The sequence below is a fragment of the Methylobacterium sp. Leaf112 genome (genome assembly GCF_001423295.1).
GTDB lineage: Bacteria > Pseudomonadota > Alphaproteobacteria > Rhizobiales > Beijerinckiaceae > Methylobacterium.
Genome location: NZ_LMNG01000032.1, coordinates 1 through 111196, shown reverse-complemented (window position 1 = coordinate 111196; position 111196 = coordinate 1). Strand labels below are relative to the sequence as shown.

Annotated in this window: 111 protein-coding genes, 1 pseudogene and 1 riboswitch (1 of these 113 cut by a window edge); of the genes and pseudogenes, 52 read left to right on the top strand and 60 right to left on the bottom strand. The window is 69.9% G+C overall.

All coding sequences use genetic code 11. The features are described from left to right. The 5 genes from urtE to urtA form a co-directional block, all read right to left on the bottom strand. A protein-coding gene (gene urtE, locus ASF52_RS18925) for an urea ABC transporter ATP-binding subunit UrtE (protein WP_056175673.1) crosses the window boundary here: on the bottom strand, positions 1-248 show its beginning. Its footprint begins 442 nt before the window's first position; only the first 248 of its 690 coding nucleotides appear in the window; it begins with the start codon at positions 246-248; its stop codon lies off the left edge, out of view. 74 nt (positions 249-322) lie between these two features. After that, the gene (gene urtD / locus ASF52_RS18920; RefSeq protein WP_056175359.1) at positions 323-1108 is read right to left on the bottom strand and encodes an urea ABC transporter ATP-binding protein UrtD; all 786 of its coding nucleotides are present in this window, start codon (positions 1106-1108) and stop codon (positions 323-325) included. 12 nt (positions 1109-1120) lie between these two features. Beyond that, positions 1121-2272, bottom strand: a complete 1152-nt coding sequence (gene urtC, locus ASF52_RS18915) for an urea ABC transporter permease subunit UrtC (protein ID WP_056175355.1) — start codon at positions 2270-2272, stop codon at positions 1121-1123. A gap of 13 nt (positions 2273-2285) precedes the next feature. Further along, a complete protein-coding gene (gene urtB / locus ASF52_RS18910) occupies positions 2286-3212 on the bottom strand; it encodes an urea ABC transporter permease subunit UrtB (protein WP_056175352.1) in 927 nt (308 codons plus the stop codon). Positions 3213-3374: 162 nt separating this feature from the next. Beyond that, a complete protein-coding gene (gene urtA, locus ASF52_RS18905; protein WP_056175348.1) occupies positions 3375-4634 on the bottom strand; it encodes an urea ABC transporter substrate-binding protein in 1260 nt (419 codons plus the stop codon). A gap of 242 nt (positions 4635-4876) precedes the next feature. Between urtA and ASF52_RS18900 the strand changes: the two genes are divergently transcribed. Continuing rightward, positions 4877-8416 (top strand): hybrid sensor histidine kinase/response regulator, encoded by a 3540-nt coding sequence (locus ASF52_RS18900; protein WP_156630232.1) that lies wholly within the window; start codon positions 4877-4879, stop codon positions 8414-8416. Beyond that, a complete protein-coding gene (locus tag ASF52_RS18895; protein WP_056175345.1) occupies positions 8409-9314 on the top strand; it encodes a response regulator transcription factor in 906 nt (301 codons plus the stop codon). The genes ASF52_RS18900 and ASF52_RS18895 overlap by 8 nt, the downstream gene beginning before the upstream one ends. 42 nt (positions 9315-9356) lie before the next feature. Here the strand turns inward: ASF52_RS18895 and ASF52_RS18890 are convergent, their stop codons facing one another. Beyond that, the gene (locus ASF52_RS18890; protein ID WP_056175343.1) at positions 9357-10826 is read right to left on the bottom strand and encodes a methyl-accepting chemotaxis protein; all 1470 of its coding nucleotides are present in this window, start codon (positions 10824-10826) and stop codon (positions 9357-9359) included. Between the two features lie 569 nt (positions 10827-11395). Here ASF52_RS18890 and ASF52_RS18885 point away from each other — a divergent pair. From ASF52_RS18885 to ASF52_RS18875, 3 genes are read left to right on the top strand one after another with little or no spacing between them, the layout of a single operon-like run. Continuing rightward, on the top strand, positions 11396-12616 hold the full coding sequence (locus tag ASF52_RS18885; protein ID WP_056175340.1) for an SMP-30/gluconolactonase/LRE family protein: 1221 nt from the start codon (positions 11396-11398) through the stop codon (positions 12614-12616). A 59-nt stretch (positions 12617-12675) separates the two neighbouring features. After that, entirely contained in the window at positions 12676-13653 is a 978-nt protein-coding gene (locus ASF52_RS18880) for an SMP-30/gluconolactonase/LRE family protein (RefSeq protein WP_056175337.1), read from the top strand. 33 nt (positions 13654-13686) lie between these two features. Next, positions 13687-14880, top strand: a complete 1194-nt coding sequence (locus ASF52_RS18875; protein WP_056175334.1) for an SMP-30/gluconolactonase/LRE family protein — start codon at positions 13687-13689, stop codon at positions 14878-14880. A gap of 51 nt (positions 14881-14931) precedes the next feature. Here the strand turns inward: ASF52_RS18875 and ASF52_RS18870 are convergent, their stop codons facing one another. The 4 genes from ASF52_RS18870 to ccmA all read right to left on the bottom strand — a co-directional run bounded on the left by ASF52_RS18870 (position 14932) and on the right by ccmA (position 17914). Beyond that, positions 14932-15297: a c-type cytochrome gene (locus ASF52_RS18870; protein ID WP_056175331.1), complete on the bottom strand. Its 366-nt coding sequence runs from the start codon at positions 15295-15297 to the stop codon at positions 14932-14934. A 252-nt stretch (positions 15298-15549) separates the two neighbouring features. Continuing rightward, the gene (locus ASF52_RS18865) at positions 15550-16407 is read right to left on the bottom strand and encodes an SDR family oxidoreductase (RefSeq protein ID WP_056175328.1); all 858 of its coding nucleotides are present in this window, start codon (positions 16405-16407) and stop codon (positions 15550-15552) included. A 128-nt stretch (positions 16408-16535) separates the two neighbouring features. After that, positions 16536-17201: a heme exporter protein CcmB gene (gene ccmB / locus ASF52_RS18860; protein WP_200918861.1), complete on the bottom strand. Its 666-nt coding sequence runs from the start codon at positions 17199-17201 to the stop codon at positions 16536-16538. Further along, positions 17201-17914, bottom strand: coding sequence for a heme ABC exporter ATP-binding protein CcmA (gene ccmA, locus ASF52_RS18855; protein ID WP_082515394.1), 714 nt, complete (start codon positions 17912-17914; stop codon positions 17201-17203). The genes ccmB and ccmA overlap by 1 nt, the downstream gene beginning before the upstream one ends. Positions 17915-18231: 317 nt before the next feature. Between ccmA and ASF52_RS22235 the strand changes: the two genes are divergently transcribed. The 4 genes from ASF52_RS22235 (at position 18232) to ASF52_RS18840 (ending at position 22010) form a co-directional block, all read left to right on the top strand. After that, complete coding sequence (locus ASF52_RS22235; RefSeq protein WP_082502682.1) at positions 18232-18510, top strand: DUF4258 domain-containing protein; 279 nt, start codon at positions 18232-18234, stop codon at positions 18508-18510. Between the two features lie 43 nt (positions 18511-18553). Further along, on the top strand, positions 18554-18691 hold the full coding sequence (locus tag ASF52_RS23350) for a DUF2283 domain-containing protein (RefSeq protein WP_274533804.1): 138 nt from the start codon (positions 18554-18556) through the stop codon (positions 18689-18691). A 251-nt stretch (positions 18692-18942) separates the two neighbouring features. Further along, positions 18943-21648, top strand: coding sequence for an aconitate hydratase AcnA (gene acnA, locus ASF52_RS18845; protein ID WP_056175668.1), 2706 nt, complete (start codon positions 18943-18945; stop codon positions 21646-21648). 182 nt (positions 21649-21830) lie between these two features. Beyond that, positions 21831-22010 (top strand): YegP family protein, encoded by a 180-nt coding sequence (locus ASF52_RS18840; RefSeq protein WP_244473869.1) that lies wholly within the window; start codon positions 21831-21833, stop codon positions 22008-22010. Positions 22011-22164: 154 nt separating this feature from the next. On the opposite strand, the gene ASF52_RS18835 is transcribed toward ASF52_RS18840, so the two are convergent. After that, positions 22165-23271, bottom strand: coding sequence for an AI-2E family transporter (locus ASF52_RS18835; RefSeq protein WP_082479204.1), 1107 nt, complete (start codon positions 23269-23271; stop codon positions 22165-22167). A gap of 310 nt (positions 23272-23581) precedes the next feature. Between ASF52_RS18835 and ASF52_RS18830 the strand changes: the two genes are divergently transcribed. The 8 genes from ASF52_RS18830 (at position 23582) to ASF52_RS18795 (ending at position 31350) form a co-directional block, all read left to right on the top strand. After that, a complete protein-coding gene (locus tag ASF52_RS18830) occupies positions 23582-23887 on the top strand; it encodes an acyl carrier protein (protein WP_056095482.1) in 306 nt (101 codons plus the stop codon). Positions 23888-23906: 19 nt separating this feature from the next. Then, a complete protein-coding gene (locus ASF52_RS18825) occupies positions 23907-24392 on the top strand; it encodes a 3-hydroxyacyl-ACP dehydratase FabZ family protein (protein WP_056175324.1) in 486 nt (161 codons plus the stop codon). Beyond that, the gene (locus ASF52_RS18820; protein ID WP_056175321.1) at positions 24389-25519 is read left to right on the top strand and encodes a beta-ketoacyl-ACP synthase; all 1131 of its coding nucleotides are present in this window, start codon (positions 24389-24391) and stop codon (positions 25517-25519) included. The genes ASF52_RS18825 and ASF52_RS18820 overlap by 4 nt, the downstream gene beginning before the upstream one ends. Before the next feature lie 320 nt (positions 25520-25839). Then, on the top strand, positions 25840-27123 hold the full coding sequence (locus tag ASF52_RS18815; RefSeq protein WP_056175318.1) for a beta-ketoacyl-ACP synthase: 1284 nt from the start codon (positions 25840-25842) through the stop codon (positions 27121-27123). Next, positions 27120-27872, top strand: a complete 753-nt coding sequence (locus ASF52_RS18810; protein WP_056175315.1) for an SDR family NAD(P)-dependent oxidoreductase — start codon at positions 27120-27122, stop codon at positions 27870-27872. The genes ASF52_RS18815 and ASF52_RS18810 overlap by 4 nt, the downstream gene beginning before the upstream one ends. A gap of 8 nt (positions 27873-27880) precedes the next feature. Beyond that, entirely contained in the window at positions 27881-28153 is a 273-nt protein-coding gene (locus ASF52_RS18805) for an SH3 domain-containing protein (protein ID WP_056175312.1), read from the top strand. 108 nt (positions 28154-28261) lie between these two features. Then, positions 28262-29422, top strand: a complete 1161-nt coding sequence (locus ASF52_RS18800) for a transglycosylase SLT domain-containing protein (protein ID WP_056175309.1) — start codon at positions 28262-28264, stop codon at positions 29420-29422. After that, positions 29419-31350 (top strand): DUF2336 domain-containing protein, encoded by a 1932-nt coding sequence (locus ASF52_RS18795; protein ID WP_056175308.1) that lies wholly within the window; start codon positions 29419-29421, stop codon positions 31348-31350. The genes ASF52_RS18800 and ASF52_RS18795 overlap by 4 nt, the downstream gene beginning before the upstream one ends. Before the next feature lie 60 nt (positions 31351-31410). Here ASF52_RS18795 and ASF52_RS18790 read toward each other — a convergent pair whose 3' ends face one another. Beyond that, a complete protein-coding gene (locus ASF52_RS18790) occupies positions 31411-32181 on the bottom strand; it encodes an NAD kinase (RefSeq protein ID WP_056175305.1) in 771 nt (256 codons plus the stop codon). 110 nt (positions 32182-32291) lie between these two features. Between ASF52_RS18790 and cutA the strand changes: the two genes are divergently transcribed. After that, the gene (gene cutA / locus ASF52_RS18785) at positions 32292-32627 is read left to right on the top strand and encodes a divalent-cation tolerance protein CutA (protein ID WP_056175303.1); all 336 of its coding nucleotides are present in this window, start codon (positions 32292-32294) and stop codon (positions 32625-32627) included. Here cutA and ASF52_RS18780 read toward each other — a convergent pair. The 11 genes from ASF52_RS18780 to croR all read right to left on the bottom strand — a co-directional run bounded on the left by ASF52_RS18780 (position 32606) and on the right by croR (position 42892). Continuing rightward, positions 32606-33712 carry a glycosyltransferase gene (locus ASF52_RS18780; protein ID WP_082515393.1) on the bottom strand — a complete coding sequence of 369 codons (1107 nt, stop codon included), beginning with the start codon at positions 33710-33712 and terminating at the stop codon, positions 32606-32608. The two genes, cutA and ASF52_RS18780, sit on opposite strands and share 22 nt — an antisense overlap. Before the next feature lie 212 nt (positions 33713-33924). Continuing rightward, on the bottom strand, positions 33925-34695 hold the full coding sequence (locus ASF52_RS18775) for a lysophospholipid acyltransferase family protein (protein WP_056175662.1): 771 nt from the start codon (positions 34693-34695) through the stop codon (positions 33925-33927). Positions 34696-34744: 49 nt separating this feature from the next. Continuing rightward, positions 34745-36286, bottom strand: a complete 1542-nt coding sequence (locus ASF52_RS18770; RefSeq protein ID WP_056175660.1) for a phytoene desaturase family protein — start codon at positions 36284-36286, stop codon at positions 34745-34747. Between the two features lie 147 nt (positions 36287-36433). Further along, positions 36434-36799: a DUF5615 family PIN-like protein gene (locus tag ASF52_RS18765; RefSeq protein WP_244473011.1), complete on the bottom strand. Its 366-nt coding sequence runs from the start codon at positions 36797-36799 to the stop codon at positions 36434-36436. Next, positions 36796-37062, bottom strand: a complete 267-nt coding sequence (locus ASF52_RS18760) for a DUF433 domain-containing protein (protein ID WP_056175300.1) — start codon at positions 37060-37062, stop codon at positions 36796-36798. Before ASF52_RS18760 ends, ASF52_RS18765 begins: the two co-directional genes overlap by 4 nt. Before the next feature lie 64 nt (positions 37063-37126). Next, complete coding sequence (locus ASF52_RS18755; protein WP_056175297.1) at positions 37127-38329, bottom strand: ABC transporter permease; 1203 nt, start codon at positions 38327-38329, stop codon at positions 37127-37129. Then, a complete protein-coding gene (locus tag ASF52_RS18750) occupies positions 38326-39375 on the bottom strand; it encodes an ABC transporter ATP-binding protein (RefSeq protein WP_056175294.1) in 1050 nt (349 codons plus the stop codon). The genes ASF52_RS18755 and ASF52_RS18750 overlap by 4 nt, the downstream gene beginning before the upstream one ends. Positions 39376-39383: 8 nt before the next feature. Next, on the bottom strand, positions 39384-39815 hold the full coding sequence (locus ASF52_RS18745) for a DUF2141 domain-containing protein (RefSeq protein ID WP_056175293.1): 432 nt from the start codon (positions 39813-39815) through the stop codon (positions 39384-39386). Then, complete coding sequence (gene crtI, locus ASF52_RS18740) at positions 39812-41404, bottom strand: phytoene desaturase family protein (protein ID WP_056175290.1); 1593 nt, start codon at positions 41402-41404, stop codon at positions 39812-39814. Before crtI ends, ASF52_RS18745 begins: the two co-directional genes overlap by 4 nt. A 188-nt stretch (positions 41405-41592) precedes the next feature. After that, on the bottom strand, positions 41593-42330 hold the full coding sequence (locus ASF52_RS18735) for a TrmH family RNA methyltransferase (protein WP_056175653.1): 738 nt from the start codon (positions 42328-42330) through the stop codon (positions 41593-41595). Between the two features lie 82 nt (positions 42331-42412). Then, on the bottom strand, positions 42413-42892 hold the full coding sequence (gene croR, locus ASF52_RS18730) for a 3-hydroxybutyryl-CoA dehydratase (RefSeq protein WP_056175651.1): 480 nt from the start codon (positions 42890-42892) through the stop codon (positions 42413-42415). A 269-nt stretch (positions 42893-43161) separates the two neighbouring features. On the opposite strand from croR, the gene ASF52_RS18725 reads away from it, so the two are divergent. The 5 genes from ASF52_RS18725 (at position 43162) to ASF52_RS18705 (ending at position 46410) form a co-directional block, all read left to right on the top strand. Continuing rightward, the gene (locus ASF52_RS18725; RefSeq protein ID WP_056175288.1) at positions 43162-43716 is read left to right on the top strand and encodes a hypothetical protein; all 555 of its coding nucleotides are present in this window, start codon (positions 43162-43164) and stop codon (positions 43714-43716) included. A 167-nt stretch (positions 43717-43883) separates the two neighbouring features. Continuing rightward, positions 43884-44315, top strand: coding sequence for a hypothetical protein (locus tag ASF52_RS18720; RefSeq protein ID WP_056175285.1), 432 nt, complete (start codon positions 43884-43886; stop codon positions 44313-44315). A gap of 286 nt (positions 44316-44601) precedes the next feature. Then, positions 44602-45201 (top strand): cation transporter, encoded by a 600-nt coding sequence (locus ASF52_RS18715; protein WP_443136702.1) that lies wholly within the window; start codon positions 44602-44604, stop codon positions 45199-45201. Positions 45202-45269: 68 nt separating this feature from the next. After that, positions 45270-46115, top strand: a complete 846-nt coding sequence (locus tag ASF52_RS18710; protein ID WP_056175279.1) for a metallophosphoesterase — start codon at positions 45270-45272, stop codon at positions 46113-46115. Positions 46116-46188: 73 nt separating this feature from the next. Beyond that, on the top strand, positions 46189-46410 hold the full coding sequence (locus ASF52_RS18705; protein WP_056175276.1) for a hypothetical protein: 222 nt from the start codon (positions 46189-46191) through the stop codon (positions 46408-46410). 10 nt (positions 46411-46420) lie between these two features. Here ASF52_RS18705 and ASF52_RS18700 read toward each other — a convergent pair whose 3' ends face one another. After that, positions 46421-46798 (bottom strand): 4a-hydroxytetrahydrobiopterin dehydratase, encoded by a 378-nt coding sequence (locus ASF52_RS18700; protein ID WP_056175274.1) that lies wholly within the window; start codon positions 46796-46798, stop codon positions 46421-46423. 233 nt (positions 46799-47031) lie between these two features. Here ASF52_RS18700 and ASF52_RS18695 point away from each other — a divergent pair, with 233 nt between their 5' ends. From ASF52_RS18695 to ASF52_RS18665, 7 genes are all read left to right on the top strand, one after another. Then, positions 47032-48015 carry an ABC transporter substrate-binding protein gene (locus ASF52_RS18695; protein WP_056175271.1) on the top strand — a complete coding sequence of 328 codons (984 nt, stop codon included), beginning with the start codon at positions 47032-47034 and terminating at the stop codon, positions 48013-48015. Between the two features lie 144 nt (positions 48016-48159). Next, the gene (locus ASF52_RS18690) at positions 48160-48897 is read left to right on the top strand and encodes an ABC transporter permease (RefSeq protein ID WP_056175267.1); all 738 of its coding nucleotides are present in this window, start codon (positions 48160-48162) and stop codon (positions 48895-48897) included. 100 nt (positions 48898-48997) lie between these two features. Continuing rightward, complete coding sequence (locus ASF52_RS18685) at positions 48998-49744, top strand: ABC transporter ATP-binding protein (protein WP_056175648.1); 747 nt, start codon at positions 48998-49000, stop codon at positions 49742-49744. A 655-nt stretch (positions 49745-50399) separates the two neighbouring features. Next, positions 50400-52202, top strand: a complete 1803-nt coding sequence (gene xoxF1 / locus ASF52_RS18680) for a lanthanide-dependent methanol dehydrogenase XoxF1 (protein WP_056175264.1) — start codon at positions 50400-50402, stop codon at positions 52200-52202. Between the two features lie 134 nt (positions 52203-52336). Further along, positions 52337-53002 (top strand): c-type cytochrome, methanol metabolism-related, encoded by a 666-nt coding sequence (locus tag ASF52_RS18675; protein ID WP_056175646.1) that lies wholly within the window; start codon positions 52337-52339, stop codon positions 53000-53002. Further along, positions 53002-53856, top strand: coding sequence for a rare earth element methanol dehydrogenase accessory protein XoxJ (xoxJ, locus tag ASF52_RS18670; RefSeq protein ID WP_056175262.1), 855 nt, complete (start codon positions 53002-53004; stop codon positions 53854-53856). The genes ASF52_RS18675 and xoxJ overlap by 1 nt, the downstream gene beginning before the upstream one ends. Before the next feature lies 1 nt (position 53857). After that, complete coding sequence (locus tag ASF52_RS18665; protein WP_056175259.1) at positions 53858-54415, top strand: L,D-transpeptidase family protein; 558 nt, start codon at positions 53858-53860, stop codon at positions 54413-54415. On the opposite strand, the gene folK is transcribed toward ASF52_RS18665, so the two are convergent. The 11 genes from folK to ASF52_RS18610 all read right to left on the bottom strand — a co-directional run bounded on the left by folK (position 54416) and on the right by ASF52_RS18610 (position 67688). Beyond that, complete coding sequence (folK, locus tag ASF52_RS18660) at positions 54416-54889, bottom strand: 2-amino-4-hydroxy-6-hydroxymethyldihydropteridine diphosphokinase (RefSeq protein ID WP_056175257.1); 474 nt, start codon at positions 54887-54889, stop codon at positions 54416-54418. Continuing rightward, positions 54886-55278, bottom strand: coding sequence for a dihydroneopterin aldolase (gene folB / locus ASF52_RS18655; RefSeq protein ID WP_056175254.1), 393 nt, complete (start codon positions 55276-55278; stop codon positions 54886-54888). The genes folK and folB overlap by 4 nt, the downstream gene beginning before the upstream one ends. Further along, positions 55275-56048, bottom strand: a complete 774-nt coding sequence (gene folP / locus ASF52_RS18650) for a dihydropteroate synthase (protein WP_200927302.1) — start codon at positions 56046-56048, stop codon at positions 55275-55277. Before folP ends, folB begins: the two co-directional genes overlap by 4 nt. Before the next feature lie 154 nt (positions 56049-56202). Further along, positions 56203-58089 carry a response regulator gene (locus ASF52_RS18645; protein ID WP_056175248.1) on the bottom strand — a complete coding sequence of 629 codons (1887 nt, stop codon included), beginning with the start codon at positions 58087-58089 and terminating at the stop codon, positions 56203-56205. A gap of 2 nt (positions 58090-58091) precedes the next feature. Next, the gene (locus ASF52_RS18640) at positions 58092-59795 is read right to left on the bottom strand and encodes a response regulator (protein WP_056175245.1); all 1704 of its coding nucleotides are present in this window, start codon (positions 59793-59795) and stop codon (positions 58092-58094) included. Further along, complete coding sequence (gene cheB, locus ASF52_RS18635) at positions 59792-60838, bottom strand: chemotaxis-specific protein-glutamate methyltransferase CheB (protein WP_056175643.1); 1047 nt, start codon at positions 60836-60838, stop codon at positions 59792-59794. Before cheB ends, ASF52_RS18640 begins: the two co-directional genes overlap by 4 nt. Positions 60839-60876: 38 nt before the next feature. Further along, the gene (locus tag ASF52_RS18630) at positions 60877-63111 is read right to left on the bottom strand and encodes a hybrid sensor histidine kinase/response regulator (protein ID WP_056175243.1); all 2235 of its coding nucleotides are present in this window, start codon (positions 63109-63111) and stop codon (positions 60877-60879) included. A 193-nt stretch (positions 63112-63304) separates the two neighbouring features. Next, positions 63305-64975: a methyl-accepting chemotaxis protein gene (locus tag ASF52_RS18625; protein ID WP_056175240.1), complete on the bottom strand. Its 1671-nt coding sequence runs from the start codon at positions 64973-64975 to the stop codon at positions 63305-63307. Between the two features lie 130 nt (positions 64976-65105). After that, positions 65106-65660, bottom strand: coding sequence for a chemotaxis protein CheW (locus ASF52_RS18620; RefSeq protein ID WP_056175237.1), 555 nt, complete (start codon positions 65658-65660; stop codon positions 65106-65108). A gap of 37 nt (positions 65661-65697) precedes the next feature. Beyond that, positions 65698-67203 (bottom strand): CheR family methyltransferase, encoded by a 1506-nt coding sequence (locus ASF52_RS18615; protein WP_056175234.1) that lies wholly within the window; start codon positions 67201-67203, stop codon positions 65698-65700. Further along, positions 67200-67688 (bottom strand): chemotaxis protein CheW, encoded by a 489-nt coding sequence (locus tag ASF52_RS18610; protein WP_056175232.1) that lies wholly within the window; start codon positions 67686-67688, stop codon positions 67200-67202. Before ASF52_RS18610 ends, ASF52_RS18615 begins: the two co-directional genes overlap by 4 nt. Before the next feature lie 273 nt (positions 67689-67961). On the opposite strand from ASF52_RS18610, the gene ASF52_RS18605 reads away from it, so the two are divergent. Together ASF52_RS18605 and ASF52_RS18600 are read left to right on the top strand one after the other, a co-directional pair. Then, on the top strand, positions 67962-68222 hold the full coding sequence (locus tag ASF52_RS18605; RefSeq protein WP_056175229.1) for a PepSY domain-containing protein: 261 nt from the start codon (positions 67962-67964) through the stop codon (positions 68220-68222). A 258-nt stretch (positions 68223-68480) separates the two neighbouring features. Continuing rightward, positions 68481-70256: an acetolactate synthase 3 large subunit gene (locus ASF52_RS18600; RefSeq protein WP_056175227.1), complete on the top strand. Its 1776-nt coding sequence runs from the start codon at positions 68481-68483 to the stop codon at positions 70254-70256. A 36-nt stretch (positions 70257-70292) separates the two neighbouring features. Here the strand turns inward: ASF52_RS18600 and ASF52_RS18595 are convergent, their stop codons facing one another. Further along, entirely contained in the window at positions 70293-71183 is an 891-nt protein-coding gene (locus tag ASF52_RS18595; RefSeq protein WP_056175224.1) for a methyltransferase domain-containing protein, read from the bottom strand. Between the two features lie 85 nt (positions 71184-71268). Here ASF52_RS18595 and ilvN point away from each other — a divergent pair, with 85 nt between their 5' ends. The 6 genes and pseudogenes from ilvN (at position 71269) to ASF52_RS18570 (ending at position 75324) form a co-directional block, all read left to right on the top strand. Continuing rightward, on the top strand, positions 71269-71811 hold the full coding sequence (gene ilvN, locus ASF52_RS18590) for an acetolactate synthase small subunit (protein WP_056175221.1): 543 nt from the start codon (positions 71269-71271) through the stop codon (positions 71809-71811). A gap of 54 nt (positions 71812-71865) precedes the next feature. Next, positions 71866-72105, top strand: coding sequence for an AbrB/MazE/SpoVT family DNA-binding domain-containing protein (locus ASF52_RS18585; RefSeq protein WP_056175219.1), 240 nt, complete (start codon positions 71866-71868; stop codon positions 72103-72105). After that, positions 72086-72415: pseudogene (locus ASF52_RS22230) on the top strand (type II toxin-antitoxin system PemK/MazF family toxin); the annotation flags it as partial. The gene ASF52_RS18585 and the pseudogene ASF52_RS22230, both read left to right, overlap by 20 nt. A 58-nt stretch (positions 72416-72473) precedes the next feature. Then, on the top strand, positions 72474-73136 hold the full coding sequence (locus ASF52_RS18580) for a glutathione S-transferase family protein (protein ID WP_056175640.1): 663 nt from the start codon (positions 72474-72476) through the stop codon (positions 73134-73136). Positions 73137-73335: 199 nt separating this feature from the next. Continuing rightward, positions 73336-74355, top strand: a complete 1020-nt coding sequence (gene ilvC, locus ASF52_RS18575; RefSeq protein WP_056175215.1) for a ketol-acid reductoisomerase — start codon at positions 73336-73338, stop codon at positions 74353-74355. Positions 74356-74670: 315 nt separating this feature from the next. Then, positions 74671-75324, top strand: a complete 654-nt coding sequence (locus ASF52_RS18570; protein WP_056175212.1) for a pyridoxamine 5'-phosphate oxidase family protein — start codon at positions 74671-74673, stop codon at positions 75322-75324. Between the two features lie 138 nt (positions 75325-75462). Here ASF52_RS18570 and ASF52_RS18565 read toward each other — a convergent pair whose 3' ends face one another. From ASF52_RS18565 to ASF52_RS18505, 13 genes are all read right to left on the bottom strand, one after another. Next, positions 75463-75834 carry a hypothetical protein gene (locus tag ASF52_RS18565; protein ID WP_056175209.1) on the bottom strand — a complete coding sequence of 124 codons (372 nt, stop codon included), beginning with the start codon at positions 75832-75834 and terminating at the stop codon, positions 75463-75465. Further along, positions 75815-76495, bottom strand: a complete 681-nt coding sequence (locus ASF52_RS18560) for a hypothetical protein (RefSeq protein WP_056175207.1) — start codon at positions 76493-76495, stop codon at positions 75815-75817. Before ASF52_RS18560 ends, ASF52_RS18565 begins: the two co-directional genes overlap by 20 nt. Positions 76496-76521: 26 nt before the next feature. Next, a complete protein-coding gene (pqqE, locus tag ASF52_RS18555; RefSeq protein WP_056175203.1) occupies positions 76522-77679 on the bottom strand; it encodes a pyrroloquinoline quinone biosynthesis protein PqqE in 1158 nt (385 codons plus the stop codon). Continuing rightward, positions 77676-78758 carry a pyrroloquinoline-quinone synthase PqqC gene (pqqC, locus tag ASF52_RS18550; RefSeq protein ID WP_056175199.1) on the bottom strand — a complete coding sequence of 361 codons (1083 nt, stop codon included), beginning with the start codon at positions 78756-78758 and terminating at the stop codon, positions 77676-77678. Before pqqC ends, pqqE begins: the two co-directional genes overlap by 4 nt. Before the next feature lie 191 nt (positions 78759-78949). Next, a complete protein-coding gene (gene pqqB / locus ASF52_RS18545; RefSeq protein ID WP_056175195.1) occupies positions 78950-79849 on the bottom strand; it encodes a pyrroloquinoline quinone biosynthesis protein PqqB in 900 nt (299 codons plus the stop codon). A 45-nt stretch (positions 79850-79894) separates the two neighbouring features. Next, a complete protein-coding gene (pqqA, locus tag ASF52_RS18540) occupies positions 79895-79984 on the bottom strand; it encodes a pyrroloquinoline quinone precursor peptide PqqA (protein ID WP_018043604.1) in 90 nt (29 codons plus the stop codon). Between the two features lie 183 nt (positions 79985-80167). Further along, positions 80168-80872: a response regulator transcription factor gene (locus ASF52_RS18535; RefSeq protein ID WP_056095386.1), complete on the bottom strand. Its 705-nt coding sequence runs from the start codon at positions 80870-80872 to the stop codon at positions 80168-80170. Then, the gene (locus tag ASF52_RS18530; protein ID WP_056175193.1) at positions 80869-82479 is read right to left on the bottom strand and encodes a sensor histidine kinase; all 1611 of its coding nucleotides are present in this window, start codon (positions 82477-82479) and stop codon (positions 80869-80871) included. Before ASF52_RS18530 ends, ASF52_RS18535 begins: the two co-directional genes overlap by 4 nt. A 144-nt stretch (positions 82480-82623) precedes the next feature. Next, positions 82624-82875, bottom strand: a complete 252-nt coding sequence (locus ASF52_RS18525) for a hypothetical protein (RefSeq protein ID WP_244473867.1) — start codon at positions 82873-82875, stop codon at positions 82624-82626. 98 nt (positions 82876-82973) lie between these two features. Further along, a complete protein-coding gene (locus tag ASF52_RS18520; protein WP_056175190.1) occupies positions 82974-83771 on the bottom strand; it encodes a formylmethanofuran dehydrogenase subunit C in 798 nt (265 codons plus the stop codon). Beyond that, complete coding sequence (gene fhcD / locus ASF52_RS18515) at positions 83768-84724, bottom strand: formylmethanofuran--tetrahydromethanopterin N-formyltransferase (RefSeq protein ID WP_056175188.1); 957 nt, start codon at positions 84722-84724, stop codon at positions 83768-83770. The genes ASF52_RS18520 and fhcD overlap by 4 nt, the downstream gene beginning before the upstream one ends. A gap of 51 nt (positions 84725-84775) precedes the next feature. Beyond that, entirely contained in the window at positions 84776-86419 is a 1644-nt protein-coding gene (locus tag ASF52_RS18510) for a formylmethanofuran dehydrogenase subunit A (protein ID WP_056175185.1), read from the bottom strand. Then, a complete protein-coding gene (locus tag ASF52_RS18505; RefSeq protein ID WP_056175182.1) occupies positions 86413-87492 on the bottom strand; it encodes a hypothetical protein in 1080 nt (359 codons plus the stop codon). Before ASF52_RS18505 ends, ASF52_RS18510 begins: the two co-directional genes overlap by 7 nt. A 336-nt stretch (positions 87493-87828) precedes the next feature. Here ASF52_RS18505 and ASF52_RS18500 point away from each other — a divergent pair, with 336 nt between their 5' ends. The 7 genes from ASF52_RS18500 (at position 87829) to fae (ending at position 94851) form a co-directional block, all read left to right on the top strand. Further along, the gene (locus ASF52_RS18500; protein WP_156630242.1) at positions 87829-88848 is read left to right on the top strand and encodes a beta-ribofuranosylaminobenzene 5'-phosphate synthase family protein; all 1020 of its coding nucleotides are present in this window, start codon (positions 87829-87831) and stop codon (positions 88846-88848) included. 125 nt (positions 88849-88973) lie between these two features. Then, complete coding sequence (locus ASF52_RS18495) at positions 88974-89867, top strand: NAD(P)-dependent methylenetetrahydromethanopterin dehydrogenase (protein ID WP_056175176.1); 894 nt, start codon at positions 88974-88976, stop codon at positions 89865-89867. A 240-nt stretch (positions 89868-90107) separates the two neighbouring features. Continuing rightward, the gene (locus ASF52_RS18490) at positions 90108-91070 is read left to right on the top strand and encodes an ATP-grasp domain-containing protein (RefSeq protein WP_338011718.1); all 963 of its coding nucleotides are present in this window, start codon (positions 90108-90110) and stop codon (positions 91068-91070) included. After that, positions 91067-92053: a methenyltetrahydromethanopterin cyclohydrolase gene (gene mch, locus ASF52_RS18485; protein WP_056175171.1), complete on the top strand. Its 987-nt coding sequence runs from the start codon at positions 91067-91069 to the stop codon at positions 92051-92053. The genes ASF52_RS18490 and mch overlap by 4 nt, the downstream gene beginning before the upstream one ends. Positions 92054-92323: 270 nt before the next feature. After that, a complete protein-coding gene (locus tag ASF52_RS18480) occupies positions 92324-93238 on the top strand; it encodes an ATP-grasp domain-containing protein (protein WP_056175168.1) in 915 nt (304 codons plus the stop codon). A gap of 25 nt (positions 93239-93263) precedes the next feature. Beyond that, positions 93264-94085, top strand: coding sequence for a triphosphoribosyl-dephospho-CoA synthase (locus ASF52_RS18475; RefSeq protein WP_056175165.1), 822 nt, complete (start codon positions 93264-93266; stop codon positions 94083-94085). Positions 94086-94338: 253 nt separating this feature from the next. After that, on the top strand, positions 94339-94851 hold the full coding sequence (gene fae / locus ASF52_RS18470) for a formaldehyde-activating enzyme (RefSeq protein WP_056175161.1): 513 nt from the start codon (positions 94339-94341) through the stop codon (positions 94849-94851). A 129-nt stretch (positions 94852-94980) separates the two neighbouring features. Here fae and ASF52_RS18465 read toward each other — a convergent pair whose 3' ends face one another. Further along, the gene (locus tag ASF52_RS18465) at positions 94981-95664 is read right to left on the bottom strand and encodes a HisA/HisF-related TIM barrel protein (protein ID WP_056175157.1); all 684 of its coding nucleotides are present in this window, start codon (positions 95662-95664) and stop codon (positions 94981-94983) included. 28 nt (positions 95665-95692) lie between these two features. On the opposite strand from ASF52_RS18465, the gene ASF52_RS18460 reads away from it, so the two are divergent. Both ASF52_RS18460 and ASF52_RS18455 read left to right on the top strand, forming a co-directional pair. Further along, positions 95693-96742: a hydantoinase/oxoprolinase family protein gene (locus ASF52_RS18460; protein WP_056175154.1), complete on the top strand. Its 1050-nt coding sequence runs from the start codon at positions 95693-95695 to the stop codon at positions 96740-96742. 22 nt (positions 96743-96764) lie between these two features. Further along, positions 96765-96965, top strand: a complete 201-nt coding sequence (locus ASF52_RS18455; protein ID WP_056175151.1) for a hypothetical protein — start codon at positions 96765-96767, stop codon at positions 96963-96965. A 7-nt stretch (positions 96966-96972) separates the two neighbouring features. Here the strand turns inward: ASF52_RS18455 and ASF52_RS18450 are convergent, their stop codons facing one another. Together ASF52_RS18450 and ASF52_RS18445 are read right to left on the bottom strand one after the other, a co-directional pair. Beyond that, entirely contained in the window at positions 96973-98097 is a 1125-nt protein-coding gene (locus tag ASF52_RS18450) for a polyamine ABC transporter substrate-binding protein (protein ID WP_443136701.1), read from the bottom strand. Further along, positions 98094-98453 carry a RidA family protein gene (locus ASF52_RS18445; protein ID WP_056175150.1) on the bottom strand — a complete coding sequence of 120 codons (360 nt, stop codon included), beginning with the start codon at positions 98451-98453 and terminating at the stop codon, positions 98094-98096. Before ASF52_RS18445 ends, ASF52_RS18450 begins: the two co-directional genes overlap by 4 nt. Before the next feature lie 212 nt (positions 98454-98665). Between ASF52_RS18445 and ASF52_RS18440 the strand changes: the two genes are divergently transcribed. Continuing rightward, positions 98666-98932, top strand: coding sequence for a GlsB/YeaQ/YmgE family stress response membrane protein (locus ASF52_RS18440; RefSeq protein WP_056175147.1), 267 nt, complete (start codon positions 98666-98668; stop codon positions 98930-98932). 59 nt (positions 98933-98991) lie between these two features. Here the strand turns inward: ASF52_RS18440 and ASF52_RS18435 are convergent, their stop codons facing one another. Next, positions 98992-99213, bottom strand: a complete 222-nt coding sequence (locus ASF52_RS18435; RefSeq protein WP_056175146.1) for a YgaP family membrane protein — start codon at positions 99211-99213, stop codon at positions 98992-98994. A 269-nt stretch (positions 99214-99482) separates the two neighbouring features. Here ASF52_RS18435 and ASF52_RS18430 point away from each other — a divergent pair, with 269 nt between their 5' ends. Then, the gene (locus ASF52_RS18430; RefSeq protein ID WP_056175143.1) at positions 99483-99920 is read left to right on the top strand and encodes a hypothetical protein; all 438 of its coding nucleotides are present in this window, start codon (positions 99483-99485) and stop codon (positions 99918-99920) included. A gap of 103 nt (positions 99921-100023) precedes the next feature. Here ASF52_RS18430 and pnp read toward each other — a convergent pair whose 3' ends face one another. After that, positions 100024-102195, bottom strand: a complete 2172-nt coding sequence (gene pnp / locus ASF52_RS18425) for a polyribonucleotide nucleotidyltransferase (protein ID WP_056175140.1) — start codon at positions 102193-102195, stop codon at positions 100024-100026. A 218-nt stretch (positions 102196-102413) separates the two neighbouring features. Continuing rightward, positions 102414-102683, bottom strand: coding sequence for a 30S ribosomal protein S15 (gene rpsO / locus ASF52_RS18420; RefSeq protein WP_056175138.1), 270 nt, complete (start codon positions 102681-102683; stop codon positions 102414-102416). Between the two features lie 443 nt (positions 102684-103126). Here rpsO and ASF52_RS18415 point away from each other — a divergent pair, with 443 nt between their 5' ends. Further along, positions 103127-103327 carry a hypothetical protein gene (locus ASF52_RS18415; RefSeq protein WP_056175135.1) on the top strand — a complete coding sequence of 67 codons (201 nt, stop codon included), beginning with the start codon at positions 103127-103129 and terminating at the stop codon, positions 103325-103327. Between the two features lie 186 nt (positions 103328-103513). Here ASF52_RS18415 and ASF52_RS18410 read toward each other — a convergent pair whose 3' ends face one another. Both ASF52_RS18410 and ASF52_RS18405 read right to left on the bottom strand, forming a co-directional pair. Then, a complete protein-coding gene (locus ASF52_RS18410; RefSeq protein ID WP_056175130.1) occupies positions 103514-104575 on the bottom strand; it encodes a threonine aldolase family protein in 1062 nt (353 codons plus the stop codon). A 56-nt stretch (positions 104576-104631) separates the two neighbouring features. Next, positions 104632-104742: riboswitch (SAM-I-IV-variant riboswitch) on the bottom strand. Between the two features lie 315 nt (positions 104743-105057). Further along, positions 105058-105867, bottom strand: coding sequence for an exodeoxyribonuclease III (locus ASF52_RS18405; RefSeq protein ID WP_056175127.1), 810 nt, complete (start codon positions 105865-105867; stop codon positions 105058-105060). A gap of 172 nt (positions 105868-106039) precedes the next feature. On the opposite strand from ASF52_RS18405, the gene ASF52_RS18400 reads away from it, so the two are divergent. Continuing rightward, positions 106040-106810: a lysophospholipid acyltransferase family protein gene (locus ASF52_RS18400; RefSeq protein WP_056175125.1), complete on the top strand. Its 771-nt coding sequence runs from the start codon at positions 106040-106042 to the stop codon at positions 106808-106810. Positions 106811-106967: 157 nt separating this feature from the next. On the opposite strand, the gene ASF52_RS18395 is transcribed toward ASF52_RS18400, so the two are convergent. Continuing rightward, positions 106968-107939, bottom strand: a complete 972-nt coding sequence (locus ASF52_RS18395) for an O-fucosyltransferase family protein (protein WP_156630230.1) — start codon at positions 107937-107939, stop codon at positions 106968-106970. 396 nt (positions 107940-108335) lie between these two features. On the opposite strand from ASF52_RS18395, the gene ASF52_RS23555 reads away from it, so the two are divergent. Next, complete coding sequence (locus tag ASF52_RS23555) at positions 108336-109157, top strand: CatB-related O-acetyltransferase (protein WP_274533803.1); 822 nt, start codon at positions 108336-108338, stop codon at positions 109155-109157. Between the two features lie 407 nt (positions 109158-109564). On the opposite strand, the gene ASF52_RS18385 is transcribed toward ASF52_RS23555, so the two are convergent. Next, on the bottom strand, positions 109565-110470 hold the full coding sequence (locus ASF52_RS18385) for a LolA family protein (RefSeq protein ID WP_056175116.1): 906 nt from the start codon (positions 110468-110470) through the stop codon (positions 109565-109567). Between the two features lie 113 nt (positions 110471-110583). Continuing rightward, on the bottom strand, positions 110584-111196 hold a 613-nt coding region (locus tag ASF52_RS18380), incomplete at its 5' end, for a DNA translocase FtsK (RefSeq protein WP_162241039.1).

Sequence of the window (111196 nt, the reverse complement as noted above, 5' to 3'; positions counted from 1 at the left end):
TGCGGCACGTAGGCAAGGCCCTTGGCGACGCGCTGGTGGCTCTTGAGGGCGCCGACCTCCGTGCCGTCGACCCGGATCGAGCCGGATTTGACCGGCACGATCCCCATCAGGGTCTTCATCAGCGTGGTCTTGCCCATGCCGTTGCGGCCCATCACGGCGACGATCTCGCCGGGCGCCACCTGGATGTCGAGGCCGTGCAGCACCTCGCTCTGGTCGTAGGCGGCGTGGAGATCGCCGATCGCCAGCATCGGCTGGACGCCCGCTTGGATAGAGGGCGCGGGGGAGGGGCCGGGCGTGGTCTGGAGCATGAACCCGTTCCCTCTCAGTGGCCGAGATAGACTTCGATGACCTTGGGGTCGTTCTTGACCCGGTCCATCGAGCCCTCCGACAGGACCTTGCCCTGGTGCAGAACGGTGACCCGGTGGGCGATGTCCTCGACGAACTTCATGTCGTGCTCGATGACGAGTACCGAGCGGCCGACGATGATCTGGTTCAGGAGTTCTGCGGTCTTGATGCGCTCGCCGACGCTCATGCCGGCGACGGGCTCGTCCAGCATGAGGAGTTCGGGGTCCTGGATCAGCAGCATGCCGATCTCGAGCCACTGCTTCTGGCCGTGACTGAGGAACTCGGCCCGCTCCAGCAGCTGGTCCTTGAGGAAGATCATGCCGGCGACCTCCTCGATGCGGTCGCGGACCTCGGCATCGCGCTTGAAGGTGAGCGCCCCGAACACCGAGCGGCCGCGGGGATAAGAGATCTCGAGGTTCTCGAACACGGTCAGGTCGTCGTAGATCGACGGCGTCTGGAACTTGCGCCCGACCCCGGCCTGCACGATGGCGCTCTCGGAGAGTTTGGTGAGCTCCGTGCCTTTGTACTTGATCGAGCCGGAACTGGCCCTAGTGCGGCCGCAGATGAGGTCGAGAACCGTGGTCTTGCCGGCGCCGTTGGGGCCGATGATCACCCGGATCTCGTTGGGGTCGACGTAGAACGACACGTCGTTGACCGCCTTGAACCCGTCGAAGGAGACGGTCAGGCCCTCCACCGCCAGGAGGAAGTTCTTCTCCGCCGGGGCGGCACCGATGATGTGCGAGGGGAGCAGCGCGGCGTTCATTCCGAAAAAATCCTACTCGGCCGCGTGGGGGAGGGCGACGGCGGGGGCGGGCTCCAGGGCCTTCACGCGCCGGGTCAGGCGGGGCTCGACATAGGTGCGGTAGATCCCCGCGAGACCGTTCGGGAAGGCGAGGACCACGAGGATGAACAGGCCGCCGAGGCCGAACAGCCAGAGTTCGGGAAAGCTCTCCGAGAAGGTGGTCTTGGCCCAGTTGACCAGGAGCGTGCCCCAGACGGCGCCGAACAGGGACAGGCGCCCGCCCACGGCCGCGTAGATCACCATCTCGATGGACGGCACGATGCCCACGAAGGACGGCGACATGAACCCGACCTGCAGGGTGAACATCGCGCCCCCGATGGCGGCGAACACGGCGGCGAGGCAGAACGCGAAGGTCTTGAAGCTCGCCACCGGGTAGCCGGAGAAGCGGACCCGGTCCTCCTTGTCGCGCATGGCGACGAGGATTCGCCCGAGCTTCGAGCGCTTCACGTATTGGGCGAACAGGATGCAGGCGACGAGCAGCCCGCCGTTGACGAAGTAGAGGATGTTGTGGGCGCGGTCCGTGCGGATGTCCCAGCCGTTCAGGGTGCGCAGGTCGGTGATGCCGTTGATGCCGCCGGTGTAGCCCTGCTGGCCGACGATGAGGATCGTCAGGATGGCGGCGATGGCCTGGGTGATGATGGCGAAGTAGGTGCCCCCCACCCGCCGGCGGAACATGGCCGAGCCGATGACGAAGGCGAAGAACGCCGGAACCACGATCACGGCGAGGATCGTGAAGGGCAGGCTGGTGAACGGCTTCCAGAACCACGGCAGCTCGGTGATCTGGTTCCAGTCCATGAAGTCGGGGATGCCCGGCGTCGACTGGATCTTCGTGTTCTCGACGCTCGACGCTTCGAGCTTCAGGAACATGGCCATGAGGTAGCCGCCCAGACCGAAGAACACCCCCTGGCCGAGGGAGAGGATGCCGCCGAAGCCCCAGCAGATGACGAGGCCCAGCGCCACGAACGAGTAGGTGAGGTACTTGCCCACCAGGTTGAGCCGGAAGGCGTCGAGGAGCATCGGCAGCACGAGGAAGATCACGGCGGCCAGCAGCGCGAGGCTGATCCACTCCATGGGCTTCATGAACGGGTTGTCGTGGACGGTCGACGTGGATTTCGGGCTGATCATCACAGGAAGCTCCTCAGCGCCGGACCTTGAGGGTGAAGAGACCTTGCGGCCGCAGCATCAGGATGCCGACGACGGCCAGCAGCGTGATCACCTTGGCGGTGGAGCCGGACAGGAAGAATTCGAGGGTCGACTGGGTCTGCGAGATCGAGAAGGCCGACGCGATGGTACCGAGCAGCGAAGCGGCGCCGCCGAAGACCACGATGAGGAAGGTGTCGACGATGTAGAGCTGGCCCGAGGTCGGCCCCGTCGAGCCCACCATGGTGAAGGCCGAGCCGGCAACGCCGGCAATGCCGCAGCCGAGGCCGAAGGTCAGGCGGTCGACCTTCTCGGTGTCGATGCCGACCGCGCCCGCCATGGGCCGGTTCTGCACTACGGCGCGGACCTGGGCGCCGAAGCGCGAGCGGTACATGAGGAGCGCGACGCCGGCGGTGATGAGCAGGGTGATCGCCATCACGAACATGCCGTTGATGGGGATCTCGATGGTGTCGGTGACCTGCACCGAGCCGATGAGCCAGGCGGGGAGCTCGACGCCGACCTCGCGCGGCCCGAAGATCGTCCGATAGGCCTGCTGCAGGATGAGCGACAGGCCCCAGGTGGCGAGCAGGGTGTCCAGCGGGCGCTTGTAGAGGTGGCGGATCAGCGCCCATTCCACCAGCATCCCGAGGGCTCCCGACGCCACGAAGGCCAGCGCCATGGCGACGAAGAAGTACGCCGGGAACAGGGCCGGCAGGTGGGTCTGGAAGAACCCGGAGCACAGGTAGGTCATGTAGGCGCCGAGGATCATGAACTCCCCGTGCGCCATGTTGATCACGCCCATCTGGCCGAAGATGATCGCCAGGCCCAGCGCCATCAGGGTGTAGACCGAGAACAGGATCAGCCCGGCGAAGCCCTGCATCACGAAGATCGAGCTGAGGTCCGTGAGGGAATAGTCGCCGAGCATTCTTTTCGACCTTCCGAAGGATTCGGCCATCGCGTTGCAAGCATTGGGCCGTGGGAGGCTGCGGGCGCGGTCATCTCGAAAGAGGCGCGACGCGCTCCCTCTCCTGGAAGGAGAGGGGACCCGCGCCCACTGGACCTGATCCAGCGGGCGCGGAGAGCGGTCCTACTGGTAGCCCTTGGGGAAGGGGTTCGGCTCGATGAGGTCCTTGCTCTCGTAGACCACCTCGAACTGGCCGTTCGGCAGCGCCTTGGCGACGCGGGTCTTGGACCAGAGGTGATGGTTGGGGTGGATCTTGACGTAGCCCTCGGGGGCTTCCTTGAACTCGATGTCGGCGGAGGCGGCCGCCACCTTGTCGACGTCGAATGACCCGGCCTTCTCCACCGCCATCTTCCACAGGAACGGTCCGAGATAGGCGGCCTGGGTCACGTCGCCGATGACGGTCTTCTCGCCCCACATCTTGTGGAAGGCCGCGACGAACTTCTCGTTGTTGGGGTTCTTGAGCGACTGGAAGTACTTCATGCAGGAATAGGCCCCGGCGATGTTGTCGCCACCGATGCCGTCGATCTCGTCCTCGGTCACCGAGATGGTCAGCAGGGTCTGCTTCGACAGGTCGATGCCGGCCGCCTTGAGCTGCTTGTAGAACGCCACGTTCGAACCGCCGACGACGTCGGTGAAGATCACGTCGGGCTTGGTGAGCTTCAGCTTGTTGATCACCGAGTTGAACTGCGTGTGACCGAGCGGGAAATATTCCTCACCCACGACCTTAGTCTTCAACACGTTCTCGATGTGCTTGCGGGCGATCTTGTTCGAGGTGCGGGGCCAGATATAATCGGAGCCGATGAAGAAGTACGTCTTGGCGCCCTTCTCCTTGGCGACCCAGTTCAGCGATTCGAGGATCTGCTGCGTGGCCTCCTGGCCGGTGTAGATGACGTTCTTCGACTGCTCCAGGCCCTCGTAGAAGGTCGGGTAGTACAGCAGGCCGTTGTACTGCTCGAACACCGGCAGCGCCGCCTTGCGCGAGGCCGAGGTCCAGCAGCCCATCACGGCGGCGCAATGGTCGTTGACCAGCAGTTTCTTCGCCTTCTCCGCGAAGGTCGGCCAGTCGGAGGCGCCGTCCTCCTGGATGATCTTGATCTTGCGGCCGAGCACGCCGCCGGCCTCGTTGATCTGCGCGATGGCGAGCTTCTCGGCCTGGATCGAGCCGGTCTCGGAGATCGCCATGGTGCCGGTGGCGGAATGCAGGATGCCGACCGTGACCTCGGTGTCGGTCACCGCGAGGCCGGTGGTGTTCACGGTGGCCGTCGCCGGGCCCGCCGCGAACGCCATCCGGGGCATCAGCGCGATGGCCGGCACGCCGGCGAGACCCATGAGAAGCCTGCGCCGCAGCGCCGATTGCAGGCCGTTGCCCTTGCTCTCTGCCATCGTGCCCAAAATCCTTGATCGTCGTCGCCCGGCCCGTCGAAAGGGCCGTGGATCGATACGCAAAGGCTAGGCCGCATGGTGCGGTGCGGTCGATACGCAGTCTTGCGTATGGAGCGGGCCCGCGAGGAGGCCCATCGTAACGGCCTTTTCGCGCATCGAACGCACGCGCGAATCGAAGCCAAGCGATGCGGCTCACCCCGCCTCGGGAACAGGGTCCGCGCGTGCTACCCTCGTGCCGACCCATGCCCCAGCACCAGCGCATCCTGCCGATCCGGCGCGACTACAACCGCTTCGTCGCCGACGAGACGCTGGAGGACTACGCCCTGCGCTTTACCGCCAAGGCGGCGCGGCGCTGGTCTGGCCTGCGGGTGGCGCAGACGGCGCTCGGCTCCGTGTCGTTCCTGGCGCTGGAGGCCATCGGCGGCACCCTGGTGCTCGCCCTCGGCTTCACCAACACCCTCGCGGCCCTCGTGGTGGTGGCGCTCATCATCTTCGCCACCGCCGTGCCGATCTGCGCCTACGCGGCCCGCTACGGCGTGGACATCGACCTCCTCACCCGGGGCGCGGGCTTCGGCTATATCGGCTCGACGGTGACCTCGCTGGTCTATGCGAGCTTCACGTTCCTGTTCTTCGCCATCGAGGCGGCGATCATGGCGATGGCCCTGCAACTGTGCTTCGGCCTGCCCCTGGCGCTGGGCTACCTCGTCAGCGCGGTGGCGGTGATTCCGCTGGTGATCTACGGCATCACCCTCATCAGCCGGTTCCAGATCTGGACCCAGCCCCTGTGGATCGTCCTCAACCTGCTGCCGCTCGCCTGCATCGTCTGGCAGGGCGGGGCGCCCGTGGGCGAGTGGCTCGGCCATGCCGGGGAAACCGGTGCCGGCGGGTTCGATCTCGCCCGATTCGGCCTCGCCACCGGCATCCTGCTCGCCCTCCTGGCGCAGGTCGGCGAGCAGGTCGACTTTTTGCGATTCGTCCCCGCGATGGAACCCGGCGGGAAGCGCCGCTGGTGGGCCGCCGTGCTCGGTGCGGGGGCGGGCTGGATCGTCCCGGGCTTCCTCAAGATCCTGCTCGGCTCGTTCCTCGCCATCCTGGCCCTGCGCCACGGTGTGCCGGCCGACCGGGCGGCGGAACCGACGCAGATGTACACGATCGCCTTCGGCTACGTGGTCGCGCCGGGCCCCTGGGCCATCGCCCTGATGACCGTGTTCGTCGTGGTCTCGCAGATCAAGATCAACGTCACCAACGCCTATGCGGGCTCCATCGCGTGGTCGAACTTCTTCTCCCGCCTCACCCACAGCCATCCGGGGCGCGTGGTCTGGCTGGTGTTCAACGTCGCCATCGCGCTCCTGCTCATGGAACTCGGCATCGACAAGACCCTGGCCAGCACCCTCAGCCTCTACGCGGTGGTGGTCTCGGCCTGGGTCGGGGCGCTCAGCGCCGATCTCGCGGTGAACAAGCCGCTGGGCCTGTCGCCCCCCGGCATCGAGTTCAAGCGGGCGCACCTCTACGCCATCAACCCCGTCGGCACGGGTGCCATGGCCCTGTCCATGGGCGCTGGCTTCGCCGCGCATCTCGGCTGGCTCGGCGTCACGCTCACGCCGTTCGGCCCGATGCTGGCCCTCGTCGTCGCCTTCGCCGCCGCCCCCGCCATCGCGTGGGGCACGGGCGGGCGCTACTACCTCGCGCGAACCCCGAAAACCGACTGGAACGGTGCGGCCGCCATCACCTGCCGGGTGTGCGAGCATCCGTTCGAGCCCGAGGACATGGCCGAGTGCCCGGCCTATGGCGGGGCGATCTGCTCCCTGTGCTGCTCCCTCGATGCCCGCTGCGGCGACCTGTGCAAGCCGCACGGTCGCCTCGATGCCCAGGCGCAGGGCGTCCTCGCACGCGTCCTGCCGGCCCGCACGGCGATCTGGATCGGCGCACCGCTCGGGCGCTACCTCGCCCTGATGCTCACACTGGTCAGCGCCGTAGCGCTGATCCTCGGCATCGTCCATGCGGGCGCGGTCTCGGAGCACCCCGAGCACCGGGACATGCTGGCCGCCGCGCTCACCTCCGTGTTCCTCATCCTCATCGTGATCCTCGGCATCGTCGCGTGGCTGTTCGTGCTCGCCCAGGAGAGCCGCCACGTCGCCCTGGAGGAGACCGCCCGCCAGACCGGGCTCTACCAAGCCGAGATCGCCGCCCATAAGATCACCGACCTGAAGCTCCAGCAGGCCAAGGAGGCGGCCGAGGCGGCGAACCTCGCGAAAAGCCGCTACGTGGTCGGCATCAGCCACGAACTGCGCACGCCGCTGAACGCGGTGCTGGGCTACGCGCAATTGCTGGAGGGCGATCCTTCCATCCCGGCGCCGCGCCAGAACGGCATCCGGGTGATCCGGCGCTCGGCCCAGCACCTGTCGGGGCTCATCGACGGGCTCCTCGACATCTCCCGCATGGAGGCGGGACGCCTGCAGATTCATCGCGATGAAATCAGGCTCTCGGAGTTCCTCGATCAGATCGGCGACATGATCCGCCTCCAGGCCGAGGGCGCCGGCCTCGAGTTCCGCTTCACCCGGCCGGACACCCTGCCGGTGGTGGTGGCCACCGACGAGAAGCGCCTGCGCCAGATCCTGCTCAACCTCCTGTCGAACGCCGTGAAGTTCACGCCGAAGGGACACGTCGCCCTCGACCTCGCCTATCGCAGCCAGATCGCGGTGTTCACGATTCGCGACACCGGCCTCGGCATTCCGGCCGACGATCTGCAGCGGGTGTTCGAGCCGTTCGAGCGCGGCTCCATGGCGGCGGCGCTGACCACCCCGGGCACCGGCCTCGGGCTCACCATCGCGCACCTGCTGGCCCAGATCATGGGCGGGGAGATCACCGTGGAGAGCACGGTGGGGCAGGGCACCTGCTTTCGCCTGCGCCTCATGCTCGCCTCCGTGGCGCGGCCGAAACCCGTGCGGCTGGCGGCCCAGGCGTCCGCGGTGCCGCGGACCTACACGGGTGCGCGCCGCACCATCCTGGTCGCCGACGACGACGCCGCCCATCGCGGCCTCATGCGCGACATCCTCGAACCCCTCGGGCTCATCGTGATCGAGGCCGCCGACGGCCCCGCCTGCCTCGACCTCGCCGCCCGGCATCCGCCCGATCTGTTCCTCCTCGACATCGCCATGCCGGGCATGACCGGCTGGGTCCTGGCCAGGGCCTTGCGTGAGGCCGGCCAGACCGCCCGGATCGCCATGATGTCGGCCAACGTCCACGAGATCAGCCCGTCGCGCGGGCACGACGCGCCCCACGACGCCATCATCGCCAAGCCGTTCGACCTGCGCGATTTTCTGGAGATCGTCACCGGTCTGCTCGGCCTCGCCTGGAGCGCGCCGGACCCGTCGCCCGCGTCCGACACGCCGCCCGCCGCCGCGGACGAAGCGGGCCCGCCGCCCCGGCCGGACGCCGTGGCGGATCTCCTGCGCCTCGCCCGGATCGGCCACGTCCGCGGCCTGGAGGCCAAGCTCGCGCGGATGGCGGAGGAGCCCGATCCGCCGTCCGCGTTCCTGGCGCGGATGCGCGGCCTCGTGGCGGCCTACGATCTGCGCCGCGTCATGAGCGTGCTCGAAGCACTGCGGCAAGCGCCCGCGGCCCAGGACACGCCCGCGGCCCAGGAAGCGCCTGCGGCTCAGGACACGCCCGCTGCTCAGGAAGCGCCCGCTGCTCAGGAAGCGCCCGCGCCCCAGCACGGGTCAGTGAACGAAGACACGCCCGCGACGGCGGCCGAGCCGGAGCCCGCAGGCCATGCGTGAGCCCCAGCGCGACATCGTCCTCGTGGTCGACGATTCCCCCGACACCCTGAGCTTCCTCACCGACGCCATCGAGCGCTCGGGCGCCACGGTGCTCGTGGCGGTGGCGGGCGACCTCGCCCTGGCGCTAGTCGACGAGATCACCCCCGACATCATCCTGCTCGACGCGGTGATGCCCGGCATGGACGGATTCGAGACCTGCCGCCACCTCAAGGCCAAGGGCCACCTCGCCCATGTACCGGTGATCTTCATGACCGGCCTGTCGGAGACCGAGCACATCGTGAAGGGCCTGGAGGCGGGGGGCGTCGACTACGTGACGAAGCCCATCGCGCCGGACGAGATCCTGGCGCGCATCCGGGTGCACCTCGCGGGCGCCCGGGCGGCCCAGAGCGCGCGCGCGGCCCTCGACACCACCGGCCGCACCCTGTTCGCGGTGGACGGGCAGGGGGCGGTGCTGTGGTCGACCCCCCAGGCGGCGCGCCTGCTCGCGGGCTTCGGCGACCCGGGCGCGGGCGGCCTGCCGCCGCAGGGGCGGGACTGGCTGCGGGGCTCCGTCGCCGGAACGGTCTCGGCGCCCCTGACCCTGACGGACCGCGACGGCGTCGCCCACACCCTGAGCTTCATCGGGGGCACGGGCGACGAGATCCTTCTGCGCCTCGCCCGCGACCCCGTGGAGGCCGGGATCGAGCGCCTGCGCGCGCGCCTGCCCGTGACCGGGCGGGAGGCGGAGGTGCTGCTGTGGCTGTCGCGCGGCAAGGCCAGCCGCGACATCGGCGAGATCCTGGGCCTGAGCCCCCGCACGGTGACGAAGCACCTCGAGGGGATCTACGCCAAGCTCGGCGTCGAGAACCGCACGGCGGCCTCGCTCATCGCCGCGCGCCACCTGCAGGATCTGGGGTGAGCGGAGCGGCGGCGCACCCGGAGGGGCTGCCGCTCCGGATCGTCACGCCAGGGCGCGCGCCGCGCCGCTGACCGCCTGGACGGAGGCGTCGACGTCGTGGGCCGCCCGGGCGATGCCGTCCATGGTCTGGCGGACGAGCTCGACGCTCTGGGCCGCGTTCTGCATGTTCACCGACATGTCGCGGGTGACCGCGGCCTGCTCCGTCACCGCCGACGAAACGCTGAGGGAGATCTCGCTGAGATGCCCGATGGTCCGGCCGATGGCCTCGATGGCGTGCACGGCCCGGTTCGTCGAGGCCTGCACCGCCGCGATCTGCGTGCCGATCTCCTCCGTGGCGCGGGACGACTGGTTGGCCAGCGCCTTCACCTCCGCGGCGACGACGGCGAAGCCCCGGCCCGCCTCGCCGGCCCGCGCCGCCTCGATGGTGGCGTTCAACGCCAGCAGGTTGGTCTGGTCGGCGATGGAGCGGATCACCGTGACGACCTCGCCGATCTTCTCGGCCGAGGCGGTGAGCCCGGAGATGATGGTCCCGGCCTCGCCCGCCCGGGCCACGGCCTCGTCGGCCGCGCCCTTGGCCTCGACGGCGTGCCGGCTCAGCTCCTCGATGGAGGACGAGAACTCCTCGGCGCCGGCCGCCACGGCCTGGACGTTGCCGGAGGTCTGGGCCGCGGCCTCGGCCGTGGATGCCGCCTGACGGCTCACGCCGGAGATCGCATCGGTGATGAGGGCGAGGTCGTTGTCGATGAGGCGCTGGCCGTCGCGGCGGCGGTTGCGATCGTTCACCTGGGCCGTGACGTCGTTGGCGAACTTCACCACCGCGTAAGGTTTGCCGTCGGCCCCCAGGATCGGATTGTAGGCCCCGTGGATCCAGACCTCGCGGCCGCCCTTGGCGAACCGGCGGAATTCGCCCGAATGGGCCTCGCCCCCGGCCAGGCTGCGCCAGAACCCGGCATAGGCCGGACCGTCGCGCTCCTCGGGGGAGACGAACAGGCTGTGGTGGCGCCCCTTGATCTCGTCGAGGCGGTAGCCGAGGGCATCAAGGAAGTTCGCGTTGGCGTCGGTGACCACCCCGTCGGGGGTGAAGTGGATCACGGCCTGCGAGCGGTTGATCGCCGCGATCTGCCCCTCGTAGGAAGCGATGCGCTGCTTCTGGGCCGTGATGTCGGTGGCGATCTTGACCACCTTCACCACCTTGCCGGCCCGGTTCAGGACCGGATTGTAGGACGCCTGGATCCAGATCTCGCGACCGCTCTTCGTGGTCCGCATGAATTCGCGCGCCTGGAACTGACCGGCACGCAGGGCCGCCCAGAACGCCTCGTAGGCCGGGCTCTCCCGCTCCTGGGCCGAGACGAACAGGCTATGATGCCGGCCCCGGACCTCGGCGAGGGGATATTCGAGCAGGTCGAGGAACAGCCCGTTCGCGTCCAGCACCGCACCCTTCAGATCGAACTCGATCCGCGCCTGCGAACGATCGATCGCATCGAGCGTGGCGCGACTGCCGGAATCAAACATCTCGGTTTCTCCCTCTGGGCTGGAATACCCCCAGCGCGTGCAGGACCCGTATGGCAAGTTGCGCTTAATAATCCCTCAATCGCCAAAGACATTTTCCAATGTCTGATCGTCGCAGACACTCGCCTGCCATGCGAATTATTGATCACGAATACGTTATCCGATGATCTTCAAATAAGAGTTTGGGTTATCCTGAGATAAGATCAAATGATAGCGGAACATAGTCGGCCAAGCCGGACGGCAGCGCATCCATTCCCAGATACAGGTCGAAAGCACAGTAGATCCGCTCGGTCGGCCCGTGTCGCGGTCCGGACCGTTAGCCTCTTCGCCGAAGTGGTCCTTGGCTTCTGGCAAGGCCTCGCGGCGAAGGACCATCGACTACCAACGCCGACCCGGCGAGATCCGTCGCCGTCCTCGGCGATCCCTCGACACCAGACGGACGCGACATCCGGCGCCCGTTCGCTGCACCCCAGACGAGCGGACGGGACGAGGTTTCGGCCGGGATGAAGCTTGGCCGCGGGTGCGTGCGTTGTCGTCACGAATCCCGAGCCTTTCCGCCCCGTGAGATCGCAATGACCCGACACACGACCGCTACTTCTCTCCTGACCGCCCTCGCCGTCGGTACGGCTCTGGGCGGATCTCCCGCCCGCGCGCAACCGGCCCCCGGGGGCACGCCGACCGGCAACGTGCCGGCCGGAGATGCGCTGACGAAGGTCGCGAGCTTCGAGCATCAGGTCACCGGCGTCACCGTGTCGAAGGACGGCCGGATCTTCGTCAATTTTCCGCGATGGACCGAGGACACCGAGGTGTCCGTCGCCGAGGTGAAGGACGGCAAGGTGGTGCCGTTCCCCGATGCCGCCTGGAATTCCTGGCGCAACGCGAAGAAGGACGAGGTCTCGGCCAAGGATCATTGGGTCTGCGTGCAGAGTGTGGTCGCGAGCCCGGACGGCAACCTCTGGGTCCTCGATCCCGCCGCCCCCGCCATGGGCGCCCTGGTGCCGGGCGGCGCGAAGCTCGTCGAGATCGACCTCCGGACGAACCAGCCGGCCCGCACCATCGCGTTCGACGAGACGGTGGCGCCGCAGGGCTCCTATCTCAACGACGTGCGCTTCTCGCCCGATGGCAGGACCGCCTACCTCACGGATTCGGGGGCCAAGGGCGCCCTCGTGGTGGTGGACCTCGCCAGCGGCAAGGCCCGCCGCGTCCTCGACGGCGATCTCTCGACGCAAGCGGACGAGGGCGTGACCGTGACCTACGACGGCAAGCCCCTGCGCCGGCCGGACGGGCGCGGCGTCGAGTTCGCGGCCGACGGCATCGCCCTCTCGCCCGACGGCCGGACCCTCTATTGGCAGGCGATCAAGGGCAAGACCCTCTACAGCCTGCCGACGGAGGCCCTGGCGGAGGGCGTCACCACGGCCCTGATGCCGACGGCGCTCGCCGACAAGAGCCTCTCGGGCAAGATCGAGACCGTGGGCGAGAACGGCCCGGCGGACGGGCTGATCATTTCCCGGACGAATGGGCGGATGTACATCACCTCGCCCCAGGACGATTCCATCAAGGTACGCGACCTTTCCGCCAAGGGCGGCGCGACCGCCACCCTGATCAAGGACACGCGCCTGCGCTGGCCCGACACCTTCGCGGAGGGCCCGGACGGAACTCTCTACGTCACCACCTCGCGCATCCAGGATTCGGCCTTCTACAAGCCCGACGCGCCGGCGGCCTTGCCGACGGACCTCTGGAGCTTCAAGCCCGCCGCCCCGGACGCCACCGGCTCCACCCGGCCGGCGCGCTGACCCCGACGACCGGGCGGCCTCACGGGGCCGCCCGCCTCTTCCTCGAACCCAGGGCGACGATGCACCGACGTACCTTCCTCGGCCGGGCCGCCTTCGGCTTCGCCCTGACGGCGATGCCGCGCGAAGCGGCCGCCGCACCGGTCCTGCACGTCGACGATCCGGACTTCGCGGCCGTGGTCGATCGCGACGCGCGCCTCACCTCTCTGTATTCCGAGGGACGCTGGTGCGAGGGGCCGTGCTACGCGCGTCACCTCGGCGGCCTGGTCTTCAGCGACGTGCGGTCCAACCGGATGGTGCTCATCGGCGACGACGGGAAGACCAGAACCTTCCGCGACCCGTCCGACAACGCCAACGGCAACACCCTCGACGCCAAGGGACGCCTGGTGACCTGCGAGCACCGGGGCCGGCGGGTGGTGCGGGCCGAAACCGACGGGTCCCTCACGGTCCTGGCCGACCGTTACGGGGGGCAGCCCCTGAACTCGCCCAACGACGTGGCGCTGGCGCCCGACGGCGCACTCTGGTTCACCGATCCGATCTTCGGCATCTCCATGCCGGACGAGGGCATCGTGCGCGAACCGGCGCAGGCCGCGCGGCGGGTCTATCGCATCGACCCCGACGGCACGCTCACGGGCATGAGCGACGCCCTCGACCAGCCCAACGGCCTCGCCTTCAGTCCGGACGGGCGCCGCCTCTACGTCAGCGAGACCGGCGCCTCCCTCAACCCCGAAGGCGCCCGCGCCATCCTGGCGTTCCCCGTCGAGAACGGGCGCACGCTCGGGGCCCCGAGCACCTTCGCCACCCTGGACGCGGGCGTGCCCGATGGGCTCGCGGTGGATGCGGACGGGCGTGTCTACGCCGCGTGCGGCGACGGCGTCCGGGTCTACACGCCGGACGGACGGCGCCTCGGCCGCATCGCCACCGCCACGGATGCCGCCAACGTCACCTTCGGCGGCCCCGACGGCCGCCGCCTCTTCATCGCGTCCGGCCCCGCCATCCTGGCCATCGACCTCCGGGTCAGCGGCGCCGCCCACGGCTGAGCTCTCATCCCCTTCGAACACCCGAGACCCATCATGACCCTCGCCCGACGCGACCTCCTCGCCGCCGGCCTCACCGGGGCCGCTCTGCTGTCCGCCTCCGGTGCGACGGCGAAATCCGAATCCGGCGCTCACGAGTCAAAAACCGGTGGCGTGACGACGGACCGGACGCCCGCGGGCCTCGAACTCGCCTTCGTGGCCGATGCGCCCTCGACGCCGACGGGCCTCGCCATCGCGCGCGGTGGCCGCGCCTTCATCATGATGCCGCGCTTCGACGCCAAGGTGCCCTACACCGTGGGCGAGGTCCTGCCCGGCGGGGCCGTGCGGCCCTATCCCGATCTGGAAACCAACCAGCCCGATCCGGACAAGGCGCAGACACGCTTCTTCCACGTTCCCAACGGCGTGTTCGACCGGGACGACACCCTGTGGCTCCTCGATGCCGGACTGCCGGACGGCTCCGGGCCGCCGGTGAAGGGCGGCGCCAAGCTGGTGCGGATGGACATCGTCGGCAACCGCATCCTGCGGGTGGTGCCGCTGGAATCCGGCATCGCCCCGACCTCGTCCCTCAACGACCTGCGCATCGACATCCGGGACGGGTACGCCCGCGCCTACATCACCGACCAGGGCCAGGACGGGGAGGGCGCGCTCCTCGCCGTCGACCTCGCCACCGGGCGAGTGGTGCGGCGCCTGCACGGGCACGCCAGCACCAAGTCGCAGAAGGGGCTGACGAAGTTCGTCGAGGGGCGCGCCGTCGTCCAGCGCAAGGGCGATGCCCCGCCCAGTCCGGTCCAGGGCGGCGCCAACGGCATCGCGCTCTCCCCCGACGGGCGGCGCCTGTACTACGCCCCCCTCATCGGCCGGCACCTCTACGCCGTCGACACCGCCGCCCTGCTCGACCCGCAGGTCACCGATGCCGGGGTGGCGGCCGGGGTCGAGGATCTCGGCGAGAAGGGCATGACCGGCGGCCTGACCACGGATTCGAAGGACCGGGTGTACCTCGCCCTGCAGGAATTCAACGCGGTGGGCCGGCGCAGCCCCGACGGCACCGTCGAGATCCTGGCCGCCGACCCGCGCCTGATCTGGGCCGACACGTTCTGGATCACCCCCGACCGCTGGCTCCACGTCTCGGCCGCCCAGGTGAACCGCCGGCCGGAATACAACAACGGCACCGATCGGCAGGCGCCGCCCTACGCGATCCTGAAGATCCGGATCGACGCCGACCCGGCGTGAGGGGAGACGCCGGCTCCTTCCCGGCCATCGGGGGTGGAGCCGGCAGGGTACCTATTTCAGGGTCTTGAGGTAGGCGACGACGTCGTTGATCTTCTTGTCGTCGGGATAGCCGGCGAAGACCATCTTCGTTCCAGGCACCTTGGCCTTGGGATTCTTCAGCCACTCGTGCAGATTGGCGTCGTCCCAGGTGATCCCCGAGCCCTTGAGGGCGGCGGAGTAGTTGTAGCCCTCGTAGGTTCCGGCGGCGCGTCCGACGACACCGACGAGATTGGGACCGACCCCGTTCTTGCCGGCCTGATGGCAGGCCTTGCAGGGGGCGAACGCCTTCTCGCCCGCCGCGGCGTCACCCATGTCCTGCGCATGCGCGCCGAGCGAGAGCGCAAGTGTCAGGACCGTGCCGAGAACGATTGGCTTCATGGTTTCCCCCATCGCGATGGATAGGAACTCCTAACTATGGCGCGGGACGACCGGACGTAGGGCCGGCTATCGGCCTGCGACACCTTGTCGGTTCCCAGGCGGGATTAGACCAGGTGCCGGGATCGTGTCGCCGCTCCGATCATGGACGGCCCGGCCGTCCGGACGGCGCACCGGGCGATTTCCACCCGCCCCGATGTCCGAACCGCCCGGCCACGACCTGCTCCGGAGCGATGGAGGCCTCGCAGAAAACCCTCAGAGGGTGACCATGCCGCCCGTCACGGCGATCATGGCACCGCTCATGTAGCTGCCCCCGTCGGAGGCGAGGAGCACGTAGGCGCCCGCGAGTTCCGCCGGCTGGCCGGGGCGTCCGGCGGGGGTCATCGAGCCGAACTTCTCCACCTGCTCGGTGTACATGGTCGAGGGGATCAGGGGCGTCCAGATCGGCCCCGGCAGCACCGCGTTGGCGCGGATGCCGCGCGCGCCCAGGATCCGGGCGAGGTTGGCGGTCATGTTGGTGATGGCCGCTTTGGTGGACGAGTAGGCGAGCTGCTGCTCCACGGGGGTCTTGGCGTTCACCGAAGCGGTGTTGATGATCGACGCCCCGGCCTTGAGGTGCGGCGAGGCGGCCTTGAGGATGTAGAACATCGCGTGGACGTTGACGGCGTAGTGCCGGTCCCAATCGGCAATCTCGATCTCCTCGAGGGTGTCGGCGAGTTTCTGGAACGCGGCGTTGTTTACTACGATGTCGAGGCGGCCGAGCTCGGAAACGGTTTTGTCGACCAGGGCCGCGCAATGGCGGTGGTCGGCGACATCGCCCGGCAGCAGAACCACGCGGCGGCCGGCGCGCTCGACCCAGGCGGCGGTGTCCCGGGCGTCGTCGTGCTCGTCGAGGTAGCTGAGCGCGATGTCGGCGCCTTCGCGGGCATACGCGATGGCGACCGCCCGGCCGATGCCGCTGTCGCCCCCCGTGATGAGCGCGACCTTTCCGGTGAGCTTGCCCGACCCCCGGTAGCTCTCCTCGCCGTGATCCGGCTTGGGGGTCATCTCGGCGGACCGGCCCGGATAGGGAATCGGCGGCTGCGGGAAGGGGGGCTTCGGGTAATCGACCATGCGGGCTCTCGTCGCTCGGGGCCCCGGGGGGCCGTCCACGGGACAAGCGCCCTGCCCCGGCCTGGTTCGCGGGGCCGAAGGTCACACCAATCCACGTTACACGAGCGACGGCTGTCTCGGCGCTGCGCTCACTCGCTCCAGCGGAGCGCTGCGGCGGAGGCCAGGGTCCCGACGACGCCGGCGATGAGGCTGAGGGCGGCGAGGATGGCCAGCGGCGTCGTGAACGGCACCGTGCCGCCGAGCGCCGCCTCGCTCGCCGAGACGCCGAAGATCAGGGTCGGGATCATCAGGGGCAGCACCAGGACGGCGAGGATGAGGCCGCCCCGCCGGATCGAGGCCGTCAGGGCCGAGCCGACGGCGCCGATGAAGGTCAGGGCCGGGGTGCCGACGAGCAGGGTCAGGCTGGTGGCCGCCATGGCCGTGCCGTCGAGCGCCACGAGGAGGCCGAACAGGGGGGCGGCGAGCGCGAGGGGCAGGCCGGTGGTGAGCCAGTGGGCCAGCACCTTGGCGAGCACCACGAGTTCCATGGGCACGGGCGCGCCGGTCATCAGGTCGAGGGAGCCGTCCTCCTCGTCGGCCTGGAACAGGCGGTCGAGGCCGATGAGGGTGGCGAGCACGGCGGCCAGCCACAGGATGGCCGGCCCGATCCGCGACAGCAGGTTGAGGTCGGGCCCCAGCGCGAACGGCACCACGGCGACGATCATCAGGAAGAATACGAGGGAGAGCGCCCCCGAGCCGCCGACCCGGGCGGCGAGCGCGAGGTCGCGGGCGACGAGGGCCTTCAGGGCGCGCATCACCACCACACGTCTCCGGTCGCAGCGTCGGACGGCGTCGCCGTCGCCTCGCTCATGGCCGCCTCGCTCCTGGCCGCCTCGCTCCTGGCCGCCTCGCTCCTGGCCGCCTCGCTCCTGGCCGCCTCGATGCGCAGTTCGCGCGCGCCCTCCAGGCCCAGCGCCTGGTGGGTCGCCGCGATGACGAGGCCGCCCGTCGCCCGGTGGCGCGCCATCATGCCGGCGAGCACGGCCTGCGAGGCGACGTCGAGGGCCGCCGTCGGCTCGTCGAGGAGCCACAGCGGCCGCCGACAGACGAGGAGGCGGGCCAGCGCCACCCGGCGGCGCTGGCCGGCCGACAGGTAGGCCACCGGCAGCCGCAACGCGTGGCCGAGGCCGAGTTCCTCCAGGGCCGCGCGCGGACTCGCGGTGGGCGCGCCCAGGAGATCGCGGGCGAAGGCGAGGTTCTCTTCCGCCGTCAGCGGGCTCTTCAGGCCGTCGCGGTGGCCGACCACGTGCAGGCACTCGGGCAGGGTCGCCTCGCCGACCTCGTGCACGGTGAGCGTCCCCGATTCGGGCTTGAGGCGACCGGCCAGCACGGCGAGCAGGGTCGACTTGCCCGCACCGTTGCGGCCGGTGACCATGAGGGCCTCGCCCGCGCCGAGCGTGAACGACACGTCCGAAAAGATGCGGCGGCCGGAGCGGCGGACGGCGAGGGTCTGGGCGGTCAGCCGCACGGGGGGTCCTGGATCATGAGCCTCGTCGAACCGGCCACGGAACGATGTCGCGCCAGTCGCCGATCCGGTCCATGCGACAAATTCAGAGCCTCGCACCGCTCGGCACCCCGCCCATCGCACGCAGATCGTTCAGTGGCGAGACCCCATGCGCGGAAAGGTCGTCAGACCCTCGCCGCCTGCGTCGGCCCTTCGTGTCTGCGATCCGCCTTCGCCCGCCCACCCACAACCGAAACGTGCTTTTGCCGAGAATCCGTTGTGGAGCGTGAACGATTGGGCTTTCCTCGACCGAGGCGCGCGATCGTTCACACACGGGTGTCATGCCTGCTCCGACCATCACCTACGCCCAACACGCACGGGACCAGATCGCCCTGCGTGCCCTGGATGAGGCTTGGGTGGAGCGGACGATCCTGACCCCGGATGCCATGGAGCCCGATCCTTTGCATCCGGATCGACGGCGGGCCTTCCGCGCATTGCCCGAACGGGACGGCCGCGTGCTTCGCGTCGTTTATGTGATACGCTCGGCCTCAACCTTTCACGTGATCACAGCATCCCTCGATCGTGGGCGGGGGCCCGGCACGCATGAAATCCCGGTATGACCGTGAGGCGGACGCACTCTACGTGTAGCTCGCCGACGCCACGATCGTTGGGAGCGAGGAAGTGCGTCCGGGCATCATGCTCGATTTCGATGCCGCCGGACGTGTCGTCGGGATCGAGATCCTCGACGCTTCCGAACACGTGGCCGAAGGCGCGGATTTCGCGCACCTCGCCGCGGCGTAGCCCCCTCCCGGCGACGACAGACCCACCGCTCTGTCAGCCCACCGGTAGCGGCCAGTTTCGAAGTGTTCTATACGGGCGTCAGGCTGCGCCGCGCGAGTCTCAGGGCGTCCAAACCGTCCTTCGCGCAACAACCTGTCCGGGCACCCCCGGAGCGGCGCGCGCATTCCAGCGCACCCAGCCGAGCACAGCTTTCGTGGCGCAGGTTATGCCTGCGCGTGTTCGACCAACCGCTCGCGAGGATCATCAACGCCGTGGCATCGCTCGACAGCTTCCAGTCCCGCCAGACCCTCACCGTCGGGGACAAGTCCTACACCTACTACTCGATTCCCCATGCCGAGAAGGCGGGCCTGGCCGACGCCACCGCCCTTCCGTTCTCCATGAAGGTGATCCTCGAGAACCTGCTGCGGTTCGAGGACAACCGTTCGGTGAAGAAGGACGACATCTCCGCCACCGTCGCGTGGCTGGGCAACCTCGGCAAGACCGAGACCGAGATCGCCTTCCGGCCCGCCCGCGTGCTGATGCAGGACTTCACCGGCGTGCCCGCCGTGGTGGATCTCGCCGCCATGCGCGACGCCATGGTGGCGCTGGGCGGCGACCCCCAGAAGATCAACCCCCTGGTGCCCGTCGACCTCGTTATCGACCACTCGGTCATCGTCGACGAGTTCGGCACCCCCAAGGCGCTCGCCGACAACGTGGCGCTGGAATACTCGCGCAACGGCGAGCGCTACACCTTCCTGAAGTGGGGCCAGTCGGCCTTCGACAATTTTTCGGTGGTCCCGCCCGGCACCGGCATCTGCCACCAAGTGAACCTGGAATACCTGTCGCAGACGGTCTGGACGAAGCAGGGCGACGGCGATTCCTTCCCGGTCGCATACCCGGACAGCCTCGTCGGCACCGATTCGCACACCACCATGGTCAACGGCCTCGCCGTGCTGGGCTGGGGCGTCGGCGGCATCGAGGCCGAGGCCGCCATGCTGGGCCAGCCCCTGTCGATGCTGATCCCCGAGGTCGTCGGCTTCAAGCTGTCGGGCAAGCTCCCAGAGGGCACCACCGCCACCGACCTCGTGCTCACGGTCACGCAGATGCTGCGCAAGAAGGGCGTGGTCGGCAAGTTCGTGGAGTTCTACGGCCCCGGCCTCGACGACATGGCGGTGGCCGACCGCGCCACCATCTCCAACATGGCCCCCGAATACGGCGCCACCTGCGGCTTCTTCCCCATCGACCGGAAGACCATCGACTTCCTCACTGTCACCAGCCGCACGGACGAGCGCATCGCCCTGGTCGAGGCCTACGCCAAGGCGCAGGGGATGTGGCGCGACGCCCAGACCCCGGACCCGGTGTTCACCGACACCCTGGAGCTCGACATGAGCGACGTGCGTCCGTCGCTGGCCGGCCCCAAGCGCCCGCAGGACCGGGTGCTCCTCGATGCGGCCAAACCCGGTTTCGCCGGCTCCATGGAGACGGAGTTCAAGCGCGCCGCCGACATCGCCACGCGCTACCCGGTGGAGGGCGCCAACTTCGACATCGGCCACGGCGACGTGGTCATCGCCGCCATCACGAGCTGCACCAACACCTCGAACCCGAGCGTGATGATCGGCGCGGGCCTCCTCGCCCGCAACGCCGTGGCCAAGGGCCTGCGCTCGAAGCCCTGGGTGAAGACCTCGCTGGCCCCCGGCTCCCAGGTGGTGGCCGAGTACCTCGAGAGCGCCGGCCTGCAGCAGCCGCTGGACGCGCTGGGCTTCAACCTCGTCGGCTTCGGCTGCACCACCTGTATCGGCAATTCCGGGCCGCTGCCGGCGCCGATCTCGAAGGCCATCAACGACAACGACGTGGTGGCCGCCGCCGTGCTCTCGGGCAACCGCAACTTCGAGGGCCGGGTGAACCCCGACGTCCGGGCGAACTACCTCGCCTCGCCGCCCCTCGTGGTCGCCTATGCGCTCGCCGGCTCCATGCAGATCGATCTCGCCACCGAGCCCCTGGGCACCGGGTCGGACGGCCAGCCGGTCTACCTCCGGGACATCTGGCCCTCGACGGCGGAGGTCGCGGAGTTCATCGAGGCCAACATCACCTCGGCCCTGTTCAAGTCGCGCTACGCCGACGTGTTCGGTGGCGACGATTACTGGAAGGCCGTCGAGGTCACCGAGGCCGAGACCTTCAAGTGGGATTCGACCTCTACCTACGTGCAGAACCCGCCCTACTTCGAGGGCATGACCAAGACCCCGGCCCCCGTCGAGGATGTGGTCGACGCCCGCATCCTTGGCCTGTTCCTCGATTCCATCACCACCGACCACATCTCGCCGGCGGGCAACATCCGGGCGAACTCGCCGGCGGGCGCCTACCTGCAGGAGCATCAGGTCCGGGTGCAGGACTTCAACCAGTACGGCACCCGGCGCGGCAACCACGAAGTCATGATGCGCGGCACCTTCGCCAACATCCGCATCAAGAACCAGATGGTCCGTGACGAGGCCGGCACCGTGGTCGAGGGCGGCTGGACCCTGTTCCAGCCCTCCGGCGAGCGGATGTTCATCTACGACGCGGCGCAGAAGTACCAGGCCGAGGGCACGCCCCTGGTGGTGTTCGCCGGCAAGGAATACGGCACTGGCTCGTCGCGCGACTGGGCGGCGAAGGGCACCAAGCTGCTGGGCGTCCGCGCCGTGGTGGCCGAGAGCTTCGAGCGCATCCACCGCTCGAACCTCGTCGGCATGGGCATCGTGCCCCTGGTGTTCCAGGGCGACACGAGCTGGGAGACCCTCGGCCTCAAGGGCGACGAGACCGTGACGATCCTCGGCCTCTCGGGCGATCTCAAGCCGCGCCAGACCCTGGTGGCCCAGATCACCTCCGCGGACGGCACCAAGCGCGACGTGCCGCTGACCTGCCGGATCGATACCCTCGACGAGCTCGAGTATTATCGGAATGGCGGGATTCTGCCGTACGTACTGCGCTCGCTCGCGGCGTAGGATCGGCAAGCCCTCCGATGAACGAAGGCCCCGCCCGCAAGGACGGGACCTTTTTCGTTTCGGCCCCCTTGAATGCATTCGATCAGGTAAACAAATCCATCATTAATCCAACCTAGAGTTGGCTGGCAACAGGGCGTCGAGAGACTTCGGCGCCCGTGATGATGGAGGAACCAATGAGCGGCGTGACCTATCCCTGTTACAAGCTGAAGCAGGACACCAGGGGCCAGTGGTACTGGGTCTACTACGCCAAGAACGGCGAGGAGATCTCGAAGAGCAGTGAGAGCTACGTCGCGAAGTCCGATTGCGAGCACGGCATCGCGCTCAACAAGGCGTCCACTAACGCCCCGGTGTTCCTCGTCTAAGGCGAAGCCCCACCAACCCGTCCTCCAGGGCAGGCACGGGCTTCGCCTGTCTTGGGGGAGGGCACCAGAATGCGGGGTCGATCCGAGATCATTCCTCGCCGCGACGGTGCAGCCGCTCGGGATGAAAAGAACGAACAGGAGGCGTCGGAGGACTTCAGGCCGCCTGCGCGTCTCCGCCCGTGAACTCCCGCCACAGCAGGATCAGCGCCGCCATCACGGCCGGGCCGAGGAATAGCCCCAGCAGCCCGAAGGTCTCGACGCCGCCCAAGATTCCCAGCAGCACCCAGAGGAACGGCAGCTGCGTCGTGCCGCCGATGAGGGCGGGGCGGACGAAGTGATCGGCCGCGAAGGTGACGACGAAGCCCGCCACCACCACCACCGCCGCCGGAACTACCGAGCCGGCGGCGAGGAGCACCAGGGCGGCGGCGCCGAAGACCAGGGGCGCGCCGAACGGGATCATGGCCGCCACCGCGGTCAGCGCGCCGAGCAGCACCGGGTGCGGCACGCCGGCGAAATAGTAGACGATCCCCAGAACCACGCCCACGCCGAGGCCGACGAGGACGAGGCCGTCCACGGTGCCGTGGACCGACGCCACCATCTGGCGGGCGACCCGCTCGCCGCGCGGGCCGAACAGGCGGGCGCTCGCCGTGAGCACCTGGGCGGTCACGAGCTTCCCGTCCCGGAACAGAAAGAACAGGGCGACGAGGCTGAAGCCGAACAGCACGCTGCGCCGGACGATCTGCGCCCCGAGGCTGCGCGACAGGCCCAGCGCGGTGGACTTGTCGAGGTGGTGCAGGAGGTCGGCGCCCGCCTGCGGATGGCTGAGGTTCGCCGCCCACCACGCACTCGCCTGTGCGCCGAAGGGAACGCGCGAAAGAACCTCCGGCACCGGCAGGCCGGTCTGTTCGGCCGAACGCGCCAGGGCGACGACGTCGTGCGCCTCGCGTGCCGCCTCGATGCCGAGCACCACCAGGGGCAGGAGGAACACCAGGGCGACCCCCAGGGTGAACAGGCTCGGCAGCAGCAGGTTGTGCCGTCCCGGCGGCCAGCGCCGCTCGGCCCGGGCGTAGAGGGGCCACAGGGCGATGGCGAGGATCACCGCCCAGGCCAGGGCCGGCAGGAACGGGTGCAGCACCCAGAGCCCGAGGGCGGCGAGGCCCACCACGAGGAGGATGCGGGCGACGCCCTGCGCCCGCGGCGTCAGGGCACCGGGCGGAGGGGGAGCCGGCGCCGGATCGGCGGTGCGAGGGGGAAGGGGCATGGATGGGAAAGCCTCGGAGGACGGCGGCGTCCGCGGCGGACGGCCGAGCCCTCATCTAGGCCGCCGACGCCGTGTGCGGAATGACCCCGCGCTCACGATCCGGAGGCCGCCCCGGGCAAGCGGCACGGTTGCCCGGTCTACCCCCCTCGTGTAAGGGACCGCCTTCATCTTTCGGGGACGGCGCGCGGCGTCGTCCGGCAGGGCATGCTGCGCGACCGGGGGCACCGGGCATCATGGGCCGGCCTTGAGGTCCGCCCCACGTCGGCGCGGAACGGGGCGGCGGGATATCCAGCAAACACGGCGAGAACGCATGTCCGACCTGACCCAGACCGCCACCTTCGACCGCGTCGCGGAAATCATCGCCGACACCGCCGACATCCCGCGCGACACCATCACGCCAGAGAGCCACGCCATCGACGATCTCGGCATCGACAGCCTCGCCTTCCTCGACATCGCCTTCGCGGTGGACAAGGCCTTCGGGATCAAGCTGCCCCTCGAGCGCTGGACCCAGGAGGTCAACGAGGGCAAGGTCCCGGCCGAAGAATACTTCGTCCTGAAGAACCTCTGCGCCCGCATCGACGCCCTCGTGGCCGAGAAGGCCGCCAAAGCCTCCTGAAGCCGCCGGAACCTCAGCCATGCGGCTCGAATATTTCGAGATGATCGACGCGGTCACGGTCCTCGACCGGGCCGCCGGCCGGATCGAGGCCGAGGCCCGGGTGCCCCTGGAGAGCCCGGTCTTCGAGGGGCACTTCCCCGGCCACCCCCTGGTGCCGGGCGTGCTGCTCACCGAGACCATGGCGCAGGCCTCGGGCTACCTCATCCTGGCCCATCTCGACTTCCGCCAGATGCCGTTCCTCATGGGCGTGGACAAGGCGCGGTTCCGCGCCTTCGTCGGGCCCGGCGCCGAGCTCGCCGTGGAGGCGAGCCTGGAGCATGACGGCTCGGGCTACGCCGTGACCAAGGCGGCCATCCGGCACGACGGCAAGCCGCTCTGCAACGCCGAACTGCGCTTCCGCACCATGCCGTTCCCCGACGGCCTCGACGCGCCCATGCGGGCGCGGGCGCAGCGGATCGGCCTCCTGGCTCTCGCGGGGCTCACGACGGAACCGGAGCCAGCATGAACGACGTCGTCGTCACCGGCCTCGGTCTCGTCTCCTGCGCGGGCGAGGGCATCGCGGCCCATCTCGACGCCCTGGACGCCGGCGCCCCGGCCCGGACGGACACCGAGCGCTTCGCCCCCTACACGGTGCATCCCGTGGCGCCGCTGGCGCTGGACGGGCAGATCCCGAAAAAATCCGACCAGCGCCAGATGGAGCCGTGGCAGCGCCTCGGCGTCTACGCCGCCGGCCTCGCCCTCGATTCGGCGGGCCTGAAGGGCGACGCGGCCCTGAAGGGCGCCATGCACCTCGTCGTGGCCTGCGGCGGCGGCGAGCGCGACACGGAGGTGGACGGGGCGATCCTGACGGGGCTTCGCGACGCCGCGGACCCGGGCGCCTACCTCAACGAGCGCCTGCTCAACGACCTGCGCCCGACCCTGTTCCTCGCCCAGCTCTCGAACCTGCTCGCCGGCAACATCGCCATCGTCCACGGGGTCACGGGCGCGTCCCGCACCTTCATGGGCGAGGAGGCCGCCGGCACCGATGCCCTGCGTATCGCCCAGGCCCGCATCGCCTCGGGCCAGGTCGACTGCATGCTCGTGGGCGGGTCCTACAGCGCCGAGCGGCCGGACGTGATGGTGGTCCACGAGATGGGCGGATACCTGCGCGCCAAACCCTTCCGCCCGGTGTTCTCCCGAGAGAGCGAGGGGGAGGGCGGGTTCATCCTCGGCAGCGGCGCCGCCTTCCTGGTCCTCGAATCCGCCGACCACGCCCGCGCCCGCGGCGCGAAGGCGCTCGCCCGGCTCATGCCGGTTCGCAGCGACCGCACCCGCCGCGCCCCCGGCGCCACGGCGCGGAGCGTCGAGACCCTGTGGCGCGACGCCGGATTCGAGGCCCCCGACCACGTCCTCTCCGGCGCCACGGGCGTCGGCGGGATCACGGCGGAGGAGGGCGCGGCCCTCGGCCGCCTCGCGCTCGGCATCCCCGTGACGGCGCTCGGCGACATCACCGGCCACACGCTCGAAGTGACGGCGCCCTTCGGCGCGGCTTTGGCGGCCGGGCTGGTGGCGCAGGGTCGGGCCCGCGAGGTCGCCGTCACCACCATCGGCCACCGCCGCGGCGAGGGCGTACTCCGCGTCTGTGCGGCCTGATGGACGGCACTGGGATTTCACCCGAGTGGCTGCCAGGGTTCAGAGTTCTCTCGGGCAGCGCAGGTCCCCTCTCCTGGAAGGAGAGGGACAGGGTGAGGTGTGTGACCCTTTCGGAGAGTTCGCACACCTCACCCCAACCTTCTCCTTTCAGGGGAGGGAGCCCCGTTGCGCATCGCCCCTTGAAGCCGGGTGCCGTCCGTAACCCGCTGCCCCGACGACGGCGAGAACGCGACATGCGTTCGGATTCGGTAGGTCACGTGGGGGAGAGCGGTACCCCGGCCCCAGGCCCCAAGATCCGTGAAACGGTGTAGAACGGCGCGATGACGAACGCTTCCTTTCGCGACAGCAAGGGCCGCCCCCTGGTGGCGGTCACGGGCCTCGGCATCGTGACCTCCCTCGGCCAGGGCCAGGCCGACAATTGGGCGGCCCTCACCGCCGGGCGCTCGGGCATCCACACCATCGCGCGCTTCCCCACGGAGGGCCTGCGCACCCGCATCGCCGGCACCGTCGATTTCCTCGACACCGATCCGCTCGTCGCCCCCGCCCTGTCGCAGCGCTTCGCCGAAGCCGCCGCCGAGGAGGCCGTCGCGCAATCCGGACTCGGTCCGAAAGGCGACTTTCCCGGTGCGCTGTTCATCGCCGTGCCGCCCGTCGAGATGGAATGGCCCCAGCGCCGGGCCATGGCGGAGGCGTCGGGCCAGGACGGGCCGATCACCTACGCCGACCTCCAGCGCGCCGCCGCCAGCCGCCGCTTCGACGCGTGGCACGACCTCTTCATCTTCGGCACCGTGGCGGAGAACATCGCCGACCGGTTCGGCACCCGGGGCTCGCCCATCTCGCTCTCCACCGCCTGCTCTTCGGGGGCCACCGCGATCCAGCTCGGCGTCGAGGCGATCCGCCGGGGCGAGGTGACGGCGGCCCTGTGCATCGGCACCGACGGCTCGGTGAACCCCGAATCCCTGATCCGCTTCTCCCTGCTCTCCGCCCTTTCCACCCAGAACGACCCGCCGGAGGGTGCCTCGAAGCCGTTCTCGAAGAACCGCGACGGCTTCGTCATGGGCGAGGGCGCCGGCGCCCTGGTGCTGGAGGACGCCGAAGCCGCGCGGGCGCGGGGGGCAAAGATCCTCGGCTACGTCCTCGGCTGCGGCGAGAAGGGCGACGGCTTCCACCGCACCCGCTCCAGCCCCGACGGCGCGCCCGGCATCGCGGCGATCCGCGCGGCCCTCGACGATGCCGGTGTCGGCCCCGACGCCATCGACACCGTCAACGCCCACGGCACCTCGACGCCGGAGAACGACAAGATGGAGGCCATGGGCTGCGCCGCCGTGTTCGGGGCGCGCATCGGCCGCCTGCCGATCTCGTCCAACAAGTCGATGATCGGCCACACCCTGACGGCGGCCGGGGCCATCGAGGCCGTGGTCTCGCTCCTCACGATCACGCACGGCCGCATCCCGCCGACCATCAACTACCTGGTGCCGGACCCGGCGATCCCGCTGGACGTGGTCGCCACCGCCCGCGACGCGCGGGTGTCCCGCGTGCTCTCGAACTCCTTCGGCTTCGGCGGGCAGAACACCTGCCTCGTGCTCGGGGACGAGCCCGCATGAGCACCCGCATCCTCGTCACCGGCGGCGCGTCCGGCCTCGGCGCCGCCCTAGTGCGGGCGCTCGTCGGCGCCGGCCACGACGTCGCCTTCACCTACCGCTCGTCGGCGCCCGCCGCCGAGGCCCTGGTGGCCGAGCTGGCGGCCGCCCATCCCGACCGCGCGGTAACGGCCCACGCCCTCGACCTCGCCGACCGCGACGCCATCGAGGCGTTCTGCGCGGATCACGAGGAGACGGGCTTCTACGGCCTCGTCCACAATGCCGGGCAATCCTCCGACGCGCTGGCGGCCATGCTCGATCAGGACCGGGCGGAAGCCGCCATGCAGGTGAATTTCTGGTCCCTGACGCGGCTGGCCAAATCCCTGGTGCGCGGCATGATCCGGGCGCGCTCGGGCCGCATCGTCGCCATCGGCTCGGTGGCGGCGCTGCGGGCGAACCCCGGCAACGCCGCCTACGCGGCGAGCAAGGGCGCGCTCATCGCCTATTGCCGGACGCTCGCCATCGAATCGGCCAAGCGCGGCGTGACCGTGAACGTCATCGCGCCGGGCTTCATCGACACCGGCATGATGGCCCCCTACGCCGCCCACCGCGCCGGCATGGAGCGCCAGATTCCCGCCGGGCGCTTCGCCCGTCCGGAGGAGGTGGCGGCGCTCGCCGTCTTCCTCATGGGGGCGGGGGCCGCCTACGTCACCGGCGCGGTCCTGCCCGTCGATGGCGGTCTGACGGCGATGATGGGCGTGCACCGCTCCTGAAGCCCGCCATGCGCCTGCCCCTCATGCTGATCGCCCTGGTCCTGGCGGGACCCGCCCACGCCGTGGAGGCCTTCCGGGTCGACGGCCTGCCGCGGGGCGAGGGCCTGACGATCCGCGAGACGCCGGACGCCGCCGCCCCGTCCCTCGGGCAGGTGCCGGCCGGCGCGCACCTGCGCGGCTTCGGTTGCACCAGCGACACCCCGAGCGGCCTGACCTGGTGCCGGGTCAAGGCCGGCCCACTCCTGGGCTGGGCGCGCCGACGCTACCTTGCGCCGGATTGAACAATGTCCCGGCCGCGACCCCTTTAAGCTTCCTTTACCATAGTTGAGCAAAGTCCGACCCGAAGGACAGGCCGCCACCACGGCGCCGTGCCTTCAGCCGGACGGCGCATGTTCCTGTTCACCACGCCCCCCGCCACCGCCCGCGACACCGGCTCCGCCCGGGATGCGGGCACGCGCGCGGCGTCGGGCACGGCCTCGGGCGCCGGTTCGGCCGTCGTCGAGGCGATCCGGGACGGGGCGCAGAGCTCCGGGGTGGGCTTCGACTACCTCCTGGCGACGGCCCAGCGCGAATCCGCCCTCAATCCCACGGCCAAGGCCGGGACCTCCTCGGCCACGGGCCTGTTCCAGTTCATCGAGCAGACCTGGCTCGGCACCATGAAGAACGCCGGGCCGAAGCTCGGCCTCCAGACCTACGCCGACGCCATCACGACGCGCCCCGACGGCACCTACACGGTGGCCGACCCGGACGCACGCCAGACCATCCTCGATCTGCGCCGCGACCCCAAGACCGCCGCGACCCTGGCGGGCGCCCTGACCCAGCGCAACGGCGAAGCCCTGACGGCGGCTTTGGGCCGCGAACCCACGGGGGGCGACCTCTACGCCGCCCACGTCCTCGGGGCCCGCGGGGCCGCCGCCCTCATCAACACCGCCCAGGCCAGCCCGGCCCGCGTCGCCGCCCTCGACATGCCGGAGGCGGCCGCCGCCAACCGCAACCTGTTCTACGACAAGACCGGCCGGGCACGGGGGGCCGCCGAACTCTACGCCCTCCTGTCGACGGCCCGCACCACGGCGGGTCCCGTGGGCGCGTCTCCGGCCCAGGCGGGCGGATCGGCGCCTGCGAGCCCCATTGTGCTGCCCGAGGCTCCCACCGCCTACGCCTCCCTCGACGGGGGCCTGCGCTCCCTGTTCCAGACCGACAAGCGCCAGGGCGCCATCTCGGAGGGGGTGGCCAAGCTCTGGCAAGGCAGAGCCGCGTCGGAGCAGGGCCGGGCCGTCACCGACGGCCGACCCGCGCCGACCTACTTCCCGCGCTCGGACGGCACGGCGGACACCGTCCTGCCCGCGACAGCACCGGCGCCGACGGCGGCGGCGGCCCCTACGGCGGTCTCCGCCACCCAGGCGGCGCAGACCTCGACGCCCGCATCCGGCCCCGCCCTCGTGGACGCGCCGCTGCCGCCGCGGCGGCCGGCCGAGTTCACCACCGCCTCGGTCGCCCGGACCGGCGCCCCCCTCGATTCCTCCCTCTTCACCGCCCGGAGCGGCCCATGATCATCCGCCAGTTCCTCGCCCTGACGCAGCACGCCTCGGCCGCGCGCCGGGCGGAGGCGGCCGGCGCCCTGGTGCGGGCCACCCTGCACGGCGGCCTCGCCCCCGATACGGCGGGCGAGACCGAGGCCACGATCCTCGCGCTCCTCGACGATCCCGCCCCCATGGTGCGCCGGGCGCTGGCCGAAGCCTGCGCGGCGAGCGCCGCCGCGCCGCGCTCCCTCGTGGTGGCCCTGGCGGGAGACCTGCCGGACATCGCCGGCATCGTCCTCAGGCGCTCCCCCGTCCTCACGGATGCCGACCTCGTCGACGGCGTCGCCATCGGCTGCGAGGCCACGCGCCGGGCCATCGCCGAGCGGCGCGACCTGTCGCACGCGGTGGCGGGCGCCATGGCGGAGATCGCCGGCCCCGTCGCCCTCACGGCCCTGGTGGGCAACCACAGCGCCGGCGTCACCACCGGAAGCCTCCTGCGCCTCGTCGCCCGCCACGGCGACGACGCGGCCTTGCGCGAGGCGGTGCTGGCGCGGCCCCACCTTCCCCTCGAAGTCCGCCAGGCTTGCACGGACCGGGTCGCCGAATCCCTGGCGCGCCTCGCCGTGGCGTCGGGCTGGCTGACGCCCGCCCGGGGCGAGCGGGCCGGCCGCGAGGCGCGCGAGCGCGCGACCCTGGCCTTCAGCGTCGGTGCCCACCCCATCGATCTCGCCCGCCTCGTCGCCCACCTGCGCCGGCACGGCCAGCTCAACGCCGGCCTGATCCTGCGGGCGATCCTGTCGGGCCACATGCCGTTCGCCGAGACGGCCCTCGCCGACCTCGCCGGCCTCCCGGCGGGACGGGTCGCGGGCCTCATGCACGAGGGGGCCAACGCCGCCTACGCTGCCCTCCACCGCAAGGCCGGCCTGCCCGAGCCCCTGCTGCCGGCCTTCTCCGCCGCCCTCTCGGCCTGGCGCGAGGCCGGCCGGGGCGAGACCGCCGCCCACGGCGCCGCCCTGTCGCGCCTGATGATCGAGCGGGCCCTCACCGCCTGCGAGAGCATGCCCTTCGCCGAGGCCCAGGGCGTGATGGCGCTGCTCGCCCGCTTCGAGGCGGAAGCGGCCCGCGACGCCGCGCGTACGCGGACCCGGACGATGACCGAGCGCGCGGCCCTGGCGCCCCCGGCGGCGACGGATTTCCCCGAGGCACGGATCTTCGGCATGCCGGCGTTCGACGGACTCCTCTCCGGCCCGCAGGATTTCGACACGACGGACGTCGACGCGCAGCCCCTCGACCTGCGGGCGGTCGAGTCGGAAATCCTCGACGCCGAGTGGCGCGAGGCGCAGCAGCAGGTCCCGCCCGTTCCGCAGCACGCGGCCGCCATGAGCCGGATGCTTCGGGAGACCGCCGAGATCACCGGCCACCGGGAGCCCCCCGCGGCCGCGGTCGACCCTTCGGAGACCGCGCCGCGCCCGGAGACGCAGCCCACCTGGGGAAGGCCGACGGCCTCGGAGCAGCACGCGCCCCTGGACCTCGGGGACATGGCCCTCGCGGATTCGAACGACGCGGACTCGGAGCTTGGGGACTCGGAGCTTGGGGACTCGGAGCTTGCGGATCTGCCGGAGGCGCCCGAAGCCCCGGAGAGCCGCGAAGCCCCGCCGGCCCTCGGGCCCATCGCCGACGGCGACGCCGCGTCCGCCTCGACCGACATCCCGGACGCCGTCGCGGCCGAGGACGCGCCCGTCGCATCTCGGAGCGATCCCGTCGGCCTCATCCTCGAAGCCCTGCCGCGCGCGATCCTGGCGCAGTTCCAGGAGGACCGGGCGGAAAAGCAGCGGGCGGCCGAGCGCGCGGACGAGGCCGCCCGCGCCGCGACTGTCGCGGATATCCTCGACACGATCCCGAACGCCCTGGTGGCGAGCTACCGCGCCGACCGGGAGCGCGTCCGCCTCGCGGCCTGAGGCGTCGGCCGACGTACCGGGGAACCGGCGCCTCGGCCGAACGGCAGACCGTCCCAGGCGTCAGCCGAACTGCTCGCGCAGGATCCGCTCGTCGAGGCTGTGGCCGGGGTCGTGCAGGAGCACGAGGTTGGTGGCGTGGTCGAGCCAAGTCTCCACGGTGGCGACCCGGCGAAACTCCGTGTGGTCGGCTACCGCCGCCACGGGCCGGTGCTCGGCGTCGAGCACCTCGATGAAGATGCGGGCGTGATCGGGCAGGAGGGCCCCGTGCCAGCGGCGCGGGCGGAAGGACGAGATCGGCGTCAGCGCCAGCAGGCGGGCGTTGAGGGGAAGGATCGGGCCGCCCACGGACAGGTTGTAGGCGGTGGAGCCGGCCGGCGTCGCCGCCAGAACCCCATCGGCGATGAGTTCGGGCAGGCGCACGTGGCCGTCGACGGAGATCCGTAGCTTCGCCGTCTGATGGGTCTGGCGCAGCATGTAGACTTCGTTGAGGGCCCGCGCCCGGTGTCGGCGCCCCTCCGTGTCCACGGCCTCCATCAGCAGCGGATGGATGCGGCTGCGCTTGGTGTTCTCCAGCCGTTCGAGGAGGTCCTCCTCGCGGTACTCGTTCATGAGGAAGCCGACGGTGCCGCGGTTCATGCCGTAGATCGGCGTGCCGGCATCCATGAAGCGGTGGAGCGCCTGGAGCATGAGGCCGTCGCCGCCCAGCGCCACCACCACGTCCGCCTCCTCGGGCGGCACGTGGTCGTAGCGGCGCATCAGGGCGTCGGCCGCCTGGCGCGCATCCGACGTCGGGCTCGCGATGAACGCGATCGTGTTGAAACGCCGCGACATGAACCCTCGTCCGCCCTGTTGACCCAACCACGCTCGGCGTCGCAACGCGCCGGTGGCCGGCACACCCGCCGCTGCGCGATCACGAGACCCATCGCTGGAGGACCCATAGCATGGAGCGTCCACTCCTCGTCTACACCACCTTCCCGGATGCCGAGATGGCGCTCGCCGTCGGCGAGGCCCTGGTGCGCCTGCGTTTGGCGGCCTGCGTCAACGTGCTGCCGGGGATGCGCTCGGTCTATGCCTGGAAGGGGGCGGTGGAGCGGGCCGACGAGGTGGTGGCCCTGATCAAGAGCCGCGAGGCCCTGGCCGAGCCGCTCAGTGCCGCCCTCAAGGAACGCCACCCCTACGAGACGCCGATCATCCTACATCTTCCGGTGGTGGGCGCCGACCCGGACACGGCGGCGTGGATCGCCGAAGAGACGGATCAGGCCCCGTTCAGCGGGTAGCTCCGGCCCTTCCACACGGCGGCGCCGGCGGCCTTGCGGCGCAGGAGCACGTTCCACTGGATCGCCAGGGCGACGGCGACGGCGACGGGATGCAGCGGGATCGTCACGAGGGGCTCGCGCATGGCGCGCGTGATCGCGGCGCGCGTGCCGAGGGAGAACAGGAAGGCGACGAGCGCAAGGGCCGCCGCCCCGGGCGCGACGAGGCCGAAGCCGAACAGGACCAGCAGCAGCACCGGCAGGATGTGGGCGGTGAACAGCAGCCCGGTCCAGACGGGCAAGGCGCGCGGCGTCGCCATGCCCTCGTGGGCGTTCTTCGAGAAGCCGGCCCAGCACTCGCGCCAGGTCCGGTACATCCGGCAGGTGGCGAGCGCGTGCCCGGCCACGAGATCGGTGCGGTGGCCCGCCCCGCGCAAGGTACGGGCCAGCAGCACGCCGTCGTGGAGGAAGCCCCGGATGGCGCCGTGCCCGCCGGTGGCGGCGTAGATCGACCGGTCGACGAGGACGAGCTGGCCGCAGGCCGCCCCGAGGGACGCGCGGAGGGAGGCGCGCATCATCGGCACCGGCAGGTAGCCCACGAGGAGGAAGCCGATCATCGGCACCGTGAGCCATTCGCCGAGCGTCCCCATGCGCTGACGCGGTACCGCGCTGACGAGGGCGGACTCCGTGCGGACGGCGTAGGCGGCCAGCGCCGCCGCCGCCGCCGCCGCCAGGGTCACGTCGGCGTCGATGAACAGCAGGTGCGCCCCGCGTGCCGCCCCGGCCAGCACCGCGCAGGCGTGATTCTTCCCCGTCCAGCCCTCGGCCAGGGGCGGGATCGCCACGAGCCGCAGGCGCGGGTCGGTGGCGGCGATGTCGCGCACGATGGCGGCGGTAGCGTCGGTGGAATGGTCGTCGCCCACCAGCACCTCGATAGCGACGCCCGTGCTGGCGAGCGCCGCCCGCACGGTGTGGGCGATGGTGGCGGCCTCGTCCCGGGCCGGGATGAGGATCGACACGCGGGGCGCTTCGTTGTCAGCGCCCGGCTGATGGGATTCAGACGTCGGCGATGGGGCGCCGTGAGCCGCGAGCGCCCCCCTCTCCTGCAAGGAGAGGGCTGGGGTGAGGTGTGGGACATCTCCGGACAATCCACACACCTCACCCTGTCCCTCTCCTGGAAGGTGTGGGGACCCGTGGCTCCCACCCGACACCGGAAGGCGAGCGGTGTCGGGCACCGGCGTGCGCAGGGCGAACAGGTTCACGGCGGTGAGAATAGCCGGCAGGAGGGCAAGCAGCACCGAAGCGATCGCGAGGGCGAGGATCACGGCGTGCGGTCTTTCTCGCGCAACAGATCTTCCTCGACGCGGTGGGCGGGCTCGAAGCGGCGCCCCGTCAGGGCCGCGCGCAAGCGCCGTCCCCAATCGTACACGCCCCCGACCCCCTTGGCGCCCGAGACGAGGGCGGTGAAGCGGGCGGGGTCACGGGCGATGACGTCGGCGGCGAGGCGGTCGAGGGTCGCCGTCAGCGCCTCCTCCATGCGGGCGAGGCGCTCGGGCCGGGGGAGGGACTGGAGGTCGCAAGCTCGGATCGGCGCGCCGAAGGCGGCGCAAGCCTCGGCGCCGCGCTCCTCCCAGAAGGCGTAATCGAGGGCGAGGGGCACGAACAGGGTGTCGGGTCCGAGTTCGGGCAGGCGGGCGACGCCGCCCCGGAGGTCCAGGGGCCGAGCGCGGACATCGGCGAAGCGCCCCTGTGCGGTGATCCACATCATCGCATCCGGCTGCGCCAGGATGTTTCGCGACGAGCGGAGGAACTGGGCCGCGCCGCGCGCCGAGTCGAGGTCCACCGGGAAGGCACCGATGCGGGCGAAGATCGCGTAGCGCGCCAGCATCCGGGCATCGAACGGCGCGTAGCTCGCGCGCTTCGGAAACAGCCGCCCGGCGAGCAGGATCACCACGGCGGCATCCCACCAGGCCGGGTGGTTGCAATAGACCACGACGGGCCCGGGATGGCCGGCGCAATCCGGCACGCCCCAGCGCGCGAGGCGCAGGGCGTTCATGTGGCGGCGCAGGAACCGGTCGAAATAACCGACCATGAACCGCCATACGAACCGCGAGCGGGCCGGGGCCGACACCGTCCGGTCCCTAAGCGCTCGCCCGGTTCCCTTCGAGGGACGCGATCGTCTGGGCATCGGTATCGTGGGCGTCGGCCGCGATCCAGCCCGACATCATCACCATGGGCATGCCGGGGCCGGGATGAGCCGCGCCGCCGGCGAGGTAGAGCCCCCGCACCTGCCGCGATCGGTTGCCGGGCTTGAACGCGCCCATGAACTTGCCGTGGGAGGCGAGGCCGTAGATCGCCCCGTTCAAGACCTTGTAGCGCTCGTGGATGTCCTGCGGCGTGAGGTGGCGCTCGACGACGATGCGCTCCTCCAGGTCCGGCATGCCGGCCGTGCGCTTCAGCTTGTCGAGGATCACCTGCCGGTAGGCCGGGAACATCTTCGACCAGTCGTGATGCGGCCGGAGGTAGGGCGTGTGGACGAGGACGTAGAGGGCCTCGCCGCCCTCCGGCGCCACGCTCGGATCGGTGGAGGAGGGGGCGGCGAGGTAGGCCGTCGGATCCGGCGCCGGCTCGCCCTTGCGGTAGATGTAGTCGAACTCCTCCTCCGGGTTGCGGGAGAAGACGAAGTCGTGGTGGCTGAGGTGGTCGTAGCGCTTGTTTAACCCGAGGTAGAGCACCACGCCCGAACAGGCCGGCTCGAAGGACTTCTTCTCGTAGGCCTTGCCGACGGCGCCGCCGACGAGCTCGCGGTAGGTCCGCACGCTGTCCATGTTGGAGATCACGGCGTCGAACGGCGTGGTGCCGGCGGCGGTCCGCACGCCCTTCACGGCGCCGTTCTCGATGGCGATGCCCGTGACCTCGTCGCCCGGCCGCAGGGTGGCGCCGAGCTCGCCGGCGAGCTTCGACAACGCCTCGGCCACCGCGCGGGTGCCGCCCATGGGGTACCACACGCCTTCGGCCGTCTGCATGTGGGCGATGGCGCAGAGCACCGCCGGCGCGCCGTAGGGCGACGAGCCGACATACTGCACGAAGTGGTCGAGCATCTGGGCGAGGCGCGCGTCCTTGACCTTGGACCGGATGGTGCCGGCCACCGAGGAGCCCATGCGCAGGGACAGCACGTCCCGCAGGGTCCCGGGGTTCATGTTGGCCCGGATGTCGATGGTGTCGAACAGGTCCTCTACCGCCTTCCAGAAGAAGAACTTGTTCGAGACGCCGTGCAGGTGCTCGGAGATCTCGATGAACTTCGTGTAGCCCTCCCCGGCGCCCGTGCCCGGGGCGAACCGGTCCATGGAGGCCGCCATGGTGGGCACGTCGGCCATGAGGTCGATCCGGGTGTCGTCGTCGAAGAAGCAGCGCCATTGCGGATCGAGGCGGCGCAGGTCGAGGTAGTCGCGGATGTCGCGCCCGGCCTCCTGGAAGATGCGCTCCAGCACCTTCGGTACCGTGAGGATGGTCGGTCCCATGTCGAACCGGAACCCGCCCTCGTGCAGCACCGCCGCCTTGCCGCCGAGCCAGTCGTTCTTGTCGTAGAGCGTGACCGTGTGGCCGCGCGCCGCACTCACGCAGGCCGCCGCGAGGCCGCCCAACCCCGCGCCGACGACGGCGACCGAAGACCCAGCCCGCATGTTCACGTTACTCCCGGTGCGGACGAAAGCCGCTCTGTACGATCGAAGCTAGGCCGCCGGCGACGGGGGTCAACGCGTTACCCCGTCGCGGCGGCGTGGAGGCGCGACCGACGATCCGACGCTTGGCCCTGTCTTAGATTAGCCCTGTCACGGTAGAGGAGCGTAGGTGATGCGGCCGTCGGCCTCGATCTCCAGAACATGATTGATGAGATCGAGTCCATCGCTCAGGGCATCGAGCACGCGTCCGAAGAGTTCGATCTGTGCCCTGCGGTGGGTGTTCGGCACGATCACGATCAAGCCGTTGTGCAAGGATTGGCGCCCATAGAGACGCAGGAAATCCAAGCGGTTGTTGGTGACGAAGCAATAATCGCCCGCTTCGATCACGGGGATCAGGCTCCGATCCTGATACCCCGCGAGGCCCAGGTAGCTGACGTGATCGACGGAGTAACCGCATTCGCGGGCGACGGCCACGAGGGCGGTCGAGAGACATTCGTCGATCAGCAGTCGTATCACGCGCGGGCGTTGACCACCGCGGACTTCCAATCGGACCCGTATTCGACGGCGGCCCAGGCCTCGACAGCCGCGATCCCATCGGCCGGCAGGGCGGGATAATCGGCCCGGATCTCCAGGGGCGTGTGGCCGACGCGAAGATAGGCGGCGATGTTCTCGGCCGGAATACGCGTGCCCGCCAGCACGGGTGTTCCCCCGAGGATACGTTCATCCCTGACGATGTCCGTCAGCGCGGACTCGATCGATCGGAAGCGGGAATCGGCCATCGAAGGCTCCATCATCGTCGCGCACGATGCCACGTGTGCGCCACAACTTCAACGAGAGCCCCCCTCACGTCACCCGGCGCGAAACCAGCCCCACGGCCGCCACCAAACTCACCGCCGCGACCGCGATCATCACGCCCCAGGCGGGCAGGGCGGCGGAGACGCCTTCACCGAGCGCGGTCTGGTAGGCCTCGATGGCCCAGGCGTTGGGGGTGAACCAGCCCGCCTGCTGCAGCCAGGGCGGCATGAGGAAGCGCGGGACCATGCTGCCGCCCACCGCCGACAGCAGGAGGACGCCGAAGGTCGAGGCGAGGTGCGCCTGCTGGCGGGTGGCGGCGGCGGCGCAGGCGGCCAGCGCCAGTCCGGCCGCCATGGCGGCGACGAGGAACGTGGTGACGAGCCACGCCCCCCAGTGGGGCTTCAGGTCGACGCCGTGCAAGAGGCTCGCGGCGGCGAAGATCAGCCCGGCCTGGAGCATGCCCTGGACGACCAGGAAGGCGAACTTGCCGAGCACGATGACGGCGAGGCCGCCGGGAGCCGCGGTGAGGCGGTCGGCGAGGCCGCCCTGGCGCTCCTCCACCAGGGACATCGCCCCCTGCATGGCGGCGAACAGCAGGAACACCGCCGCGATGGCGCCCGCGTAGTAGCTCACCCGGTCGTTGCCGCCGCCCGTGGCCGTGGTGCGCAGCTCCACCAGGGACGCGAAGGAGAACGGCTCCTTGCGGGCGCGCTGCTCGGCGAAGGCCTGGGTCAGGAAGGCGCGCTCGTCGGCGCCGATCTTGCCCGTCCGCTCCACGTCGGCGACGATCCGGGCCAGCACCACGTCCGGCAGGGCCGCGTTCAGCACCCGCTGGAACTGGCCGAGCGCGATGGGGGTGGCCAGCGCCCGTGCCGGGTTCTCGACGAGCACCACGGGCTGGTCGGCCGGGGCGGCGCCGGCCGGGGCGGCATCGAGGTCGCCGCGCAGGACCAGGGCGACGTCGACCTCGCCCCGGCGCACGGCGGCGGTGGCACCCGCGACGTCGCTGACGGACAGGCGTGCGATCCGAAGCGTCGGGTCGGCCTCCAGGGCGGTGACGAGGCGCTCCGTCGTCGCCGTCCGGGCGAGGTCGACGAGACCGAGATGGATGCGGATGCGCTCGCCGATCGCGCCGGAGAAGATCGCGGCGAAGATCACGAAGATCACGGTCGGCAGCACGAAGGCCATGACCAGGGCGGCGCGGTCGCGCACGAGGCCGAGCAGCATCACCCGGAAGGCGGCGGCGATCATGACGCGACGCTCTCCTGGCGGCGAAGGCGGACGGGGTCGGCCGGGTCCCACAGGCCGAGGGCGTCGCGGTAGACCGCCTCGAGGCCGGGCGCGCGGATGCGGATCTCGGCGACGGGGACGCCCTCGGCACGCAGGGCGGCGAGCAAGGCGGCCGCGTCGAGGCGCGGGCCGGCGGCTTCGAGGCACTGGCCGGCGGCTTCGAGGCACTGGCCGGCGGCTTCGAGGCGCGAGCCGGCGCCCGGATGCGCCCGCCAGGTCAGGCCGGTGTCCACGGGGCCGAATCCGGCGCGCCGCAGGGCCGCTTCGGCGGGGCCCAGGGCGGGGCTGGACAACGCGATCTCGTGCTCGGGGGCGCCGTCGCGGAGGCGGCCCAGGAGGTCGGGCAGGGCGCCCTCGCGTACGATGCGGCCTCGCGCGAGGAAGGCCGCCCGGTCGGCGAGGCGCTCGGCCTCGGCGAAGTCGTGGGTGGCGACGAGGAGGGCGGCGCCCTCGCGGCGCAGGCGCTCCAGCACGGCGTGGATCGCCGCGCGGGCGTGGAGATCGACCCCCTGCGTCGGCTCGTCGAGGAGAACGAGGCGGGGCCGGGCCATGAGGCTCGCGGCGATGTTGACCCGGCGCTGGTAGCCCCCCGACAGCAGGCCGACGGGGCGCCCGGCGACGTCGGCGATGTCCGTGAGGTCGAGGGCCTCCGCCAGTGCGGCGCGACGCGCGTGCCGCGAAAGGCCGGCCAAGCGGGCGAACACGTCGAGGTTCTCCGCCACCGTGAGGCGGGGATAGAGGGCGATGTCCTGGGGCACCCAGCCGATGGCCCGGCGGGCGGCGTGGGTCGCGAACGGATCGCACCCGGCGATGCGCACGCTGCCGGCCTGCGGGGCGAGGCGCCCGGCGACGAGGCGCATGAGGGAGGTCTTGCCGGCCCCGTTGGGGCCGAGCAGCGCCACGGTGCGGCCGGCGCACAGGTCGAGGTCGACGCCGTCGAGGACGCGCCGGTCGCGGTAGTTCAGGGTGGCCCCCCGGACCACGACCAGGGGTGCGTCGGACGGCACGGGGGCGGTCAGCGGCGGGGCAGGGCGCGGACCAGGCGCACGCGCAAGGCCAGCCCGGGCTCGCGCACGGCGATCTGGGCACGGGCGAAATCCGGCCGGGCCGTGCGCTCGGGCGCCCCGGAGAAGCCGTAGGGCTCGGTGGGCAGGCCGAGGCCGGTGCGGTCGAGGCGGCGGTCGCCGTTCAGGTCCTGGAACGCCGCCACCGCGTAGGCGCCGGGCGCCACACCCTCGAACACTACGCGCTGGCTCGCGGCCCGCACGGGCGCGTCCTGGCCGGTCCGGCACTCGGCCTCCGACAGGCCGCCCTGGCACAGGGCGACGTAGAGTGTGGAGGGCACGGGCTCGATCCCATCCACGGTCACCTCGACGGTGGCCGCCCGAGCGGACCCGGCGATGAGGCAGAGGGCGAGGCAGGCGGCGCCCGCGATGAGATGCGTCACGCGGCGTCGCCGGAGGTGGCGAGCGGCGCCGTGTTCGGCACGCCGGCCGCTTCTGCGCCGACGCGGCCGGCCGACAACTCCTCGATGAGCAGGCGGGCGGTGATGCGCGCGCCCTCGTAGATCACCGGCAGGCCCGAGCCCGGATGGGTGCCGCCGCCGACGAGGTAGAGGCCGGGCCCGAAGCGGTTGTGCGGGCGGAAGTAGAGCATCTGCATCAGGTCGTGGGCGAGGTTGAAGGTGGCGCCTTCGTGGACGAAGAAGTCGTCGCGCCACTCCGTCGGGTCGACGATGCGCTCGTAGCGGATGCGCTCCTCGATGTCGCCGAGGCCGAGGATCTTCAAGCGGTCGAGGACGAGGCGGCGATAGGTCTGCCGCGTGGTCGCCCAGTCGATGTCGGCCTTGAGGTTCGGCACCGGCACGAGGACGTAGAGACTCGTGTGGCCGGGGGGCGCCATGCCGCCGTCGGTGAAGCCGGCGTGCTGGACGTAGAGCGAGGGCTGCATCGGCAGGGTGCCACCGGTGATCTCGCGGATGTTGCGGGCGTAATCCTCCGACAACAGGATCGTGTGATGGCCGAGCGCCTCCGGCGCCGGGCCCTCGATCCCGAGATAGAGCATGAAGGTCGAGCACGAGAGGCGCGCCTTTTCGATCTTGGCGTCGCGCCAGCGCGGGCGGTGCGACTGGGGGACCAGATCCTGGATCACCTTGGCGAAATCGCCGTTGATCACCACCGCGTCGGCAGGGATCGTCTCCCCGCCGCAGACGACGCCGCAGGCCTTCTTGCCCTCGAACAGCACCCGGTCGACGCTGGCGCCGAGGCGGATGTCGACGCCCATGCGGCGCGCCAGCCCCGCCATGGCCTCCGAGACGGCGCCGCAGCCGCCGACGGGGTGGTAGACCCCGTGCTCGTATTCGAGGAACGACAGGATGGTGAACAGGCTCGGGCACCGGAACGGCGACATGCCGAGGTATTTGGTCTGGAACGCGAAGGCGAGGCGCACGCGCGGATCGGCGAAGTAGCGCTGCAGGTCCTTGTCGACGCTGCGCCCCGGATGGAGGTGGGGCAGGGCGGCGATCATCGCCGGGGAGGCCATGCTGCGCAGGGTGTGGAACGCCTGCTCCAGCACCGGCTTGAAGAACTTCAGCTTGACCCGGTTGTCGGAGAAGAACTTGCGCACGTTCTTGGCGTCGTCCGGCGCGATGCGGGCGACCTCGGCCTCCAGGCGCGCCATGTCGTTGGTGGCCTGGATCGTGCCCGAGATCCCGCCATTCTCCTCGAAGACGAGGTGGTATTGCGGATCGAGACGTTCGAGCTTGACGTGGTCCTCCAGCCGCTCACCGCAGGACTCGAAGATGTCGGCGAGAATCTGTGGATAGAGGAAGAAGGTCGGTCCGATGTCGAAGCGGTACCCGCCCGGGGCCTCGACGGTCTTGGTCCGGCCGCCCACCGCCGGGTCCTTTTCAAGGAGCGTGACGTGGACGCCCGCCCGCGCCAGCAGCAGGGCCGTGGCGAGGCCGCCGGGGCCGGCGCCGACGATGATGACCCGGCGTCCGGACAAAGTCCGCAAGCCATCCCGTGACTGCAGCAACGCTCACAACTCCCCATCGATCGCCTGGATCACGCCCCCTGGCCCGATCCGGCTTTACCACGCACACCGACCGGCACACGGGTGCAATCTTGAGCGTAGCGACCGGCAGGGCAAGAGCCACGGATTGTCGCGTGCCGGTGCGGGGGGTGATTCGGGGCTGCGCCCGTGGAAAATCGCGCGGAATGCCATCATCCCAACCGGTGCGCGGCGAGGTGGTGCAGGGCGAGCGCCCCGGCGGTGGCGACGTTGAGGGAATCGAAGCCGGGCGCCATGGCGATGCGGATGGTCCGGGCGCGGGCCATGAGCGCCTCGGGCAGGCCGGGGCCTTCCGTGCCGAGGAGCAGGAGGGCGCGGGGCGGCGGCGTCAGGTCGGACAGGGTCTCGCCCCCGGCGGGGCTGAGCGCCAGGGGTATGAGGCCGTGATGGTGCGCGAAGGCCAGACAGGCGGCACCGTCGGGCAGGCGCCCGAACGGCACCGTGAGCGCCGCGCCGGCCGAGACCCGGATCGCCTTGCGGTAGAGGGGATCGCAGGTGTCGGCGTCGAGGAGCACCGCGTCGGCCCCGAAGGCGGCGGCGTTGCGGAACAGGCCGCCGACATTGTCGTGGTTGGTCAATCCGACGAGGCCGACGACGAGGGCCGGCGCCGGGGCGGGCGGCACCGCAAGGGCGCCCTCCAGGCCGCGCAGCCCCACCGCCAGAACGCCGCGATGGATCGGAAACCCCGTGATGGCGCTCATCACGGCCTTGGCGGCGACGTAGACCGGGACGGCGTCGGGCAGGATGTCGGCGAGGCCGTCCACGCGCTCCGGCGACAGCAGGATCGATTCCAGCGAGAACCGCGCCTTCTGCGAAACCATCACCCGAAGGGTGACGTCGCCCTCGACGATGAAGCGGCCCGCGCGCCCGACAAGATCGCGCTCGCGCATGGCCGTGTAGGGGGCGAGGCGCGCGTCGGCCGGGCTGTCGATGGGGATCGGGGTCACGGGCCGGGTCAGGGGTGCGGCCGGGTCAGGCGCTCGGCGGGCGGCCGCCCATGCGGATGGCGAGGGGGTCGGCCTCGGCCTTGGTCGGCACCTTCACCAGGGCCTCGCCGTCCAGCACGATCTCGCCGGCGACGGAGCAGGTGCATTTGAGGCGGGCACGGCGGCGCTCGGGCACGAGTTCGGCCACCTCGACGGTGACCTGAACCGTGTCGCCGATCCGCACGGGCGCGCGAAAGTTCAGGGTCTGGCTGATGTAGATGGCGCCGGGGCCGGGCAGGCGCGTGCCGAGCACCGCCGAGATCAGGCCGGCGGTATAGAGGCCGTGGGCGATGCGGGTGCCGAACGGCGTACGGGCGGCGAAGTGCTCGGACAGGTGGATCGGGTTGCGGTCGCCGGTGATCTCGGCGAAGCCCACCACGTCGGAGGACGAGATCTCCTTGTTGAGGGTCTCGGACAGGCCGACTTCGAGGTCCTCGAAGTACAGGACGCGCAGTTCTGGCATCATGGGCAGTTCCCCCGTCTCGTTCCGTTTGTGGCACGCATGCGTCGGCGGCACGTCCGGGGACGCGCGGCAGGTCACGCTCGCCTCGCACAGGCGCGCGGCCAAATCCAGTCTCGGACCGCCGCGCGGCCCGTATTCACCCGAACCGGTCGAGCCTTCACGGACATCGCGGCACGTGACGGAGACGACCCTGGGTCTGCCACGATGGCGCCGCACGGGTGGCTCTTCGTGCGCAAACTCTGCCGGACAGCGAACCGATCGACGAGGCCAGCATGGCGAAGCAGTTCCCCGCGATGGAGGACACGCATCAGCATTTCATCGCATCGCAGAAGATCTTCTTCACCGGCTCCGGGGCATTGGGCGCGCGCACCAACATCTCGCCTCGTCCGACCGAACACCTTCATGTGCTCGACCCGAACCATGTCGCCTATCTGGACCTGACCGGCAGCGGCAGCGAAACGGCCGCCCATGTGAGGGCCGACGGCCCGGTGACCCTCATGTTCTGCGCGTTCGACGGCCCGCCGTCGATTCTTCGGCTTTATGGAAAAGGCCGCGTCGCGTTCCGGGGGTCATCGGATTACGCGGGGTTTCTCGACCGCTTCTACGGAGGCGTGGAACCGCTCGGGGCCCGTCAGGTCGTGTCCCTCGCGATCGACCTCGTGCAGACGAGCTGCGGCTATGGCGTCCCGCTCTTCGCGTACGCGGGCGAACGCCCGGTTCTCGCGCGTTGGGCCGAGGCCAAGGGAGAAGCCGGGCTTCGTGCCTATCGCGCCGAGAAGAATGCAGTGAGCCTCGACGGCTTGCCGACGGGGTTTCGCGAACCCTGAGGCCTCTTCTCCGGAGGAGGAGGACGCCTGCGGCCCACGGGACCAGACCGACGTGTGCGCAGGCGGGATGGATGGACGCGGTGCGCCAGGGTACCGGGGAAAGAGCCGGGACAATTCGAAGGATTGACTTCACGCTTTCGTGATCCCCAGGGCCGAGGGTGTCGGGCATGACCGATTTCGACCCCTTCGCACCCCGGCATATCGGGTCGGCGCTCTCGGTGACGGGGCTCGTCGGCCTGATGGTGAGCGAAACGCCGAGGCCGGACATCCTCGTCCTCGCCTGCGCCTGCCTCGCCGGCTCCCTCGTCGCCTTCACGGTCGCGGCGTGCCGTTCGCCGCAGCCGCGGCGCACCGGTCGAACGCGCAGGCCCGCTGCGCCGAGGCCCATCACGGTCGATTGGGAAGCCGCCCCGATGGGCTGGCCGGCGCCCGGGCGGCCGCAGGGCGCACCGGTCCATCCGGCCCTGTCGTCTCGCGTGCGGACCCTGACCCCCGTCCTGCCGAAGCCGGCCCCGCCGCCGACGCCGCCGGGGATCTCTCCCACCCATCGGCGCGCGCTGAAGGACGTGCGCAACCGGCGCATCGCACGCGGCCCCTGATCGGTCGCGCCGATCTCCGGCCCGCCCCGGTCCCTTCCACGATTCGAGATCTCCCATGATTCGAGATCTCCCACGATTGGAGGTCTCCCTTAGTTAGAAGTCTCCGGGGGAAGGGCGGCCGCCCCCTCGACAGGGCGCGGCGCATCGGCGAAGAGGCGCAGGATGAGATGAGGCGCGCGGAGGCTCGGCCTCGTCCTGTCCCGAATGCCGACCGACGCCTTCGGGGACGATGCTTCAGGGATGGCCCCGTGACCGAATCTCCCGTCCCGATCGATCCGGCAGCGTGATGAAGCCCGCGCCCACCCCCGCGCTCCGTCCCGTCGTCGCCCGGGTGGCGGCCCTGAATCTCGGGTTCTTCGGCATCGAGATCGCCGTGGCGCTCGCCATCGGCTCCATCGCCCTCATCGCCGACAGCCTCGATTTTCTCGAGGACGCGGCCATCAACCTGCTGATCTTCGCCGGGATCGGCTGGAGCGTCCGCAACCGGGCCCGCCTCGGCATGGTGCTGGCCGGCATCCTGGTGATTCCAGGCCTCGCCACGGCCTACGCGGCCTACGAGAAGTTTTCAGACCTGACCCCGCCGGCGCCTCTGGCGCTGACCCTGACAGGGCTCGCGGCTCTGGGCGTCAACCTCGTCTGCGCGGCGATGCTGGCGCGCCACCGCGACGGCGGCGGCAGCCTGACCCGGGCGGCCTACCTTTCGGCCCGCAACGACGCCTACGCCAACCTCGCCATCATCGCCGCCGGCCTCGTCACCGCCCTGACCCTGTCCCCCTGGCCCGACCTCGTCGCCGCCGCCGGCATCGCCGTCCTCAACGCGGATTCGGCCGGGGACATCCTCCGGGCGGCCCGCGCGGAATGGCGCGCGGCCAAAACGGTCGCTTGAGGCAGAACGGTCGCTCACGGGCGGTCGCGTGAAGACGGCTTCCTGAAAGTCCGAGGCTCCAGAACTCCATGCGCGTCTTTCCGATCTCGGATCTCCACCTCGAGCGTCGCCGCCTCGACGTGATCCCCCTGCCGCGCCCCGCCTTCGATGTCCTCGCCTGCGCCGGCGACCTGTGGGAGGGCCATCCCGAGCGGGGGCTGGCGGCCGTGGTGGCCCTGGCGCAGGGCCGGCCCATCGTGCTGGTGCCCGGCAACCACGAGCGCTACGCCCCCACGGGCGACGGTCGCACGGCGCCCCAGCTCCTCGCCGCCCTGGAGGCCGAGGTCGCGCGCCTGAACGAGGCGGGGCACACGATCCACCTGCTCCAGGGGGGCGCGTCCGTGATCCTCGACGGGGTGCGCTTCACCGGCACCACCCTGTGGACCGACTGGCGCCTCGCCGGGCGCTGGCGCGACGCCGGGACGCCGGACCGGCCAGCCGACCCCGTCGCCTACGCCGCCGCGCGCATGACCGACCCCGTCACCGGGTCCCGCGAGTTCCGCGGCGCCATCCGCAACGGCGACGGCTCGGTGTGGTCGCCGCGGGACGCCATGGCGGCGCATGAGCGCGAGCGGGCGGGGCTCGTCGCGGCCCTGTCGGTGCCGCATGACGGGCCGAGCGTGTGCGTGACCCACCACCCGGCCGGCACGGCGGCGGTGGATGCGTTTCGCGGGGCGCCCGGCGTGCCGTGGTGGCTGCCGGCCTTCTACGCCACCACGGTGCTGAACGACCTGCCCGACGCCGCACGCCCGGATGTGTGGATCTCGGGTCATTTCCACGCAGGCCACGATCTCAGGGTCGGGCGCACCCGTTGGGTCGCCAACCCGGTCGAGGGCGCCACGTTCTCGCCCGACACGATCCTGGAAATCAGCTGACCCGGAGATCGGCTGAAACCGGGGCGCGGCGCCGCGCGTACCCGATGATGCGTCTGTCAGCCGGAGCCCGCCCGTGAACGCCTTCATCGCCGTCGTCCTCGTCTGCGCCAACGGCATCCCCATCGAGGGCTGCACCGACGACAGGGCGAGCGAGGTCCGCAAGGTCCGCGTTGCCAACGAGCTCGGCTGCACCAACGGCTGGCAGGAGATCATCGCCCGCACGGACCTTCGCGACGAAGTCGGGAAGACCGCCTACCTCAAGACCGAGTGCCGCCGGGTGAAGGCGGAGCGGTGAGACGCGCGCCCTACTTGTCGTGCTTGATGTAGGCGAAGCGCGGGTCCGTCGGGGTGCCCTCGAGGGCGCCGCCCTCCGTGCCGGGCTGCCAGCCGACCACCTCCTCGATCTTGCGCGCCAGGGCGAAGTCCTTCTCGGTCACGCCCTTGGCGGCGTGGTTGGTCAGGCGCACCTCGACCCAGGCGTAGGAGGCCGTGAGGTCGGGATGGTGCCAGGCGGCCTCGGCGAGGTGCCCCACGGTGTTGATGACCATGAGCGTGCTCTTCCAGCTCGCGGTCTTGTAGGTGCGCTTGATCCAGCCGTCCTCGAGGCGCCAGGCCGGCAGCTCGCCGGCGAGGCGGGCCTCGATGGTGGCGTCGTCGAGGACGGGTTCGCGCGGTTCGGCCATGGTGGATCCTCCCGTGGCCCGGCGTCGGCCGGGCGCCTGGCGGCGACCCTGCGACGGGCGGGGCGCAGGTGCAAGGACGTCCGCGCGAGGACACCTGCACAAGGACGCCCGTGCAAGGACGCCCGCGCAAGCGCGCGGGCCGTTTCGCCTCAGCGCCGGCGCGGTCGCGCCGGTGGACGGCCGAACCGGGACATCCTATTGAGACTCTCAACAGAATAAGGGAGGGACCGCCGATGCTGTCACGGCGCGGATTGCTCGCGACGGCGGCATTGCTGCCCCTGGCCGCTCGCCCGGCCCGGGCCGCGCCCCCCAGGGTTTCCGTGGGCAGCCTGCCCTTCGGCACGGTGTCGTGGGAGGCCGCCGTGATCAAGGCCCGCGGCCTGGACACGGCCAACGGCTTCACCCTCGACGTGGTCAAGCTCGCCGGCAACGATGCCGCCCGCATCGCCTTCCAGGGCGGTCAGGTCGACACCATCGTGGGCGACCTGCTGTGGGCGGCCCGCCTCGGCAACGAGGGCCGCGCCATGCGGTTCTTTCCCTATTCCACCACCGAGGGGTCCCTGATGGTGCCGGGCAAGAGTCCCATCGCCACCCTCAAGGACCTCAAGGGCAAGCGCATCGGCGTCGCCGGCGGGCCGCTCGACAAGAACTGGCTCCTCCTCAAGGCCCAGGCCCGCGACACCGCCGGCCTCGACCTCGAGACCGAGGCCACCATCGCGTTCGGCGCGCCGCCCCTCCTGGCGCTCAAGCTCGAGCAGGGCGAACTCGACGCCGGCCTCCTGTACTGGACCTATTGCGCGCGCCTGGAGCCGAAGGGCTTCCGGCGCATCATCGGCTCCGACGACATCATGCGGGCCTTCGGCGCCACGGGCTCCATGGCGCTGATCGGCTACCTCCTGGCGGGCGAGACCGTCTCGGCCAAGCCCGAGGCGGTGGCGGGCTTCACCCGCGCCTCGAAGGCGGCCAAGGACATGCTTGCCCAGGACGCCTCGGCGTGGGACGTGGTCCGCCCCCTCATGGCGGCCGAGGACGAGGCGACCTTCGAGGCCCTGAAGCGCGACTTCCTCGCCGGCATCCCGCGCCGGGCGCTCACCGCCGAACGCGCCGACGGCGAGCGTCTCTACGGCGTCCTGGCCCGGCTCGGGGGCGAGCGCCTCGTCGGCGCCGGCACCGCCCTGCCGCCGGACCTGTACTACGACGGCACGGCGAATGGCTGACGCACGCGACCGCGCGCCGGAGCCGCTCTGCGCCTCTCTGAGCCGGTTCGCTTCGGCGCCCCGACGCGAACCGACTCGGGTTCTCGACGCAGAACCGGTGCCCACTCCCGCGAAGCCTGCCTAGCACGATGAGATTCTAGCGACATGGGGACCGCCACCCGCCTCGTCTCGGTCCTCGTCCTGCTGGCCGGGTGGCAGGCGGCCGCCGTCGCGGCCGGCTCGCGGCTGCTGCCGGCGCCCCTCGCGATCCTGAGCTTCATCCAGAGCGAATCCGCCTCGGGCGACCTGTGGTCCAACGTCGGCATCACCCTCGCGCGGGTCGGGATCTCCTTCGTGCTCGCCATGGTGCTGGGCGTGCTGCTCGGCATCGCGCTGGGGCGGTCGCGGCGCCTCAACCTCGTCCTCGACACGCCGCTCCTCATCCTCCTCAACACCCCTGCGCTCGTCATCACCGTGCTGGCCTACATCTGGGTCGGCCTCAACGAGGGCGCGGCGGTGCTGGCCGTGGTGCTCAACAAGCTGCCGAACGTCGCCGTGATCCTGCGCGAGGGCGCGCGCGGCCTCGATCCGCAACTGGAGGAGATGGCCCGGACCTACCGGTTCGACCGGCGCACCTGGATCGCCCACGTGCTGGTGCCCCAACTCCAGCCCTTCGTGGTGGCGGCCGCCCGCTCCGGACTGTCGCTGGCCTGGAAGATCGTCCTGGTGATCGAGCTGCTGGGACGGCCCAACGGGGTCGGCTTCGCCATCAACTACTACTTCGTCCAGAGCCTGAACGTGGCCGCCATCGTCGGCTACAGCATCGTGTTCATGAGCGTGATGATCGCCATCGACATTCTCGTCCTCCAGCGCCTCGAAGCCCATGTCCGACGCTGGCGCTGAGCCCATGTCCGCCGGCGGCGCCGGGCCCATGTCCGCCGGCGGCGCTGAGCCCATGTCCGCCGGCGGCGCTGAGCCCATGTCCGCCGGCGGCGCCGGGCCCATGTCCGCCGGCGGCGCCGGGCCCGCGGCCCTCACCGTCGACATCCGCTCCAAGATCTACGGCGCCGGCGGCCCCGAGCCCGTCGAGGCGGTGCGGGACTTGGGCTTCTCCCTTCACGCGCGCGAGATCACCTGCCTCATCGGCCCCTCGGGGGCGGGCAAGACCACGACCCTGCGCATCCTGCTCGGCCTCGACACCGCCTACGACGGCAGCGTGACGCCCGACCCGGAGACCGCCGGCATCGCCATGGTGTTCCAGGAGCCGCGCCTGCTGCCCTGGCGCACCGTCGAGCAAAACGTGCGCCTCGCCCTGCCGCGCACCGCGCGCGGCCGCGATCTCGATGCCCTGTTCGAGTCCCTCGGCCTGACCCCGTGGCGGCGTCGCTATCCCGGCGCCCTGTCCCTCGGCATGGCCCGGCGCGTCGCCCTGGCGCGGGCCTTGGCCCAGAGCCCGCGCATCCTCGTCCTCGACGAACCGTTCGTGTCCCTCGACGACGCCTCGGCGGCGGCCCTGCGCGGCCTGGTCGTCGACAGCGTCACCGGAACCGGTATGGGAGTCCTGATGGTGACCCACAACGTCGCCGAGGCCATCGCCATCGCCGACCGGCTCGTTCTGGTGTCGGCCCGACCGGCGCGCCGCGTCGCCACCGTGGCCCTGGACCGCCCGCGCGAAGCCCGTGACCGGCCCTGGGCGGACGCGACCCGGGCCGATCTCGCCGGTCGCTACCCCGGCATCATCGCCGTCTGAGCCGACAAGGGGCCCGCGAAGGCGTCGGCGTCCCCGGAAAAGCCGCCGCGGCTCCGATGCGGCGAGACAACGCATCGCCCCTGGGCGTGACGGGCCGCGCAGGTTCGGCGGCTTTCCACCGATACGGCGGCCGGAATGCCCACCTGCACTATCCTGCATGGCCCCGGGACTACCGGCGGCGTCCGATCGAAGCCGAGGGCGCGTTCGGCTCGGATCCAGCCGAAATCGAGGACCACGCATGCATTCCGCATGTCCGCATGCGTTTCGCGCATAAGATCCCGTCCGCTCTATAAAAAGCTTTGGTAACAAGATCGCTGTTTTTGCACCGCAACATTGGTTGCGCCGCAGCATTAGGGGTCGATTCACCAAGGTCGGGGCCTTACGACCTTTGGCCTAGCCTCAGGAAACCCTCACAAAGCGAGTTGACGGCCCCGGAATTTTTCTTAGAGTTCATTCAAGCTTCGGTTTCGAGGGGCGCCGCAAAGGGATAGCGGCCCTCGGCCAGGAGGATCGACCCGGGACCTCATGGTTCGGTTCGGCCCTCCGCCCGCTACGGAAGCGTTATCTGTCCCTGTCGCAAACAGCAGGTCGCATCGAAAACTCGCGCATCTCCGGATCTGCGAACGCTCGGTGTCAAGACTTGTCGGAGGAATGCATGAGAGCGGTTCACCTTCTTGCCCTGGGCGCCGGCCTGGTGGCCTCTAGCCCGGTCCTCGCCAACGAAGACGTCCTGAAGCGCACGGCCAACCCGGCCGAGCAGGTCCTTCAGACCGTCGATTACGGCAACACCCGCTATTCCAAGCTCGACCAGATCAACGCCAGCAACGTCAAGCAACTCCAGGTCGCCTGGACGTTCTCGACCGGCGTGCTGCGCGGCCACGAGGGCTCCCCGCTCGTCGTCGGCAACATGATGTACGTCCACACCCCCTTCCCGAACATCGTCTACGCCCTCGACCTCGACAAGGAAGGCGTGATCGTCTGGAAGTACGAGCCGAAGCAGGACCCGTCGGTCATTCCGGTCATGTGCTGTGACACGGTCAACCGTGGTCTCGCCTACGCCGATGGCAACATCATCCTGCACCAGGCCGACACCACCGTCGTCTCGCTCGACGCCAAGTCCGGCAAGGTGAACTGGTCCGTCGTCAACGGCGACCCCAAGAAGGGTGAGACCAACACCGCCACCGTTCTGCCCGTGAAGGACAAGATCATCGTCGGCATCTCCGGCGGCGAGTTCGGCGTGCAGTGCCACGTCACGGCCTACGATGCCAAGACCGGCAAGAAGGCCTGGCGCGGTTACTCCGTCGGTCCCGACGATCAGCTGATCGTCGATCCCGAGAAGACCACCTCGCTCGGCAAGCCGGTCGGCAAGGATTCCTCGCTGAAGAGCTGGGAAGGCGACCAGTGGAAGACCGGCGGCGGCTGCACCTGGGGCTGGTTCTCCTACGATCCGAAGCTGGACCTCGTTTACTACGGCTCGGGCAATCCCTCGACCTGGAACCCCAAGCAGCGTCCGGGCGACAACAAGTGGTCCATGACCATCTGGGCACGTAACCCGGATACCGGCATGACCAAGTGGGTCTACCAGATGACCCCGCACGACGAGTGGGACTACGACGGCATCAACGAGATGATCCTCACGGATCAGAAGGTCGACGGCAAGGATCGTCCGCTCCTCACCCACTTCGACCGTAACGGCTTCGGCTACACCCTCGATCGCGCCACCGGCGAGCTCCTGGTCGCCGAGAAGTTCGATCCGGTGGTGAACTGGGCCTCCAAGGTCGACATGGACAAGGGCTCGAAGACCTACGGTCGTCCGCTCGTCCAGGCCAAGTACTCCACCGAGCAGAACGGTGAGGATACCAACTCCAAGGGTATCTGCCCCGCCGCTCTCGGCACCAAGGACCAGCAGCCTGCGGCGTTCTCGCCGAAGACCCAGCTGTTCTACGTGCCCACCAACCACGTCTGCATGGACTACGAGCCGTTCCGGGTGTCCTACACCCCCGGTCAGCCCTACGTCGGCGCGACGCTGGCCATGTACCCGGCCCCCAACAGCCACGGCGGCATGGGCAACTTCATCGCCTGGGACAACATCGCGGGTAAGATCAAGTGGTCGAACTCCGAGCAGTTCTCGGTCTGGTCTGGCGCTCTTGCCACCGCCGGTGACGTGGTGTTCTACGGCACCCTCGAGGGGTACCTGAAGGCCGTCGACGCCAAGACCGGCAAAGAGCTCTACAAGTTCAAGACCCCGTCGGGCATCATCGGCAACGTGATGACCTACCAGCACAAGGGCAAGCAGTTCGTCGGCATCCTGTCGGGTGTCGGTGGCTGGGCCGGCATCGGCCTCGCGGCCGGCCTGACCGACCCGAACGCCGGTCTCGGCGCGGTGGGTGGCTACGCCGCCCTCTCGAACTACACCAACCTCGGCGGTCAGCTGACCGTGTTCGCGCTCCCGAACTAATCGGTCGCACGAAGCTTTGAAGGTTAGGGTGCCGGCGCGGGTTTCCGCGCCGGCACCTTTATGATTAGGTCATTATCAAGAACAATTCGAACATCGGTCGAACGGGCCGATGGATGCTCCTGGGAGAAACGTCGTTGCAGTACCAAAGCAAAGCCGCCATCCGTCCGCTCGTGGCCGCCCTCGTTCTCGCGCTCGCATCCACTGCCGCCGTCCAGGCGCAGGACGCCAAGCCGGCTGATGCCAAGACCACGAACGCCAAGACCACGGACGCCAAGACCGCGGACGCCAAGCCCACCGATGCGGCCCTGGTCAACCAACTCGATCCCAATGCGCCCGAGAAGGACGCCAAGCTGCTCGACAAGTATCAGGCGGTGAAGGTCGAGGACGGCAAGTATTTCGACAAGGACGGCGCTCCGACCTATCACATCAGCAACGATGGCAAGAAGTTCGACTGGTACGCCTATTCCGGCTACCGCCGCTATCACGCCGAGTGCCACGTCTGCCACGGCCCCGACGCCATGGGCTCGACCTACGCGCCCGCCCTCAAGGACTCGCTCAAGCGCCTGTCGTACGAGGAGTTCATCGGCGTCATCGCCGGCGGCAAACAGGATGTCAGCGCGGCCGGCACCAACGTCATGCCTGCCTTCGGCGACAACAAGAACGTCATGTGCTACGCTGACGATCTCTACACCTACCTGAAGGCCCGTGCCTCCGGCGCCATGCCGCGCGTCCGCCCGACGGACAAGGAAGAGAAGCCCGAGGCCGCCAAGAAGGCCGAGAAGGAGTGCCTGGGCGGCTGATGACCCGCACAGGCTCGACCACCGGCCTCGTCCTCGCGCTCCTGCTCGCCGCAGCAGGGGCGCGACCCGCGTTGGCGCAATCGCTGCCCGACCTCGTCACCACGGACACCCTTCGGGTCTGTGGCGATCCGGGCAACATGCCGTTCTCCCAGCGCAAGGAGGACGGGTTCGAGAACCGCATCGCGGCGATCATCGCCGAGGAGCTGAAGGTCAAGGTCCGCTACTACTGGCTGACGCAGGGACCCGGCTTCGTGCGCAACACCCTGGGCACCGGCCTGTGCGACCTCATCATGGGGTCGGCGTCCGGCGGCGAACTCGTGCAACACACCAACCCGTACTACCGCTCGGCCTACACCCTGGTCACCCGCAAGGGCGACCTCGACGGGGTGACGCGCCTCGACGATCCGCGCCTCAAGGGCAAGGCCATCGGCGTCATCGGCGGCACGCCCCCGGTTAACCGCATGGGTGAACTCGGCCTCGTCAGCACCATGAAGGCCTACGCGCCCTACCAGCTCGACCCGGCGCGCAAACACCAGACCATCGCGGCCGAGGTGATCGCGGATCTCGCCGAGAAGCGGATCGACGCGGCGATCCTGTGGGGGCCGGCCGCCGGCTGGCTGGCGAAACAGAGCGGCGTGCCCATGGCGGTGGTGCCGCTGCTGGAAGAGCCCGACCGGCCACCGCTCACCTTCCGCATCGCCCTCGGCGTGCGGATGGAGGAGAACGACTGGAAGCGCAGCCTCAACACCATCCTGCGCAAGCGTCGCACCGACATCGAGAAGGTCCTGCGGGACTTCGACGTGCCGCTGCTGGAGGAAGAGGGCAACAAGCTCCTCGCCCCGGCATCCCCTTGAGATGACGGACGCACGTCCGCCCCGGACCCGGCGATGGTGGCTCGCCGCCGCCGTCGTGGGTCTCGGGACGGTCGCCGTCGTCGCAGACCGGCAGCAATGGACTCGCGTCGAGCCGGACCTCGTGCCGGTCTCGGACCGGGCCGACGCCGTCCTCGTCGAGAAGGCCGCGCGGCGCCTCACCCTCCTGCGGGAGGGACGGGTGCTCGCCACTTATCCGGTCTCCCTCGGCTTCGCGCCCGTCGGCCAGAAGGCCCGCGAGGGCGACGGGCGCACGCCGGAGGGGCTCTATGCGATCGCGTATCGCAACCCGCGCAGCGTCGCCCACCTGTCGCTCAAGGTGTCCTATCCGACGCCGGAGCAGGCGGCCGTGGCGGCGGCGGAGGGCCGGGAGCCCGGCGGCGACATCATGATCCACGGCCTGCTCAACGGCTTCTCGTGGTTCGGCCCCCTACACCGCTTCGTCGACTGGACCAACGGCTGCGTCGGCGTGACCAATGGCGAGATGGCGGACATCTACGCCCGGGTCGATGTCGGCACGCCCGTGGAGATCCGCCCCTGATCAGACCGGCTCGATGCCCGCGGTGTCGAGCTTGGCGAGCGCCTGCGCCACGGTCTCGGGGCCGATGACCAGGTCGGGGGCGATCTCGGCCAGCGGCACGAGCACGAAGGCGCGCTCGCGGACGAACCGGTGCGGCAGGACCAAGCGGGCGTCGTCGATGGTGGCGCCGGCATAGTGCAGCACGTCGATGTCGATGACCCGCGGCCCCCAGCGGCGCTCGCGCACCCGGCCCATGGCGGTCTCGATGGCGAGGCCCGCCTCCAAGAGGTCGTGCGGCGACAGGTTCGTCTCCAGCCCCAGGGCCGCGTTGAGGAACCAATCCTGGTCGGTGTCGCCCCAGGGCGGGGTGCGGTAATCGGCCGAGCGGGCGGTGATGCGGATGCCCGGCGTCACGGCGAGGCGCGCCACCGCCTCGGCGAGGGTCGCGGCCTTGTCGCCGATGTTGGAGCCGAGGCCGAGATAGGCGGCGTTCACGACGCGTCTCCGGCCCGGTGGCGGACGATCTCGATGGCGACGCCCTCGATCACCGCCGGTACCGGCGCGCTCGGCTTGTCGACCCGCACGCTCACGGACCGGATGGGTTCGTGCGCCGACAGGATCTCGGCCGCGATGGCCTCGGCCAGGGCCTCGATGAGGGCGAAGCGCCGCTGGGTCGCGATCCGGGTGACGATCTCGGTGAGGTCCGCGTAGCTCACCGTGTGAGCGACCTCGTCGGAGCGGCCCGCCGGCGCCAGGTCGAGGCGGCATTCGAGGGAGATGTAGAAGCGCTGGCCGAGGCGCGCCTCCTCCTCGAGGAGCCCGTGATACGCGAAGACCGCGATGCGCTGGACGAGGATGCGGTCGCCGGGATGGGACAGGGTCATCGCTCCGGCCTCATCACGGCATCCACCACCCGGAGGGCATCGACATGGGGCGCGACGTCGTGGACGCGCACGATCCCGGCGCCGAGGGTCGCGGCCAGCACGTGGCTCGCCAGCGAGCCGAACAGGCGGTCGACGGGCTTCGTCTCGGTGTTGTGCAGGCGCCCCAGCAGGGACTTTCGCGAGACGCCGACGAGGACGGGAAAGCCGAGGGCGACGATCTCGGGCAGCCGCCGCAGGGCGTCCAGGTGCTGCTCCCAGCTCTTGCCGAAGCCGATGCCCGGATCGAGGACGATGTCGGCGTCGCGGATGCCGGCCTGCCGAGCGATGGCGAGGGAGCGCTCGAAGAAGCGCAGCATGTCGGCGACGATGTCGATCCCGGGCTCGATGGTCTCGCGGTTGTGCATCACCATCACGGGCGCGCCGTGATCGGCTGCGACGTGGGCGATGTCGGGCTCGCGCTGCAGGCCCCAGACGTCGTTGACGATGCGCGCACCCGCCTCCAGGGCGACACGGGCGGTGGCGGCCTTGTAGGTGTCGACGGAGATCGGCACGGGCAGGCGGGACGCGAGGTCGCGGATCACCGGCAGGATGCGGGCCTGCTCCTCCTCGGCCGAGACGGGGGTATGCCCCGGCCGGGTCGATTCCCCGCCGATGTCGATCAGCGCCGCCCCCTCGGCCACCAGGGTCTCGGCCTGGGCGCGGGCGGGCCCGGGATCGGCGAAGCGCCCCCCGTCGGAGAACGAATCCGGCGTGACGTTGAGGATGCCCATCACGAGCACGCGTTGCCCGAGATCGGGCAGCAGGGTCTGCAGCTTCGAGGGAGGAGGGGGCACGGGGGCTCTGTCGGATGGGATGACGGTTCGGACTGCTTTGGCGCGATTACGCCCGGGGAGCAACGCCTGCCCGGCCGGGCGGGCGGCGCCGTCAAGGCCCGGGGACGAGGAGGCGGGACACCTCGGCCGCGAGATCGCCGGATTCGAAGGGCTTGCGCAGCACCGGCAGGTCGGCCGGGATCGGGATCGCCTCGGCGTGACCCGTGAGGATGAGCACCGGCACGCCGGCCCATCGCGCGCGCACGATGGCGGCGAGCTCGACGCCGGTCATGCCCGGCATGGCCAGATCCGCCACCACGAGGTCGAAGCGGTCCCGTTCCAGCAGGGTCACGGCCGAGGGCCCGTCCGGCGCCTCGCTCTCGGCGTAGCCGAAGGTGGCGAGGAACGAGGCCGTCACGTGACGCACCTCGGGGTCGTCGTCCACCACGAGGATGCGTGCGGCCTGGACGGGCGCCGCCGGGGCCGGCTCGGGTGCGGCCTCCCCCACGATCTCGGCCTCGGTGCGGGGCAGCAGCAGTTCGACGCGGGTGCCCTCGCCGACCTCGCTGGCGATGCGCAGGCGCCCGGCCGATTGCTGGGCGAGGCCGAACACCATGGCGAGGCCGAGCCCCGTGCCCTGGCCGACGGCCTTGGTGGTGAAGAACGGCTCGCACACCCGTTGCAGGATCGCCGGCGGGATGCCGGTGCCGGTGTCCGCAACCTCGATGGCGGCGTAGTCGCCATCCGGCAGGTCGGGATCGTCCCGCAGGGCCAAAATCCGGGTCGAGACGGTGATGCTCCCCCCCTCCGGCATGGCGTCGCGGCTGTTGATGCACAGGTTGAGCACCGCGAGTTCGAGCTGATCGGGATCGACCCGGGCGGCGGGTGCGGCCGGGTCGAGCCGCAGGGTCAGCCCCACGAGGCCGCCGAGGCTCCCCCCCAGCAACTCGCCCATGCCGGCGATGACGTGGTTGAGGTCGACGGCCCGGGGCCGGAGGTCGCGCGAGCGGCTGAAGCCGAGGAGGCGCTTCGTCAGGGTCGCCCCGCGCTGGGCCGCCTGCGTCGCGTTGGTGACGAGGCGCAGCACGCGGGGCTGGTCCGCGATCTTGGGGGTCGCGAGTTCGAGGCTGCCGAGAATCGCCGTGAGGAGGTTGTTGAAGTCGTGGGCGATGCCGCCCGCGAGGGTGCCCAGCGCCTGCATCTTGTCCGACTGGCGCAGGCGCGCTTCGAGAAGCCGGTGCTCGGTCACGTCGCGCTCGATGGTGGCGAGATGCACCACCGCGCCCGAGGCGCCGCGGATCGGCACCCGGGCGACGTGGCTCCAGCGCTCCGCCCCCTCCGGCCCCTCGGTGATCTCGGTCTCCGTCGGCCGGCCCGCCGCGATGGCCTGGGCGTCGGCCTCCGCCGCCCCGTCGGTTTCGGTGCCGGCGTGGTCCGTGCTCGCGGGGTCGCCCCGCAGCGCCGCCTCCGTGCGCCCGAGGCACTCGGCGGTCGTTCGCCCGAGGCGCTCGGCCTTGCGGGCATTGAGGCGGACGAACCGGCCCTGTCCGTCCTTGAACGAGATCGCATCCTCGGAGTGATCCAGGAGGCCCATGAGCAGGGCGCGCTCCGTGGCGAGTTCGCGCCCGAGGCGGTGGCGCTCGTAGGCCTGGCGCACGGCGCCGCGCAGGAGATCGGCGTCCCAGGGCTTGGTGGCGTAGCCGGTGATGCCGCCCTGGTTGAGGGCACTGATGACGGCGCTCATGTCGGCGTAGCCCGTGAGCAGGATCGCCTGGGCGTCGTGCAGACCGCGGGCCTGGGCCAGCATGGCGTCGCCGGTCATCCCCGGCATGCGCTGGTCCGACACGATGACGGCGATGTCGGGCTCGGCCGCCAGGATCTCCAGGGCCTCGGCCGGACGGCTGGTGGTCAGGACCCGGTACTCGTCCTCGAACAGGTCCTCGAGGGCGATGAGGATGTCGGGTTCGTCGTCGACGGCGAGGATCGTAGCTTTGGACATGCTCACCGCGCCTGCCGGGGGATGCCGATGATGAAACAGGCTCCGCCGCCCGGGGCGGCCTCGACCGTGAGCGTGCCGCTATGCGCCTGTACCACCGAGTAGGCAATCGCGAGACCGAGGCCGGTGCCCGCGCCGACAGGTTTCGTCGTGAAGAACGGCTCGAAGATCCGCTCGCGCAATGGTTCGGGAATGCCCGGCCCGGTATCCGAGATGCGGATCTCGTCGATCTCGTCGGTACTGGCGGTGAGGATCGTGATGGTGCCGGCCTCCGGCATGGCGTCGGCGGCGTTGCCGAGGATGTTCATCACCACCTGGTTGAGGAGCGCCGGGGTGCAGTGGATTTCCGGCCGGCCGGAAAAGTCGCGCACCACCCCGATCCGGTCGCCGAGCTTGTGCTGGATCAGGGCCAGCACCGTCTCGATGGCGTCGGGCACGTTGACGAGGGCGCGCTCGCCCTCGTCGAGGCGCGAGAATTTTCTGAGATTCAGGACGAGGTCCTGGATCCGGGTCAGGCCCATCCGCATGGCGCCGACGCGGTCGCCGCACTTTTTCAGGAGGCGCGGGGCGTCGGCGGGGGCGGGGTCCGCGACGACCTCGTTCAGCAGGCGCTCCACGGTGCCCTGGTGGGCGAGGATGAAGGCAAGCGGGTTGTTGATCTCGTGGGCGATGCCGGCGACGAGTTCGCCCAGCGAGGCCATCTTGGCGGCCTGCACCAGCTTGGCCTGGGCATCCGTGAGCTTGCGGTTGGCGGTGGCGAGATCCGAATTCGCCTGCTCCAGGGCACCCGCGAGGGCGGCGCGGGCCTCCGCCGCCTCGGCCTCGGCCCGGGCCCGTTCCAGGGCGCGTTCGCGGGCGCCGAACTCGCCGGCGATGCGACGGTTGTCCTCCTCCAGGAGCTTCCGCCGCACCAGGCTGCGCACCCGCATCACCAGCACGTCGCCGTCGACCTTGGACACCACGTCGTCGGCACCGGCCGCGAAGGCCTGGACGAGGAAATCCTTGGCCGGCGTGCTGCCCGCGATGCCGACCACGTGGAAGGTGGGCGTGCCGGCCTCGCGGGCGGCGATGTCGGCGGCCCGGCGGGCATCGACGGCCCGGCATAGGCCGAGGCCGTCATAGGCGGTGCCGAGGAGATCGATGGTGACGCAGTCGAAGGCGGCGCCGTCGGCGTCGAGGGCGGCGAGGGTGGCCTCGGCGGTGTCGGCGACGCTGACGAGGTGGCCCTCGTGGGCCAGCAGCCCGGCGAGGAAGGTGCGGTAGGTGGCGCTTCCGTCGACGACGAGGACGCGCCCGCGCCGGAACCCCGAGGCGCCTGGCGCCTCCGAGCCGCCGCCCAGGCGCTCGCGCAGGAGGGCGCGGATGCGCAGGATCAGGATGTCGCGGTCGGCGGACTTGGCCACGTAGGCGTCGGCGCCGCTCTCAAGGCCCTGGCGCTCGCCATCGCGCGCCCCCGTCAGCATGAGAAGCGGGAGGGCGCGGGTGCGCAGGGACAGGCGGAGCTGGCGGGCGAACTCGTCGCCGTTCATGCCGGGCAGGTGGTGGTCGGCCACCACGAGGTCGGGCAGGCGGGTGTTGAGGTGGTCGAGGGCCGCTTCCGCCGTGGCGCAGCGCTCGACGGAGAAGCCGTGCCCTTCGAGCAGCAGCCGCAATTCGAGGGCCTGGGTCTCGGAATCCTCAACGAGCAGAAGGCGGGCCGGCTCGCTCACGGCATGCCCCCCCCAGCGACGATCCTGGCGAGATGGGAAGCCACCCGGTCCAGCGGCAGCACCGTGCCGGCGCCTCCCATGCGGATCGCGGCGGCCGGCATGCCGAACACCACCGCGGTGCTCTCGTCCTCCGCGATGGTGGCCCCCCCGGCACGGCGCATGTCGAGGAGCCCAACGGCGCCGTCCTCGCCCATGCCGGTCAGCAGCACGCCGACCCCGCGTGGACCGGCATGGCGGGCGAGGGAGCGGAACAGGGCGGTGGCGGCCGGGCGCTGCCCGCCCACGGGGTCGGCGTCGGTGAGGCGCAGGCCCCCGCCGGGCGCCAGTTCGAGGTGGCGGTCGCCGGGCGCGACGTAGACCCGGCCGGGGGCCGCGCGCTCGCCGTCGCGCGCCACGGCGACGGGCAGGGCGACGACGCCGTTCAGCCAGGCGGCGAAGCCTTCCATGAAGGCCGCACCCATGTGCTGGACCACGAGGACCGGCAGGGGGAAATCTTCGGGCAGCGCCCCGATGACCCGGGCGAGGGCCGGAGGGCCGCCCGTGGACGCCGCGATGGCGACCACGCTCGGTGCCTCGGACGCGATGGCGGGGATCAGGGCACGCAGGTCGCGGGGCCGGCCCGCCCATTCCGCGCCGATGGGCCGGCGGCGGATCACCGGCACGGCGGCCATGATGCGCAGCTGCGTGCAGATCTCCGTGGCCACGGTCTCGTAGCCCGCATGGGTGGTGGCCACCGGCTTCTCCACCACCGAGAGGGCGCCGGCCCGCAGGGCGTTCATGGAGATGCGCAGGGACGAATCCTCGATGGCGTCGGCCACCACCACGATGGGCGTCGGCCGCTCGGCCATGATCCGGCGGGTGGTCTCCAGGCCGTCGATGCCCGGCAGGCGGATGTCCATGGAAATGACGTCGGGCCGGGCGGACGCGAGGGTGGCGAGCGCCTCCTCGCCCGAGGCGACGGCGGCCACGACCTCGAGGCGCGGATCGCGCCCGACGATGTGGATGAGGAGCTGGCGCACGACGAGGGAATCCTCGACGAGCATCACCCGCACGCGGGGCGCGTCGGGGGTCGCGGGTCCGGTCACAGCAATTGCCCGATGGTCTCGAGGAGACGGCGCTGGTCGAAGCTCTGCTTGGTCAGGTAGGCGTCGGCCCCGAGGTCGAGGCCGCGCGCCACGTCCTCGGGATCGCCCCGCGAGGTCATCAGGATGACCGGCAGGCGCGCGACGGATTCCTCCGCCCGGATGGCCTTCAGCAGGCCGAACCCGTCGAGGCGCGGCATCTCGACATCGGCCAGCACCAGCCGGATGGGCTCGATCCCGGCGCGCAGGCGCTCAATGGCGTCCTGCCCGTCGACGCAGACGACGACGCGGTAACCGGCCGCTTCCAAGATGCCCTTCTCCAGGGTGCGGGTGGTGATGGAATCGTCGACGACCAGGATGGTCGCCGGGGTGGCGGCGATATTGTTCGCGAGGTTGTTCGAACGTGAGGCCGAACCGATCGTTCCGCGCTCCGCCCCGGGGAGGAGCGCGGCATCCGGTCCGGCCTGAAATCCGGCCTCCGCCGCCCGGGCGACGAGGCCGTCCGGTTCGAGGACGAGGACGGGGCGGTCGCCGAGGATCACCGTGCCGGAGACGAGGCGCGGGTCGGCGCCGATGGGCGGCGCCGGCAGGACGAGGTGGGTGCGGACCTCGCGCAGGGTCTCGACAACGAGGACCACGCGCCGGCCCCCGGCCCGCAGGACGACGGCGGCCCCCGCCTCGGGCGGCCGGCCGCCGGGACGACCGAGCAGATCGGCCAGCGCCAGGACCGGCAGGGTGGCGCCTGCGCCGCCCTCCGACACGACCCTGAGGACCGGCCGGCCCATGGCCCGGTCGAGGTCGCGCGGATCGAACCGGATCACCCGCTCCACGGCGGCGCTCGGCACGGCGTAGGTCGCCTGCCCCGCCTCGACGAGGAGCATCGCGCGCCGCGCCGCCTGCAGGGGCAGGGTCATGGCGAGCTCCGTGCCCCAGGGCGCCCGGGGACTCAGGCGGACCTGGCCGCCGAGGCGGCGGACGGCGTCGGCCACCACGGACAGGCCGATGCCGCGCCCCGACAGGGTGTCGACCTCGGCCGCCGTCGAGAGCCCCGCCTCGAACACCAGGGCGAGGAGTGCCTCGGGATCGTCCTCCGTCGCCGCCAGCCCCCGCCGCCGCGCGGCCTCGGCGATGGCGCGCAGATCCGGCCCGCGCCCGTCGTCGTGGACCGTGACGACGAGACGCCCGGTCCGGACGGCGACGTCGAGGCCGATGGCGAGGGCCGGCGGCTTGCCGCTGCGGGCGCGCGCCTCCGGGGCTTCGGCCCCGTGGCTCAGGGCGTTGCGCAGGGCATGCAGCACCGGATCCTTGAGGGCCTGGAGCATCGAGCGCTCCACCGGAAGATCGAGGCCGGTGGTCTGGACGGCGATCTCCTGCCCGCCCTCGCGGGCGAGTTCGCGCAGGGCGCGGGGAAACCCGCCGAACACCGTCTCGGCCGGCACGAGGGCGAGGCGCTCGGCGTGCTCGGCCACCCGGGCCGCGGCCGCCTCGACGGCGGAGGCGACGGTGAGGCGCACCCGCGACAGGTCGGCGGCCTCGCGGGCCAGGGCGAGCAGACCGGTCTCGAGGTCGCGCAGGGACGTCGCGGCCGTCGCCGTCCCGCGCAACCGCTCGGCCATGAGGCCGAGGTCGCCCGCCCGCCGGGTCAATCGGGCGAGCCCCTCGGCCAGGACCACCTCGCCCCCGAGGGCACTCGCGAGCTCGTGACTCGCCCGGGTCAGGGCATCGATGGCCTCGGCCGGGACGCGCAGCAGCGCGCCGGCCTCGGGCGCCGGCTCGGGCACGGTCGGCGCAGGGGCGGCGGGTGGAACGGCCGGCGGCGCTTCGGCCGACCGGAGCGCCGGATCCGGCGCGGCTGCCACGGGGGATCCGGGGTCGAGGCAGCGGTCGAGGGCCTGCAGCGCATCGTCCGGCATCGGCGCGCCGACCCCGTCGGTAAGACCGCCGACATAGGCCTCGATCCGGTCGAGCGCGAGCTGGACCGCGGCCTCCGCCCCCCGGTCGAGGGTGCCCCCGCCTTCGACGATGCGGTCGAACAGGGTCTCCAACCGATGGGCCACGGCCTCCACCGCCGGCAGGTCGACGGCCCGCGACGCCCCCTTCAGGCTGTGCGCCCGGCGGAACACGTCGTTCCAGTCGCGGGACTCCGCCGCCCCGGCCAGGGCCGCGCGGATGGCGTCGATATGCTCGCGATGTTCGACCTCAAAGGCCGCGAGGAGGAGTTGGCGAATGTCCATCCGGTTCGGCTCGCCGCTCAGGCCCGCTTCCGCAGGTGCGAACGCACGTGCGGAAGCGGGCCCGGGCCCTTCGGGAAGCGGGTTCGTTTCATGGCCTCGGCCTCCCGCGTCTCAGAGTGCCTCACAAAACTCCCGGTCATCATCGGTTCTCGCCTCGAATACGGCGTTGCAGCGGGAGTTTTGTGAGAGACACTCAGTGCCGGTAGCGCTCGGCCAGGGTCATCAGGGCCTGGGCCAGCTCGGTGAGATTGGCCGAGGCGGCCTCGACCTCGCGGGTGCCGGCCGCCGTCTGCTGGCTCGCCTGGCGGATGTTCTGGAGGGCGCCCATCACCTGCTCGATGCCGAGCTGCTGCTGGTTGGTCGAGGCGACGATCTGCTGGAAGGTCTGGACGCTCTCCTCGACCCTCGCGGTGATCTCCTCGATGGTCCGCTGGGTGGTGTCCGAGCGGGCCTTGCCGGCGGCGGCGCGCTTGACCGCCTCCTCGGTCAGCATCACCGAGGTGTTGATGCCGCGCTGGATCTCGCCCAGGATCGTGCGGACCTGCCCCGTCGCCGCCTTGGCCTGATCGGCGAGCAGCTTCATCTCCGAAGCGACGACGGCGAAGCTCCGCCCGCTGTCGCCCGCCGCCGCCGCCTCGATGGCGGCGTTCAGCGCCAGGAGATGGGTGCGCTCCGAGATGTCGTTGACGGTGGTGATGATGTCGCCGATGGCCTGGGTCTTCTCGGACAGGGCGACGATGTTGCCCGCCACCGCCTCGGCCTGCTCGCGGATCGCCTCCATGGCCTTGGCGGTGTCGGCCACCGCGCGCAGGCCCGCCCGCGAGGTCTGGGCGGTGGATTGCGCCGTGGCGATGACCTCGCCGGCGCGCTTGCCGATCTGGGCGCCCGAATGGGTGATCTCGTCGACGGTGGCGGCGGTCTCCTGGACGGCGGCGAACTGCTCCTCGACGGAGGCCGCCTGCTCCTGGGCCGAGGCGCGGATCTCCGCCGCCGCCGCGTTGAGATCCGCCGTCGCGGCGCGGTTGGTGCGCGCCAGATCGGCGAGCCCCGCCACCATGCCGTTGAGGGTGCGCCCGAGCCGGGCGATCTCGTCGTCGCCCTTCGTCGCCAGGGTGCCGGACAGGTCGCCGCCGCCGACGCGCTCGGCGAATTGCATCACGTCCTCCAAGGGCTTGACCACGCCCCGCCGGATGAGGGCGGTGATGAGAATGCTGAGCAGCACGCTGGCGGCCAGGGTCAGGATGACGGACCACAGGCTGCGGTCGTAGATTTCCGCGGCGCGCTGCTGGCCGGCGGCGATCCCGGCGTCGAGGGCCTCGCGGGTGCGCTCGATGTCGGCCAGGAGCACCTCCTGCATCCGGTTGATCGGCTCGTTGCGCGCCTCGATGGCCTCGGCGTCCCTGGCCGCGATGGCGGTGAATTGCGGCTCGCTGACCGCGCGCAACTGCCGGAAGTCGCCGGCCGCCGCCTCGGCGGTCTCGGCGAGTTTCTTCCAGGCCGCGGCGCGCGCCGGAGCCGGCGCCGTGGCGGAATACCCGTTGGCCGTCCGGACCACCTCGCCGAAGAGCGCATCGGCCTCCTGGCCCATGCGCCGCCAGGTCTCGACGATCTGGATCAGCTCCGCCTCCGGGCGGTTGCGCATGAGCGCCGCCATCACGGCGTTGCGCCGCAAGAGCCCCATGTCGCGGGCCTTGTTGCCGAGGTCGTCGAGCTGGCGCGCCACCGTCAGGTCCCGCTTGACGATGGTGTTCATGTTGTCGCGCACGGCGCTGATCTGGTCGAGGGCGTAGAGGCCCAGCGCCACGATCACCACGGTGATGGCGACGAAGCCGAGGAGGATGCGTTTTCCGATGGAGATCGACACAGGCTGGCTCAAGGCTCCACGAAACCGACGCACACCGGGCAGGTGGCGCCGGAGTGCCTTCCGGAACGCCCGATCACCGTCGGCTCTCGTTCCGAGCGCGACGGTGCGGCGGGCGTTCTCCGAGGGACACTCAGGACAGGTAGCGCCTGAGGAGGCGCGGCAGATCGACGGCGACGAAGCCGTCGCCCGCATGGGTTCCCGCCGGGGCATAGCCCGAAACCGCCCCGGGACCCAATCCCGCGACGGCCGGATCGAGGAGGCTTTCGGTGGCGTTCGGAAGGTCCGGGTCGGACGCCGCGATGGCGACGACACCTTCCACCCGGTCCACGGCCAGGGCCACGGCCGCCGCACCACCGCGCAGGACCACGATATGACCGGCTCCGGGCTCGGCGGCACCGGGGCGTCCCAGCGCACGCGCAAGCCCGAGCAGGCTCACCACCCGGCCCGACAGGGCGACGACGCCGAGGAGGGCATCGGGCGCGTCCGGCACCGCCGTGACGGGGCGAGCGGGCAGGACCTGGGCGACCTGGGCGAGGGGCAGGCCGTAGCGATCCTCGCCGCACGCGCACACGAGGAACGAGCGCAGGGTCACCCGCTGCCTCGCCGTCCGATCCCGCCCCGCGAGGGCGCGCGTGCGGGCCTCCCGCAGGGCCCGTCGGCGGGCGGCTTCGGCGGCTCCGTTCATGGGGTGACGTTCATGGCGGACGTTCTTGGGATGGCCTTCATTCGGCAAGATCCTCCAGGGTGGAACGCGCCAGGGCCGCGCTCTGCGCCAGTTCCCGCGGGCCGATCCCGTCGGCTTCGGCGAGATGCGCCACGGCCGGCAGGGTCTCGCCGAGGCGGATGGCATTGTCGAGGAACCGGCAGCCCTCCGCCGGCCGCGTCATGGCGATCAGAAGCAGGCCGAGCTGATAATGCGCCATGACGAAGCCGGGATCGAGGTAGAGAGCCCGTCGCAGCGCCGCTTCGGCCTCCGCGTCGCGCCCGAGGGTCCGGGCGAGGAGCCCATCGTAATAGTGCAGGACCGCCGCCATCGGAGCGGCACGAAGGGCCGCCCGGACCTTGCGCCAAGCCTGGCCGGTCTCGCCGGCATCGCTCAGGGTGCGGATCCAAGTGAGATCGTCGTCGAGGGTCTCCGGTGGAGCGGTGTCGTTCCGAGGACGAGCGTCCCGCCCCGCCCCGTCCGCATCTGCCCCCACCTCCAGCGTCCCACCGGTCGGGCAGACCGGCAACGGGTCCGCCACGCTCCGAAGATCGGTTGCGCTCGCCTGTTCGCCGATCCAGGGAAGGGTGGGTTCCCACGGGGCGGAGGGGACGGGCGGCTGCACCATCACCGGCTCGCCGGCCCCCCGGGGGCGGTAGGCCACGGTGCCGGGCAGGTTCACCGGTTCGAGGGTCTGGGCGAAGGCGGGATTGGGCTCGGCGTGGCCAATGAGAAGCCAACCGTCCGGCAGCAGGCGCCGCCCGAGACCGCGCACGATCCCCAGCACGATTTCGGCCTCGAAGTAGATCAGCACGTTGCGGCACAGGATCAGATCGAAGTCGGCGAGGTGCGGCGGCGCGGTGCCGTCGACGAGCTCCATCAGGTTGCGGCGCTCGAAGCGGACCATCCGGCGGTAGTCGGTGCGCAGGGTGTAGGTCCCCTCCCGGCCCGGACCCGGCAGGACCGGGCCGGACGTGAAGTAGCGCAGCCGCTCCTCGGGCGGCAGGGTTCGAAGGGCCCAGCGGCCGTAGAGGCCGGCCCGCGCCGTCGCCAGGGCCGCGGTGCTGATGTCGGTGCCGGTGATGGCGATGCGCCAATCGGGCAGGGCGGGACCGAGGAGCTCGTGGAGGAGAATCGCGAGGGAATACGGCTCGGCCCCCGTCGAGCAGCCGGCGCTCCAGATCTTCAGGGAACGCTCATGCGCCCGCGCCGCGATCAGGCCGGGCAGAATGGTGCCGCGCAGGGCGGCGAACTGCTCGGCGTAGCGGAAGAAGAAGGTCTCGCCGATGGTGATCTCGGCCTCGAGGGCCGCCCATTCGGCCTCGCCCAGGGCCCTGTCGTTCAACAGAGCCGCGTAGGCGGCGCAGTCCGGCAGGCCGTTGGCCTTGAACCGCTTGCGCAGGCGATCCAGCAGGAGGTCGTCCTTGTCGGCGTAGTAGTGGTGGCCGGTTCGCGCGATGATCCGAGCCTTGAGGGCCGGGAAGGCCGGGTCGGATTGCGGGCCGAACCGGTCGGGCCGCTTCATGCAGGGATCCGCCCGAATGCGGCGAGGCGTCCGGCCGCGGCGCGGGTGAGGTCGTCCAGGCGCTGGCGCTCTTCGGCGGTGAGCAGACGGGCCAGGTCCAGGACATGCACCATGCGGTCGCCGAGGGTGATCTCGGCCGTGACGCAGCCGTTGAGGGTGCGGGTCTCGGCCACGGGCTGGATCGCCGCGCTCGGAACGACGACGAGATCCTCGACCCGATCCACCAGGAAGGCCGCGGTCGCGTCCGCCGCCAGGACGAGGTGGCGATAGGGGTCGTCCGCTTCCGCGCCGTCCCGGGCCGGGAGGCCGAGGAGATGGGCGAGATCGACCACCGGCACAGGCACGCCGCCAAGGTCGAGGAAGCCCGCCAGAGGACCGCCCGTCGCCGGGGGTGCATGCAGGTCCGGCAGAGGCAGCACCTCGCGCACGGAGGTCCGCACCAGGGCGCAGGGACTTCCGGCGACGTCGAGGAGGAGCAGGGCCATTGTGGTCGACAGGGAATTTTCCGATGATGGCATCGCGGGCGGGGCGAGGTTCGACGCGCTGGCATTCAGCACGTCCCAGATAGGACGGCCAGGGCCGGGCGGGCAAACACTTCAGGCCCAAGGTCGTGTGTTTTCGAGGTCCCCATGCCCCCGAACGCCACCGGCCTGGAGCCGCGCTCTTTTCCGCCGAACCGGCATCCACTTCGGCGGAGAGCGCCCTAGATGGATCGTGCGTCGGACGGGGACGCGCCCCCACACAGGACAGGATCTCGCATGCGACGGTTGACGCGCCTCACCCTCATGGTGACCCTCGCCCTCGGCCCCCGCGTCGCCTTCGCGGAGACGCCTGGTGCGGATTGGCTCACGCCGGCACAGACCAAGCAGGCCCTGAAGGCCGCCGGCTATTCGGAGATCACTAAACTAGAAGCCGACGATGGCCATTGGGACGGCGAGGGCATCAAGGACGGGCGCCGGATGAAGTTCGATGCCGATCCGAGGACCGGCGCCGTCCTGGGCGAAGTTCCCGCCGAGTAGATCCGCGTTGACCCTGAGGGGCGGATCGGCTACGACACGCGACACGAAATTCGATCCGCCGGTTCGGCGGGTGAAAAGATCAGACGGTCATTCCGATGCGTGCCATCCTCATCGTAACGAAAGCGCCACCGACGGGGCGGTCCTGACACCAGGGACCGCGATCCGGATGGTGGCGCATGCAGGGTCCTTCGGGGCCCTTTTTTGTTGCCGCGACGAGAGACGACACGGATTTCAGAACAGAGTTCGAGGAGCAGGACGATGGGCGGCGAGGTCATGACTGGGGCCGAAATGGTCATCCGGGCGTTTCAGGATCAGGGTGTCGACACTCTGTTCGGATATCCCGGCGGCGCGGTGCTGCCGATCTACGACGCGCTCTACCATCAGGACACCCTGAAGCACGTTCTCGTGCGCCACGAGCAGGGCGCGGTCCACGCGGCGGAAGGTTACGCACGCTCGTCCGGCAAGGTCGGGTGCGTCCTCGTCACCTCGGGACCGGGCGCCACCAACATCATCACCGGCCTCACCGACGCCCTGCTCGACTCGATCCCGCTGGTCTGCATCACCGGACAGGTGCCGACGCACCTCATCGGCACCGATGCGTTCCAGGAGTGCGACACGGTCGGCATCACGCGCCACTGCACGAAGCACAACTATCTGGTCAAATCCATCGCCGACCTGCCGCGCATCCTGCACGAGGCGTTCTACGTCGCCTCGCACGGGCGGCCGGGCCCCGTCGTCGTCGATCTGCCGAAGGACATCCAGTTCGCCAGCGGACTCTACGAGCGTCCGACCCAGAACGGCCACAAGACCTACAAGCCGGCGTTCAAGGGTGACGCAGGCCAGATCCAGGCGGCCGTCGAGCTGATGGCGAACGCGCGCCGGCCGATCCTCTATACCGGCGGCGGCGTCATCAACGCCGGCCCGCACGCCTCGACCCTGCTGCGCGAACTCGCGGCCGAGACCGGATTTCCCGTGACCTCGACCCTGATGGGTCTCGGTGCCTTCCCGGCCTCGGACGAGAACTTCCTCGGCATGCTCGGCATGCACGGGACCTACGAGGCCAACCTCGCCATGCACGAGTGCGACGTGATGGTCTGCGTCGGTGCCCGCTTCGACGACCGGATCACCGGGCGCCTGGATGCGTTCTCGCCGTTCTCCAAGAAGATCCACATCGACATCGATGCCTCCTCGATCAACAAGGTCGTCAAGGTCGATGTCGGGATCGTCGGCGATTGCGGCTCGGTGCTGGAAGACATGCTCGCCGCCTGGAAGGCCCTGCCGACCCGGCCGGACCCAGAGCGCTTCGACGCCTGGATGGGCAAGATCCGCACCTGGAAGGCGCGCGACTGCCTCGCCTACTGGCCGTCGGGCACGATCATCAAGCCGCAATACGCTGTCCAGCGCCTCTACGAGGCCTGCAAGGGCCGCGAGACCTACGTCACCACCGAGGTCGGCCAGCACCAGATGTGGGCGGCGCAGTACTTCAAGTTCGAGGAGCCGAACCGCTGGATGACCTCGGGCGGCCTTGGCACCATGGGCTACGGCCTGCCCGCCGCCATCGGGACGCAGCTCGCCCATCCGGACGGGCTCGTCATCGACATCGCCGGCGAGGCGTCGATCCTGATGAACATCCAGGAGATGTCCACGGCGGTGCAGTATCGCCTGCCGGTCAAGATCTTCATCCTGAACAACGAGTACATGGGCATGGTGCGCCAGTGGCAGGAGCTGCTGCACGGCTCGCGCTACTCGCAGAGCTACTCCGAGAGCCTGCCGGACTTCGTGAAGCTGGCGGAAGCCTACGGGGCCAAGGGCATCCGCTGCGAGAAGCCCGGCGACCTCGACGCGGCGATCCAGGAGATGCTGGATCACGACGGCCCGGTGATCTTCGACTGCGTCGTCGACAAGAAGGAAAACTGCTTCCCCATGATCCCGTCGGGCAAGGCGCACAACGAGATGATCCTGTCGGATTACCTCGGTGAGACCGGCGCCGAGATCGGCGACATCATCTCGGAAGAGGGCAAGATGCTGGTCTGACCCGCATCCCACCGGGCGTCTCCCGTGCCCCGGTCCCTAGCGCGGGTCGCCGAGGCGGCGCGCGTTGGACAGGCGGCTGCGCCAGCCCGGCGCGGCCGGACGCGGGGCCGGCCGATCGGACCGAGGGGTGAACGCCGCTCGCTTGACCGGGGCGAGTCCTTCGCATTTGCGCATCAGCGCGAAGAACTCGATCTCGCCGGGCTGCGTCGGCGTGAACTCGGCGAAGGCGAACGGCACCAGACCGATGGCGATCACCTCGCCGAGGACGGACACGAAGCTGTCGGGGGTGAAGACACTGCAATGCACATCGATCGTGCCGCCCGCCTCGTGGATACGCCGCGCATGCTCCAGGCCGGCCTCGGGCCCGTGTCCCGTGAACAGGGGGAAGCGGGTCTCGCGTCCCGCCCAGACGGCCTTGGCATCCACCTGCACCGCGCGGGAAAAATGCTCGTAGACCTGGGCCGGGCTCGGGCCCGTGGGGCGGGTGAGGGAGGCGCCGACGAGGTCGCCGACGGTGGTGAGCGTGCGGCCGCGATCGAAGGTGAAGCGCATATCCGGGACGGCCAGGAACAGGAGGCCATCCTCGTGCAGGGCCTCGGCGCAATCCCTCAGCCAACCGACGGGGTCGGGCAGATGCTCGATGACGTGCGAGGCGACGATGTAGTCCACGGAACCACGGTCCCCGAGGGCTTGGGCGAGGGTCTGGCGGTCGAGGACGAGATCGACCTCCACCAGGGCGCCGCGGGCCCGCGGGCCGGCGGCGGCATGGCCGGCGTATTTCCGGGCGAGGTCGTCCGTCGAAAGATGGTCGGCGTAGAGGATGTCGCCGTCGCCGCGGTGCACGAGGGGCCGGTCGAGGGGACCGAGTTCGACGCCGGTCCGGCCGTGGGGCCTCACGGCGGCGAGCGTGCGCTGGCGACTGTCCATGGCGGCGCGGTATCATGACGTCTGGAACGGGTCCAGCATGGACCCGGATGGGCGAAGAAGCGAAGAGTTGGAACTGGGGCAAGCCATGAATGCGATGAATACCCACTACCCCGACGCCGGCCGGGTCGAGCCCATCAACCGGCACACCCTCGCGGTCATCGTCGACAACGAGCCCGGCGTGCTCGCCCGCATCTCGGGCATGTTCTCGGGCCGCGGCTACAACATCGAGAGCCTGACCGTCTCGGAGACCGAGGTCGCGCGCCACATCTCGCGCATCACCATCGTCACCACGGGCACCGATGCGGTGATCCAGCAGATCAAGTCACAGCTCGACCGCCTCGTCCCCGTGCACCGCGTGGTCGACCTGACGCTTCAGGGCCAGTCCCTCGAGCGCGAACTCTGCCTCGTGAAGGTGGCCGGGACCGGCGAGCACCGCACGGAATCCCTGACCCTCGCGGCCGCCTTCGGGGCCAAGACCCTCGACGCGACCCTGAATTCCTTCGTGTTCGAGGTCACCGGCACCACCGAGGAAATCGACCGCTTCATCGGCCTGATGACGGTGATCGGCCTCGTCGAGATTTCGCGCACGGGCATCGCCGCCATGGGACGTGGGTCGGAGGCGATGTGAGGCTTTTCTCTCGACGGTGGTACTGTCCTGCCTCCGGAGGAAGGGGCTCTCGTCATGAAGGCCAAGCTCAACCGGACAGGGGATGAGTTCGTGATCCGGATTCCCGCGAAGGTGGGTCGCGAGAACGGATTGAGCGATGGGCAGATCGTAGAGATCAGCCCACGCGGCCGTGTCCCCACACTCGACGAGATGTTGGCGGAGATGGATCGTCTCGGCCCGAATAATCGGCCGGAGCTCGTTGATTGGGGGCCGGACGTCGGCACGGAGATCGTCCATGACGATTGGAGCCACTGAGGCGGCCCTGCCGGATGCCCGGGATCTCGTCTGGGTCGACCTGTGCCCGACTCTGGGCCGCGAGCAATCCGGTGTGCGGCCGGCGCTCGTTCTCACCAACCGGGGCTTCCACCAGCGAAACGCCACCGCGATCATCTGTGCGGTGACGTCGAATGTGGCTCCCTGGCCGACCAAAGTCATCCTGCCGGACGGACTCGCCGTGAGCGGCGCCGTGTTGTGCGATCAGATCCGTCGCGTGGATCGCACGATGCGTGGCTTCCGACCGATCGGGAAAGTCCCCGCGGATGTCCTGAAGGATGTCCGAGGCACGGTCGCAAACCTTCTTGGTCTGCACCTCGATCTCTCAATGCGTGGAAACGAAGATCGGCATGACCACCCTCTACTACGCCCCCGGCGCCTGCTCGCTGGCCTCGCACATCGCCCTGGAGGAGACCGGCACGCCGTTCGAGACCGTTCGGCTCGATCTGGCCAAGGGCGATCAGCGTGCGGCGGAGTACCTCGCCGTCAACGAGCGCGGGCGCGTGCCGGCTCTCGTGCAGGGGGGCTTGCAGGAGGGCTTGCAGGAGGGCTGGGTGCTGACCGAGAACACGGCGATCCTGCGCCACGTCGCGCGCCTCCATCCGGAGGCGGGCCTATGGCCGGAGGATTCGCGCGATCAGGCACGCGCCGACGAGTGGCTCGCATGGCTCTCGACGAACCATCACATCGCCTATGCCCATGTCCGGCGGCCGGAGCGCTACACCGCCGACGAGGACGCGTTTCCGGCCATCGCGGCCAAGGGCACCGATACGTGTGGCGACCTCTTCACCATGACGGACGTTAAGCTCTCGAACGGCGGCTGGGCCTTGGGGCACCGCTACAGCGTGGTCGATCCCTACCTGCTGCTGTTCTGGACCTGGGGCCGTGGCCCGGCCCTCGGCTTCGACATGGCGGAGCGCTTTCCCCACTGGACGGCGCATGCCCGCGCCATGGCGGCGCGCCCCGCCGTGCGGGCCGTCTTTGCCCGCGAAGGTCTGCGCCTGCCCGCGTAAAAGGCTGCGCCTGCCCGCGTAAAGAGCTGCGCCTGCCCGCGTAAGGCCCGTAGAACGCCGCTCGGATGACGATTCCCCTTTCGTCAAGGGAATCGTCTCGCTAAAAGCTGCCCGGATCGCACGGCCGCGCGGATGCTGTTTCAGATGAGGGCGCCGGAGCGCACTCATGCTCAATCGAGAGAAAAGAGAAGGTACCGCCATGCGGGTCTATTACGATCGTGACGCCGACCTGAACCTGATCAAGGGCAAGAAGGTCGTCATCGTCGGCTACGGCAGCCAGGGCCATGCCCACGCGCTCAACCTGCGCGATTCCGGCGTGCAGGGCATCGTCATCGCGCTGCGCGAGGGCTCGGCCACCGCTAAGAAGGCGGAGCACGAGGGCTTCACGGTGATGAACGTCGCCGATGCCGCCAAACAGGCCGACGTCGTCATGATGCTCACCCCGGACGAACTCCAGGGCGACATCTACAAGGAGTCCCTGGAGCCGAACATGAAGCAGGGCGCCGCCCTCCTGTTCGCCCACGGCCTCAACGTGCACTTCAACCTCATCGAGCCGCGCAAGGACCTCGACGTGCTGATGGTCGCCCCCAAGGGCCCCGGCCACACCGTGCGCGGCGAGTACCTCAAGGGCGGCGGCGTGCCGACCCTGATCGCCATCGCGCAGGACGCCTCCGGCAACGCCCACGACCTCGGCCTGTCCTATGCTTCGGCCAATGGCGGCGGCCGCGCCGGCATCATCGAGACCACCTTCAAGGAAGAGTGCGAGACCGACCTGTTCGGCGAGCAGGCCGTCCTCTGCGGCGGCCTCGTCGAGCTGATCAAGGCCGGCTTCGAGACCCTGGTCGAGGGTGGCTACGCCCCCGAGATGGCCTATTTCGAGTGCCTCCACGAGGTGAAGCTCATCGTCGACCTCATCTACGAGGGCGGCATCGCCAACATGAACTACTCGATCTCCAACACCGCCGAGTACGGCGAGTACGTTACCGGCCCGCGCATCGTGACGCCGGAGACCAAGGCCGAGATGAAGCGCGTCCTCAACGACATCCAGTCGGGCAAGTTCACCCGCGACTGGATGCTGGAGAACAAGGTCGGCCAGACCTCGTTCAAGGCCACCCGCGCCAAGCTCGCCGCCCACCCCATCGAGGAAGTCGGCGCCAAGCTGCGCGGCATGATGCCGTGGATCTCCGAGAAGGCCCTCGTCGACAAGGCCAAGAACTGATTCTTTTCGGGATGGCGCAGCCGTGCTCTGCTCGGCTGCGCCCCATGTATGAAGCCGGCGTCGCGACAGCGGCGCCGGCTTTTTCGTGCGCGAAACCCTCCCCCCTTCGTGGGGGAGGGTGGTCGCGGAGCGACCGGGAGAGGAGCAGCGCCACGTTCGCCATCGTAGCCCCCTCGTCCGCCCCGCTTCGCGGGCCACCTTCTCCCGCGGAAGGGGAGAAGGGCGCGCCCCGCTGTTGTGATCTACCGAAAATCCCGGCAATCATCTCCGCAACGGCCGCCCACCTCGAGAGCGGCCGACACACGGAGGACACCCATGGCATCGCTCTACTACGACGCGCATCGCGCGCTTCAGGAAGAGTACAACACCGTCAAGCTCGCCGAGCGCCTCGACACCGGCTGGGTGCATGACGGGATCGGCAAGGACGAGGCCGCCTTCATCAACAGCCGGGACATGTTCTTCCTATCCACCGTGGATCCGGACGGCATGCCCACCGTTTCCTACAAGGGCGGCAGCCCTGGCTTCGTGAAGGTGCTGGACGACAACACCCTCGTCTTCCCGGGCTTCGACGGAAACGGCATGTGGTACTCGATGGGCAACATCGAGGGTCAGTCCAAGGTCGGCCTGCTGTTCATCGACTTCGAGACCCCGCATCGGGTCCGCGTCCAGGGTCATGCCCGGATGCTGCGCGACGACCCCCTGATGGCCGAGTACACCGAGGCCAAGTATCTCGTGCGGGTCGAGGTCACCAAGGCGTGGGTCAACTGCCCGCGCTACATCCACAAGTACCAGAAGGTGGCACAGAACAAGTACGTGCCGACGCCCGACAAGGAGACGCCGCTGGCCCTCTGGAAGCGCCTCGACATGGTGGCCGACGTGATCCCCGAGGAAGATAAGGCGCGCGTCGCCAAGGAAGGCCAGATCGAGTTGCCGGAATACGAAGCCCGGGTGGCGCGCGGCGAGAGCTGAACCACTCAGGAGAACGCCCCGTGGACCGACCGGTAGGGGTCCACGGGGCGTATCTGGGGGCAGGCTCGCGTTAATGCCCGGGACGGCGGCGATCCCCATGGATGGCGTCGGGTCCGGGCGTTCCCGCTGTGTGGATCGTCAGGCGCCGCCGCGGTAGCAGCGGATCTCGGCCTCGGCCTGCGCCCGGCGGAGCTCGGCGACCTTGTCGTCGAAGACCTTGGTCGACTTGAACTCGTTGGCGCGCTGACCGATGCCCTGACGCATGGACAGCACGGTGCTGGCCTGGACGTAACGGTCGTAGGGCAGGATCGACGCCAGGGCATCGAGGGAGCACGAGCAGCGCGACAGGGATTCGCGGGACTGCCCGTTCGCCGCCATGCAGCCGAAGATGTAATCGGCCCGGGTCTCGGTCGGATAGTCGTTCTCTAGCTCCGCCGCCTGCAACGAACCGGCGAGGCCGGCGACGAGAAGGGCGGGGAGGGCGAGACGCTCAACCAGCGTTCGGAACATAGGTCAGGTTCTCTTCCAGGAGTTCGCCACCCTCGGCGTTCTTCGACTGCGCCTCGATGGAGACGAGTTCGCCGGGCACGGAATCGGACGTCACGAAAGTATAGCGGATGTTCTCCATCCCGCGCATGCGCTCCTTCATCCGATCGTCCAGAAAAGGCTGCGTTTCGATGCGCCAAGCGGACACGGTCCGCCCCTTGTAGTCGATGGTGGTCGGCGTCACCGTCGCGTTGTCGCGAAGCCCCTTGCGGATGGCATTCTTGATGTAGCGGGGGTTGGCCGAAAGCACCCGTGCCATGTCGATGAGGTGATGCTCCAGGAACAGGGTCATCACGGGGTTGCCCGGCATGTTCTCGAACGGGCCGGCGGGAAAGCGGTTGGCACCCGAGAACATCTCGACCCGGATATCACGGCTGTCCGCGCTCTGTCCGGCCTCGACGCCCAGCTTGATCGTATCGTTCAGGGGCGGCCCGAACGGGCCCTTCGAGATCCCGCTGCGGCGGATGTAGCCGTAAGTGAGCTTCGTGCCGGGGGGCACGTTCTGCATCTGCGGTCGCTCGAACAGCAGGTCGGAGGCGTTCGGAGCGCCCGTGCTGGCCTTGGCGACGGCCGGAGCCTCGGTCGGGGGCGTGCTCTGGGCCAGGGCGGAGGTGGCCGCCAGCATCAGCAGTGCGGCAAGGGTCGCAGACTTCAAAGGGACACGTCCTCGTTGAGCGGCGTACGCACGTTGGGCTGCACGTTACTGCCGATGGTCCGGTAGGTGTAGTCGGGCGGGGTCTCGGCCGCTTCTTCCGTGGCGAGATCACGCACCTTGGCGTGAAGCGGCGAGAGCGAGCAGGCCGGATCGGTGGCGGCGGCGTCGCCGGCGAGCGCCAACGCCTGGCAGCGGCAGCCGCCCCAATCCTTCTCGCGCCGGTCGCACGAGCGACAGGGCTCCTGCATCCAGTCGGTGCCGCGATAGGCGGTGAAGGCCGGCGAGTTCGCCCAGATGTCGCCGAGCGAGTGGTCGGTGACGTACCAGAACTCGAGCTGCTTGATGGTCTCGGCGGCGTGGCACGGCAGCACCTTGCCGGCCGGCGTCACGTTCATGAGCTTGCGTCCCCAGCCGCCGGCGCAGGCCTTGGGGTACTTCGCGTAGTAGTCCGGCACCACGAGGTCGATGACGAGCTGGCCCTTGAGGCGCTCGCGCGCCGCCTCGACGATGCGGATCGAGCGATCGACCTCGGCCTTGTTCGGCATCAGAGCGGCGCGGTTGACGTAGGCCCAGCCGTAATACTGGGTGTGGGCCACTTCCAGGCGCTTGGCCCCGAGCTTCACGGCGAGATCGATGAAGCCCTCGACCTCGTGGATGTTGCCGCGATGGATGACGGAATTGAGCGTCAGCGGCAGGCCGAGCTGGGTCACCCGCTCGGCGAACGCCATTTTCTGCGGCTGCGCGTTCTTCAACCCGCCGATTTTTTCTGCATTGGCCGCATCGACCCCTTGCACCGACAGCTGCACGTGGTCGAGGCCAACGTCGTAGAGGGCGTCGAGCTTGGCCAGGGCTCCGCCGACGCCGGACGTGATGAGGTTCGAGTACAGGCCGAGCTTCGCGCAGGTCTGGGTGATCTCGACGATGTCGTTGCGGGCCGTCGGCTCGCCGCCGGAGAGGTGGACGTGGAGCACGCCCAAAGCCGCCGCCTCCGTCAGCACCCGCTGCCACGTCGCCGTGTCGAGTTCGCCCGAGCGCCGGTCGAGTTCGAGCGGGTTCGAGCAGTACGGACAGCGCAGGGGGCAGCGATGCGTCAGTTCGGCCAGGAGCCCGACGGGCGCCGGCAGGACGGGGGCGGTCGGCGTGATCGCGTTCATCGCTCAAGAACCCGTTTGGTGGCGAGGTCGTTCAGCATGACGAGGATATCGGCCTCGATCACCGCGCGGTCGGCGGTGAATTTCTCCGCCAGCAGGCCGGCGATGTCGCGCACGGTGCGGGTCCCATCGACGAATTCGAGCACCGCCACGGCGTTGGCATCGAGGTCGAAGGTGCGCTCGGGGGCGAGCAGCACGTGCTCGCCGCGCACGGTGTCGTGGCGCAGGCGCACGCCGCGCGGCAGGCGCGGCACGTCGTGCGGACCCAGCGTGCCGGTACCGGCCGCCTGCGCGGTCACGGTCTCGGGGACGAGACCGGTGCCGGGGGTCCAGGCGTCGGGCGGGGTGAGGCCTGGGGCGACATAGGCGAAATACAGGGCGTCGAGCTGCGTCCACAGAACGTTGCACTTGAAGGTCAGCGCCGCCATCGCCTGTCGCTGCAACTCGGGGGTGGTGGCGTGCTTCTGCACGTAGTCGAGGGCGAAGTCGGCGTCGCGGGGCGCCTGGGTGAGGCGCTTGTCGAAGTAGGCCAGGGTGTCCTTGGTGATGAAGTCGTAGTTCTTCAGCATCCCGGCGACGCGCTCGGAAATGATGGTCGGCGAGAACATCTCGGTGAGCGAGGAGGCGATGGCTTCCAGCAGCGAGCGCTCCTTCACGAAGTGGACGTAGGCGTCCACGGAGAACCGGGTCGCCGAGAGGATGCCTTCGGTCGATTCCACATAGGCTCGCGAAAAACCGACGCCCTCGGCGAGCTTGAGCCAACGCTCGATGCCGCCGTCGCCGGGCGCATCACCGTCGTGATCGACGATGCGCTGGCGCCAGATCCGGCGAAGACTCGCATCCTCCATGCGCGCCAGCACGGCCGCGTCCTTGATGGGGATCATGGCTTGGTAATAGTAGCGGTTGAGCGCCCAGGCGCGGACCTGATCCTTGTTCAACTCGCCGTCATGCAGCAGGCGGTGGAACGGATGCAGGTTGTGGTAGCGCTTCGCGCCGATGTCGCGCAGGGCCGCCGCGAGTTCCTCGGGGCTCAGGAGGCGCTGGGTCTCATCGGCGACGGGCGTGGGGAAAGGCGCGGTCATGGGCGTTGTCCGGCTCCAACGGTGGGCGTTTCCTGGGCGCTTCTTCTAGATGGTGTCGTGATCCCTGTCAGGCCAACGACACCACGAACGCAATTATATTGCGCACCACATAGGTGCTGGGGCAGTAAATTGCCAGCGTGTCCCACCCGACAATCGGTGCGACCGGGTCCGGTGCAGGCCGCCGCGGGCCGTCAGAGGGACAGGCTCAGACCGTCATGGGCCACGGTCCAGCCCTCGGCTTCGACGGAGGCGCGCTCGGCCGAATCCTCGACCAGTACCGGGTTCGTGTTGTTGATGTGCACGAAGACGCGGCGGCCGATCTCGATGTCGGCGAGCGCCGCGATGGAGCCGTTCTCGCCCGTCATCGGCACATGGCCCATGCGCCATCCGGTCTTGGTGCCGACGCCGGCGCGGATCATGTCGTCGTCGAGCAGAACGGTGCCGTCGAACAACAGGGCCTCGACGCCCGCGATCTGGGCCTTGAGGCGGTCGGTGACGCGGGCGCAGCCGGGAATGTAGGCGAGCCGCTTGCCCCCCGCCTCGATCATCGCGCCGACGGTGGTCTCGGTCTCGGCGCCGAGGTCCACGGTCTCCCCCTCGAGCCAGAGGGGCACCTTGCCGGGCACGGAGAACAGGGTGACGGTGAGCCCGGGCACCGGCTCGAAGGCCGCATCGAGGCCGATGGATTCGCGCGCGACGACCCCGTCGGCCATCACGTCGAACACCCGGTTGGCGTTCACCGAATCGAGGATGCCGGCTGTCCCGTAGAGGGTGAAGGGCTGGCCCTCGCGCAGGGTCAGCAGGCCGGCGACGTGATCGACGTCGCCGTTGGTGAGCAGCACGGCATGGATCGGCGAGTGGCGCAAGCCCTCGCGCGGGTGCAGCACCGGAGTGTCGAACAGCTGCTGGCGGATATCGGGGGAGGCGTTCACCAGGAGCCAGCGATCCCCATCGGGGGACACGGCGATGCTCGACTGGGTCCGCGGCCTCACGCGGGTGGAATCCTCGCGGGCGAGGGAGCAGATGGGGCAGCGGCAATTCCACTGGGGAAGGCCGCCGCCCGCGGCGGAGCCGAGGATCACGACATGCATGGCTGAACCGACGCTGTCCCGCTCCTCAGGCTCGCTCCGACAACCTTAGTTGAAGGTATCGATCTCAGCCGACTCGTAGCTCGTGACTTCCATGCCAACGCAGATCTCGGAAACGACGGGGGCAGCCCAGGTCATGGTGTTTCTCCAGAGTTTCTTTTGAACAGCAGCGCCCCGATCGACCTTAAGAAGATCGTAAGACACTGACGGCGCAGTGGTTTCTGTCGCGGGAGCTATATCGACAATTCCGCCCGGCAGGGCAAGCGTTAAATTGCCGGTTTCTCCCGCTATCCTCTCAGAAAGCGCTTACGCGGCGCGCCCTCAGTGCCGGAAATCCTGTCCCTTGAGGTCCAGCATGAAGCCGCGTCCGCGGACCGTCACGATGACCGGGCCGCCCAGGCGAACGAAGTCCGACAGCTTGGTGCGCAGGTAACCCACGTAGACATCGACGACATTCAGCGACAGGCCACCCTGGCCCGCCCAGAGCTTGTCGAAGATGTCGCCGCGCGACACCGGCTGGTTGGCCTTGTCCATGAGGAGCGCCAGGAGCTCGGCCTCGCGCGGGGTGAGGCGCGCCGTCGCATCCGCGAAGCCGACCTGCCGGATGTTGAGGTCGAGGACGAGGCGGCCGGCGGTGACGATGGTGCGGGGCTCGTCGGATTCCTTGCGGCGCAGGAGATGGGTCTGCAGGCGGGCGAGGAGCTCGTCGAACACGAACGGCTTGACGATGTAGTCGTCGGCGCCCAGCGCCAGGCCCTCGGCGCGGTCGCGGACCTCGTCGCGGGCAGACAGGAACAGGATCGGACCGGGGTAGCCGCCTTCGCGGAGCGAGCGGCAGACATCGTGGCCCGAGCCGTCCGGCAGGGTGATGTCGAGGACGACTGCCTCCGGCGCCGAGTCGCGCGCCGCGATGAGGGCATCGTCGACGCAGCCGGCGACCCCCACGGAGAACCCTTCCGCCTCGAGGCCACGCGCGAGCATGGCGCGAATGTCGCTGTCATCCTCGACGATCAAGACCCGCGTCATGCCGTGGTTTCCTTCTCTGTCCGATGGGAGGCCGACGCTGCTTCGTCGGAAACGGGAAGTGCGAGGGCGACCTGCGCCCCGCGATCCTGAGGCCCGGCCCCCAAGCGGATCGCACCATCATGCCGCTCCACGACCCAGCGCGCCAGGGCCAGGCCGATGCCGAACCCGCTCTCGCCGGACGGGCTTTCGCGGCGGAAACGCTCGAACAGGGCGTCGCCGGTCTCCGGAAAGCCGGGGCCGTCATCCGTGACGGTGACGGTCGCCACGCCGTCGAGGGAAACCGAAAGCGCGAGGGTGACGCGGGTCAGGCCGCGGGCATGCCGCAGCGCGTTGTCGACCAGGCTTTCCAGAACCTGACGGAGCCATTCCCGGTCGGCCAGGAGAACCGCATCGGTGGCGATGGGTTCCAGGACGAGGCCGACGCGGCGGCGGGCCGCCTCGGAGGCCATGCCCTCGACGGCGTCGGCGAGGATCGCCGAGGCGAGGACCGGCCGCCGGTCGAGCTCGATCTGACCGGATTCCGAACGGGCCACCCGGAGCAGATCCTCGACCCGGCGCTGAAGCCGCAGGGCACGCTTGCGGATGGTGGAGAACACCGGCGCGTAGTCGATGCCGGGGCGTCCGGCCGATCGGGCAGCGATGTCGCATTCGCCCAGGATCACGGTGAGCGGCGTGCGCAGCTCGTGGCTGACATCGGCGAAGAACCGCCGGCGCGAACGGTCCACGGCCTCCAGGCGCGCGTTGGCGGCGCGCAGGTCCGTGGTGCGGGCCGCGACCGTATCCTCCAGGGCGGCCCGGTCGGCGGCGAGACGTCCCTCGCGCCGGGCGAGCCGGGCGGCCATGCGGTTGAAGTTCGCGACGAGCAGGCCGAGCTCGTCCCGGGTCGCCACGGACAGGCGGGTGTCGAGTTCGCCCCGGCCGACGGCGCTCGCCGCCTGACGCACCGCCGCGATGCGCGCGAGCGTCGGGCGCGTCACCGCCCGGTACAGTCCGAACACGATGGCCAGCGCCGCCGCCACCGCCGCCAGGGACGCCACCCGCAGGGTCGCGGACAGGTCGCGCGCGGCATCCGACCCCGCGATCATCGAACGGCGCTCCACTTCGATGAGGAAGGAGAGGGGCTGGCCGGTCATGGCGCCGAAGCCGTTGAGGGCGCCGCGGATCGCGCCCTTGCGCTGCTCGTCCTCGGACCGGCGCAGAATCTGGGCGACCTGCCGGTCGAGGACGGCACGAGCCGAGCGGAGCTGCGCCAGGGGGCGCGAACGGGCGGCGTACTGCGTCCGGTCGAGGGGATCGTCGCTGACCGCGATGCTGCGTCCCAGGGCCTCGTCGACGGCGACCAGGGCGCGATCGACGTTGGTACGGGCAACCGACAGGCCTTCCGGCTGCGCGTCCGGATTGCTCACCGCCTCCAGGGCGGCGAGACCGTACTGGGTCATGCGGCCCGACAATTCGACCAGGAGTTCGAGACGCCCCTGTGCCGCCAGGGTCCGGTCGATGGTGCGCTCCGCCGCCCCGATCGACCACAGCACGCCGAGGGCCGCCAGGACGACGAGCAGGGCCGTGCTGCCGAGGAGCAGGGCGAACCGAACCTTCAGCGAGCGCATCGTTCGGCCAATTCTTGCCACTTCCTCCCATGCACGACAGATGATCCGCAGATCATCGTCGCGCATGGCGGATGTCTAGGCGCAGAAAGCCAGTTTTCGCAAGTGCAGCAGCTCAGCCGGCGAGGGACAGGGTTCGCGACGCGATCACAGATCGCGCGGAACGGTCCCCCGTACGGCGCAGCGCCAGCGGTTCACCTGCCATTCCGGATGCTCCGCCTGCCATTTGGCCAGCGCGCTCTGGGAGTTGCGCAGACACACGGCTGGGCTGCGGGCCTCGAACGAGAGATCGATCCGGTCCTCGCGGCAACGTGTCGGCTCGGACAGGAGACAGATCGAGAGCAGGATGAGCATCGGCTGCGCCTTGGAATGCGTCGGACTGGACGCGCGGGCCAGCACGATGATGCTTCCCGGCGGGACGGAAAGGTCGCCCGCACGGGAGATTTACGCAATATAGTAGCCCTCGTTCCGGGGCTGAACGACTGTCGCAGCCGCCGTCAGGCGGCCGATACCCAGAGCTCCCCCTTGCCCAGGGTCGCGAGATCGCCCGAGTACCGGGTGAGCGCCCCGGCGGCGAGGTCGGCGTGGGCCGGGCTCAGGGGCCGCAGCGACCGGGCGAGGAGGCGCAGGAACACGAGGTCGTGGGTCCCGGTCTCGACGAAGCTCGGGCTGAGGGCACCGACGCCGCCCGTGAGGATCGTGCCGCGGCGCATGCCGAAGCCCGGGTGGTCGCCCACGGAGGTCGCCGCGATGGTGCCGGCGATCATCCGCGAGCCCGCATGGGCCCCGGCCGCCCCGACGAGGATGAGGCCGCGCCGCATGCGGTCTCCGAGGTGATCCCCAGCCGCGCCCTTGATGATCAGGGTGGCGCCGTCGAGACCGGCCTTGGCGGCGTAGACCGCCCCGCCGGCATGGTCGCCCGCATCTCCCTCGATGGTGATGGTGCCGCCGGTGGCCCCCGACCCCGCGAACGGACCGGCCGAGCCGGTGACCGTGACAGTGCCGTTCCGCATGCCCGCGCCGAGGCGCTGGCCGACATCGCCGACGACCCGGATGCTGCCGCCGTCCAGCGAAGCGCCGACCCGGTCGAGGCGCGACGAGCCGCCCTCGATGACGAGATCCTCGGAGCCGTCGAGGACGATGGTGAAGCAGTCGCCGAGGGTCAGGCCCCGGCGGCTGGTGCCGACGGGGAGCTTCGCCGCCTCGGTCTCGCTGAGTCCGCTGAGGGAGAGGGGGGTGACGTGCAGGAAATCGAGCCGCTCCGGCGGCTCCTGGCGCAGGGTGAGGGTGCTCATGCCGCTCCAGCCTCGCTCGCCGGCTCCTTCGAGAGCAGGTCCTTCAGGTGGTAGTGATGGCGGCCGAGATTGCCGCCGTAATTGCCGGCCGTGACCGCCACGAGCCCGTGGGCCGCGCCGGCCTCGGTGGCCGCATGCAGGGCTGCGCGCATGGATTCGGCGACCCCGTGCGAGGTCAGGGCGTCGATGACGATCTCCAGCACCACGCCGACGTCGGCCGAGAGTTCGGTGCCGGCCCGACCCTTCAGGGTCGGGCAATAGGCGTCGTTGGTCGAGGCCATCATGCCCTTGGTGCGTGCGCCGACCTTCGAGCCCGAGCGGACGATGCCGCCGGGGAAGGGCAGGATCGCGCCCGAGACCGTGCGGGCGGCATCGACGGCGATCTCGGCGACCTTCAGGGTCTCGGCATGATTGCGGCCGAGGAACAGCAGGTTGCCGCCGCCGACCGCCCCGTCCACGGCGCGAACGAAGTCCTCGCACAGGAACTCGCCGTCCATGACCGGGATGCGCCAGTAGCGGCGCGACTGGCCGGTGATGGGATCGGGCAGGCGCTTGGCCACGGCGAACCCGTCGCCGAAGTAGCGGATGGCGCCGCCGAGTTTTATTTTCGTGGGGCCGTCGACGCCGGCGTAGCAGGCGGTGCCCGGGCAGGTGAGGATGCACTGGCCGACGCGCTTGAGGAGCTGGTCCTTCAGGCCGTTCGGTTCGAAGCCGAACAGCAGGACGCGCACGCCGGGGCGCCCGTCCGGCGTCTCCTCGGGCGACAGTTCGCAATCAATGCCGGCCTCGGCGCCACAGCCGATCACGGACGTGGCGAACCCCGTCATGGTGACGGCGGCGATCATCGCCCACTTCGCCGTATCGTTGGTGATGATGATCGCCGTGCCGGCGACGTCGAACGCCTCGGCGAAGGTGTCGATCACCGGGATCCCGTTGAGGGTGAGTTCCGTCATGTCAGCCACCGGTCCTCACGCGACGCCCATCCTTCAAGCCGGACATGTCCTTCAAGCCAGACATGCGACCTCCTCGAACACGTCCGCCTTCGGGAAGGCCTCGTCCGGCACCTCGAAGGAGCTCAGGCCCGCGCCGAAGCGGTCCTGCAGGTAGGTCTCCGAGCGGGCGACCATGGCCTTGTCGGACTCGACGGTGAGTTCGAGGGTGTGCCCGGAGGTCCAGGCCACGACCTCGCCGTCCTCGACGATGGTCACCCCGTCCTTGAGCACGTACTTCGCCCGGGCGAACATCGCCGTGCGATCCCGATCGTCGCGATAGATGGCGACGTCGGCCCGAGCGCCCTCGCGCAGGTGGCCGCGATCCGTCAGCCCGAGGAGCTTGGCCGGGCCCGAGCGGGTGAGCTGCGCGATCTCGGAGAAGCTGTACTCGCGCTCGATGGCGCACAGGCCCGAGCGCTCGCCAATGACTTTATGGAGGCCGGCGATCTCGCGGTCGCGCTTCTCCTTGTCCATCAGCAAATGGATGATGTGCGGGTAATCCGTGAACGGACCGCCATTGGGATGGTCCGTCGTCAGGATCGTGCGCTCCGGCTCCTTGGAGAGCAGCATGAGCTCCAGGCCGATGGCCCATTGCAGGGAGCTGACGGCGCCGCGCGGCTTGTAGAGGAACGGCACGACGCCGCCGCCTTCCGCGTCCCCCGCCGTGAGGATCCATTTCTTCGGATTGGCACCCTTGCGGCCCGCGAACTGGCGCAGGATGTCGAGCGAGATGGTCACGGTCTGGCCGAAGGCGACTTGGCCGACGTCGAAGGTGGCGTTGGGGTGCTTCTCCATCGCCTCGGTGATGCGCTCGGCCGCCGAGCGGAATCCACCGGTGGCCGGATTCTCGGGATCGGCGACGCCGTAGGCGTAGAACTGGGCGTGGGCGAAGTGGATGCGCCGGCCTTCCGCCGCTTCGAGGGTATCCACGAACGACTCGTCGGCGCCCGGAATGCCGAGGTTGTTGCAATGGACGTGCAGCGGGTGCGGCACGCCGATCTCCTCGACCGCATCGAGCAGGGCCGTCATGATCTTGCGCGTGGACAGGCCGTAGACGGGAATCTCCTCGTCGAGGCTGAGCTTCAGCATCCCGTCCTTGAAGGCCGAGGCGCCGCCCGCGTTGATGCACTTGACGCCCAGCCCCCGCGAGGTGGCGACCGCAAGCGCGACGAGGTCGCGCACCGCCGCCTTGCCCTCGCGCTGGCGCAGGAGCTGGAGCAGGTGGTCGTCGTTGCCCATCACCGTGAGGGCGCCGCGATCGAGCAGCGGAATGTCGGCGAGTTCGAGCTGGGTCGAGAGGGCGCTCGCCGGCGGCATCGCCGGCTCGACCGCGATGGTGTAGCCCATCCGCGCATAGTTCGCGCCGATCCAGGCGGCCGAGCCGCCCGCATGCGCGAAGGGATGGCCCTCGGGGGCCGCCTCGCTGGTGTAGAGCTCCGGCAGGAGCAGGCGGCTCATCACCACGTTGCCGCCGGCTATGTGCGAATGGACCTCGACGCCGCCGGCCATCACCACGCAACCCGTGGCGTCGATGGTCTGGTCGGGCGTGCGCTCGGAGGCGGCGACGACCCGGCCGTTCTCGATCCAGACGTCGCCGACGGCGTCGCGTCCGGCCGTCGGATCGACGACCCGTCCCCCCTGGATGCGGATCAGCATGAGGCGGCCTTCATCTCTACGAGTCGGTCCTGGATGGCGCCGAGCACGCCGGCGGCCGTCAGTTCGGCCGACGGGCCCGTGGGCGGCGCGTACGTGACGGTGGCCCGCCGGTCGTTCCACAGGGCACCGCCGGCGCTCTCGCCCGGCACGCCGACGGCGATGACGATCTCGGCGGCGTCGCCCGTGGCCTCGGGGCTGCCCTCGCCGACGATGGCGATGGCGGGCAGGGTGCCCAGCCAGTCCGGCCGGGGCGCCGGGAGAGAGGCGAGCCACAGGGCGGCATCGGCCTCGCCGGCGGCGATCTGGCGGGCGCTGTCGAAGCGCCAGGGATCGTGCTCGGGCACGTGGCGGCCGAACCCGACGCGGGGGGCCTGGCCAGTGGTCCAGGCCGCGAGCTGGAGGAGGGCACGGCCCTGGAACGGGTCGGAGACGGGCAGGGCGAAGAAGCGCGTGACCTCGTTGAGGTCCTTGACCATGCCTTGGAGCATCTCGACGCCGAGTTCGCCGAGCTCGGCCGCGTCGTACAGGACGACGCCGTACTGGGCGGCGGCGAGACGCTTGGCGAGATCGCCATAGGCGGTCTCACCCGCGAGATGCCCCTTCAGGTAGGCGCGCAGATGCGCGACGGAGACCGCGAGACCACCGGCCTCGGCCGGGTAGGCCACGTGCCGGGTCGCGCCGTTGCCTGGACCGCCCAGGGACAGGAGGGTGCGCTCGGCCCCGGCGGCGCGTCCCCGCGTCGGCGCGGATTCGGCGATCTCCCCGACGATGGGCCGGTCCCACGGCGCGTTGCCGACGATGAGGACCGCATCCGCCCGGCCCGTGGTCTCGGCCGGCGTGGTCAGCATCCCGCCGGTCCGGCTCATGGAGCCCAGTTCGGCGTAGAGGCTCGTGCCCGCCAAGGGATCGACGGAAGCGCCGATGGCATCGGCGAGATGATAGGCCGCCCGCACGGCGCTCAGCTCGGCACAGAGGCCCGCCACGATGGGCGTGCGCGCCGCAGCGAGGAGGGTCGCGGCGGCTTCCACCGCTGCGTCCGCATCCGTCGCACCACCCTTCACCCAGGCCGCCATACTTTGCACCTTGGAAAATCGAGAGCCCGGCACACACCACGAAAACAGGGGTCGCGCACGGCGGGACTGAGCCAGTCCAGAACGATCGGGCGGCACGTTTGCATCGGGGCGACGCCCCAAGCAAGTCCCGGGGCCGACGCCGAACCGATTGAGGCTGGAATTTTTTGGCTTGCCCGAGCTTTGACTTGCCCCAGCACCGAAAGTTCCGACGGACCCCGCGCGATGCAGGCCGGAGGATGGATGCGCTCGCGGCGCTTGCGAGGCGTCCGCGCTCCGTGGGAGAAGCCCGCTGCCGGGCAATCCGCTCCGCAGCGACGCGATTGACCGAGCCGTATGATGCGGCCCGCAGGATCGAGAGGGATCGACGTGACACAGATCCCGGATGGGGCAGGGGACGGGGCAGGGGACGACGTGGAGAGGCGGGGCGTGCGGGTGCACGCGCCGGGCCGCCTGCATTTCGGCTTCCTCGACCTGCACGGCGGGCTCGGTCGGCGCTTCGGCAGCCTCGGCCTCGCCCTCGACGCCCCGGCCGTCACCCTCACGGCGCGCGCAGCGACCAGCCTGGCGGTGACGGGCCCGGAAGCCGCGCGGGCGCACGGCTACGCCCTGGCGGCGGCCGGCCATCTCGGGATCGAGGGCCACGCGGCGCTGACCGTCGAGGAGACGATGCCCGCCCATGCGGGCTTCGGCTCCGGCACGCAACTGGCGCTGGCCGTCGCGGCGGCCCTGGCCCGCCTCGCCCGCCGGGCCTTCGCGCCGGAGGCCTTCGCCGATGCCCTCGACCGGGGCAACCGCTCCGGCGTCGGCCTGGCGGCGTTCACGCAAGGGGGACTCATCGTCGACGGGGGCCGCGACGGCCTCGGCACGCCCCCACCCGTGATCGCGCGGCTCGACTATCCGGAGGCCTGGCGCGTCGTCCTCATCCTCGACACCGGCATGACCGGCGTCCACGGCACCCACGAGACCGAGGCCTTTCGCGATCTGCCGCGCTTTCCCGAGGCTCAGGCCGCCGAAATCTGCCGCCTCGTCCTGATGCAGGTGCTGCCCGCCGCCGCCACCGCCGAGCCCGAAGGATTCGGCGCCGGCATCACCCGGATCCAGCGCCTCATCGGCGACCATTTCGCCCCCCACCAGGGGGGGCGCTACGCCAGCCCCGCCGTGGCCGAGGCGCTCTCCGCCGTCGCGGCGCAGGGGATCAGCGGCTATGGGCAGAGTTCGTGGGGGCCGACGGGCTTCGCCCTGGTGCCGTCGGAGGACGTGGCGCGAAGGCTGGTCGCGTCCCTGGAGCGGCCCGGCCCCCTGCGCTTCCTCATCGCGCGCGGCCGCAACACCGGCGCCACGGTGACGCCGCTTTAAGGCGGGCGGCCTACTCCGATCCTTGACCGGCGTCGCATCGACCGGCTTTGACATTTCACCACCCCGGCGCACGCTCGGGGCAAGTCTTCTGGAACTGACTGCGACCGCACGGAGGGAAACCCGCCATGGCCCGCTCGATCCTGCATATGATCACGCCCCTCAAGCACATGAGCCCGTTCGACGTGAACATGGCCGTCGATGCCGGGTTCGAGACCATCGCGACCTACACGGGCGCGAGCCTGCCCGACGTCACGTCCCTGGTGCAGGATTCGATCTTTTCGCGCTCGCCCCAGGACGGGACGCGCACGGGCATCTTCATCGCCGGCAAGAACGCCGAGGAGGCCCTCGACATGGTCGACCGGGCCAAGAAGGCCCTGGTGCCGCCGTTCGCCAACCACATCTTCGCCGACCCGGCCGGCTCCTTTACCACTGGGGCGGCCATGGTCGCCGAGGTGACCCGCGCCCTGAAGGCGAAGTTCGACACGGAGCTCGCCGGCAAGCGCATCGTGATCTTCGGCGGGGCCGGCGTCGTCGCCTACGTGGCGGCGGTGATCGGGGCGCTCAACGGGGCCGAGACCACCATCGTCGGCCATGACGGCGAGGAGCGCGTCAGCAAGATCGCCCATACCATGCGCTGGCGCTTCGGCGTCGAGGTCGGGTCCGTGGACGGGTCCACCGTGGAGGCCCGGCGCGCCGCCATCACGAAGGCCGACGTGATCCTCTCGGCCGGCCCCGCCGGGGTCTCGATCCTCACGGCGGAGGATCTCGAATCCGCGCCGAACCTCCTCGTGGCCTCCGACGTCAACGCCGTCCCCCCGGCCGGCATCGCCGGGATCGACGTCAACGCCGTCGACGTGCCCCTGCCGGTGGGCAAGGGCGTCGGCATCGGCGCGCTGGCGGTGGGCAACGTGAAGTACCAGACCCAGTCGCGCCTGTTCCGCCGCATGCTCGAGGCCAAGGAGCCCCTCTGCCTCGATTTTCGCGATGCCTACACGGTGGCCGTCGAGGTCGCGGGCTAACCGGTTCGGCCCGTCCCCATCGGCGAGGCGCGCGCCCTGTCCGGTCCCGCAGGCGCTGCGACGGGCGACACGCTCCTCGTCGCCGCCCAATCCGGTCGTGCCCTCGCTCAGGCGGCGCGACGGGCGGGGTTTCGCCCGCTGGTCCTCGACCTGTTCGGCGACGACGACACCCTCGACCTCGCCGAGCACCACCGCCGCGCCTCGGGCCGGTTCGGCGACGGGCGCCTCGGCGGGCGGGACGTGAGCGCGGACCTCGATGCCCTGTCCGCCCTGGCCGACCGGCCACCGGTCGGGCTCGTCCTCGGCAGCGGTTTCGAGGGTACGCCCGATCTCATGGCCGCCCTCGCGGCGCGGTTCCGCCTCCTCGGCGCAGCGCCCGACACGGTCGCGCGCCTCAAGGACCCGCTCGGCTTCGCGGGCCTGTGCGCCCGCCTCGGCGTGCCCCATCCCGCCGTCACCCGCGATCCCGTGCCCGACCGGGCCGGATGGCTCCTGAAGCGGGCCGGCGGCTCGGGCGGCACCCATATCCGGGCGGCGACCGCCGGGCCGGCGCCACCCGGCGCCTATTTCCAGGCCCGCGTACCGGGCCGGGCCCATGCCCTGGCCTTCCTGGCGGACGGCCGGAACATCGCAATCGTCGGCGTCACGGAACAGTGGAGCGCGCCCTCGCCCCTGCGCCCGTTCCGCTATGCCGGCGCCGTGGAGCGTGCGCGCCACGAGGGGCCGGCCCTCGCCCCGCGCATGGTCGACCGGATCGCCGAGGCGGTCGAACGCATCGTCTCGGAAACCGGGCTGCGGGGCCTCGCCAGCGCCGACCTGCTCGTGTCCGACGAACACTGGTGGCTCACCGAGATCAACCCGCGCCCCGGCGCCACCCTCGACGTCCTCGACCGGCGCCCGACGCCGCTGCTCGCCCATCACATCGCGGCGAGCCTCGGCCGCCTGCCTGCCGTGGAGGAAGCGCCGGTGGATGCGGCGGCCACGGAAATCTGTTACGCGGCCACCGGCTACGCGCCGATGCCGCCGCTCGACTGGCCGGATTTCGTGCGCGATCGCCCAAGATCCGGCAGCACGGTGGCGCGCGACGCGCCCCTGTGTACCCTGTTCGCAACGGGGACGGACTCGGCCGCCACGAGAGAGATGTTGCGAGGCCGGGCTGCCCGATTGCGGACCCTGCTCGATCTGACGGAGGAACACCCATGACCACGCGTCCGACCGCGCCCAAAAGCCCTTATCCGAGCGTCAATGCGCTCACCGCTCCCCTGGTCGAGCGCCTCGTCGCCGATGCCGGCCTGCTGCGCCTCGCCGTGACCACGCAGGACGGCGCCCGCATGGTCGATGCCGGCGCCTCCGTGCGCGGCTCCATCGAGGCCGGCCGCCGCATTGCCGAGATCTGCCTCGGCGGCCTCGGCACCGTCACCATCGCGCCGTCCGGCCCCGTCGCGGCCTGGCCGTACTCCGTGGTGGTGCACTCGTCCGATCCGGTCATCGCCTGCCTCGGCAGCCAGTATGCGGGCTGGTCGCTCGCCGACGAGACCGGGGATTCCGGCTTCTTCGCCCTCGGCTCCGGCCCAGGCCGCGCCGTCGCCGTGGTGGAGGACCTCTACGCCGAGCTCGGCTACAAGGACACCGCCACCCAGACCGCCCTGGTGCTCGAAGCCGCCGGCGGCCCGCCGGCCTCCGTGATCGCCAAGGTGGCCGAGGCCACGGGCCTCAGCCCGGCGCAGCTCACCTTCATCTACGCCCCGACCCAGAGTCTCGCGGGCGCGACCCAGGTGGTCGCCCGCGTCCTCGAAGTCGCTCTGCACAAGGCTCACACCGTCGGGTTCGACCTGCACAAGATCGTCGACGGGCTCGGCTCGGCGCCGCTGTCGCCCCAGCACCCGGACTTCATCCAGGCCATGGGCCGCACCAACGACGCCATCATCTACGGCGGCCGGGTTCACCTCTACGTCGAGGCCGACGAGGCGGACGCCCGCCAACTCGCCGAGCAGCTGCCGTCGACCACCTCGGCCGACCACGGCGCGCCCTTCGCCGACATCTTCGGCCGGGTGAACGGCGATTTCTACAAGATCGACGGGGCCCTGTTCAGCCCGGCCGAGGTCATCGTCACCTCCGTCACCACGGGCAAGAGTTTTCGCGGCGGGCGGCTGATGCCGGAGCTGGTGGAAGCCTCTTTCGGCTGACGTGGATCACGGGGGCAGGGCGCCTGCCCCCTCTCCCCGCCGGGCGGGGAGAGGGCCGTATGGACCCCGGCGGCCAGCGACGGCGCCAGCCGAAGCGAGGGTGAGGGGGTGTCTCCGGACGAGACTCCTTCGCCGAACGCCCCCTCACCCTCGGCTGCCGCCTCGCCGTGACGACGACAGGATCGGCACGGCCCTCTCCCCGCAAGCGGGGCGAGGGGACTGCGCGGCAGCCCGGCCGGATCAATCCGGATATCGTGTGAGAACAAGACAATGCGGATCGGGCTCGCGGCCGACAACGGCAATTGGCACAAGGCGCGCTTGAAGGCCGCCCTGGAGCATCTCGGTGCGGAGCCGGTGCTGTTCTCCCTGGCCGACGTCGCCATCCGGACGGGCGGACGGGAGCCCCTGCGGGTGCCGGGTTTTCCCGACGCCCTGCCGGACGGCGTCCTGCTGCGGACCGTGGCCGGCGGCACCTTCGAGGCCACCACCATGCGGCTGGGCGTGCTCCACGCCCTCGTCGCCTCGGGCACCACCGTGTGGAACTCGCCCGCTTCCATCGAGCGCTCCGTCGACAAGGCGATGACGAGCCTGCTCATCGACCGCGCCGGCCTGCCGACGCCCGACACCTTCGTGGTCTCCAAGCGCGCGGCGGCGGCCGAGATCGTGGCCCGCGAGGCCGGTCCCGGCCGGCCCCTGGTGCTGAAGCCCCTGTTCGGCTCGCAAGGGGAGGGGCTCCAGCTCATCGAGACCCCCGACGATCTGCCGGGCGAGGACGCGGTGTCCCGGGTCTACTATCTCCAGCGCTACGTCGCCCGCAGCGACGGCCTGTGGCGCGACTACCGGGTGTTCGTCTGCGAGGGCCGCGCCATCGCGGCGATGATCCGCGAGGGCGACGGCTGGATCACCAATGTCCACCGCGGGGGTCGGCCGCTGCCCTGGACCATGCCGCCCGCGGCGGCCGAGCTCGCCGAGCGTGCCGCGGCGGCGGTGGGGGTCGACTACACGGGAATCGATCTCGTCGAGGACGGGGAGGGCGGCTTCCTCGTCCTCGAGGTCAACTCGATGCCGGCCTGGTCGGGCCTGCAGAAGGTCGTCGAGGTCGACATCGCGCTCGCGGTCGCGCGCGGCTTCCTCGCCGCCGTGCGGACGGCGCGCCCCCCGCGCCTCGTCTCGGCCCTGGGATGAGGGCTCCGGGAATAGGGCCGCGCGCATGACCCGCCTCACGGCCATCGGCGAAGCCTACCGGGCGAGCTGCCTCGCCGAGCTCGACGCCCTGAAACCCGGCAACGTCCATGCCTTCGCCGACGGCCATCGCATGGCCACCCGCGATTTCGTCATCAGTGCCGAGGTCTCGGCCCCGCATCTGGCACGAACCGGCACGCGGGTGGGACCACGGGTCCGCACCGCCATGGAGGCGACCCTGGCGGCGGTGGGCCAGAACACCAATCTGGGAATCCTGCTCCTCTGCGCGCCCCTGGCGCTGGCGGCCGAGGCCGGCACGCCGCTGCGCGCCGCCCTGGCCGGGGTGCTCGACGGCCTCGACGGACGGGACGCGGAGGAAGTCTACGCCGCCATCCGGCTGGCCAATCCCGGCGGCCTCGGCACGGCCGAGCGCCACGACGTGACCGGCTCCGGGACCCCGCCCGCCCTGCTGACGGGCATGGCGGAGGCGGCCCCGCGCGACGCCATCGCCCGCGCGTACGTCACCGGGTTCGCCGATCTCTTCGACATCGGCCTGCCGGCCCTGGCGGCGGCGCGGGCACGGGGGCTGTCGGCGCCGTGGACCACGACGGCCGTCTTCCTCGCCTACCTCGCCGGCGTGCCGGACAGTCACGTGACGCGCAAGCACGGGCTGCCCGTCGCCGAGGCCCTGCGCGCGGAGGCCGTGGATCTCCTCGACCTCGATCTCGCGGTCCTGCCCGTGGACGCCCTGATGGCGAAGGACCGGGCCTGGAAGGCGGCCGGACTCAACCCCGGCACCAGCGCCGATTTCACCGTGGCGACCCTGTTCCTCGATCATCTGCTCGTCTGACCTGCGCCGACGAAACACTGACTGCGGATTCACCAACGTCAGCGTTTGTTCCGGCCCAGATCAAATAATTTGCCGGAAACCACGCTTCGCGCAGGGTTGTTCCGGGCAAACGCCCAGAGTAGGGTCCGCGCCGCGATCCGGGCTAACCGGTCCGCCCTTTCGGGGGCTGGACGCCGTGAACAAGGATAGCTTTCGGCCGCGCTCGTCTTCGAGGGCGGTCACGTCTTTTCAAGACTCCTGGGAGAAACCCCACATGGCGAAGATCAACAAGGTTCTGGTCGGCGAGGCTCTCGTCGGCGATGGCAACGAGGTCGCCCACATCGATCTCATCATCGGACCGCGCGGTTCGCCGGCCGAGACGGCTTTCTGCAACGGCCTCGTGAACAACAAGCACGGCTTCACCAGCCTGCTCGCGGTCATCGCGCCGAACCTGCCCTGCAAGCCGAACACCCTGATGTTCAACAAGGTCACCATCAACGACGCCCGTCAGGCCGTCCAGATGTTCGGCCCCGCCCAGCACGGCGTCGCCAAGGCCGTGCAGGACGCCGTCGCCGAGGGCATCATCCCCGCCGACGAGGCCGACGACCTGTTCATCCTGGTCGGCGTGTTCATTCACTGGGAAGCGGCCGACGACGCCAAGATCCAGAAGTACAACTACGACGCCGTCAAGCTGTCCATCCAGCGCGCCGTCAAGGGCGAGCCCACCGCCGCTCAGGCCACCGAGCAGCGCAACTCGGCTTCGCACCCCTTCGCGTCGAACGCTTAGATTGGGGGCAGTCCTGGGCAGAGTGAGCCTCCGCCCGCACCGCGGGGCCTGATCCAGCGACTGGCATCCATCTTCCTCGGACGATGAACTCTTCGGATGGGGCGGCTTCGGCCGCCCCTTCTTTTTGCACTACGCCCCGAGCGAACCATCGTGGATCGCGGAGGCGACGAGGGCGCCGGCGACGCCGATCCCCGCCAGGGCCGCCACATCCGCCGGGCCGCGTACGCCCCCCGCCGCATAGAGGCGGGTCGCCGGGCTCGAAGCCCGCAGGGCGGCGAGCCGGTCGAGATCCGGCCCGGCCCCGGCACCGACCCGGCCCAGGGTCATCACGATCACGTCGCGCGGCCAGTGGGCCGGTTCGTCGTGAAGCGCATCCGGCCCGAGCCGCTCGCTCCCCCGCGTGTCGAGGGAGAACACGGCCCGCCCGCCGAGCGCCTGCACCAAGCCGGCATCCGTCTGGCTCTCGCTGCCGATCACCGGCCGCCCGAGGCCGGCGGCGAGAAACGCGTCCACCCCGGCGGCGTGCGAGAAGCCCGCATCGACCCAGAGCCGCGCATCCGGGCAGGCACACCGGATCGCCTCCAGGCTCTCCCGGTCGGGCGGGGTGCCGTCGATGATCGCATCGAGGTCGGCGACGTAGAGGCGGGTCGCGCGCACCGCTGCCATGAGTCCGCGCGCCACGGCCCCGGGCGACGATTCCTTTGCCAACGGCGTCACGATCGGGGCATAGGAGGCGCGCTCGCCGGCCCGTGCCCGCACCACCTGCCCGTGGCGCAGGTCGATCACCGGAATGATCTCGAATCCGTCCGCCATCCCGCTCTCCGTTCCCAGGCCCGCCTCCGTGTCAGCAGCATCCGCCCCCGCACAAACGCCCGTCATCGGCTGGGATCTCGGCGGGGTCCATGTCAAGGCGGCCCTCGTGTGCGGCGGCCGGGTCGAGACCGTGGTGCAGGCGCCGTGCCGCCTGTGGCGCGGCCTGCCGGCCCTCGACGAGACGTTCGCCCAGCTCCCCGACTGGGCGCGGGCTCCCGCCGACCACGTCGTCACCATGACGGGCGAACTCACCGACTGTTTTTCGGATCGGGCCGACGGCGTGGCGCAACTCGCCGGCTGGGCCGCCGCCCATCTCAAAGGGTCCGTACGGATCTACGGCGGCCGCGCCGGTCTCCTCGCGCCGGAATACGCCCGCACGGCCGCCGCCGACATCGCGTCGGCCAACTGGCACGCCACGGCCGCCCTGGTCGGCCGGCACCGCGCCCACGCGCTCCTCGTGGATATCGGCTCCACCACCGCCGACCTGATCCCCGTCGTCGGGGGGACGCCGGCGGCATCGGGCTACAGCGATGCCGAGCGCCTGGAGACGGGCGAACTCGTCTACACGGGGGTGGTGCGCTCCCACCTCATCGCGCTTTGCGACCATGCCCCGTTCCGGGGCCGACGCACCCGGCTCATGGCCGAGACCTTCGCCACGATGGCGGATGTCTACCGCATCATCGGCGATCTGCCCGACGCCGCCGATCAGCAGCAAAGCGCCGACGGCAAGGGCAAATCCCTGGCCGAGAGCGAGATCCGGCTGGCCCGCATCATCGGCCGCGACCACGGCGAGGGCGATCCCGCGGACTGGCGGGCGCTCGCCGCCCACTTCGCGGAGGCGCAGCTGCGCCCGCTCCACGATGCGGCGGCGCTGCTGCTGTCGCGCAGCGACCTGCCGGCGGACGCCCCCCTGGTGGTCTGCGGCGCCGGGCGGTTCGTCGCCGAGCGTCTGGCGACCCGCCTCGGCCGTCCGGCCGTGGCGCTCACCGACCTCATCGCCGACCGGCTTCCCGCGACGGGGGCCGATTGGGCCTCCACCTGCGGCCCGGCCGTGGCCGTGGCCCTCCTCGTCCGATAACGCCTCACCCCCGGAGATCCCCATGAGCGCCACCCACCGCCTCGCCCGCATCCTCGCCGCCCGTTCGGGCGAGGACATCGAACTCGCCTTCGCGACGCAGGACGGCCAGACCCTCAAGGTCCTGGCGACGCCCGATCAGATCGATCGGCTCGTGGACGAACTCGAGGACATCCTGAATTCGCCGACGGGTCCGGAGGCCGACGAGCCGCCGGCCGTCGCGTAGCGGCGCGTCAGCGCCCCGTGCGCACCCGGGTCCAGGCCCGGGTGACGAAGCGCTGGGTCCGGTCGTCCCAGGCGGTGTTGACGAACAGGCGCTGCAGGGTGGCGTCGTCCGGGTAGATGCCGGGATTGCCCAGGATCTCCGCCTTGACGAACTTCTTCGCGGCGGCGTTGCCGCTGGCATAGGAAACGAAGTTGGTGTTGGCTGCCGCCACCTCGGGCCGCATCATGTAGTCGATGAATGCGTGGGCCTCCGCCGCATGGGGGGCGTCCTTGGGGATCGCGAACGCGTCGAACCACATGAGCGACCCCTCGCGCGGCACGTAATAGGCGATTTCGACGTCGTTCTTGGCCTCTTCGGCGCGCTTCTTGGCCTGCATCACGTCGCCGGAATAGCCCACCGCGAAGCACAGGTCGCCGTTGGCGAGGCCGTTGATGTATTCCGACGAGTGGAACTTGCGCACGGCGCCGCGCACCTTGAACAGGGCGTCGGTGACCTGGGTGATGTCGTCCCAGCGCCGGGTGTCAGGCTTGAGGCCGTAGGCCGGCAGCAGGCTCGGGATCAGATCCTCGGGCGAATCGAGGAGCATGACCCCGCAATCCTTGAGCTTGTTCAGCAGGCCGCCGTTGAGGACGAGATTCCAGGTGTTGAGGGGCTGGGCCGCACCGAGGCGTTCGCGCACGAGGCCGAGATTCACCCCGATTCCGGTGGTGCCCCACATGTAGTCGACGGCGTAGGCGTTGCCGGGATCGTAGGCGGCGAGCCGTCCCGTGATCTCGGGCCAGGCGTGGACGAGGTTCGGGATCTTGGCCTTGTCGAGGGGCTGGAACACCCCCGCCCGGATCAGGCGCTGCAGGAACGGGCCCGACGGCACCACGAGGTCGTATCCGGAGCGGCCGGCCAGCAGCTTGGTCTCGAGAATCTCGTTGTTGTCGTAGGTGTCGTACACGACCTTGATGCCCGTCTCCTTCGTGAAGGCATCGAGCATCTTCGGGTCGATGTAGTCCGACCAGTTGTAGATGTTGATCACGCGCTCGGGGGGTGCGGTCTGCGCGCGCGCAGGACCGCCCCAGCCCGCCGCCAGGGCCATCAGCGTCCCGGCGACGAGGCTGCGGCGGGTGCGCGCGCGGATCACGCGGCGGCCTTGACGGCGACGACGACGATCTCGACGAGGTATTCGGGGCCGGCGAGGCGGGCTTCCACCGTGGCACGGGCCGGCTTGTCGTCGGGCGAGACCCAGGGCTCCCAGGCCGCGTTCATCTCCGCGAAGGTCGCGATGTCGGAGAGGTAGATCGTCGCCTGCAGGATGCGGCTCTTGTCGCTGCCGGCCAGCGCCAGGAGCCGGTCGATGTTGGAAAGGATCTCCTGGGTCTGCGCGGTGACGCCGGCGCCGACAGTGGTGTTGGCCGTCTGGCCGGCGAGATACACCATGTCGCCGTAGGTGACCGCCTGGCTCATGCGCGGGCCGGATTCGAAGCGCTGGATCGTCATGCTGAGCGAGATGCCTTGGCTGCCGGCCCATCCATCGCGGGCCACGGGCCTGCGTTGTGCCGCGTCCCGGGGGCGACCGTAAAGGGGGCGACGGCCTCCGCACGGTCGCGTTGCGACAATCTTGCCACTCCCGGCGCAACCAGTGCTGCGGTGCGGCGTTTCATGATCACAGAACGGCCAAGTCTGGGCGTCGGCGTATCGAGGATCACACCATGGGTATCATCTGGACCATCATCATCGGCTTCGTCGCCGGTGTCGTCGCGAAGTTCATCATGCCGGGCGACAAAGAGCCCGCAGGCTTCATCATGACGACGATCCTCGGCATCGTCGGCGCCTTCGTCGCCACCTTCCTCGGCCAGGCGCTGGGCTGGTACGGCCCGAACCAGGGCGCAGGGTTCATCGGCGCCGTCGTCGGTGCTATCGTGGTGCTCGCCATCTACGGCTTCATCGCCGGCCGCCGCACCACCAACACGTTCTGATATCCGATCCTTACGGACCGGAACGTGGAAGGGGCGCCCTCGGGCGCCCCTTTTTTCGTTCAGGCCGTGTGGCTCAGCTGCTTGACCGGGCAATGGCCCGTGGCCCCACGGATGGCGAGGCCGGCGCCGATGATGAGGGCGGCGAGACTCAGGAACTTGTTCGGGCGCGGCTGGGCCGCGGCGGCGGCGATGCCGAGGCCGAGGACAACGGACACGGCCCGCTCGGTGGTGGTCAGGTTGGCTTCACCTTCGAAGAGGCTCGGGATCATCGGATCGGACATTCTGGAACGTGCTCCTGCGACGTGCTCATGGTGCGTCGCGAGGCGAACGCCGTGTGAGGGCTGGCGTTCCGCGCGAAGCGAATCGCCGTGCCCCGCCCACCCCCGTGCAGGACGCCGCGCCTCCGCGACGGCGCACACCTCCGCGACGGCGATTGTCTCACGCATGCGGCGGCAGGTTCACACGCCTTGATTGCGTCGACCTTGCCGAATTCCCGCCCTACGCCCACAACGTCTCCGCCGCCGGAGAACGCGGCAGGGGAGCGATTTCGATGAAGATCCTGGGCTTGTCCGTCGCGGTGCTGTGCGCCGCGGGCGTCGGCGCGTGCGGAAGCATCACGCGTGGCACCACCGAGAAGATGGCCTTCCTCTCCGAGCCTTCGGGGGCGGCGATGACCACCACCAAGGGCTATGCCTGCCCGGCGACCCCATGCTCCCTCGACGTGGAGCGTTCGGACGAGTTCGACGTCACCTTCGTCAAGCCGGGTTACCGGCCGGCGATGGTCCCCGTGCGGACCAAGGTGGCGGGCGCCGGAGCCGCCGGCATGGCCGGCAACCTCCTGGCCGGCGGCCTCATCGGCGTCGGTGTCGATGCCTATACGGGCGCGGCCATGGACCATACGCCCAACCCCGTCAGCGCGACGCTGGTGCCCGACGCCCTTCCGAGCGCGGAGCGGGTCCGCCGCAGGCGCGGGCAGCCGGGAGTCTGATCCGGGATCGGCCGGCGCAGACGAAAAAGGGCGCGGCTCCCGCTGAAGCCGCGCCCTTCGTTCGGTGACCGGATGCGCCGTGGCGCACCCGGGCGACGCTCGTTTACGCGTCCTGGCGCGGGGCGCGGGCGCGGTCCTGCTCGGCGTTGCGCTCGGCCTTGAGCTTCTCGGTGAGGTCCTCGCCGGTCTCCTGGTCGACGACCTTCATGGACAGGCGGATCTTGCCGCGATCGTCCGCGCCGAGGAACTTGACCTTCACCTTCTGGCCGTCCTTGACCACGTCGGTCACCTTGGCGACCCGCTGGGCGGCGAGCTCCGAGATGTGGACGAGGCCGTCCTTGGCGCCGAAGAAGTTCACGAAGGCACCGAACTCCATGCACTTCACGACGGTGCCGTCATAGATCATGCCGACTTCGGCTTCCGCCACGATCGACCGGATCCAGTTGTAGGCCGCCTTGATGGCCTTGCCGTCGGCGGAGGCGATCTTCACCGTACCCGTGTCGTCGATGTTGATCTTGGCGCCGGTCTTCTCGACGATCTCGCGGATCACCTTGCCGCCGGTGCCGATCACTTCCCGGATCTTGTCGGTGGGGATCTGCATGGTTTCGATGCGCGGCGCGTACTCGCCGAGCTCGGGACGGGCATCGGTCAGAGCCTTGGACATCTCGCCCAGGATGTGGACGCGGCCTTCCTGCGCCTGATGCAGGGCGACCTTCATGATCTCCTCGGTGATGCCCGCGATCTTGATGTCCATCTGCAGCGAGGTGATGCCGGCTTCCGTGCCCGCCACCTTGAAGTCCATGTCGCCCAAGTGATCCTCGTCGCCGAGGATGTCGGACAGCACGGCGTAGCGCTCACCCTCGAGGATGAGGCCCATGGCGATGCCCGCCACCGGACGGCGGAGCGGCACGCCGGCATCCATCAGCGACAGCGAGGCGCCGCAGACGGAGGCCATGGAGGACGAGCCGTTGGACTCGGTGATCTCGGACACGACGCGGATCGTGTACGGGAACTCGTGGGCCGGGGGCAGGATCGGGTGGATGGCGCGCCAGGCGAGCTTGCCGTGGCCGATCTCGCGGCGGCCCGGGGAGCCCATGCGGCCGGTCTCGCCCACCGAGTAGGGAGGGAAGTTGTAGTGCAGCAGGAAGGTCTCCTTGTAGGTGCCTTCCAGCGCGTCGATGAACTGCTCGTCCTCGCCGGTGCCGAGGGTGGCGACCACGAGGGCCTGGGTCTCGCCGCGGGTGAACAGCGACGAACCGTGGGCGCGGGGCAGCACGCCGACCTGGGACTCGATGGGGCGCACGGTGCGCACGTCGCGTCCGTCGATGCGCGAGCCGGTGTCGAGGATGTTCCAGCGCACGACCTTCGACTGCGCTTCCTTGAACGCGGCCTTGACCTTCTCGGGCGCAAACTTCTGCTCGCCGTCCGCCGGGCACAGGGCGGCGATCACCTTCGCCTTCACGGCGTCGACGGCGGCGTAGCGCTCCTGCTTGACCGTGTTCTTGTAGGCCTCGCGCAGCTCGGCCTCGCAGACGCCGAGCACGGCGGCCTCGACATCGCCGTTCTCGGGCGCGGAGAAGTTGCGCGGCTCCTTGGCGGCCTTCTCGGCGAGGCGCACGATGGCCTCGATGACCGGCTGGAAGTGCTTGTGGCCGAACATCACGGCGCCGAGCAGAACCTCTTCGCTCAGCTCCTTGGCCTCGGACTCGACCATCAGGACGGCGTCGGTGGTGCCGGCGACGACGAGGTCGAGGGAGGAGGCCTCGAGATCGGCCACCAGGGGGTTCAGGCTGTACTGGCCGTTGGCGTAGCCGACGCGGGCGGCGCCGATGGGGCCCATGAACGGCACGCCCGAGAGCGTGAGCGCCGCGGACGCCGCCACCATGGCGAGGATGTCGGGATCGTTCTCGAGGTCGTGGGTCAGGACGGTGACCACCACCTGGGTGTCGTTGCGCCAGCCCTCGACGAAGAGGGGGCGGATCGGGCGGTCGATGAGGCGGGAGACCAGGGTCTCCTTCTCGGAGGGCCGGCCCTCGCGCTTGAAGTAGCCGCCGGGAATGCGGCCGGCGGCGTAGGCACGCTCCTGGTAGTTCACGGTGAGCGGCAGGAAGTCGATACCGGCCTTGGGCTCCTTGCCCGAGACGACGGTGGCGAGCACCGAGGTCTCGCCGTACGTCGCCATCACGGCGCCGTCGGCCTGGCGGGCGACCTTGCCCGTCTCGAGGACGAGCTTGCGGTCGCCCCACATCAGCTCTTCGCGTTGTACGTCGAACATTCTTTTGTCCTTGCCATCATGCGGTCGGGCGGACCCGGCGCCGCCAGGGGCAAGATGGCGAGGGGCTTTCTCGGTGTCCGAAAAGCCCCTCGCGATCCTGTCCCCGGCCGGCACGCCTTCAAGTCACCCGGGTTTCGGGGGGCCGGACCCATTCCGGCATCCCGATCTATGGAAACGCGGCCCCGGGCCGGGCCCGGAACCGCGTGGAGAACGCCGGCTTAGCGGCGGATGCCGAGTCGCTCGATGAGGCTGCGGTAGCGGGCCTCGTCCTTGCCCTTGACGTAGTCGAGCAGCGAGCGGCGCTGCGAAACCATCTTCAGGAGGCCGCGGCGGGAATGGTTGTCCTTGCCGTGGGTCTTGAAGTGGCCGGTGAGGTTGGTGATCCGCTCGGTGAGGATCGCCACCTGGACCTCCGGAGATCCGGTGTCCTTGCCGCCGTTCGCGTATTCCTTGATGAGCGCGGTCTTGCGCTCTGCCGTGATCGACATCGCTATCCCTTTCGGTGGGTTTTTCGGATCGTGCGGGCCCCGGCGAACCAGGGGGCCGCGAACACTTGCGGGAGGCCGGTGCCGGGATGTCGTCCAGCACGGTCAGTCCACAAGCAGCTTGTGCCCCGGCCCCGTTCACACGGGTCGAAGCGCGCGCAACATACACGAAAGCGCAGGCCGTGCCACCCCTCGCCATACCCCCTGGATTCCCGACCCTGGCAGGCCACCCCGTGCAGGATGCCATCGTGGCCGCGTCGGGGTTGCGTCGCGCCGTTCCGGCGAGGGGATTCGGCCGCCTGCGCGATGAATACCGAACGAGGATGCCGCCCCCAATCCCCTCATGGGAACCGCCCGCCAACAAGCCCGTTGACTGCCAGATTGGATCTGTTCTAATTCTCAACTGCAGGCAGCCACGCTGCCGATTTCGATCAGGAGCGACCGTCATGGCGAACGCCAAGTGTGAGAGCTGCAAGTTCTTCGACGAGCACAAGGTCAATGGCGCGGCTGCGGCCGCCGACGAGGGCCTGTGCCGGTTCAACCCCCCGGTGAGCCAGCCGGAGCCGCAGGGTCACGGCCTGTGGCCGGTGGTGGGCGCCGCCGATTGGTGCGGTCACTTCACCCCCGAGATGAGCGCGGCCGAGTAATACCTGAGCTTGATGAGCCTGACTCATCGAGGTCTGTCCGCGCGACGGCGCGGCGGCGGTCGTCCGCCGGACCTCAGTGAGACCGACCTATGGGTCGGTCTCACTGAGAACTGGTATAAGCGACCGACTCGGTACGAGAACGAAGAAGGGCCAGCCGCGAGGCTGGCCCTTCTTCGTTGGCGCGCCTCAGGCCGCGCGTCGGCCGAGGCTCCGGATATCCTGCGCGAGGGCGTCGACCCGTTCGGGGTCGGAATCCCAGGCGAACATGAACCGGGCGCCCCCGCCGATGAAGGTGTAGAAGCGCCAGCCCCTGGCGCGCAGCGCCTCCAACCGGTCGGCGGGCGCCCTGAGGAACACCGCGTTGGCCTCGACGGGGAACATCGCGGACCAGTCGGGCAGGCCGGACACCGCGGCGGCCAACCGCTGGGCGCAGGCATTGGCGTGCCGGGCATGGACGAGCCAGGCGCCGCCTTCGAGCATCCCGACCCAGGGCGCGGACAGGAACCGCATCTTCGAGGCGAGCTGCCCCGCCTGCTTGCAGCGATAACCGAAATCCTCGGCCAGCACCGGATCGAAGAACAGGATCGCCTCGCCGGCGGCCATGCCGTTCTTGGTGCCGCCGAAGCACAGGAGATCGACGCCTGCCCGCCAGGTCATGTCGGCCGGTGCGCAGCCGAGGCTCGCGCAGGCGTTGGAGAAGCGCGCGCCGTCCATGTGGAGGCGCAGGCCGAGATCCCGGCAGGTGGCCGACAGGGCGCGGATCTCGGGAAGCGTATAGACCTGCCCCGTCTCGGTGGGCTGCGTGATGGTCACCACCCGGACCTTCGGGAAGTGGATGTCCGAGCGGCCGGTGGCGAGCGCACGCACGGCGGCCGGGGTGAGCTTGCCGTTCTCCGTGGGGGCGACGAGAAGCTTCGAGCCGTTCGAGAAGAATTCCGGCGCCCCGCACTCGTCGGTCTCGACATGGGCCGAGGCCGCGCAGATGACGCTGTGATACGACTGGCACAGGGAGGCCAGCGCCAGGGCGTTGGCGGCGGTGCCGTTGAAGGCGAAGAACACCTGGGCATCGGGCTTGTCGAACAGGGTCCGAAACGCGTCCGCCGCGCGGGCCGTCCAGGGGTCCTCGCCATAGGCCGGCATCGAACCGGCATTGGCGGCCTGCGTCGCCGCCCAGGCTTCCGGGCAGATGCCGGCGTAGTTGTCGCTCGCGAATTGCTGGGGCGACGCGGAGGGTGGATCGAGGGGCATCGCTGGATTCGCCTATCGTCGTTGAGGCCGCAGGGTGAGCGGGACGACGACGTGTGGCGAAACCCGTTTGTTGCCGGTCCGGCCACATCCCCTCCCGGATCGGGAGAGCGCCACCTTGCCCGGGAGCAGGTTGGCGTCAGGCGTCGGCCCGACTCTTGATGCGGATCGGAATTTAACAGAGCCGCGACCGCCCCACAACCTGGGCGGGACCTTCCGGCCTGCCCTCGGCCGAACAGCAGAACGGGCCCCTCAGGACCCGTTCGATCGTCTCGTGTTGGTTGCGCTGCCCGGGTGACCGGGCGGACGCCTCAGATGGAGCGGCGGTTCGGCGCACCGGAATAGCGGCGACGGAGGTACGACACGAGCTTGGGCAGGAGGAAAGCGACGAGCAGCTTGCGCATGGGAACTCCGGGTTGGCCGCGCGGGCGCGGCATTTCGCAGGACCAATGCGCGTGAGACGGCTCCCGTTCCGTGGTTCGAGCCTAAAGCTCCAGGGTCAGGGTCACCGGCGCATGGTCGGAGGGACGTTCCCACCCACGCGCGTGCCGAGCCACGGTGAGATCGCGCACGGTTCCGGCGAGGTCGGGCGAGACCCAGGCGTGGTCGAGGCGCCGCCCCTTGTTCGCCGCGGCCCAATCGGGCGAGCGATAGCTCCACCACGTGTAGATCTTCTCGGGCTCGGGCACGAGCAGGCGGGCCGTGTCGATCCAGCCCGCCTCGCCCCGCAGGGTCTCGAAGGCTTCCGTCTCGATGGGTGTGTGACTCACCACGTCGAGGAGTTGCTTGTGCGACCACACGTCGTGTTCGAGGGGGGCGACGTTGAGGTCGCCGACCAGGATCGCCGGACCGGACGGGCGCCGCCCGCCCCAGGCCCGCAGTTCGGCGAGGAAATCGAGCTTGTGGGCGAATTTCGGATTGAGGGCCCGGTCGGGCACGTCGCCGCCGGCCGGCACGTAGAAATCGTGCAGGACGATTCCCGCGGCCTTGCCGGCCTCCGGCCCCAGCGCCGCCGAGATGTGGCGCGCATCCGCGCGGTCGCAGAAGGCCATGCAGTCGCGGGTGATCAGGGGAAACCGCGACAGGATCGCGACGCCGTTGTAGCCCTTCTGCCCGGCGAAGACAGCGTTCTCGTAGCCCGACCCGCGTAGGGCCTTGAGGGGGAAGGCGTCATCGGGACACTTCGTCTCCTGCAGGCACAGGACATCGGGCTGCACTTCGGCGAGGAAGCGCAGGACGAGGTCGATGCGCAGGCGCACCGAGTTGATGTTCCAGGTGGTGACGGTGAGGCGCAACGATCGATCCGCTCGCGTGAGGCCGGAAAAGGTTTAAAGGAACCTGCGCGCGACGGCGCGGCGGCTTCGCCATAGCCCGAAACCGCCCCGGCCGTCGCCGTGGAAATGCCGCGCCCGGCCGCGATTCCCATCGGGATCGGGGAGGGCGCGCGATTCAGGGGTCGTCGTTACCGTGTCGCGCATCCGCTCCACGCTGTTCAATCTGTACTGGGCCGGCTGGACCGCGCTCTTCCTCGCGCCCCTGGTGGTGCTGGCCGCGCTCGGCTCGCCCACGGGCCCGATCCGTGCGGCGACGCGCCTGTGGTCGCGCGGGATCCTGTTCGGGTTGGCGCGCATCGTCCGCCTCACCTACGTGGAGGAGGGGCGCGCGCGCATCCCGGCCGAACCCTGCCTCATCGTCGCCAATCATCAGTCGGCCTGGGAAACCCTGGCCTTCCTCACCCTGGTGCCCAACGTGGCCATCGTGGCCAAGCGCGAGCTCGTGGCGATCCCCATCGTCGGCTGGTTCCTACGGCGCTCGCCGATGATCATCATCGACCGGGCCAACGGCACCCAGGCCCTGCGCGTGATGATCGACGAGAGCCGCGCGGCCATCGCGCAGGGGCGCTCGGTGCTGATGTTCCCCGAGGGCACCCGCGGGGGCATCGACGATCCGGTGCAGTTCAAGCGCGGCGTCGAGCTGCTCTACGCCAAGCTCGGCCTGCCCGTGCTGCCCGTGGCGGTGAATTCCGGCCTATACTGGCCCCATGGCGGCTCACGCCACCATCCCGGGGCCGTCACCGTGAGCTACCTCCCGGTCCTGCCCGCGGGACTCTCCGGTGCGGCGTTCATGGAGGGCACGCAAGGGGCGATCGATGCGGAGTTGAATCGGTGGCGAGGCCCGCACGCCCCCGCCTCGCGAGGCCCACACACGGATACCCGGACGGAGGCGGATCACGCGTAGGAAGAAAGGCACGCACGTCTCGCCGGGACCACGTTCCGCCGGGACATGGAGCCGGAGCGACGAGGCTCCGATCCGTCCGTGGTCACCGACCACGCGAGGGTATCGGGGTAAGCGTTGGTGCGCACCATCCGAAGTGCTTCCCGCTTTCCGAAGCGTTTCATTGAGCGGCACAAACATCCTTCGGAACGAAGGCAGTTCCCAAGTCCGTGCGACGACCGAGCGTCGGCTCGGCGTTGTTGTAGATGTAACAATCCCCAGCCGGCCGAAACGATCTCGCAAACCGTTCAAAGCATAACAGGTTCGCAAAGGTGGATCGCGAGTTCCCGACAAATCTGGGTGCCAATGCGCTGACCTCGAAATCGATCAACGACGCTTCCAAAGGCGAGAGGGCGTCATAATCTTCGTGCGAAATCAGATCCGATTTCCAGATGATTTTGACGCCCGTTTCGTCGTAAGTCTTGCTCGCAATCTCCCACTTGGGGGCAAAAATATAACGCTCGTCACAGACGACAAATATCGTACTGCCGGCATCGGGAAGGGTATTTTTTATTTTCTGAACGATCTGATGAGCTTCGAGATAGAAATCCTCTTTTTCTTCCACAACCGTGGCCAAGTGCTGCTTACAATAATTAAACCAATCCTCTTCGATCCGAAGCTGGGCGACAGTGTCGATATTCTGTGAAAAGAATACTTGATTGCAGATTGCCTGAAATATCGGCTTCGATTTTACGCGCGGAATCAATGACCTGAAAAAGTCTGCCGCAAGGCTCGCGCTGATATCGCCCTTGGTGTGATAATACTTCCCGATCTGGCCAGCCCCCTCACCGAACAGCGTCCAACCGCCACGCTCGATACGATCGGCATAGGAAACATTGGGCATATCGACGACAACGATACCCCATCTCTTGCAGAAGTCTTCGAACACATCCCCCCAGAAGACCACATCGAAATCGTGCAGAGAGGACCGCTTGTCGTGCTGATCGCGACTGAATATTTTTGGTAGATAAATTCTGCGTCCATTCGAATCTTGGTTCTTCAAGGCAGCGGCACAGAGACCAAGCAAGGCAAACTTCTGGTTATTGATGCCGCCATCATTGTAGTGATAACCAAGCGGCGATCTCGTCGACATACGGTGACATTCCTCTATTCGAAGCGAAACTACATTTCTCGGAAACGTGAGAGGCTTTCTAGACTGGACCGCCCATTTGCGCCAGGGCCAGGGCCAGGACCGAGAATGGAAATCCGGACGTGTACCGGACGGAAGATCGACCGGCCCCAGCCCGAAGGCAGGGCTCCCGCTCTTCCGAACCGCCGAGAGAGGGTTGCTTTGAGCCTCGGCGCTCGATGGGCTAAGCGTGCTCCGCAGCCCCCCGACCACCATCGGTTCGCACGATGACGCAACGGGAATTTCGCAAGGGATACGAACACGGCTTCAGCCTCTCGCGCGTCGGGGCGGAGCCGGATCGCAGTTCGCCTTCCTCGACATCCATTTGCGGCCCCTATCCGCCTCAGGAGCTTGATCCGAGTGTTCTCACGCTATTTCAAGCGCCGAAATGAGGCCGTCCCGCAAACCGTTCCTGAATCAACGCCCGCTCCCGGACCTGTCCTGGGCCGCTACCTGCTAACCTCGGAAATCAAACGAAAGCTCCACGCACGTGGGGTTGAAACCGCGCACGGTCCCGGCGGAATGTGGATCCCCGAAGACTCGGTGTACGAAGCCCCATGCAGCGTCAAATGGATGGATCTGCATGGCTATCTGAGGATGGGCTGTTTCAGCTACGGCGTGAACGGATATTTCAACAACATTGACGTTGGGCGATACACGTCCATCGGCGAAGAAGTTCAGATGGGACGCGGCGACCACTCGATCAATTGGCTCAGCACAACGCCAAATTTCTACCTGCATGAGAAGCTGTTCGATGTCGGCCAATCCTTCGTTGGAGCGGAGGAGTACGATGCCTACCGACCGAACACCGAGGGCAGCCAGGGCTTCGTCATGGGCAGTCGGATCACGATCGAGAACGATGTCTGGATCGGGCACCGTGCCTATATCCGGCAGGGGGTGAGGATCGGCACGGGTGCCATCATCGGGGCCTACGCCGTCGTGACACGCGACGTACCGCCCTATGCGGTGATGGTCGGCAATCCCGCACGGGCGGTCCGCTACAGGTTCTCGGAACCCCTCATCGCACGGCTGCTGGCGAGCCGCTGGTGGACCCTGGCACCGTGGCAATTGCAGGGTATCGACGTGTCGCGACCGGAGGCGTCCATCGACGCTCTGGAGCGCCGCGTCGCCGAGAGCGAGCCTTTCGCAGCGAGCACCTTCACCCTGGCGGAGATTCTCTGAGACGGGGGTCGCCGTCCTCGACGTCGTGGTGCGCCGCCGCCACGCCTTGGATCAGCCCATAGCCCAGCGTTGGATTTGACCCACCGAGATCCGGGATCCACCTAAGATGGTGCCGTGTGGATGGGGCGTTCAAGAGGGTCCCCGTCGATGATCGACGCGCCGTCCCCATCAAGTTTATACCTCCGGCCCCCTCAGCCATAGAACAGGAACATGATCACACGTCGCCTGGAGCCTGATCTCGATGGATCATGATCAGCATCGGTGACGTCTCTATCCGGTGGTGTAGACCGGCATACCTCGAACCGTGCACGGCCGGGACAAGAGCCTGCAGAGACCGAAATTTCCGGTCCCTCGAACGTGCCATCGGACGATCCCGCCGAAGCGCAGACCCCGATGCGTGCCGCTCCTCACTGCGCCCGGATCTGCTTCTCCATCGCCTTGTCCTCGGACCGGCCGTAATTGATGAAGAACGCCGTGCCCTCGACGCTGCGGCCCTTCTGCAGATTCGAGAGTTGCACGATGGTCTGGTAGCCCTGGGGATCGGTGATCCGCCACTGGCTCAGGGTCTTCACCTCGGCATCGAAGAACAGCTGGATCTTCGAGGTGCCGCCGAGCGTCGAGCGGTCCTCCATCGAGATGCGGACGCCGCCCGGATCGTTCGAGACGTCCGAGACCGTGAGGTCGCGGGCGAGGTCGATCTTCTCCCGCAGAAGGAATTTCAGCGGGGTCTGCGAGATGAAGTACAGGTCCTGCGTGCCGAGCTTGCGGTCCTTCACGGCCACGGACGTGCCGTCGGCGACCACTTCCAGGGGGGAGGGCTGGTCGTAGTCGAAGCGCAGGCGGCCGGGCTTCGCCAGCGTCAGCTTGCCGCCGATGCGCCGCCCGTCGGCGCCGATCTGCACGAAGGTGCCGGTGAGGGTGGTGATGCCGTTGAAGTAGGCGTTGGCCTGCGCGAGCACGGCTGCGGCATCGGCCTCCTGCGCCAGCGGCGCACCGACGGCGGCCACCCTGGCGGGCTCGGAGGCCTTGAGGGGGAGCTTGGGGGTCACGATCTTGTCGCCCGCCACCGCCTTGGTGTCCTTCGCCGGCGTGTCCTTGGCTGGCTTTGCCGCCTGCGGTGCGGGCTTCTTCGGAGCGGCCGGGGCGGGAGCGGGCGGGGCCGGCGGCTCGGCTTGGGCCGGGGCGGGCTCCTCCTTGCGGCCGAACAGGCCGTCGAGGAACGAGCCTTGGGCCGCGGCAGGCTGGGGCTGAACGAGGACAGCCGCCAGGACGAGCAGCGGGCCGGCGGCGAGGCGGTGACGGCGGCCGATCATCTGACGGTCTCCTGAAGGCGGTTCGAACGGGGAGGGCTCCGCTTAGAGTCCGCCCCTGTGGCGATTATGCGACGCATCCGGGCCGCGCTCCTCCCCGGAGGGAGGGGACGGACTCAGTCGTCGTAATCCATCATCGACGACGGACCGGGGCCGCCTTCCATGAGGATCTCGCGCTTGCCGGCATGGTTGGCCGGGCCGACGATGCCCTCGATCTCCATGCGCTCCATGATCGAGGCGGCGCGGTTGTAGCCGATCTGCAGGCGGCGCTGGATGTAGGACGTGGACGCCTTCTTGTCGCGCATCACCACCTGCACGGCCTGATCGTAGAGTTCGGCGCCCGGATCGATGCCGCCGGTGGCGGCGAAGGCGCCGCCGTCGAAGATCGGCACGTCGAGGTCCTCGGCCTCGAGGGCCTGGGACTTCTCGGCCTTGTCGGCTTTGGAGCCCTTGGCGGGCTTCTCGTCCGGGGGCGAATCGTCGGTGGTCACGGCCTCGAGGTAGGACGGCCGGCCCTGGCGCTTGAGATGAGCGACGACGCTCTCGACTTCCGAATCCGAGCAGAACGGCCCGTGCACGCGGGTGGTGCGGCCGCCGCCGGCCATGAACAGCATGTCGCCCTGGCCCAAAAGCTGCTCGGCGCCCATCTCGCCGAGGATCGTGCGGCTGTCGATCTTGCTCGTCACCTGGAAGGAGATCCGGGTCGGGAAGTTCGCCTTGATGGTGCCG

Bases quoted from the DNA above. Each gene is read 5' to 3' on its own strand.
- urtD (WP_056175359.1), bottom strand. From the start codon at position 1,108: ATGAACGCCGCGCTGCTCCCCTCGCACATCATCGGTGCCGCCCCGGCG.
- urtC (WP_056175355.1), bottom strand. From the start codon at position 2,272: ATGATCAGCCCGAAATCCACGTCGACCGTCCACGACAACCCGTTCATG.
- urtB (WP_056175352.1), bottom strand. From the start codon at position 3,212: ATGCTCGGCGACTATTCCCTCACGGACCTCAGCTCGATCTTCGTGATG.
- urtA (WP_056175348.1), bottom strand. From the start codon at position 4,634: ATGGCAGAGAGCAAGGGCAACGGCCTGCAATCGGCGCTGCGGCGCAGG.
- ASF52_RS18900 (WP_156630232.1), top strand. From the start codon at position 4,877: ATGCCCCAGCACCAGCGCATCCTGCCGATCCGGCGCGACTACAACCGC.
- ASF52_RS18895 (WP_056175345.1), top strand. From the start codon at position 8,409: ATGCGTGAGCCCCAGCGCGACATCGTCCTCGTGGTCGACGATTCCCCC.
- ASF52_RS18890 (WP_056175343.1), bottom strand. From the start codon at position 10,826: ATGTTTGATTCCGGCAGTCGCGCCACGCTCGATGCGATCGATCGTTCG.
- ASF52_RS18885 (WP_056175340.1), top strand. From the start codon at position 11,396: ATGACCCGACACACGACCGCTACTTCTCTCCTGACCGCCCTCGCCGTC.
- ASF52_RS18880 (WP_056175337.1), top strand. From the start codon at position 12,676: ATGCACCGACGTACCTTCCTCGGCCGGGCCGCCTTCGGCTTCGCCCTG.
- ASF52_RS18875 (WP_056175334.1), top strand. From the start codon at position 13,687: ATGACCCTCGCCCGACGCGACCTCCTCGCCGCCGGCCTCACCGGGGCC.
- ASF52_RS18870 (WP_056175331.1), bottom strand. From the start codon at position 15,297: ATGAAGCCAATCGTTCTCGGCACGGTCCTGACACTTGCGCTCTCGCTC.
- ASF52_RS18865 (WP_056175328.1), bottom strand. From the start codon at position 16,407: ATGGTCGATTACCCGAAGCCCCCCTTCCCGCAGCCGCCGATTCCCTAT.
- ccmB (WP_200918861.1), bottom strand. From the start codon at position 17,201: ATGCGCGCCCTGAAGGCCCTCGTCGCCCGCGACCTCGCGCTCGCCGCC.
- ASF52_RS22235 (WP_082502682.1), top strand. From the start codon at position 18,232: ATGCCTGCTCCGACCATCACCTACGCCCAACACGCACGGGACCAGATC.
- ASF52_RS18835 (WP_082479204.1), bottom strand. From the start codon at position 23,271: ATGCCCCTTCCCCCTCGCACCGCCGATCCGGCGCCGGCTCCCCCTCCG.
- ASF52_RS18830 (WP_056095482.1), top strand. From the start codon at position 23,582: ATGTCCGACCTGACCCAGACCGCCACCTTCGACCGCGTCGCGGAAATC.
- ASF52_RS18825 (WP_056175324.1), top strand. From the start codon at position 23,907: ATGCGGCTCGAATATTTCGAGATGATCGACGCGGTCACGGTCCTCGAC.
- ASF52_RS18820 (WP_056175321.1), top strand. From the start codon at position 24,389: ATGAACGACGTCGTCGTCACCGGCCTCGGTCTCGTCTCCTGCGCGGGC.
- ASF52_RS18815 (WP_056175318.1), top strand. From the start codon at position 25,840: ATGACGAACGCTTCCTTTCGCGACAGCAAGGGCCGCCCCCTGGTGGCG.
- ASF52_RS18810 (WP_056175315.1), top strand. From the start codon at position 27,120: ATGAGCACCCGCATCCTCGTCACCGGCGGCGCGTCCGGCCTCGGCGCC.
- ASF52_RS18805 (WP_056175312.1), top strand. From the start codon at position 27,881: ATGCGCCTGCCCCTCATGCTGATCGCCCTGGTCCTGGCGGGACCCGCC.
- ASF52_RS18800 (WP_056175309.1), top strand. From the start codon at position 28,262: ATGTTCCTGTTCACCACGCCCCCCGCCACCGCCCGCGACACCGGCTCC.
- ASF52_RS18795 (WP_056175308.1), top strand. From the start codon at position 29,419: ATGATCATCCGCCAGTTCCTCGCCCTGACGCAGCACGCCTCGGCCGCG.
- ASF52_RS18790 (WP_056175305.1), bottom strand. From the start codon at position 32,181: ATGTCGCGGCGTTTCAACACGATCGCGTTCATCGCGAGCCCGACGTCG.
- cutA (WP_056175303.1), top strand. From the start codon at position 32,292: ATGGAGCGTCCACTCCTCGTCTACACCACCTTCCCGGATGCCGAGATG.
- ASF52_RS18775 (WP_056175662.1), bottom strand. From the start codon at position 34,695: ATGGTCGGTTATTTCGACCGGTTCCTGCGCCGCCACATGAACGCCCTG.
- ASF52_RS18770 (WP_056175660.1), bottom strand. From the start codon at position 36,286: ATGCGGGCTGGGTCTTCGGTCGCCGTCGTCGGCGCGGGGTTGGGCGGC.
- ASF52_RS18760 (WP_056175300.1), bottom strand. From the start codon at position 37,062: ATGGCCGATTCCCGCTTCCGATCGATCGAGTCCGCGCTGACGGACATC.
- ASF52_RS18755 (WP_056175297.1), bottom strand. From the start codon at position 38,329: ATGATCGCCGCCGCCTTCCGGGTGATGCTGCTCGGCCTCGTGCGCGAC.
- ASF52_RS18735 (WP_056175653.1), bottom strand. From the start codon at position 42,330: ATGCGCGAGCGCGATCTTGTCGGGCGCGCGGGCCGCTTCATCGTCGAG.
- croR (WP_056175651.1), bottom strand. From the start codon at position 42,892: ATGATGCCAGAACTGCGCGTCCTGTACTTCGAGGACCTCGAAGTCGGC.
- ASF52_RS18725 (WP_056175288.1), top strand. From the start codon at position 43,162: ATGGCGAAGCAGTTCCCCGCGATGGAGGACACGCATCAGCATTTCATC.
- ASF52_RS18720 (WP_056175285.1), top strand. From the start codon at position 43,884: ATGACCGATTTCGACCCCTTCGCACCCCGGCATATCGGGTCGGCGCTC.
- ASF52_RS18715 (WP_443136702.1), top strand. From the start codon at position 44,602: ATGAAGCCCGCGCCCACCCCCGCGCTCCGTCCCGTCGTCGCCCGGGTG.
- ASF52_RS18710 (WP_056175279.1), top strand. From the start codon at position 45,270: ATGCGCGTCTTTCCGATCTCGGATCTCCACCTCGAGCGTCGCCGCCTC.
- ASF52_RS18700 (WP_056175274.1), bottom strand. From the start codon at position 46,798: ATGGCCGAACCGCGCGAACCCGTCCTCGACGACGCCACCATCGAGGCC.
- ASF52_RS18695 (WP_056175271.1), top strand. From the start codon at position 47,032: ATGCTGTCACGGCGCGGATTGCTCGCGACGGCGGCATTGCTGCCCCTG.
- ASF52_RS18690 (WP_056175267.1), top strand. From the start codon at position 48,160: ATGGGGACCGCCACCCGCCTCGTCTCGGTCCTCGTCCTGCTGGCCGGG.
- ASF52_RS18685 (WP_056175648.1), top strand. From the start codon at position 48,998: ATGTCCGCCGGCGGCGCCGGGCCCGCGGCCCTCACCGTCGACATCCGC.
- xoxF1 (WP_056175264.1), top strand. From the start codon at position 50,400: ATGAGAGCGGTTCACCTTCTTGCCCTGGGCGCCGGCCTGGTGGCCTCT.
- xoxJ (WP_056175262.1), top strand. From the start codon at position 53,002: ATGACCCGCACAGGCTCGACCACCGGCCTCGTCCTCGCGCTCCTGCTC.
- ASF52_RS18665 (WP_056175259.1), top strand. From the start codon at position 53,858: ATGACGGACGCACGTCCGCCCCGGACCCGGCGATGGTGGCTCGCCGCC.
- folB (WP_056175254.1), bottom strand. From the start codon at position 55,278: ATGACCCTGTCCCATCCCGGCGACCGCATCCTCGTCCAGCGCATCGCG.
- folP (WP_200927302.1), bottom strand. From the start codon at position 56,048: ATGGGCATCCTCAACGTCACGCCGGATTCGTTCTCCGACGGGGGGCGC.
- ASF52_RS18645 (WP_056175248.1), bottom strand. From the start codon at position 58,089: ATGTCCAAAGCTACGATCCTCGCCGTCGACGACGAACCCGACATCCTC.
- cheB (WP_056175643.1), bottom strand. From the start codon at position 60,838: ATGCTCGTCGAGGATTCCCTCGTCGTGCGCCAGCTCCTCATCCACATC.
- ASF52_RS18630 (WP_056175243.1), bottom strand. From the start codon at position 63,111: ATGGACATTCGCCAACTCCTCCTCGCGGCCTTTGAGGTCGAACATCGC.
- ASF52_RS18620 (WP_056175237.1), bottom strand. From the start codon at position 65,660: ATGAACGGAGCCGCCGAAGCCGCCCGCCGACGGGCCCTGCGGGAGGCC.
- ASF52_RS18615 (WP_056175234.1), bottom strand. From the start codon at position 67,203: ATGAAGCGGCCCGACCGGTTCGGCCCGCAATCCGACCCGGCCTTCCCG.
- ASF52_RS18610 (WP_056175232.1), bottom strand. From the start codon at position 67,688: ATGGCCCTGCTCCTCCTCGACGTCGCCGGAAGTCCCTGCGCCCTGGTG.
- ASF52_RS18605 (WP_056175229.1), top strand. From the start codon at position 67,962: ATGCGACGGTTGACGCGCCTCACCCTCATGGTGACCCTCGCCCTCGGC.
- ASF52_RS18600 (WP_056175227.1), top strand. From the start codon at position 68,481: ATGGGCGGCGAGGTCATGACTGGGGCCGAAATGGTCATCCGGGCGTTT.
- ASF52_RS18595 (WP_056175224.1), bottom strand. From the start codon at position 71,183: ATGGACAGTCGCCAGCGCACGCTCGCCGCCGTGAGGCCCCACGGCCGG.
- ilvN (WP_056175221.1), top strand. From the start codon at position 71,269: ATGAATGCGATGAATACCCACTACCCCGACGCCGGCCGGGTCGAGCCC.
- ASF52_RS18585 (WP_056175219.1), top strand. From the start codon at position 71,866: ATGAAGGCCAAGCTCAACCGGACAGGGGATGAGTTCGTGATCCGGATT.
- ASF52_RS18580 (WP_056175640.1), top strand. From the start codon at position 72,474: ATGACCACCCTCTACTACGCCCCCGGCGCCTGCTCGCTGGCCTCGCAC.
- ilvC (WP_056175215.1), top strand. From the start codon at position 73,336: ATGCGGGTCTATTACGATCGTGACGCCGACCTGAACCTGATCAAGGGC.
- ASF52_RS18570 (WP_056175212.1), top strand. From the start codon at position 74,671: ATGGCATCGCTCTACTACGACGCGCATCGCGCGCTTCAGGAAGAGTAC.
- ASF52_RS18565 (WP_056175209.1), bottom strand. From the start codon at position 75,834: ATGTTCCGAACGCTGGTTGAGCGTCTCGCCCTCCCCGCCCTTCTCGTC.
- ASF52_RS18560 (WP_056175207.1), bottom strand. From the start codon at position 76,495: ATGCTGGCGGCCACCTCCGCCCTGGCCCAGAGCACGCCCCCGACCGAG.
- pqqE (WP_056175203.1), bottom strand. From the start codon at position 77,679: ATGAACGCGATCACGCCGACCGCCCCCGTCCTGCCGGCGCCCGTCGGG.
- pqqC (WP_056175199.1), bottom strand. From the start codon at position 78,758: ATGACCGCGCCTTTCCCCACGCCCGTCGCCGATGAGACCCAGCGCCTC.
- pqqB (WP_056175195.1), bottom strand. From the start codon at position 79,849: ATGCATGTCGTGATCCTCGGCTCCGCCGCGGGCGGCGGCCTTCCCCAG.
- pqqA (WP_018043604.1), bottom strand. From the start codon at position 79,984: ATGACCTGGGCTGCCCCCGTCGTTTCCGAGATCTGCGTTGGCATGGAA.
- ASF52_RS18535 (WP_056095386.1), bottom strand. From the start codon at position 80,872: ATGACGCGGGTCTTGATCGTCGAGGATGACAGCGACATTCGCGCCATG.
- ASF52_RS18530 (WP_056175193.1), bottom strand. From the start codon at position 82,479: ATGCGCTCGCTGAAGGTTCGGTTCGCCCTGCTCCTCGGCAGCACGGCC.
- ASF52_RS18520 (WP_056175190.1), bottom strand. From the start codon at position 83,771: ATGAGCACCCTCACCCTGCGCCAGGAGCCGCCGGAGCGGCTCGATTTC.
- fhcD (WP_056175188.1), bottom strand. From the start codon at position 84,724: ATGACGGAACTCACCCTCAACGGGATCCCGGTGATCGACACCTTCGCC.
- ASF52_RS18510 (WP_056175185.1), bottom strand. From the start codon at position 86,419: ATGCTGATCCGCATCCAGGGGGGACGGGTCGTCGATCCGACGGCCGGA.
- ASF52_RS18505 (WP_056175182.1), bottom strand. From the start codon at position 87,492: ATGGCGGCCTGGGTGAAGGGTGGTGCGACGGATGCGGACGCAGCGGTG.
- ASF52_RS18500 (WP_156630242.1), top strand. From the start codon at position 87,829: ATGCGGCCCGCAGGATCGAGAGGGATCGACGTGACACAGATCCCGGAT.
- ASF52_RS18495 (WP_056175176.1), top strand. From the start codon at position 88,974: ATGGCCCGCTCGATCCTGCATATGATCACGCCCCTCAAGCACATGAGC.
- mch (WP_056175171.1), top strand. From the start codon at position 91,067: ATGACCACGCGTCCGACCGCGCCCAAAAGCCCTTATCCGAGCGTCAAT.
- ASF52_RS18480 (WP_056175168.1), top strand. From the start codon at position 92,324: ATGCGGATCGGGCTCGCGGCCGACAACGGCAATTGGCACAAGGCGCGC.
- ASF52_RS18475 (WP_056175165.1), top strand. From the start codon at position 93,264: ATGACCCGCCTCACGGCCATCGGCGAAGCCTACCGGGCGAGCTGCCTC.
- fae (WP_056175161.1), top strand. From the start codon at position 94,339: ATGGCGAAGATCAACAAGGTTCTGGTCGGCGAGGCTCTCGTCGGCGAT.
- ASF52_RS18465 (WP_056175157.1), bottom strand. From the start codon at position 95,664: ATGGCGGACGGATTCGAGATCATTCCGGTGATCGACCTGCGCCACGGG.
- ASF52_RS18455 (WP_056175151.1), top strand. From the start codon at position 96,765: ATGAGCGCCACCCACCGCCTCGCCCGCATCCTCGCCGCCCGTTCGGGC.
- ASF52_RS18445 (WP_056175150.1), bottom strand. From the start codon at position 98,453: ATGACGATCCAGCGCTTCGAATCCGGCCCGCGCATGAGCCAGGCGGTC.
- ASF52_RS18440 (WP_056175147.1), top strand. From the start codon at position 98,666: ATGGGTATCATCTGGACCATCATCATCGGCTTCGTCGCCGGTGTCGTC.
- ASF52_RS18435 (WP_056175146.1), bottom strand. From the start codon at position 99,213: ATGTCCGATCCGATGATCCCGAGCCTCTTCGAAGGTGAAGCCAACCTG.
- ASF52_RS18430 (WP_056175143.1), top strand. From the start codon at position 99,483: ATGAAGATCCTGGGCTTGTCCGTCGCGGTGCTGTGCGCCGCGGGCGTC.
- pnp (WP_056175140.1), bottom strand. From the start codon at position 102,195: ATGTTCGACGTACAACGCGAAGAGCTGATGTGGGGCGACCGCAAGCTC.
- rpsO (WP_056175138.1), bottom strand. From the start codon at position 102,683: ATGTCGATCACGGCAGAGCGCAAGACCGCGCTCATCAAGGAATACGCG.
- ASF52_RS18415 (WP_056175135.1), top strand. From the start codon at position 103,127: ATGGCGAACGCCAAGTGTGAGAGCTGCAAGTTCTTCGACGAGCACAAG.
- ASF52_RS18410 (WP_056175130.1), bottom strand. From the start codon at position 104,575: ATGCCCCTCGATCCACCCTCCGCGTCGCCCCAGCAATTCGCGAGCGAC.
- ASF52_RS18395 (WP_156630230.1), bottom strand. From the start codon at position 107,939: ATGTCGACGAGATCGCCGCTTGGTTATCACTACAATGATGGCGGCATC.
- ASF52_RS18385 (WP_056175116.1), bottom strand. From the start codon at position 110,470: ATGATCGGCCGCCGTCACCGCCTCGCCGCCGGCCCGCTGCTCGTCCTG.